Genomic DNA, 114,821 nt, shown 5'->3' with positions numbered 1-114,821 from the left:
TCCCGTCGACCGAGGTCACGGCGCGGATGGCCACCGCATAATCATAGGTCCGCCCGTCGCCCATCACGCCCACCGTCTTCATCGGCAGGATGGCGGCGAAGGCTTGCCAGATTTCGTCGTAAAGACCGTGCTTGCGGATCTGGTCGATATAGACGGCATCGGCCTCGCGCAGGATCGCCAGCTTTTCGCGGGTGATTTCACCGGGGCAGCGGATCGCCAGACCCGGACCGGGGAAGGGGTGCCGCCCGATGAAGCTTTGCGGCAGGCCGAGTTCCCGGCCAAGGGCGCGGACCTCATCCTTGAACAGCTCGCGCAGCGGCTCGACCAGTTTGAGGCCCATCTTTTCCGGAAGGCCGCCCACATTGTGATGCGACTTGATGGTGACGGAGGGCCCGCCCGAGAAGCTGACGCTTTCGATCACATCGGGGTAGAGCGTGCCCTGGGCCAGGAATTCCGCCCCTTCGATCTGGTTGGCGTATTTCTGGAACACGTCAATGAACAGCCGACCGATGGTCTTGCGCTTCACCTCGGGGTCCGAGACGCCTTCCAGCGCGCCCAGGAACAGATCGCTTTCATCCGCGTGGATCAGCTTGATCTTATAATTGTCGCGGAACATCTTGACGACCTCGGCCGCCTCGTTCTTGCGAAGAAGACCGTGATCCACGAAGACGCAGGTCAGCTGATCGCCGATCGCCTCATGGATCAGGATCGCCGCGACCGAGCTGTCCACGCCGCCCGACAGGCCACAGATGACCTGTTTGTCACCCACCTGTTCGCGGATCTTGGCAATCGCATCCTCGCGGTACGAGGCCATCGTCCAGTCGCCGGTGAAGCCTGCCAGCCGAACGAAGTTTTCGTACAGCTTGGTCCCCTTGGGGGTGTGATGCACCTCGGGGTGGAACTGCACGGCATAGAAGTTGCGCGACACATCGGCGGTGATGGCAAAAGGCGCGTTGGGCGAGGTGCCATAGACCTCAAAGCCCGGGGCGATCTTCGACACATGGTCGCCGTGGCTCATCCAGACCTGCTCGTCGCCCTCGGTGAACCAACCGTCGAGGATCGAGAGTTTCTGGGCCGTCGGCGTCACGAAGGCGCGGCCGAATTCGGCGGTGCCATGACCCCCTTCAACCTTGCCGCCAAGGCAATGCATCATCACCTGCTGGCCATAGCAGATGCCCAGGATCGGCACGCCCATCTCGAACACGCCCGCAGGCGGCATCGGCGCGCCCTCGGCATAGACCGAGGCGGGGCCGCCCGAAAAGATCACGGCCTTGGGGGCGAAAGCTTTGAGGAAAGCCTCGTCCACGCGGTTGAAGGGATGGATCTCGCAATAGACGCTCAGCTCGCGCAGGCGGCGCGCAATCAGCTGCGTCACCTGAGAGCCAAAGTCGATGATGAGAAGGCGATCGTGGATGTGGGATGCGGCTTGGGTCATGGTCGCGGATTAGCTTTGCAAGGGCGGAATCGCAAGGGGAAAGCGGTGTCACAACCGCCCGGGGGATGCCCCGACCCGGCCCCGCGCGACGCCCTGCCGCGGCCTTGCGGGCTGTCGAAAGGCGGCTATGTCGTTTTCAGGACGGAAGTGACGCAAAACGCTTGGGGTGGCCTCGGCGGCAGTTGCATATAGGATCAAAGTCAGGCGCCCAGGGGCGCGAACCGGAGGATTCTTCATGAGCGATGTGGCAGCAGGTGGTCGTCGGGCACGCGGCGGCGGTGCGGCGCGGCGGGCCGAGCGCACGGGTATCAGCTTTGAAACCGCGCGCTTCATCGAGCGCAACATCCCGAACTTCGAGATTCTGAACGAAGAAGCCCTTCAGATCATTGAATGGAATGCTGAAACCGTTCTGGAAGAGGTCGGCGTCAACTTCCTTGAAAACCCCGAGGCGCTGGACCGCTGGCGCGCCGCCGGCGCCGATGTGCGCGGCGAACGCGTCCATATTCCGCGCGGTCTGGCCCGCAAGCTCTGCGCCACCGCGCCCCGCACCTTCACCCAGCACGCCCGCAACCCCGCCCGCAACGTCGAGGTGGGTGGCAAGAATCTGGTGCTGGCGCCGGTCTATGGCCCGCCCTTCGTGCGCGATCTGGAAGGCGGCCGCCGCTATGCGACCATCGAGGATTTCCGCAACTTCGTGAAACTGGGCTATATGTCCAAGTGGCTGCACCATTCGGGCGGCACGGTCTGTGAACCGACCGACGTTGCGGTGAACAAGCGCCACCTCGACATGCTTCATGCGCACATGACCCTGTCGGACAAGCCCTACATGGGCTCGGTCACCGAGCCGGTCCGCGCGGCAGATTCGGTCGAGATGTCGAAGATCCTGTTCGGGTCGGATTTCGTCGATCAGAACACGGTGATGACCTCGCTCATCAACATCAACTCGCCGCTGACCTTCGACAGCGTGATGATGGGGGCGCTGGAAGTTTACGCCAAGGCCAATCAGGCTGCGATCATCTCGCCCTTCATCGTAGGTGGCGCGATGGCCCCGGTGACGGTGGCGGGCACCCTGACGCAGGTTCTGGCCGAGGTTCTGGCCGGCGTGGCTTACAGCCAGCTGATCCGCCCTGGCGCCCCGGTGATCTTCGGCGCCTTCGTGACCTCGATCGACATGAACTCGGGCGCGCCGACCTTCGGCACCCCGGAAGCCGCCCATATCACCTATGGCGCCGGTCAGCTGGCCCGCCGTCTGGGTCTGCCCTACCGTTCGGGCGGGTCGTTCTGCGGCTCGAAACTGCCCGACGCGCAGGCGGCCTATGAAACCGCGAACAGCCTGAACATGGCGCTGCTGGCGGGCGTGAACTTCATGCTTCACGCCTGTGGCTGGCTGGAAGGCGGTCTGGTGTCGTCCTACGAGAAATTCGTGATGGACGCCGATCAGCTCGGCACGCTGCACCACCTGGCGCAGGGCATCAAGATGGATGAGAACGGTCAGGGCATGGATGCGATCCGCGAAGTCGGCCCCGGCGGTCACTATCTGGGCTGCGCGCATACCCAGGCCAACTTCAAATCGGCCTTCTGGCGGTCGGATCTGCTCGACTACAAGCCCTTCGAGACTTGGGACGAGGAAGGCGCGCGCGACACGCAGCAGCTCGCCTCGGAGCGCGTCAAGAAGCAGTTGGCCGACTATCAGGCCCCGGCGCTGGACGAAGGCATCCGTGAGGCGCTGGACGAATACGTCGCCAAGAAAAAGGCGGCCGAGCCCGACGCCTTCATCTGATCGTTTCGGATTTCGGATCACAACACAAAAGGGGCCGCGCGATGCGTGGCCCCTTTTCCATTTCGGCAGGTGGTGTCAGCAGGCGCTCTGGTTCTGGCGCGGCAACAGTCGCAGCTCGGCCATCAGGGCGATCAAGACCTCGACATGGCGGTTGAGCGAATAGCTCGCATCCCCGGCGCGGCGCACCTCTTCCAGCTGTTCCTCGGCCTGGATCAGCCGCGGCAGCGTCTTTTCCGGCCCCGAAACCGTCTCTTGCCGCAGCAGGCGGCGCAGGTCGCGGTCGCGCTGGAAATCCTCAAGCCCCAGACGGGCGGCCCGCAGCAGCAGGGCAGGGCGGCGCAGATCGGCAAGCAGGGTGCGGAAATCGGTCATGTCAGGTCTCCCGTTCTTGATGTGGAAACAATGACACGGCGCAACCTGCCGTTGCATCTCTCTGCGTTTCGCCGCACGCCCGCGCAGGTTTTGTTTAGGAATTAGAAACAATTATCCATTTTGCCCCGGTGTTGACGTGATTTGTTAACCACTGGGTAACCAAAGCCTCCCACGGTTGCATCTGGCCCCATCGGGTCGGCCAACGGGAGGCCACAGGAAAACGAGAAGATGGAACCCAACCTGCGCGCTGATTTCACCCTTCCTGCCTGGCTGCCCGATGCCGTGCGTCTCTACCTCGATCATACCGAGGAGGGGCTGTCACTGCGCGAGCTGGCGCGGCGGCAGGGGGTCGCGGCCTCGACGGTGATGCGGCAGGTCCGCCGCTATGAGGCCCGCCGCGACGACCCGCTGGTCGATGAGGCGCTGGTCGCACTTGGCCGCGCGCAGGGGCAGGGCTCCGCTTCTTCCGCCCTTGGCAGAAAGGATGCCCCCGAGATGACCGCCCCCCTCCGTGCTACCCCCATCACGCTGGATGAAGCCGGGATCGAACGTGAAGGCCGCCGTGTGCTGCGCCGCATGGCCGAACCCGGCGCCGTGATGGCGATTGCGCCCGACATGCCGAAGGCCGCGGTGCTGCGGGCGGCGGCGGATGGGCGCATGGTGCAGACCGCCGTGCTGGAACGGGCGGTGGCGCAAGCCTTCGCGCTGCAGGACTGGATCGCCGTCCAGAAGACGCAAGGCCGCCTGACCACCTATGAGATCACCGCCGCGGGCCGTGCCGCGCTGAAACGCATGGTCGAGGAAGAGGACCGCCGCCGCATGACGCAGCACGCGGCCTTTGGCCTTGCGGAAATGGCGGTGCCCTTCGAAGGCGCCGCTTGGGCCGAGGCGGGCATTGGGGCGGGGGCCGATGCCCCGCGCCGCACGCGCTATGTGCAGACCGAAAGCCCGGTGGCCGTGCTGGCCCGCCGCCGCGACCGCGACGGCCGCGCCTTTCTGGAGGCCGATCTGGTGCAGGCCGCCGAGCGTCTGCGCGAGGATTACGAGCTGGCCCAGATCGGGCTGCGCGGCACCTTGAACTGGGATGGCATCCTGACCGGCGCTGATCGTGGCCCGGATATGGCCGAGCGCGGGGGAAACCCCGCCGCCACCGCCGCGCGCGAGCGGGTGGCCGCCGCGTTGCGCGATCTGGGGCCGGGCCTTGGCGATGTGGCGCTGCGGGTGTGCTGCTACCTTGAGGGGTTGGAGGTCGCGGAGCGTCGCATGGGCTGGGCCGCGCGGTCAGGCAAGATCGTGCTGCGGATCGCGCTGCAACGCCTGCGCCGCCATTATCAAGACCGTTATGGCCGCTCCGGCCCTCTGATCGGCTAAGCCGCGGTCAGAAGATCGCGGCCTGCGCCGCACTGAAGATCAGGCCGAGCGAGAGCGCCCCCAGCCAGATTGCCGCCAGCCGCCGGATCAGCGGCGCCGAACTGCGGGCGGGGCAATCCGCCCGCGCCGACATGCAGGCGCCAAGCGCGGCCCAGATGGCGGCCACCGCCACGATCAGCGCGGCAAACATCACCACGCGCCCGGCCAGATCAGGGCCGGGCAGCAGCGCCAGCCCGATAAGCAGCGCCTTGGGGTTCAGAAGCGTGGTCAGGAACACGCGCCGGGCCGTCACCTCGGCCGGGGCGCCCGCGGTGGGCAGGCGCCACATGCGGATGGCGAGCGACATGACCCAGGCGCCCGCCACCACCGCCAGCACTGGCCGCAGGACGGGCAGAGCCTCGGTCACCGCCGCGCCCAGCGTGGCCAGCGGCACCACCACCAGCAGATAGGCCGCAACCTCGAACGGAATCAGCCGCAGCGCCGCGCGCCAGCCACGTTCCGCCCCGGCCAGCGCCAAAAGCGTATTCGTCGGCCCCGGCGTCAGCAAAAGGCCGAGAAGGGCAAGGGCAAGCTGCACTGTGGTCATGGAATCTCCTGTCCGCATTGCAATGTGTCGCGGGCCGCGCCGGGCGACCTTGATCCGGATCAAAGCGCTTTGCCAAGGGCATCTTTGCGGGGGTACGCTGCGTCGCGGCAATCTGTCGCGCGGACCCCGCGCAGCAAAAAGGGGCCAGCATGATGCCGGCCCCTTTGGGTGTCTTCAGCGGTGCCGGATCAGGCCGCGGCGCCCTTGGCGGCATCCATCAGCCAGGCCATGACGGTTTCCGGCGACGACACGCCATAGGGGTCTTCGCCGTGGTTGTCGGCCAGACCGGGCTCTTCGAACCAGGCTTCGACCACGCCATTGTTGACGATGGCGGCATAGCGCCAGGACCGCAGGCCGAAGCCCAGATTGTCCTTGCGGACCAGCATGCCCACGCGGCGGGTGAATTCACCCGAGCCATCGGGGATCACCTGAACATTTTCAAGGCCTTGTGCCTTGGCCCACTGGTTCATGACGAAGCTGTCATTGACCGAAAGGCAGTAGATCGCATCGATCCCCATGGCCTGGAAATCGGCAAAGCCCTTTTCGAACCCCGGCAGTTGGTAGGTCGAACAGGTGGGGGTGAAGGCGCCCGGCAGGGCAAACAGCACGACGCGCTTGCCGCCGAAATAGTCTTCGGTGGTCATCTCCTGCCAGCGGTAGGGGTTCGGGCCGCCGACCGCTTCGTCGCGCACGCGGGTTTGGAAAGTGACCGAGGGAAGCTTGGAGCCGGGAAGCATGGGAGGAGGTCCTTCTTTAGACAAGTTCCAGATTGGCCCCTGCGGTAGCCCGCGCGCCGGGGCGGGTCAAGATGCTGCGCCGCGGCAGAGGCGGTCCGCCGCCGGTCTGCCCAAACTTCGGGCAACTGCGCCCAAGGCTGCGACATCGGCATCGGGCGCGCGGCAAGCCCCGCGGTTGCCACCGGGGGGCAAACGTCCTATGTCAAGGGAACCTTTGGCCGAAAGGGGAAAGACCCGATGCGCGACCTCAAGCTTCCTGACCAACGCCACCCCGAAAAGGCGCATCGTCCCGATCAGGAACAGCCGAAGAAACCCGCATGGATTCGCGTCAAGGCGCCGACCTCGCAGGGGTACAAGGACACGCGCGACATTCTGAAGTCGAACAAGCTGGTGACCGTCTGCGAAGAGGCGGGCTGCCCGAATGTCGGCGAATGCTGGAGCCAGGGCCACGCGACCATGATGATCATGGGCGATATCTGCACGCGCGGCTGTTCCTTCTGCAATGTCGCCACCGGCAAGCCGGATGTGCTGGATGCCTTTGAACCCGGCCGCGTCGCCCATGCGGTGCAGACGCTTGGCCTGAAACATGTGGTCATCACCTCGGTCGATCGCGACGATCTGGCCGATGGCGGGGCCGAGCATTTCGCCCAGACCATCCGCGCGATTCGCCACCGCTCACCCGAGACGACGATTGAAATCCTGACCCCCGATTTCCTGAAATGTGACGCTTCGGCGCTGGAAAACGTGGTGGCGGCCAAGCCTGACGTCTTCAACCACAACCTTGAAACCGTACCGGGGCTTTACCCCACCGTGCGGCCCGGCGCGCGTTACTTCCATTCGCTGCGGCTGCTGCAACGGGTGAAAGAGCTTGACCCGACCATCTTCACCAAATCGGGGATCATGGTGGGTCTGGGCGAAGACGCGCAGGGCGTGCGGCAGGTCATGGATGACATGCGGTCGGCCGATATCGATTTCCTGACTATCGGGCAGTATCTGCAGCCCACGCCGAAGCACCACCGGGTTGACCGCTTCGTCACGCCCGAGGAATTCGCCGCCTATGAAAAAGCCGCCTACGGCAAAGGCTTCCTCATGGTGTCGGCCACGCCGCTCACGCGGTCGTCCTATCACGCGGGCGATGATTTCGCGCGTCTGCGCGCAGCGCGTCTGGCCAAGTTGGGCCGGGCCTGAGCGTTTCCCCCCGCGTTACGGCGTGGGGGGCACCCGTTTCAGATAGGCGGCTACGGCGGCAGCCTCTGATTCCGGCAGGCGGGCGAAGTTTTCCACCACATGCGCCATATGGCCGCCCACGCTGTCGAACTCTGGCGTGAAGCCGGTGGTCAGATAGGCCACGATCTCCTCTTCCGACCAGGTCAGCTTGGCGGGGGTGATGTTCGGGATGGTGCCTTGGCCCGATGGGTTCGGCCCGCCTGCAAGCCAACGACCGGTGTCAAGCCCGCCCAGCAGGTTGCGCGGGGTGTGGCATTCGCCGCAATGGGCCAGCGCCTCGGCCAGATAGCGGCCCCGCGTCTCTTGCGGCGTCAGATCGCCCGCAATCACCCAATCCTTCGGCAGGAACAGCAGCTTCCACAGCCCCAGACTGCGACGAATGTTGAAGGGAAAGCCCAGATCATGCGGCAGGCTGGGGGCATCGCTGGCGGGCAGGGTGTCGATGAAGGCCTTCAGATCGGCCAGATCCTGCAGCTCCATCCGGGCATAGGCGGCATAGGGAAAGGCGGGGTAATAGTGGCTCCCGTCGGGCGAAACGCCGCGCTGCACCGCATTGGCGAATTGCGCCAGCGTCCAGCCACCGATCCCGGCCTCCGACGGCGAGATATTGGGCGCAACGAAAGTCCCGAAGGCCGAGGGGAAGCTCTGCCCGCCCGCCAGCACCAGCTGCGCCGCCCCGGTTGACCCCGGGGCCATATGGCAGGACGCACAGCCCGCTGCATGGAACACCGCCTCGCCCCGCGTGGCCTCGCCCACAAGGCCCGCGGTTGCCCCATCGGGCAAGGGCCGCGGGGCTGACAGCACCCAGGCGCCAATGGCACCGACGACAGCAAGGCCCAGAACCCCGGTGAAAATGCGCATCTCAAATCTCCCTGAACGGGCAAAGCCTAACCGCGCGACCGGCCGCGCGTGATCACGGCTTCGTGTAGGGCGGAAGGGCGGTGGCCAGCGCATGCCAAGGGGCGGCGCGGAAATGGCTGCGCGCCCGGGCTGAAGGGGAAGGCAACGCCCAAAGCACCACGCCCGGCGCCCGCACATCCGGGGGCAAGGGGCCTGACGCCAGATCGGGCCGCCCCAGTGCCAGCCGCGCGGCCGTCAGGCTGGTGAAGGCCAGCGTTGCAGGCTGGCAGGCCGCGATCCGCGCCCAAAGCCCCGCCGCATCCCAGGCCGAGGCCGGAATCTCCGCATCGGCCCCAAAGGCGGTTTTCGCAAGATCGGTCAAGCCGATGCCAAGGGACAAAAGCTGATCATCCTCATCGGGGCGGAAAAGCCGCGGGGTCAGCCCGGTTTCGGCCAGCATGGGCCAGAACCGGTTGCCCGGCCCGGCATAGTAGTGCCCCTTGCGGGCCGACACCGTTCCGGCTGCGGTGCCGCAAAACACCACGCGCAGCCCCGGTGCCAGCCGATCCGGCAGGATCATTCGGTGAAACGCACCTTGCCGATATAGGGCAGGTTCCTGTTACGCTGTGCAAAGTCCAGCCCGTAACCCACGACAAATTCATCGGGAATCTCGAATCCCGTCCAGCTTGCCTTGATATCGACCTCGCGGCGCGAGGGTTTGTCGAGCAGGGCACAAACCTCAAGCCGCTTGGGGTTCCGGCTCAGCAGCAGGCGCTTCACATGGCTGAGCGTGAAGCCCGAATCGACGATATCTTCCACCACCAGCACATCCTGCCCGGCAATTTCGCCGCGCAAGTCCTTGAGAATACGCACCTCTTTCGATGAATGGGTCGCATTTCCATAGCTCGATGCTTCAAGGAAATCGACCTCGACCGGCAGGTCGATCTCGCGCACCAGATCGGCGATGAACATGAAAGACCCGCGCAGCAGCCCCACCACGATCAACCGTTCCGACCCGTGGAAATGGGTGGTGATCTCAGCGGCAAGGGCCTCGACCCTCGCGGCGATGGCCTTGGCGGAAATCATCTGATCGATGACATATGGACGCTGCGACATGGGGCACCCCTTGATTTCTTGGCCCCATTTACACATTACCCACAGCGAAGTCACGCCGGGAACCTGCGATGCCGACCCATCATGAAAAGCGCGTGCTGCCCTATAGCGCGCAGCAGATGTACGATCTTGTGGCCGATGTCGCGGCCTATCCCAAATTCCTGCCTTGGACGGCGGCGGCGCGCATCCGGTCGCGCACGCCCATCGCCGACGGGGGCGAGGTGATGGAGGCGGATCTGGTCATCAGCTTCAAGGTCTTCCGCGAACGCTTTGGCAGCCGCGTCACACTCTGGCCCCAGCAAATGAAGATCGACACCGAATATCTGGACGGCCCCTTCCGCTATCTGAAAAGCGGCTGGCAGTTCCGCGATGTGCCGGGCGGGTGCGAGGTCGAATTCTTCGTCGATTTCGAATTTCGGAATGCCATCCTTCAGGGCATCATCGGCGTCGTGTTCAACGAGGCCATGCAGCGGGTGGTGCGCGCCTTTGAACGGCGCGCAGCCGAGCTTTACGGCAGCTGAGGATCAGCTGTTCAAATCATAGGCGCGTTCGCCATGCACTGTCAGATCGAGGCCATTGGTCTCGGTCTCCAGATCCACGCGCAGCGGCGTGATCGCGGCGCAAAGCTTGATCAGCCCCCAGCTTGCCACCACGGTCCAGAGGCCTACAATCGCCAGCCCGCCCAGTTGCGCGGCCCAGTTGCCCAGCCCGAACACCGCCACCATGATCGTGCCGAAGATGCCGCCCACGCCATGCACGGCAAAGACATCCAGCGTATCGTCAATGCGGGTGCGGTTGCGGATCAGCACGACGATCTCTTGGCACAGGATGCCCGCGACCAGACCGATGATCAGCGCCTGCAGCGGCCCGACATATCCCGAGGCCGGGGTGATTGAGGCCAGCCCCGCGATGGTGCCGGTGACCAGACCCACCATCGAGGCGCGCCCATGCTTCACGCGTTCCCACGCCACCCAGGACAGCGACGCCGCAGCAGCCGAGATATGCGTGACGGTGATGGCCATGGCCGCCTGACCATTGGCCGCCAGCGCCGAGCCGCCGTTGAAGCCGAACCAGCCAACCCAGAGCATCGCCGCCCCGATCATCACCAGGCCGGGGTTGTGCGGCGGCGTGGTGCGGTGCTTGCGCGGGCCAAGGGCGCTGGCCACCAGCAGGGCCGCAAGACCCGCCGTTTCATGCACCACGATCCCGCCCGCAAAATCGCGCACGCCGGTTTCGCCAAAGATCCCGCCATCGGCCAGAAAACCGCCGCCCCAGATCCAGTTCACCACCGGCGCATAGACCACCAGCATCCAGAGCCCCGAGAACAGCAGCACAAAGCCAAAGCCCACCCGTTCCACATAGGCGCCGACGATCAGCGCGGGGGTGATGATCGCGAAGGTCATCTGATAGGCAAAGAACAGGATTTCGGGCAGGCTGCCGGTCAGGCTTTCAGGCGTGACCCCCATGAGGAACAGCTTGTCCGTGCCGCCCCAGACCCCGCCGCCGCCGCCAAAGGCAATGGAATAGCCCGCGCCAAGCCACAGAAGGCTCATCAGGCAGGCGATGGCAAAGCAATGCATGAAAACGCTCAGCACGTTCCGCCCGCGCACAAGACCGCCGTAAAAAAGGGCAAGTCCCGGCAGGGTCATGAACAGCACCAAGGCCGTCGCAGTCAGAATCCACGCAGTATCGGCGGCATTCATCGTCAGGTTCCCCATTCTTCCCGTTCCCGCGCGGTAAAGCGGGGTTTTTCTGACGATCAAAGCGGCGGATGCCTCCCGACCTGCCAAAGAAACGGGCAGAACGCGATATGCTGAAAATTTGCGCGAAATCTGGCGGTTTCTGCCGCAATCAGGGCGTTTTCTGCATTTCAGCTGTCGCCTGTGCCAGCAGATGCAGCGCATGATCCCGCGTCGCCGCGCGCACGGCCGCGCGCCCCAGCGGGCCGAATTCGACGGTTTCGGTAAAGGTGGGGTGCCCCTTGCGGGCAAGGCCGAAACAGACGCGGCCCTCGGGCTTGTGGTCCGACCCGCCGGGGCCTGCGATCCCGGTGACCGAGACGGCAATCGTCGCCCGCGACCGGGTCAGGGCGCCGTCTGCCATTTCACGCGCCACGGGTTCCGACACGGCGCCGAAGGCGTCGAGGCTGGTCGCTGTCACGCCCAGCATGTCCTGCTTGGCAGCGTTTGAATAGGTGACAAAGCCGCGGTCGAACACGTCGGAGGACCCGGCGATATCGGTCAGCGCAGCGGCAATCATGCCGCCGGTGCAGCTTTCCGCTGTTGCGACGATGGTTGAGGTTCGCCGTGCAAGGTTCAGAAAATCCTCAACTTTCATCGCGTCATCCTATCATGGGTTGCAAAATCGCATGGTAGATCCCGGCCAGGATCACGGACCCCAGACCGGCGAAAAGCCCGGCCCAGAGGTCATCGAGCATCACGCCCGCCGCATCGCCGCGCCGATCTGCCTGACCCACGAGCCAGGGTTTGCGGATGTCAAACAGGCGGAACAGCACAAACGGCACCACCCAACCGGGCCAAGCGCCAAACAGCAGGCTGTCCACATCGTGCCGCCAAAGCGGGATGATGGTGAAGGAGAGCGCGAGCCACTGGCCCGCCACCTCATCAATCACCACTTCTGAGGGATCACTGTCAGAATGCCCCGCAAGGTATTGGGGAATGGTCCAAAATCCGGCCAGCGTCGCCAATGCGGCACCGGCGGGCACCAGCAGCGCATAACCCGTTTCATAGGCCAGCACCGCCAGTGCAACGGCGGCCAAAGACCCCCAGGTGCCGGGTGCCGGGCGCAAAAGTCCCGCGCCGAAAAAGGTGCAGATCGCGGCAATCATGCCTGCACCAGCGTGGCGGTGGCAATGGCGGCGATGCCTTCCTCACGCCCGGTAAAGCCCAGACGTTCCGAGGTGGTGGCCTTGACGCTGACGCGGTGCAGATCAACCCCCATGATGGCGGCAAGGGCTGCGCGCATCGCCTCGGCATGGGGGCCGATCTTGGGGCGTTCGCACACCAGCGTCACGTCGCAGTTCATCAGCCGGAAACCCATTTTCGTAGCCAGTTCAATGGCATGGCGCAGGAAGATATGGCTTTCGGCGCCCTTCCACTGCGGGTCTGACGGGGGGAAATGGCGGCCGATGTCGCCCTGCGCCAGCGCGCCATAGATAGCATCGGTCAGGGCGTGCATCCCCACATCTGCATCGGAATGGCCCAGCAGCGCCTTGCTATGGGGCACTTTCACGCCGCAGAGCCAGCAGTGATCGCCCTCGGTAAAGGCGTGAACGTCATAGCCATTGCCAAGACGGATCTCCATGCGGCGTCCTTTCAGGATGGTCTCTGCCCGGGCGAAATCACCGGGGAAGGTCAGTTTCAGATTGTCCTCGCTGCCCTCGACAATGCGGACGGGCAGGCCCGCGGCGCGCGCGACTTCGACATCATCGGCGGCATCGCCGGGATGGGCGCGGTGGGCGGCAAGAATCGCGTCGAAGTGAAAAGCCTGCGGCGTCTGTGCGCGCCAGAGGCCGTCGCGGTTCTGCGTGCCCGCAACCTCACCGTCCGCACCCCGCCAGAGCGCATCGGTCACCGCCAGCGCCGGGGCTGCGGCGGGGCCGTCGTCCAGCGCGCGGTCGAGGCGCGCAATCAGATCGGGGGTGACGAGCGGGCGCGCGCCATCATGGATCAGAACGCGCGTGATGCCCTCGCCCTCTAGCGCCTCAAGGGCATTGCGCACCGATTGTGCGCGACTGTTGCCCCCTGCCACCAGCAGGGCATCGGTCCCCAGCGCCTCGGCCCGGGCGCTGTCATCGGGGTGGATCACCAGCACCCGGCGCATCCCTGCAAAGGCGGCAAGCGTATGGGCCAGCACCGGCTGCCCGGCAAGGCTTTGCCATTGCTTGGGGATCTCTCCTCCGGCCCTTGTGCCGCGCCCGGCGGCAACGATGATCGCGGCTGTGGTCATGCGGCTCTCCTTGTGCTTGTTCCTAGGCCAAGCCTGCGCGCATGACAATGCGGTGGCATTTCCCGGTAATTCCGCCCAATATTTAGGCAGCGTATGTTCTGCGCCCAAATTTGCAGCGTCTTGCCGTTGTCATACGCAACAGGCATGTCTAGCACCCTTCATGACAGACAAGGAATCCCGCCCGTGTCCCTGCAATTGGCTGAAATTTCCATCACGCCCCCGGTGCTTCTGGCGCCGCTGGCCGGGATCACGGATCTGCCGTTCCGCCGGCTGGTGGCCTCGTTCGGGGCGGGGCTGGTGGTGAGCGAGATGGTCGCAAGCCAGGAGGTCGTGCAGGCCCGTCCGTTGGCCCGCGCCCGCGCGGAGCTGGGGTTTCAGGAGGCTGCGACCTCGGTCCAGCTGGCGGGGCGCGAACCCTACTGGATGGCCGAGGCCGCGAAATACGTCGCCGGTCAGGGCGCGCGGGTGATCGACATCAACATGGGCTGTCCGGCCAAGAAGGTGACGAACGGCTATTCCGGGTCGGCGCTGATGAAGGATCTGGACCATGCGCTGCGCCTGATCGAGGCGGTGGTGGGCGCGGTCGAGGTGCCGGTCACGCTGAAAACCCGTCTGGGGTGGGATGATGCCCTGCTGAACGCGCCCATTCTGGCCCGCCGGGCAGAGGAGGCCGGGGTGACGATGGTCACCATCCACGGCCGGACACGCTGTCAGTTCTACAAAGGTGCAGCGGATTGGGCGGCCATCCGCGCGGTGAAAGAGGCCGTGACCATCCCGCTGATCGCCAACGGCGACATCACCGGCGCCGAGACCGCGGCCGAGGCGCTGCGCCTGTCGGGCGCCGACGGGGTGATGATCGGGCGGGGGGCGCAGGGGCGGCCCTGGCTGCTCGCCAAGGTGGCGGCCGCACTTTATGGCACGCCCGCGCCGCAGATCCCGCAGGGGGATGCGCTGGCCGACATGATTCTGGGGCATTACGAGGCGATGCTGGCTTTCTACGGCCTGGACCTGGGCATCAAGATCGCCCGCAAGCATCTGGGTTGGTATCTGGAAATGGCCGGGCTTGAAGCGGCCCGCGCCCCGATCATCACGGGCGAGGTGCCCGCACAGGTGGCGCGCGATCTGCGCGCGGCCTTTGCCCATCAGGAAAGGGAAGCCGCATGAAGGGGTTTCGTCAGCCCTATCCGGTGCCGGGGGTGATCTGGGCCTCGCTGCCGATCCCGGCGCTTCTGGTGGATCAGGGCGGGCTGATCGTTGAAACGAACCCCGCGGCCGAGCTTTTCCTCAATGCCTCGTCCCGCAGCCTCAAGGGGCAACCGGTCTTTGATCGTGTGCATATTGATGCCGAGATGGAAGAGGCCTGCGCCCGCGCCCGTGCCAACCAGTCGGCGCTGTTCATCAATGATGTTGATGTGACCAGCGGGGAAAAGCCGCCGGTGCAATGCACGGTGCAGGTGGCACCGCTGGCCGATGATCCCGAATATCTGATGCTGCTGATTTCCCCGCGTGAGATGGCCGACCGGCTGGGCCGGGCTGGCGCGGCCAAGACGGCGGCAAAATCCGCGATCGGCATGGCTGAGATGCTGGCGCATGAAATCAAGAACCCCCTGGCCGGGATCTCCGGTGCGGCGCAGCTGCTGTCGATGAACCTCACCCCTGAGGACCGGGAGCTGACCGACCTGATCGTCGAGGAAACCCGGCGCATCGTGAAGCTGCTGGAGCAGGTTGAACAGTTCGGCAATGTGCGCCCACCTGACCGCCGTGTCGTGAATATCCACGACGCATTGGACCGCGCGCGCAAATCGGCGCTGGTGGGCTTTGCCGCCAATATGCGGATCGTCGAGGAATATGACCCCTCGTTGCCGCCGACGCATGCGGACCCGGATCAGCTGATGCAGGTGTTCCTCAATCTCATCAAGAACGCGGCCGAGGCGGCAGGCGGGGCCAAAGGCACCATCACGCTGCGGACGCGCTATGACCTGTCGCTGCGGCTGCGGCGCAAGGACGGTACCGGCAAGGCGCTGCCCCTGCAGGTGGAAATCATCGATGACGGCCCGGGTCTTCCGCCCGGCATTGCCGACGACATTTTCGAACCCTTCGTTTCGGGCAAGGAAAACGGCACGGGGCTTGGCCTCGCGCTGGTGTCGAAAATCATCACCGAACATGACGGCTGGATCTCGGTTGACTCGGTGCCGGGGCGGACGGTGTTCCGCGTTTCGTTGCCGGTGGCCCCCCGCGAATTGCAGAAGAAGGAAGCAGGCTGATGGATGGCACGGTTCTGGTTGCCGATGACGACCGCACGATCCGCACGGTGCTGACGCAGGCATTGACCCGCGCGGGCTGCAAGGTGCATGCGACCTCCTCGCTCGTCACGCTCATGCGTTGGGTGGAAGAGGGGAAGGGTGATCTGGTCATCTCGGATGTGGTGATGCCTGATGGCAACGGGCTTGAGGCGCTGCCGCGCATCACCCGGCTGCGCCCCGGCCTGCCGGTCATCGTGATTTCGGCGCAGAACACCATCATGACCGCCATTCAGGCGGCCGAGGCCGAGGCTTTCGACTATCTCCCCAAACCTTTCGACCTTCCCGATCTGATGAAGCGGTCGGCCCGCGCGCTGGATGTGAAGCGCCGCGTGCCCAAACCCGCACCCGCCCCGCGCGAGGCGGGGGATGACCTGCCGCTGGTGGGGCGGACGGCGGCGATGCAGGCGCTCTATCGTCTGGTGGCGCGGGTGATGAATACTGAACTGCCGGTGCTGATTACCGGCGAAAGCGGCACCGGAAAATCGCTGATCGCACGGGCGATCCATGATTTCTCGGATCGGCGCACGATGCCCTTCGTCGTGGCTCAGGCGGCCGATCTGCAAAGCATGGACGGGCCGGCGGCGCTTTTGTCGCGGGCGCGCGGCGGCAGCCTTGTCTTTGATGAGGTCGCCGATCTTGAGGATGAGGCGCAGGGCCGCATCGTGCGGATGCTTGATATGCTGGGCGACAATGCCCCCCGTGTCATGGCGACAAGCCAGAGCGATCTGGCCAACCGGATGGAGGCCGGGCGCTTCCGGCAGGATCTGTTCTACCGTCTGGGCGGGGTGACGCTGCATGTGCCAAGCCTGCGGGAACGGGTGGATGACATTCCGCTGCTGGCAGAGCATTTCCTGGCGCGCGGGGAACGCGATTTCGGCACCGTCCGTCGTCTGTCGAATGACGCGCGCGAACTGGTGCGCGCCTACAGCTGGCCGGGAAATGTGCGCCAGCTGGAAAACACGCTGAAGCGGTTGATGGTCACCTCGACCGAGCCGGAGATCAGCCGCGCCGAAGTGGAGGCCGCCCTTGGCAGCCAGCCGCTGCCCGAACCGATGAAGGGGTTGGGCGAGGGGGACAAGCTTTCCGCCTCGGTCGCGCGGCATCTGAAGCGCTACTTCGATCTGCATGGCGGTCAGCTCCCCCCGGCCGGGGTCTATAACCGCATCCTGCGCGAGGTTGAGGCGCCGCTGATTGAAATCGCCCTGGATGCGACCGGCGGCAATCAGGCAAAATGTGCCGATCTGCTAGGGATCAACCGCAATACTTTGCGCAAGAAGATCACCGAGCTGGATATCCGCGTGACACGCCGCCGCAAACTGATGTAAAAGCGCAACATATCGCGTGACATTGCGGCCATGGCCTGATTCACGCCAACGGATATGTGGCGGGGGCTCAGATCGCCCTCAATCTTTGGGGGCAACCGACCTTGCGGCCGGCTTCATCAGGCAGTGCTTGGATCTTGCGTCTGGCGCGGTTGCAGCGCCAGCGCCGGATGCAGACATGGACGACGCTGGGTCTTGTCGTGCTGGGCCCGGTCTTGGTGGTGGCAACGCTGCTGGCGCTGCAACCGCTTGATGCCGGTGCCGCAGGGGTGCCGCTGCGGCTCGTGTTGCTGGCGGATTTCGTCTATGTGCTGCTGATCGCGTCACTCGTGCTCAGCCGGGTGCTGCGGATGGTGGCGGACCGCCGCCGTCGTTCTGCCGGATCGCGTCTGCACTTGCGACTGACCGGGGTTTTCGCGCTGGTTGCGCTGATGCCCACCGTGTTGGTCGCGGTCTTTGCGGTGTTGACGGTAAATGTCGGGCTTGAGGGATGGTTTTCGGACCGGGTCCAACGCGTGGTGGGCGCCTCGCTCGATGCTGCCGAGGCCTATGAGAAAGAACACCGCGAAGGCCTGATCGAGGATGCCGAAGGCCTTGCCGCCTATTTCAACGTGACCAAGCAGTCCACCTTCTTTCTGGAAGACGGCGAACTGCGGCCCTTGCTCACGCAGGTGCAGGAACGGGTTCAGCGCGGCTTGCGCGAGGCCTATCTGATCGACGGCGCCGGCGATCTGAAGACGCGCGGCGAGAAATCCTATCTGTTTGATTTCGAGAAACCCTCCGCCGATCAGCTGGCCCGCGCCGCGGCGGGCGAGGTCGTGGTGATCCAGGATTGGGGCAATAACGAATTCCGCGCGCTGGTGCGGCTTGAGGCCTTTGCCGACCGTTATCTCTACATCACGCGGGCGGTGGATGGCTCGCTTCTGGGGCTGCTGGATGAAACCAAGGATTCCGTGCGGCTTTATCAGCAGGTCGAAAAGGCGCGGGGGCGCATCCTCTTTGAATTCGGGCTGCTCTATCTGGGCTTTGCGCTGATCCTGATCATGGCGGCAATCTGGCTGGGTCTGTGGTTCGCCGAACGTCTGAGCCGCCCTGTGGGCCGTCTCGCCAGCGCGGCCGAGCGGGTGGGCGAAGGCGATCTGGACGTGCATGTCCCCGAGGAAGAGGGCGATGACGAAATCGCCACTCTGGGGCGGATGTTCAACAAGATGACCCGGCAGCTCAAGGGGCAGCGCGATGCGCTGGTTGACAGCCACCGTCAGTCGGAACGGCGGCGGCGTCTGTTCGATAGCGTGCTGTCTTCGGTTACGGCGGGGGTCATCGGCCTTGATGCCGAGGGGAATGTCGATTTCGTCAACCGCGCGGCGCAGCGCCTGCTGGATTATGACGAAGGTCAGAGCGATGTGGCGCTGGCCGCGGCAGTGCCGGAGTTCGCGGCCCTCTTTGATCGTGTGTGCGAAGGCGGCGGTGCCGCCGTGCAGGATGAGGTGCGCCTGACCCGCAAGGGCCGGATGGAAAGCCTGCTGGTCCGCATGTCGGCCCGGCGCAGCGACAGCGGCCGGCTTGAGGGCTATGTGGTCGCCTTCGATGATGTGACCGATCTGGTCAGCGCGCAGCGCATGGCCGCCTGGGGCGATGTGGCCCGCCGCATCGCGCATGAGATCAAGAACCCGCTGACGCCCATCCAGCTTTCTGCGGAACGCATCAAGCGCAAGTTCCGCCCGCTAGTCGGGGATCTGGCGGGCGATCTGGAACAATACGCTGATGTGATCGTGCGCCAGACCAATGACCTGCGCCGGATCGTGGATGAATTTTCGAAATTCGCGCGGATGCCCGAACCCGACCGCCGCGAAACCGACCTGTCCAAGATCCTGCGCGATGCCGTGACCTTGCAGGCCGCGGGCTTGCCCGAGGTCCGCATCACTGCCGATCTGCCTGACAGCCCGCTGCCGATGGAGCTGGACGCCACCATGATCGGCCAGGCGCTGACCAATCTGATCAAGAACGCGGGCGAGGCGATCGAGGGTCTGGTCGAGAAGGGCGCCCCCGAGCGCTATCAGCCGGAAATCCGGGTTCAAGTGCAGATCGCACCCGAGGATGTGACCATCCGCATCGCTGACAATGGCTGCGGTTTGCCGATGGACCGCTCGCGCCTGTTCGAACCCTATGTCACGACGCGCGAAAAGGGCACGGGCCTTGGCCTGCCCATCGTGAAGAAGATCATTGAGGAACATGGCGGGTCGCTGATCCTGACAGACGCGCCGGTTTTTGAAGGAAACGCCCATGCGGGTGCGCAGGCCGAGATCCGGCTGCCACGGGGGGCCGCGCGCCCGCCACGCAGGGGCAGATTGGCAACCGTAGGGGGCCAGGGGGACGCATGACCATTCTCATAGTCGATGATGAACGCGACATCCGCGAGCTGATTGGCGATATCCTCAAGGACGAGGGCTTTTCCGTCCGGCTGGCGGCCAATGCCGATGAATGCATGGCCGCGATCAATGCCGAGGCGCCGTCGTTGATGATCCTCGACATCTGGCTCAAGGATAGCCGGATGGACGGGATCGACATCCTGAAAACCGTGAAACGCGACAATCCCGATGTGCCGGTCGTCATCATCTCGGGACATGGGAATATCGAAATCGCAGTCGCGGCGATCAAGCAGGGCGCCTATGACTTCATCGAAAAGCCTTTCAACATCGACCAGCTGATGGTGGTGGTCAGCCGTGCGATGGAAACCGCCCGGCTGCGCCGTGAAAACAGCGAATTGCGCCGCCGCGATGGCACGACCTCGGACATGCTGGGCAATTCGGCGGCCTTCCGCACGCTGAAGGCGCAGTTGGACAAGGTGACCAAGTCGAACGGGCGTGTCATGCTCACCGGTCCGGCCGGATCGGGCAAGGAAATGGCCGCGCGCCACATCCACGCCCATTCCAACCGCGCCTCGGCACCCTTCGTCACCGTGACCTCGGCCACCATTGAGCCCGAGCGGATGGAAGAGGTGCTGTTCGGCCGCGAAACCCCCGAACGCGGGGTGGAACCGGGGCTGCTGGAGCAGGCGCATGGTGGCATCGTCTATTTTGACGAGGTGGCCGATATGCCGCTGGGCACGCAGTCCAAGATCCTGCGGGTGCTGGTGGAACAGCAGTTCACCCGGGCAGGCGGGTCCGACAAGGTGCGCGTCGATCTGCGGGTGATTTCCTCGACCACGCGTGACCTGCGCGCCGAAATCGCTGCCGGGCGCTTCCGGCAAGAGCTGTATGATCGCCTGAATGTCGTGCCGATCGCCGTGCCGAGCCTCGAGGAACGGCGCGAGGATATTCCCGAACTGACCCGCTATTTCATCGACAGCTTCCACCGCACCCAGGGGCTGCCGCAGCGGACACTTTCGTCGGATGCCGAGGCGATGCTGCAAACGATGCGCTGGCCGGGCAATGTGCGCCAGTTGCGGAACGTCATCGAACGGGTGCTGATCCTGGGCGAGGGCAATGGTCCTATCGAGGCGCGCGAGCTGCCGGGGCAGGAAAGCGGCGGCGGCGATGACGGGCGGCTGGTGATCGGCGGTGCGCTGGCAACCCTGCCGCTCCGCGAGGCGCGCGAGCTTTTCGAGAAGGAATATCTGCTGACGCAGATCAACCGCTTCGGCGGCAATATCAGCCGAACGGCAGCCTTCGTCGGCATGGAACGCAGCGCGCTGCACCGCAAGCTGAAATCGCTGGGCGTCGTCACCGGCGCCAAGGGCCGCGGGGATGACGACGAGGGCGAGGGCGAATAATCCCCCGCTCCGCCCGCGGCTTGACCCCCCGCCCGCCCCGTGCCATCCCTGACACCGGGTTAGCGGGGGCCTTCCGATGAAAGTGATCATCTGTGGCGCGGGACAGGTCGGCTGGCAGATCGCCCGCCATCTCTCGTCCGAGCGCAACGACGTGACGGTCGTCGACAGCAATGCCGAACTGGTGCGCCGCGCGTCGGAAACGCTGGATGTGCAGGGGGTTACGGGCTTTGCCTCATATCCCGATGTGCTGGAAAAGGCCGGTGCGCGCGATGCCGACATGATCATCGCGGCCACCCACTCCGACGAGGTGAACATGGTCACCTGCCAGGTGGCCCATTCGGTGTTCGGTGTCCCGCGCAAGATCGCGCGGCTGCGGGCGCAGAACTATTCCATGCCGCTTTATTCCGATCTTTATCGGCGCGACCATCTGCCGATTGACGTGGTGATCAGCCCCGAACGCGAGGTGGCCGAGGCTGCGATGCAGCGCCTTGCGGCGCCCGCGACCTTTGATACCGAAAGTTTCATGGGGGGCCGCGCGCAGCTTCTGGGCATTGATCTGGCCGAGGACTGCCCCGTGCTGAACACCCCGCTCCGGCAGTTGAACGAGCTTTTCGCAACCCTGCGGGCGATTGTGGTGGGGGTGCGGCGCGAGGGGCGGCTTTTCGCGCCCGAGGCCGGCGATCAGCTGTTCGCGGGCGATCAGATCTATGTCTTCTCGCATGTCGAAGACCTGGGGCGGACCCTGGAAATCTTTGGCAAATCCAACCGCAAGCAAGAGCGTGTGGTGATCGTGGGGGGGGGCAATGTCGGGTTGGCGGTGGCCCGGGCCCTTGAGGCGCAGGTGGACCGTGTTCGGGTGCGCGTCATCGAACATGACCGCGCGCGCGCGGAATACGCCGCCGACAACCTGTCGCGCACCATCGTGCTGAATGGCGACGGCATGGATATCGACCTGCTGATGGAGGCCAGCGTCGACCGTGCCGATGCCGTGCTGGCGGTGACGGATGACGACAAGACCAATATGCTGGTTGCGGTGCGGGCAAAATCGGTCGGCTGTCCTATGGCGATTGCGCTGGTGAACGATCCGACGCTCGTGCCGCTGCTGTCGGCGCTGGATGTGGATGCCTATATCAACCCGCGGGCGACCACGGTGTCCTCGATCCTGCGCCATGTGCGCCACGGGCGGGTGCGGGCGATCTATTCCATCGGTGATGCCGAGGCCGAGGTGATTGAGGCGCAGGTGCTGGGCACCTCGCCGCTGGCAGGGCATCAGGTGCGCGACATCGCTTTCCCCGAAGGCGTGCTGGTCGGCGCGGTGATGAAGGGCGAGAAGGTTCTGAAGCCGACCGGCGATCTGCGGATTGACGAGGGCGATGTCATCGCCATGTTCGTGATGGCCAAGGATGTCCGCGAGGTCGAGCGGTTGCTGCAAGTTTCCATCGATTTCTTCTGATGCGGCTCTGGGATCTTCCATTGCTGGTGATCCTGCTGGGGTTGACGGCGCTGGCCATGCTCGCGCCGGCGGTCCATGGCTATGCGGTGGGCAATGCGGCGGCCGGTCGGCCGTTCTTTTATGCCGCCTGCGGCCTCGGGATGCTGACCGTGATGATCGGCCTTGCCACGGTCGACCGGGCTGCGCGCGATGCGCGGCACAGCCATCTCGCGGCGATGATCGGGGCCTATCTGATCCTGCCGCCCATCATGGCTGTGCCCTTTGCCGAGGCGGTGGCCGATACCTCGTTCGTGAATGCCTGGTTCGAGATGCTGTCCTGTTTCACCACGACCGGAGCCACGCTTTACGAAGGGGCCGAGCGGATCCCGGAAACGCTGCATCTGTGGCGGGTTCTGGTCGGCTGGCTGGGCGGGTTCTTCATTCTGCTCATGGCGGTGGCGGTGCTGATGCCGATGAACCTTGGCGGGATGGAGGTTCTGACCGGGCGCAGCGGACGGGCGCGTGGCCCGCAGGATATGCGGATTGCGGATGCGACCGAACGCATTCAGCGTTTTGCGGTTCTGCTTTTTCCGCCTTATGCGGGGTTTACGCTGCTGTTGTGGTTCGCGCTGGTTCTGATGGGCGAGCCGGGCTTTCGCGCCTTCGCCGTGGCCCTTTCGACGCTGTCGACCAGCGGCATCCTGCCGGGCGGCGGCACAGCCGTCGGCGGCTTTGGCGTCGAATTGATCATCGCGGCCTTCCTCTTGCTAGGGATCACGCGGCGCGCCTATCCGGGGGCCTTGTTCGATGATCCGGATCTGCCGCCCTGGCGTGACCCCGAGGTGCAGATGGCCGGGGCCATCATTCTGTCCGTGACGCTGGTGCTGGCGCTGCGCCATTGGGTCGGCGCGATCGAGAACAGCGAAGGTGGCGACCTGCCGGCCTTTGTCTCGGTCTTATGGGGGGCGGCCTATACCACGCTGTCCTTTCTGACCACGACGGGCTTCACGTCGGAACACTGGGGATCGGCCCGGATCTGGTCGGGGCTTGAAACCCATGGGATGATCCTGATGGGGCTGGCCATCGTGGGGGGCGGGGTCGCCACCACGGCCGGCGGGGTCAAGCTGCTGCGCGTCTATGCGTTGTTCCGGCAGGGCCAGACCGAGCTTGCGCGGCTTGTCCATCCGCATGGGGTGGTGGGCGGCGGCGCTTCGGAGCGGCATCTGCGGGGGGAAGGCGCCCTTGTGGCCTGGGTCTTCTTCATGCTGTTTGCCATGTCCATCGGTGTGGTTGCCGGGGCGCTCACGCTTGCGGGGCTGGCATTCGACCCGGCGTTGATCCTGTCGATATCGGCCCTGACCACGACGGGGCAGCTTGCGACCGTCGCGGCAGAGGCGCCGGTGCGCTATAGCGAACTGGGAACTGCCGCCAAGGCAATCCTTGGTGGCGCCATGATTCTGGGCCGGGTCGAGGCGCTGGCCGTGCTGGCGCTTCTGGCGCCGGACCAATGGCGCCGCTGATTGCGCTGCGTCTGCGGTAACGGGCTGTTTTTGGGCTGGAATCTCCGCGCTTTGCCAGACATACTGATTCTGCTGCCATCCGGGAAAAACGGGGGAGGGCGGCGGACAGTACCGCGCGACAATAAAAGGCAAGAAAAATGGCTGCCGATAAACAGAATTTGCAGGACGCATTCCTCAATCATGTGCGGAAGGCTAAGGTTCCGGTGACGATCTTTTTGATCAACGGGGTCAAGCTGCAGGGCGTTATTACCTGGTTCGACAATTTCTGTGTGCTCCTGCGCCGTGACGGTCAATCGCAACTGGTGTATAAACATGCGATCTCGACGATCATGCCGGGTGCGCCCATCAACCTTTATGAAGGTGAAGACTGATTTCCGACCTTCCTGACGACGATGATGATTTCGACCCGCTGTCCCTGGACGGCGGGATTGACGCCTATGAAACGGCGGCACATCCGACACATACTTGGATCATCCACCCCGATCTCAAGGCCGAAAAGACCCGTCGCCTGCCTGAACACGGGCTGGCCGAGGCGGTCTCGCTGGCTGCGGCCCTGCCGGGGATGGAGATCCTCGGGGCCGAGGTCGTGCGCCTGTCGCGGGTCCATCCCGGCACGCTGTTCGGGTCGGGCAAGGTTGAAGAGCTGAAGGCCCGCTTCAAGGAAGCGCATGTCGAGCTGGTTCTGATCGACGGTCCCGTCAGCCCGATCCAGCAGCGCAATCTGGAAAAGGCCTGGGGCGTCAAGCTGCTGGACCGCACCAGCCTGATCCTTGAGATTTTCGCCGACCGCGCGCGCACGCGCGAGGGGGTGTTGCAGGTGGAACTGGCGGCGCTGTCCTATCAGCGCACGCGCCTTGTGCGCGCCTGGACCCACCTTGAACGCCAGCGCGGGGGCTTCGGCTTTGTCGGCGGCCCCGGCGAGACGCAGAAAGAAGCCGATCGCCGTGCGATTGACGATCAGGTCATCCGCATCCGCCGCCAGCTGGAAAAGGTGGTCAGGACGCGCGAATTGCACCGCAGTGCGCGGCGCAAGGTGCCGTTCCCGATCGTGGCGCTGGTGGGCTATACCAACGCGGGCAAATCCACGCTGTTCAACCGGGCGACCGGGGCCGATGTGCTGGCCAAGGACATGCTCTTTGCCACTCTGGACCCGACGATGCGGGGCGTCACGCTGCCTTCCGGGCGCAAGGTGATCCTGTCGGATACGGTGGGCTTCATCTCGGACCTGCCGACCCAGCTGGTCGCGGCCTTCCGCGCCACGCTGGAAGAGGTGCTTGAGGCCGATCTGATCCTGCATGTCCGCGACATCGCCCATCCCGAAAGCGCCGAACAGGCCGCGGATGTGGCCGATATTCTGGGCAGCCTGGGCGTGAAGGGGGAAACCCCGATGTTCGAGGTGTGGAACAAGCTCGATCTCGTCGATGCCACCACGCATGAGGGGCTGATTGCGCAGGCGCGGGCACGGGACAATGTCTTTGCCGTCTCGGCCCTGACGGGCGAGGGTCTGGACCGGCTGCTTGATGCGATCAGCCAGACCTTTGACGAGGAAAAGACGGAACGCCTGCTGGCCCTGGGTTTTGCCGAAGGCCGCCGCCGCGCCTGGCTGCATGCCGAAGGCGTCGTGCAGGAGGAAACCCAGACTGATGACGGCTGGGAGATCCGCGTCCTGTGGACTGCCCGGCAGGAAAAACGCTGGCGCGAGCTGTAAACCCGCCCGCACCGCCCCCGCCCGCACCGCCAAGGAAAAAGGCGCAACCCCGGCCGGGTGGCGCCTTTTCTATTGCGGGGGCCTTTGGGGCCCGCTCATTCGGCAGCGGGTGGGCCTTCGGGGGTCAACACCGTTTCCCCCACTGCCGCGGCGCGGGCAAGCGCGGGGTCGAGGCTCATGGGAATATACTCTCCGCGCCGCCAGCGTTCGCCCAGATTGTCGTAATGGCGGCTCAGAGGATGGCCCGACTGCCCGGTCGAGGTGATGAAGACCGAACTGTCGGGATCGGCAAAGTCATAGACCCCGCGGTAGCCTGCACCATGCACGTTCAGATAGGGGTTGCTGCCCTTGCCCGCCGTGCGGCCACGCATCAGCGTATGGTCGTCGCCGCTGGTGCTTTGGCGAATATTCACGAAATAGCGCAGCACCGGGATGTCGCCCAGAACCGGGTGATCCTGCGCCGCCTGGTGCAGATCGCCCCAGCGCCAGCTTTCCACATTGGGGCCATAGCTTTCCGACAGGCGCAGCAACGCCTCGTCCAGCGCGATGCGGGCGATATCGGTGCAGCTTTCCTTAACGGCCGATTGCACCACGTCGCACCAGGCCGAGGCACCTTCGACATCGCGGTAGACCCGTTCCAGGAACAGTGGTTCCACATGGATGAATTCATCCGCCATCGGCCCGATGTCGTCGCGGATCAGCTTGTCCTGCAGGGTCCGCATCCAGGCCTGATAGATCAGCGGTTCGGGCAGATGTTCGTTCATCTCGCCGTTCCATTTTGCCAGCAGATCCAGCGCCTTTTGCCGCATCCGTTCGGGCGTGCCTTCCGGCGCGGGCTCGCCCGTGAACCACAGATCGGCCCCGACCAGCGGCAGCACGTTGCGCGCGGCGGGGCTGACGGTATCAAGCTGCGCCTCGATAAAGCTTTCGCGGGTATGCACCTCACGGGTTTTCATCAGCGTCAGCCAACGTTGGATACGCTGCGTATCGCCCCAGTCAAAGCTGACATGCATCGGGAAGGGGCGGTCAACGGTCTTGTTGTTGGTATTGCCGAGGATGCCACTGACCGGATCGACGAAACTGGGGTTGTCCTCATAGGGCAGGATGCCCTGCCAGCGGTTTTCGGCTAGCCAGCCGGGGGCGGGGATGCGGCCCTGGCTTTGGTGCTTGGGATCGCGCAGCGGCAGGGCGCCGATGACCTGCATCGCCACGCCCTGACGATCGGCCAGCATCAGGTTCTGGGCAGGGGCGACGAACTGCCGCCCGGCCTCGATCGCCTCGGCGCGGGTCTGCGCGCGCATGAGCTGAAGCGCCGCGCTCATGGATTTGTCCTTGCCCGTCAGCGCCGTCCATCCCAGCGAGACGACATGCCCCGCAGGCGTGATGGAAGCGAGGTCGTAATGCGACCCCGGCATCACCGGGCCGTTGTCGGTCCAGCGCAGGGTGATGGTGACGGGTTCGGCATCCTTGACCTGGATGATCGTGCGGCGGGTGACGAAGTCCTTCCAGCCGTCAGGCGTGCGGTATTGCGTGGTGTTCTCGGGGTTTACCTCTTCGATGAAGAGATCCTGATCATCGACATAGGCCGAGGTGAGGCCCCAGCCCAGCTGATCGGACCGCCCCACCAGCACGGCGGGCATGCCGGGGATGGTGGCGCCGATCACGCCGCCCGATTGCAGCTCCAGCCGCGCGAGATACCAGAGCGACGGGGCGGTAAAGCCCAGATGCGGATCATTGGCAAGAAGCGATCCTCCCGCGGCCGAGCGCGAGGGCGCCGCGGCCCAGGCATTCGACGCCCCGGCAAAATCGCGCCGCGGGAAGGGCGAAAGCACATCGCCGGCAATCTGCAGCGGCATCTCGGAGGGCGCGACACCGGGCACGAGGCTGGCATAATCCGGCAGCGCCGCCACGCCCTGACCCGGATCATCGGGCAGGATATCGCGCAGGCGCGGGCCCGGCAGCAGCAGCGACATGCGGGCGCGGATCACCTCATTCTCGATCTGGCCCGACAGCTGCAGCGCCATCAGCTTGAGGATGGCAAGGCTGTCGGTCGGTTGCCAAGCGGCGATTTCTTTCGAGAAGAAGAAGAATTCGGGCGCGCCGCGCCCCCGCGCATCCTTGTTCACCTGCGCGATCCAGGCATTGACGCCTGCGGAATAGGCTTCAAGCGCGGCACGGGTGGGCGCGTCCTGTTCCGCCAGCGCCTCGCGGGCGAGGGTTTCCAGATCGTAGCGGCGCATGAGTTCGTCAATCCGCAGAGTGCGGGTCCCGAACAGCTCGGACAGGCGGCCCTCGGCGGTGCGGCGCAACATCGTCATCTGCCAGAGCCTGTCCTGCGCGTGGACAAATCCCAGCGCGTAAAAGACATCGGCATCGGTCTTGCCGAAGATATGCGGCACGTTGTCGTTGTTGCGGACGATATCCACCGGGGCCGAAATCCCTGCGACGGTGAAATCCTCATCATAGTCGATCAGGGATCGCGACAGGAACCAATAGGCGATCACGACCGCCAGCACCGCCATCACGATAAGGCCGGTCACGATGCGGATCAGCCAGCGGAAAAGCTCGAGCATGGGAAGGGTCCTTCTGTCGGGTTCCTTGACCTTGAAACCGAGTTGGGTTCCTAGTCCATCCTGCGGCAAGGAGCAATCGCAGGAGGGATCACCATGGCGAAAGTCGCATTTCTGGGTCTGGGGGTCATGGGCTATCCCATGGCCGGGCATCTGCAGGCCAAGGGTCATGAGGTGACGGTCTATAACCGCACCTTCGCCAAGGCCGAGGCCTGGGCCGCAGAGCATGGTGGGCGGGCGATGCCGACGCCGCGCGAGGCCGCCATGGGCGCCGATTTCGTGATGGCCTGCGTGGGCAATGATGATGATCTGCGGTCGGTCTGTCTGGGGCCGGAGGGCGCCTTTGCGGGCATGGCGGCGGGCACGGTGTTTGTGGACCACACCACCGTTTCGGCGCAGGTCACGCGCGAGTTGGCGGCGGTGGCCGCGGCCGAGGGCAAGGGCTTTGTCGATGCGCCGGTGTCGGGCGGGCAGGCCGGGGCGCAGAATGGCGTGCTGTCGGTGATGTGCGGCGGCGCGCAGGTGGATTACGACCGGGCCGAGCCGGTGATCGCCGCCTACGCGCGCATCTGCCGTCGCCTGGGGGATAGTGGCGCCGGGCAGCTGGCCAAGATGATGAACCAGATCTGCATCGCCGGGCTGGTGCAGGGTCTGGCCGAAGCGCTGGCCTTTGGTCAGAAGGCGGGTCTGGACGGCGCGGCCGTGGTCGAGGTGATCAGCCAGGGCGCCGCCGGCAGCTGGCAGATGGCCAATCGGCACAAGACCATGCTGGCCGATGAGTTCGACTTCGGCTTTGCCGTGGACTGGATGCGGAAGGATCTGGGGATCTGTCTGGCCACCGCCGACGAGATCGGGGCAAGCCTGCCGATCACCGCACTGATCGACCAGTTCTACAAGGAAGTGCAGCTGATGGGCGGCGGGCGCAACGACACCTCGTCGCTGATCCGGCGGCTGACACGCTGAGGCGGGCGTCGGCGCGGGGGGCTGTCTGCCCCCCGCGGGCCTGCGGCCCTTCCCCCCGAGGATATTTTTGCCAAGGTGAACAGGAAGGCCGGGTTTTGGCCCCCGGCGGTTTTGCCCGTGTTTGGCGATGCTTTACGGGATGATGCGGGTGTATTTGGTGCCCGATAGCGTGGCGCCGGCGATCAGGCCTGCCTGTCCGAAAACAAGGGCGATGACGGGGTCCATTTCGGTCGTGTCTTTCCCGATGCTCGCCCCCTGTTCCGGCGTGGCGTATTTCAGGTCGGCCCCCGCGGCCCAGCCCTGTGAGCGGCGGAAATCGGCAAGGGCCGATTCCGTCATGAAAAACAGCGCATGGGCATATTGCTGCGCGCCGATCTGGAAGCCGACCGAGGCCTTGGCGGCACTGTAGTAATCGACCGTCACGTCATTGATGCGCAGCGCGCCGCGCCCGAAGGCCCCGCCGATGCCGAAGCCCGCCTCGGTGACGAGCGGCATATACAGCACGCCAAAGGCCTTGCCCGCGAGATCGCGCGTGCCGGGGTATTGGCCGAACAGGTAGTTCCGGGTTTCATCGACCCGCGCGTCGATCATGGCGGCGCCATTGCTGCCGATGCCATTGCCGCAGGCGGAAAGTGCAAGCGCCGCACCGGCACTGCCGATCAGGGTCCGTCTGGAAATCATCTCTGCCTCACTGCCCAAGGGTCAATTGCCCGTCTTCGGGTCTGTTTCCCAGATATAGCGGTTTTATGGGCGGCTGTCACGATTTGCGCGGGGCCTTCGGCGGCGGCTTGCCGGGGCGGTCAGCCGCGCAGAAGCCGTGCCACCTCGGGCGCGAAATAGGTGAGGATGCCATCGCAGCCCGCGCGCTTGAAGCACAGAAGGCTTTCCATCATCGCGGCCTCGCCCTTGATCCAGCCGCGGTCGGCGGCGCCCCGGATCATCGCGTATTCGCCTGACACCTGGTAGGCATAGGTCGGCACGCCGAATGCGTCCTTCACGCGGCGGCAGATGTCGAGATAGGGCATCCCCGGTTTCACCATCACCATGTCGGCGCCTTCGCGCAGGTCGCGTTCGATCAGGCGCAGGGCCTCATCGCTGTTGCCGGGGTTCATCTGATAGGTCTTCTTGTCGCCCTTGAGCGCGCCGGACGCCCCCACGGCATCGCGGAAGGGCCCGTAGAAGGCCGAGGCATATTTGGCGGAATAGCTGAGGATCGTCACATCCTTGTGGCCCGCCCCCTCCAACGCGGTGCGGATCGCGCCGATGCGGCCATCCATCATGTCGGACGGCCCGAGGATATCGGCCCCGCAATCGGCCTGCACCAGCGCCATGCGGACCAGCGCCTCGATGGTTTCATCGTTCAGGATGATGCCATCGCGCACCAGCCCGTCATGCCCATTGGCGTTGTAGGGATCGAGCGCGATATCGGTCATAATCGCGATGTCGGGCACGGCGGCCTTGATCGCGCGGATGCAGCGGTTGGTCAGGTTGTCGGGGTTCCAGGCCTCTTCGCAGGTCTCGGTCTTGACCGAAGGGTCGGTGTAGGGAAAGAGACAGATCGCCGGAATGCCGAGGCCCGCCGCCTGTTCGGCCGCCTTCACCGCCATGTCGATCGAAAGGCGGAACACCCCCGGCATCGAGCTGATCGGTTCCTGCACGCCTTCGCCATCGCGGATGAAAATCGGCCAGATCAGATCATCGACCGTCAGCACCGTTTCCTGCGTCAGGCGCCGGAGGCTGTCGCTGCGCCGGATGCGGCGGAAGCGGGCGGCGGGGTAGGCGGCTTGGATCGGGCGCATGACGGCTCCTTCTGGCGGGCAAAGGCTGGCACAGCCGCAACGCCCCGAAGGACCTGTGCGGATTTTTTTCTGCCTGCCATGGAAAAAGCCGCATCGCAAGGTTAGGAATGCCGCAGACTGCCTGACGCCGCCGGCGATACCCCCTCCGGTGGCCCGTTGTTTCGGAGCCTGCGCGTGGAGCTTTACCAGACGATCGTCGAGCTGATCGACATGCGGTCCTTCTCGAATCTCTGGTTCTGGATCATGCTTTGCGTGCAGTGGTGGATGGTCAGCCACCGCATATTGGGTGTGCCCTTCGACATGGTGCTGCGGGCGCGGCGCAAGGGCGGGCAGGCGCAAGAGGATCTGGAGACGCTGGCCCGTGTCAATGTGAACCGGCTGCTTTACATCACCCATATGTCGGGCCTTTGGATCGTGGGCTTCGTGGCCTTTGTCCTGACAGTGCTGGGGGTGGCAGGTTTCGGCTATCGCATCGAATTCGCGCAGGCAGTCTTCTGCCTGATGTTCCCGCTGACGGCGGTCTGGGGGCTGTCGCTTTGGGCCGCGCATCGTATTGCGGATGGCGAACACCGGGGCGAGGCATTGCAGGCGCGGCTGATCAAGCTACGTCTGGCGGTGCAGGCGATCGGGATGGTGTCGATTCTGATCACCTCCATTTATGGCATGTATCAGAACATGACGATCAGCGTGCTGAACTGAGGCGGCACGCAAGACAGGACAGGTCAGGGCCAGATGGCGGAACAGGCAAGGATCATCCTCGGCGGGGCGCCCGAAGGATATGACGCGCGGCTTTTGGCGAAAGAGCTGTCCCGCGGACGGCCGGTCGTGCATGTCGCGCGCGATGACAAGCGGATGGAAGCGATGCGCGCCGCGCTGGCCTTTTTCGCGCCGGGGGCGGTGGTGCTGGATTTTCCGGCCTGGGATTGCCTGCCCTATGACCGCGTTTCGCCCAACCCCGAGATCTCGGCCCGCCGGATGGCGACGCTGGCGGCGCTGTCGCATGGTGTGCCGGGGCCTTTCGTGCTGTTGACGACGCTGAGTGCGGTGACCCAGCGCCTGCCTGCGCGCGATCAGGTGCGCGGGGCGTCCTTCAGCGCACAGGTGGGGGCGCGGGTCGATGAATTCGCGTTGAAAACCTTCCTTGTCCGCATGGGGTTTTCCCAGGTGGCGACGGTGACCGAACCGGGCGATTTTGCCGTGCGCGGCGGCATTGTCGATATCTTCCCGCCGGGCGACAGCGGGCCGGTGCGGCTGGATTTCTTTGGTGACGTGCTGGATGGGTTGCGCCGCTTTGACGCCGAAACCCAGCGCACCACCGAGAAGCTGACGACAATCGACCTTGCGCCCATGTCCGAGATCATGCTGGACGAGGCTTCGATCACCCGCTTTCGCCAGACCTATCGCATCGAATTTGGCGCAACGACCGATGACCCGCTGTATGAGGCGGTCAGTGCGGGGCGCAAGCATCAGGGGATGGAACACTGGCTGCCCTGGTTCCATGACCGGATGGAGACCTTGTTCGACTATCTGCCGGGCGCGTCGGTGATGCTGGACGATCAGGTCACGCCCGCGCGGATTGCCCGTTGGGAAGGCATCGTCGATCAGTATGAGGCGCGGCGCGACCAGATGGCCGTCAAGGGCCGCATGGATACCGTCTACAAACCCTGCCCGCCGCAGGCGCTCTATCTGGATGAAAACGCCTTTGATGCCGCCATCGGCGGGCATCGGGTGATCCAGCTTTCGCCGCTGGCGCAATCGCCGGGGCCGGGGGTTCTGGATGCGGGCGGGCGGATCGGGCGCAATTTCGCCCCCGAACGCCAGCAGGAATCGATCAGCCTGTTCGGCGCGCTTTCGTCCCATGTGAAGGCGCTGCGCGAAGAACGGCAGGTGATCATCGCCTCATGGTCGGAGGGCGCGCGCGAACGTTTGCGCGGGCTGCTTGAAGATCAGGGCCTGTCAGCCGCGCACGAGGTGCAGGACATCCGCGATATCCCCGAGGGCAAGGGCGGTCTTTTCGTGGCTGTCTGGGCGCTGGACGAAGGCTTTACCGCGCCCGGCCTTGCGGTGATCTCTGAACAGGATGTGCTGGGCGACCGGCTGGTGGGCAAAAGCCGCCGCAAGCGCAAGGCCGAGAACTTCCTGCAGGATCTGGGCACCCTGACGCCCGGCGATCTGGTGGTGCATGTCGAACATGGCGTGGGCCGCTTCATGGGGCTGGAAACGCTGCGCGTGCCGCTGCCGCCCGCGAACAAGGCCGGCCCGCCGCATGAATATGTCCACCTCGTCTATGCCGAGGAGGCGAAGCTTTACCTGCCGGTCGAAAACATCGAACTTCTCAGCCGCTATGGCCATGAGGAAGGGCTGCTCGACCGGCTGGGCGGGGGCGCCTGGCAGGCCAAGAAGGCCAAGCTCAAGGAACGCATCCGCGAGATTGCCGACCGTCTGATGCGGATCGCCGCCGAACGGCATCTGCGCCACGCGCCCATCCTAGATGCCCCCCATTCCGCATGGGAGGCCTTCTCTGCCCGTTTCCCCTATCAGGAAACCGACGATCAGCTGTCGGCGATTTCCGATGTGGTCAGCGATCTTGAGGCCGGAAGCCCGATGGACCGTCTGGTCGTGGGCGATGTGGGTTTCGGCAAGACCGAGGTCGCCATGCGTGCGGCCTTCATCGCCGCCATGGCCGGGATGCAGGTGGCGGTGATCTGCCCGACCACGCTTCTGGCCCGCCAGCATTACCGCAGTTTCGCCGAACGCTTCCGCGGCTTCCCGATGGAGGTGCGGCCGCTGTCGCGCTTTGTTTCCGCCAAGGATGCCGCCGCCACCCGCAAAGGGTTGGAGGAGGGCACCGTCGATATCTGCGTCGGCACCCATGCGCTTTTGGCCAAGGGGATCAAGTTCAAGAACCTTGGGTTGCTGATCATCGATGAGGAACAGCATTTCGGCGTGGCCCACAAGGAACGACTCAAGGAGATGCGGGCCGAGGTGCATGTGCTGACCCTGACGGCAACGCCCATTCCGCGGACGCTGCAACTGTCGCTGACGGGGGTGCGGGATCTGTCGATCATCGCGACGCCGCCGGTCGACCGTCTGGCGATCCGCACCTATGTGAGCGAATTCGACACCGTCACCCTGCGCGAGGCGCTGTTGCGCGAACGCTATCGCGGCGGGCAGAGCTTCTTTGTCGTCCCGCGCCTGTCAGACCTGCCCGAGATCGAGGAATTCTTGAAAACCCATGTCCCCGAGGTGTCCTATGTCGTGGCGCATGGTCAGCTTGCGGCGGGCGATCTGGATGAACGCATGAACGAATTCTACGACGGCAAATATGACGTGCTGCTGGCCACGACCATCGTGGAAAGCGGCCTTGATATTCCGACCGCCAATACGATGATCGTGCATCGCGCCGATATGTTCGGCCTGAGCCAGCTTTATCAGATCCGCGGGCGGGTGGGCCGGTCCAAGACCCGCGCCTATTGCTATCTCACGACGAAGCCCCGCGCGGTGCTGACGCCGCAGGCGCAAAAGCGGCTGAAGCTGCTGGCCAGCCTCGACAGCCTTGGTGCCGGGTTCAACCTGGCCAGCCATGACCTTGATCTGCGCGGCGCCGGGAACCTTCTGGGCGAGGAACAGTCAGGCCATATCAAGGAAGTGGGATACGAGCTTTACCAGCAGATGCTGGAAGAGACGATTGCCAAGATCAAATCCGGTGAAATCAACGGTCTGGCCCCGGTGGATGATGCCTGGGCGCCGCAGATCAACCTGGGCGTGCCGGTCCTGATCCCCGAGGATTATGTGCCGGATCTCGACATCCGTCTGGGGCTTTACCGCCGTCTCAGCCATCTGACCACCAAGGTCGAGTTGGAGGGCTTTGCCGCCGAGCTGATCGACCGCTTCGGCCCGCTGCCCAAAGAGGTGAATACCCTGCTTCTGGTCGTGCGGATCAAGGCCATGTGCAAGAAGGCCGGGATTTCGCGGCTGGATGCGGGGCCGAAGGGCGTGACGGTGCAGTTCCACAATGACAAATTCGCCAATCCCACCGGCCTCGTGGAATTCCTGCAGGCGCAGGCGGGGGCCGCGCGGGTGGCGGGCAACAAGATCGTCATCGGGGTGGACTGGCCGTCCGAAAGCGACCGCATCAAGGGCGCCTTTGCCGTGGCCCGCGATTTGGCGGAAAAGATCCTGCGCCCCGAAGGCAGCGCCGAAAAGGCCAAGGCGGTGCCGGGCAGCGTGACGCCCGCCGAAGCCGCGGCCAAGGCCAAGGCCGCCGCCCCGCCGCCCCAGCCCGCCGGGCTGCGCCCCGGTGCCCGGCCGGGTGCCAAGCCCGGCGCGCGGGGGGGCAAGGTGATCCCGCCTTTCCGCCGGTCGTGACGGCATGAAAAAGGGGGCCGCGCGGCCCCCTTTCCCGTTTCTGACCCGCAGGGATCAGATGATGCTGATGTCGTTGGCAAGCTGCGCCAGACGGATGTTCGTCAGCACGATCGAGTCATCGGCATCCAGCGTGATGACGACCGAGGTCCCGACCTGTTCCGCCGAAGCCAGCACCGCCGCCGCATCGGCAAAGCCAAAGCTCGAGTCGATCCGCAGCGTATCGAGGTTGTCAACAAAGCCCGTCACGGTGTCGGCGCCGCTGCCGGCGTTGAAGTCGAAGAAGTCCGCCCCGCCGCCGCCAGCCAGCGCATCGTCGCCCGTGCCGCCGTTGATGGTGTCGACGCCATCGCCGCCGCGCACGGTATCGGCGCCCGAACCGCCCGTCAGCGCATCCGCGCCGATCCCGCCTTCGATGACATCATCTTCGCTGCCGCCGAAGATGGTGTCATTGCCGTAACCGCCATAAAGGCTGTCATTGCCCTGATCGCCGGTGATCGAGTCGCCGCCCGCTTCGCCCCTGATCACGTCGGCATCCATGCCGCCGGTGATGGTGTCGTTGTCGTAACCGCCCAGCAGGCTGTCAGCCCCGGCCCCACCCGAGAGAAAGTCGTTGCCCGAAGCGCCGTTCACGGTGTCATTGCCGTTGCCGCCAACAAGGCTGTCTGCGCCCGAATTGCCGGTGATTCGGTCGGCATCATCGCCGCCAAAGATCGTGTCGTTGCCGAGGCCGCCATCAATGGTGTCCAACCCGGCGTCGCCATAAATCACGTCTGCGCCGTCGTCACCGTTCAGCACGTCATTGCCGTCGCCCCCGCCAAGCTGGTCATTGCCGGTACCGGCAAAGATGCTGTCGTTGCCGGCCCCGGCTTCGACGGTGTCATGGCCCGCCCCTGCATACACGATGTCCTTGATTGCAAGGCCGGTGATGGCGTCGTTGCCAATCCCGGTTTTCAGGGCATTCACGCTCCAGTCATTGCCCACACCGCCGATGACAACGTCATCCTGGCTGGTGGTGACGCCGGTCAGGGTCGAGGGATACATGGAATAGCCGGGGCGGGTGATGCCGGCGGCCATTTCCGAGCCGAGCGAGGTCACATCCGTCAGCCCGGCGATGAAGGTGTTATAGGCCGAGGCGCTGGCGAAGGCGGGCAGCGGGTCCCCATCCAGCACGAAATAGCTGAACTGGTTGGCGCCCGTGGCGACGCGCAGGATCAGGGCCGCATTGTCGGGCGCCCAGCTGTATTGGGCGATCGAGCCCTGGCTGTTCAGGTCCACCCGCGTCCCCCCGACCGAGATGCCCGCCAGACGCGCGGTGCCAGTGGTCGTCAGGCTGATCGGAGAAAAGCCGGTCCCCGAGGGGGTGGTGGCCGTGGCGCGGAACGTGAAGGTGCCGTCGCCGACGACGATATTCATATTGCTGCTGGTAATTGCGCTGGCGGTGCCGCTCGAGAACGTCACCTGGATGCCGGAAAGTGCGTAAGTCGTCATGCCGTTAATCCTCACAGACTTTGTTAGAATGGGGTCTGGACCTGTTCCATTGAACGCGAGGTAACGTGGCTTTGGGGCGAAATCTGGACGAAGGTTTGCTTTCTGTGTGATTTGGTATGGTTTTAAGAAAAAAGTATGGGTCAGCGCCGTGGCAGCGCTGACATGACCAATGCCGCAAGGGCGACAAGACCCGCGACCCCAAGGACCAGTGGCAGGGGGGTGCCGTCGAAGGCCAGACCCAGCGGCGCGGCGAGGCCCACGGCCAGCACCGTCGCCAGCGCCCCGGTGACCGAAGCTGCCATGCCCGCAATATGGCCCAGCGGCTCCAGCGCCAGGGCGTTCAGGTTCCCCAGCGTCAGGCCTGCCAGCATGAAGACACTGGTCGTCCAGACAACATAAAGGGCGAAGGTCAGATTGCCCTCTGTCGCGCCGGTCCACAGGATCAACCCGAAAGCCACAGACAGCACCAGCTGCCCCCGCAGCGTCCAGCTGATCAGCAGTCGCATCCCCAGCCGCACCACCAGCGCCGCGTTCAGAAGGCTCGCGCTGCCCGACATCATGGCGATCAGCGCAAACCACAGCGGGAAGCTCTCACCCCGGCCGAAATAGGTGCCGAAGATCTGCTGGGTTGAGGAGATGGTCCCGAACAGCACCGCAAAGCACAGCGTCTGCACCGCGATCGACATGACCACGACCCGGTTCGTCAGAACATCGCGCAGGGCCGAGGCCAGTGCCGCCGCCTCCAGCGGTCGCCGCGCGGCGCGGGGCAGGGTCTCCGGCTGGCGGACCGAAAGCCAAAGGCACGAGATCAGCGAGAAGAGGATGAAGGCCAGAAAGATGCTGCGCCAGCCGAAGCCCGCGATGATGAAGCTGCCCGCCAAGGGCGCCACGGCGGGCACCAGCGTGAAGATCATCATGGCAAAGCTCATCACCCGCGCCATCTCGCGCCCCTTGTAGAGGTCGCGCACCAGCGCGAGCGAGACGACCCGCGGCCCGGCCGCGCCAAGGCCTTGCAGCACCCGCGCCATCAGCAACCCCTCAAGGCTGGGGGCAAGGCTTGCCACGAAGGCCGCGGCACAATAGAGCAGCGCCCCCGCGATGATCACGGTCTTGCGCCCGAATGTGTCGGACAGCGGCCCGGCAAAGAGCGTGCCCACCCCCATGCCCAAGACGAAGCTTGTGACCACCAGCTGCGCGGTGTTGGGGGCATCGGGGCTCAGTTCCGCCGCGATCTGCGGCAGGGCGGGTAACATGGCATCGATGGAAAAGGCGATGGTGGCAAACAGCATCGCGATCAGTGCGATGAATTCGCCCATCGACAGGCGGGGCGGCGGCGCGGCAGTGCCGACGCGGGCGGCGGTGGTCACTGATTTTCCCCTTGGTCCTGCTGATGGCGGGCAAGTTCTTCGATCACCTCACCCCAAAGCTTGGGCGGCTGCGCGCCCGAAAGCACATAGGTATCGGCCACGATGAAGGTCGGCACCGCCGAGATGCCCTTTTCGCGGGCGTGCCGTTCGCGGGTGCGGATCACGTCAAGGTCTGCCTCGGACCCCAGAAGCCGCGCGATGACATCGGGGTCAAGCCCAGCCTCGCCAGCGATCTGCGTCAGCACCTGCTGGTCGCCAATGTCGCGCCCCTCGCGCCAATAGGCGCGGAACAGGGCCGAGACGACGGGCGTCTGCCGCCCCTCAAGCCCGGCCCAATGGATCAGGCGATGGGCGTCCAGCGTGTTGGGCGTGGTGCGGATGGCCTCAAAGTTGAAGGCGACCCCGGCCTCGCGGCCCAGCTCTTCCAGCCGCAGATGGGCCGCCACGGTGCGTTCCTGCGTGCCGAAGATCCGCAGCAGGTAATCGGCGCGGTCCACACCTTCGCGCGGCATTTGCGGCGCAAGCTGGAAGGGGTGCCATTCGATCAGGAAGGGGTGTTCGGGATGCGCTTCCAGCGCGCGATCCAGATTGGCCTTGCCCAGGTAGCACCAGGGGCAGATCGGATCGGAAAAGATATCAAGACGGATCATTTCGGGTTCCAAAGACTTGCAAGAAGACGACGGTTCAATTTGCCGTTGGCATTCCGGGGCAGGGACGGGACATGCTGCCAGAGCCGGGGCTGACGATAGCGGGCAAGACGACTGGCTGCGAAGGCAGAATGCACGTCCGGGTCCACGGGTTCCGGCCCGGTGTAAAAACAGGCAATGACACGGGTGCCTGGCTTGATTTCGACCTCGGCCACGGCCCAATCCTCAGCGCCCGGCAGGCCCGCAAGCGCGGCCTCGACCTCAAGCGGCGAGACGCGGAAGCCGCCGGGGTTCATCTGGTCATCCCGCCGCCCCAGATAGCGCAGGGCGCCATCCTCGGCCATGTCCACGGTATCGCCAGTCAGGAACCAGTCGCCGTGGAAGCGGGCCGCGGTGGCGGTCGGATCATCCAGATAGCCCAGCATCAGGCCGGGGTCGCGGCGGTCAATGGCCAGCTGCCCGGCCGTGCCGCGCGGCACCGGGGCGCCGATGTCATCCAGCACCGCAATGCACCGCCCGGGCTGCGGATAGCCGGTGGTCCCCTCGGGCGCTGGGCGCGCGGGGCTGCCGGAAACAAAGGTAGAACATTCCGACATCCCCAGCGCCTCATGCAGATCGGTGCCGGTGGCCGCGCGCCAGGCTGCGCGCAGATCCGGGGTCAGGCTTTCCCCGGCGCTGAGCCCATGGCGCAGCTTCGGCAGTGCGGGCAGGGGCGCCCGCAGCATCTGCCGGAACACCCCCGGCGCTGCGGCAAGGATCGTCGCATCGAAGCGCTTGAGGAGCAGCGGCAGTTGCGCGGGCGTGACCCCCGCGCCGGGGATGAGCGCGGTCGCCCCCAGCGTCCAAGGGTCCAGAAGCCCGGTGCCGAGCGTATAGGTCCAGTTGAAAGCCCCGGCATGGAGGATACGGTCGCTCTCGCCCAACCCCTCCCACCCGTCATGCATCAGCGCGCGGGACAGGATCGCCCGATGGGCATGGACCACCGCCTGCGGCTGCCCCGAGGTGCCGGAGGTGAAGATGACATAGGCCGGGCGTTCGGGGGCACCCATATGCCACTCACAAGGGGGCAGATCGCCCATGCGGGCCAGATCGACGGCGGGCAGCACGGGCGCGGGGCTTTCGGGCAGGGCCACGCCATCCCCTGCGATGATCAGCGCAGGCGCGATGCGCGCGGCCATCGCGGTGATTTCCGGCCCCGTCAGCTGGGCAGAGGTCGGCACCGGCACCAGACCCGCCGCAATCGCGCCCAGAAAGGCCACCGGGAATTCCGGCACATTGCCCAGACGCAGCAGCACCCGGTCGCCCGGCGCCAGGCCCAGCGCCAGAAGGCCGGTGCCTGCACCCCGGACGGCAGCAAGCAGGCGCGCATAGCTCCAGCGCTCGGCCCCGGTGGGGCGCACGATCTGCATGGCCATCTTGTCGGGCAGGGCCGCGCCACGCGCCAGCACATGCGCCGCCAGATTGAATGGTCCGGGCGCGGGGGGATGGGGTTCTGCGGAGGTGACGGAAAACATGCGAGGTTGCTAGACCTGCAAGCCTTTCGTTGCAAGATGGCCAAGCCTGCCGTAATGCACAATCACGATGCAGAAACACGAAACGCCTTCGCTGATCCGGATCGCCCGTGAAAACGGGGCAGATGCCGCTGTGGAACCGATCAACCTTGGCATCCGGGTGCGCGAACTTCGCAAGGCGCGCGGCTGGACGCTGGAACAGGCAGCCAATCAGGCGGGCTTGGCGCGATCGACCCTGTCCAAGATCGAAAACGGCCAGATGTCGCCCACCTATGAGGCGCTGAAGAAGCTGGCCGAGGGTTTGGCGATTTCCGTGCCGCAACTCTTTACCCCGCCGTCCAAGACGCAGGTGAACGGACGCCTGGCCCTGACCAAATCGGGCGAGGGGCAGGCCCATGCCACCGCCACCTATGAACATGAGCTTCTCGCCGCTTCGCTGCGGACCAAGCAGATGCTGCCCTACCGCGCCACCATCCGCGCCCGCCAGATTGAGGAATTCGACGGCTGGGTGCGCCACGACGGGGAAGAGTTCCTCTATGTGCTGACAGGGGTGATCCGGCTGTTCACCGAATTCTACGAACCCGTCGATCTGCGCCGGGGCGACAGCGCCTATTATGATGCCTCCATGGGGCATAACGTCATCAGCCTGAGCGAAGAGGATGCGACCATTCTCTGGGTGACCTCGCTCGCCTGAGGAAAAATCCCGTTAGCGCAAACGGTTAGGGGTGGCGATGCGTCGCAGCTGCGTATGATTGTCGCAGGGGCCTTGCCGCAATAGGCTATCCCCATACGGGGGGAGAGACGTATGCGTATTGCGATTCTGTCGGACATTCACGCCAACCGCGAGGCCTTTGCCGCGGTTCTGAAAGATGTGGAGCAACGACGGGTCGAACAGATCGTGATGCTGGGGGATATCGTGGGTTATGGCCCCGATCCCGAATGGTGCTGCGAGAAGGCGCGCGCTTTGGTCGAGGCCGGGGCCGTGGCGATCAAGGGCAACCATGATGCGGCAGTAGCGGTGCCCGATACCGCGATGAACATCACCGCCCGCCGCGCGATGGAATGGACGCGCCCCCGCCTTTCGCCAGAACAGCAGGCCTTCCTATCCGCCCTGCCGATGCAGCACCGCATCAACGATCTTCACTTCGTCCATGCCAGTGTCAATGACATGCAGGACTGGATCTATGTCAGCAATGAACAGCGGGCCATGCCCTCGTTCCGGGTGTCGGATGCGCGGGTGATTTTTTGTGGCCATGTCCATGTTCCACATTTGTTCAGCTGCGACATGGTGGGGCGCGTGCAGGAACAGCGCATCCCGGCCGGGGCCTCGACCCTGCCGCTGATCCGGTCGCGGCGCTGGCTCGCGGTGCTGGGGGCGGTGGGGCAGCCGCGCGACGGGCGGGCGCTTGCGGCCTGGTGCCTCTACGACAGCATCACCAATGAGCTGACCTTTCACCGTGTCCCCTATGACACCGGGGCGACGGTCGCCAAGCTGCGAGGGCACGGCCTGCCTGAAAGCCTTGCCATGCGTCTGCTGATGGGGGCCTGATCCATGCGTGTGCGCCCCCAGACCGGACTGGACATTGACGGCTTCACCCTGGGTGAAAAGCTGCATGAGGGCGGCTTTGCGACGATATGGGAGGTGACGCATCCGCTCTATCGTACGCCCCTTGTGATGAAGGTGCCGAAGATCCTGGATGGCTATGACGGCCCGACCATCGTGGGCTTCGAGGTCGAGCAGATGATCCTGCCCCGCCTGACCGGGCCGCATGTGCCCAAGGTCTATGGCGTCGGTGACTTCTCCGTCATGCCCTATGTGGTGACGGAACGTATCCCAGGGGAATCGCTCTTGGTGCGGTTCCGTGATGCACCCTTGCCAGTGTCGGATGCGATCGAGCTTGCCGCGCGCATGGCCGATGCGCTGCATGATCTGCACCGCCAGCATGTGATCCATCTGGACCTCAAGCCCGAAAACTTCCTCCAGCGTCCCTCGGGCGAGATGGTGCTGGTTGATTATGGCCTGTCGCGCCATGACCAGCTGCCCGACCTGCTGGCTGAGGAATTCACCATTCCGATGGGAACCTTCCCCTATATCGCGCCGGAACAGTTTCTGGGTGCGCGGAACGATCCGCGGTCTGACATCTTCGCGCTGGGCGCGATGATCTATCAGGCGGCCACGGGCAAGCTGCCATTCGGCAAGCCGGAAAAGCTGCGCGGGGTCAGGCCGCGGCTTTGGCGCGATCCGGTGCCGCCGCGGGCGCTGGTGCCCGACATGCCTGATTGGCTGCAAGAGATCATCCTGCGTGCGCTCGAGGTGGACCCGGCCAAACGCTATCAGACGGCGGCGCAGATCCAGTTTGACCTGACCCATCCGGCGCAGGTCAAGCTGACGGCGCGGGGGCTGAAACAGCGGCAAGATGGTGCGGGCGTGGTCTGGCGGCGCTGGTGGAAGATGCGGGGCGTCAAGGGCTTTGCCGCCCCCGTCAGCGTGCAGGAACAGATCGGCAAGGCCCCCATTCTGCTGGTTGCGGTGGACCTTTCGCCCGAGATGGAGGCGCTGGCGGATCTGCTGCGCCAGAATGTGCAGCGGATGCTGGTGACGCAGCCCGACATGCGGGTCGCCTGCGTCAATGTCATCAAGACAAGCCGCATCGCGATTGACGCCACCGTGGATGATGAGGGGCAGAATTTGCATGTCGCCCGGCTTGTGGGCCTGCGCCACTGGGCCGAAGGCATCGATCTGGGCGAGGAACGTCTGACCTTCACCGTGCTGGAAGGCACCGATCCCGCCGCCGCGATCATCGATTATGCGGGCCACAACAATGTGGATCACATCCTCATGGGCGCGCGGGGCCATTCCTCGACGCGGCGCTATCTCGGGTCGGTGTCAAGCCAGGTGGTGGCCGAGGCGCATTGCAGCGTCACCGTCATCCGCAGGCGCGGTGCCGATGAGGCGGCCGAGCCCGAGGCCGCCGCCGCTGAATAAGCCGGACCGGGCAGGCCGGGCCTTAGCCCAGCCAGCCCGAAACCCGCATGGCGCCGCCCGAAATGTCGCGCCCGATCCCGTCTACGGTATTGCACCCGGCCAGCGCCCCAAGCGCCAGGATCAGCATCAGTTTCTTCATTTTCTCTGCCTCGGTTCTTCTTGTTGGACCGGCCCGCAGCGGCGTGACGCTGCGGGCCGGAACGGTCATTTTTCCATCCACCACACGTCGGGCTGCCAGCCGGGCCAGTCGCCATAGGCGGGCAGGCGGTCGGGGTAGTGGAGGCCCTTGCGATAGGCGATGCGTGCCACCTTCGAATACCATACCGGAATGACATATCTACCCGTCGTCAGCACACGATCAAGCGCCTGTGTCGCATCGGCAAATTCCTGCGGGTCTTTGGCCGACAGCATGGTCTGGATCATCGCCTCGGCCGCGGGAGAGTTGATGCCCGGCCAGTTGCGGGTTCCCGGTTCGGTCACGCCCTTGGCACCCCAGTAGAGCATCTGCTCATTGCCCGGAGAAAGGGTCAGAGAGCGGATGTAATGCGTCATGTCGAACTTGTAGTCGGTCGTCCGCTCTTTGTACTGGGCATTGTCCACGGTCGTCAGACGGGCCTCGATGCCCAGCCGCTTCAGCGCCTCGATATAGATATTGGCGGCCGAAATCATTTCGTCCTGACCATTGGTCAGCAGGATTTCAAAGGCGAAGGGCTTGCCCTCGGCATTTTTCAGCGTGCCGTCCTGCACCGACCAGCCTGCCTCTTCCAGCAGCTTCGCCGCCGCCCGCATGTTCTTGCGGTTGGCTTCGGACCCGTCGGCCACGGGGGGCTGATAGCCGTCCAGCGCACCGGGCAGCAGATCGGCAGCAAAGGGGGTGAGCAGGTCTTTCACGCGGCCCTCGGCCGGGGTGCCGGGCGCGGCGCCCAGGAACGAGTTCCCGAAGTAGGAGGTGATGCGCGGCTGCACGCCCCCCGTCAGCGTCTGGTTTACCAGTTCAAAGTTGAAGGCCAGGGTCAGCGCCTCGCGCACGCGCCAATCGGCGAACAGCGGGTTGCGGGTGTTGAAGGCAAACCCTTCGATCCCCGAAGGGCGGCTGTGCGGGATTTCGGCTTTCAGCACCTCGCCCGATTGCACCGCCGGGAAGTCGAAATTCGCCGCCCATTTCGCTGGGTTGGTTTCGCGGTAGGTAGAGAGCGCCCCGCCCTTGAAGGCCTCGAACAGTGCGGTATCGACGCCGTAATATTCGATGCGGATTTCTTCAAGGTTATGCATGCCCTTGTAGAAGGGCAGATCCTTGCCCCACCAATCAGGGTTCTTGCGGAAGCTGATGAACCGGCCCGGTTCGATATCGGCCACGACATAAGGCCCCGACCCGATCGGCGGTTCGAGCGAGGATTCGTCAAAGGCCTTGCCCTCCCACTGCGCCTTTTTCAGGATCGGCCGCAGCCCGAGGATCAGCGGCAATTCGCGGTCCACGGTGTTGAAGGTAAAGCGCACCGACCGCGGGCCGGTCACTTCGGCCTTGGCGATCTTGGCCCAGGCCCCGGCATAGCGCGGCTGGCCCTTGGTCCCCAGCGTCTCGAAAGACCAGATCACATCTTCGGGCGTGACCGGGCTGCCATCGGAAAAGCGTGCATTTTCGCGCAGCGTGAATTCCGCGTAAGACCGCGCCTCATCAGTCTGGATGCTTTCGGCCAGCACACCATAGAGCGTGAAGGGTTCGTCCAGCGACCGGCCCATCAGCGTTTCCACCGTAAAAGCGGTGACTTGGCTGGGGGCGTTCCCTTTCAGGATGAAGGGATTGAGGCTGTCGAACCCGCCCATTTCCCCCAAGACGATTCGCCCGCCCTTGGGCGCATCCGGATTGGCATAGGGCAGCGCCGTAAAATCGGCCGGCAGCGCCGGCGCGCCATACATCGCGATGGATGGCTGGGGTGAGTCGCCCATCACCGGACCCGCCGCGAGCATCAGCCCCGCAAGCAGCCCGATTCTCTGCCGATGATTGAAAAAATTGAGTCCCATTGCGGCAACAATCCCTCGAAGCCCTGTTTTTCTTGGCTCAACCATAGGTCCGCTTCCGTGGTTTTTCAAACTTTTAACTTGGACTGAAGGCTCTGGCGGGGTATAAGAGACTTACTGCTCGATAGGTTTCTTGCCTGTATGAAACCTGCCTCAAAGACTTAACGCCGGCCTTGCGCCGGCGTTTTTTTTGTGATTCGGGCCGCATTTTTCCGTTGAGTGCGACTTTCCGCCATCACCTGCCGCTTGGGCCTTTCCTCGGCCTGCGAAGCGCCTATTCTCGCACCCTCAGCATGTAGCGGGAGAAGCAGGATGACCCTTCAGGGCAAGCGCGCGATTGTGACCGGGTCCAATTCCGGGATCGGGCTTGGGGTGGCGGTGGAACTGGCCAAGGCCGGGGCCGAGATCGTGCTGAACAGCTTTACCGACCGGGATGAGGATCACGCGCTGGCCGCGCGCCTTGCCGCCGAGACCGGTGTTCCCGTGCGCTATATCGCCGCCGACATGTCGAAAGGTGCCGATTGCCGCGCGCTGGTCGAAAAGGCCGGGGGCTGCGACATTCTGGTGAACAATGCGGGCATCCAGCATGTCGCCCCGGTCGAGGAGTTTCCGGTCGAGAAATGGGATGCCATCCTGGCCATCAACCTCAGCTCGGCCTTCCACACCACCGCGGCAGCGCTGCCGGGGATGAAGGCCAAGGGCTGGGGGCGGATCATCAACATCGCCTCGGCCCATGGCCTTACGGCCTCGCCGTTCAAATCGGCCTATGTGGCCGCCAAGCATGGCGTGGTGGGCCTGACCAAGACCGTGGCGCTGGAGGTTGCGGGGCAGGGGATCACCTGCAACGCGATCTGCCCCGGCTATGTGCTGACCCCGCTGGTCGAGGCGCAGATCCCCGATCAGATGAAGGTCCATGACATGGACCGCGAAACCGTGATCCGTGAGGTGATGTTGCAGCGCCAACCCTCGCGCCAGTTTGCCACCACCGAACAGCTGGGCGGTACGGTCGTGTTCCTGGCCAGCGCCGCCGCAGATCAGATCACGGGCACCACCCTCAGCGTCGATGGGGGGTGGACGGCGCTGTAAAGGGCGCGCGGCGGTGCTGCGCCTGAACCTCGCGCTGCAAGGGGGCGGTGCGCATGGCGCCTTCACCTGGGGCGTGCTGGACCGCCTGCTGGAAGAGCCTGACCTCGAAATCGCCGCCATCACCGGCACTTCGGCGGGCGCGCTGAATGCGGCGGCTTTGAAGGCCGGGTGGCTTGCGGGCGGGGCCGCGGGCGCGCGGGCCAGCCTCGATCAGCTTTGGGCCGAAATCGGGGATCTGGGCGATTTGCGCGTGACCCGATGGATCAGCCAGACCTTCCCCTTTGCCACCGCCCTGACCGAGGCCATGGCCGAGACTTTGCCGGTGTCGGCCGCGGGTCTGGCCGCGCAGGTCTATTCGCCCTACGCTTGGGGGCCGTTCTGGCAGAACCCGCTGGCCGAGGTTGCGGCGCGCTTTGACTTTGCCGCCATCTGCGCCGCGCAGGGGCCAGAGCTTTTCGTTTCGGCCACCAATGTCCGCACCGGCAAGATCCGCGTCTTTGCGGGGGCGGAGATTTCGCCTGCGGCCCTGCTGGCCTCGGCCTGTCTGCCGACGGTCTTTCAGGCGATCGAGATGGAAGACCCCGCCACCGGCCAGACCGAGATCTTCTGGGATGGCGGCTTCACCGGCAACCCGGCGCTGTTCCCGCTCTATCTGCCGCATCTGCCCGATGACATCCTTCTGGTGTCGATCAACCCGCTGCGGCGCGAGGCGCTGCCCATGACCCCGGTCGAGATCCAGAACCGCATCAATGAAATCAGCTTCAACGCCGCCCTTCTCGGCGAATTGCGGGCGGTGAATTTCGTGAAGCGGCTGATCGCGCAGGGGCGGATGCCTGCGGGCGCCATGAAGGACCTGCGGCTGCATGTGATCGCCGATGACGCGCTGATGAACGGGCTGGGCGCGGCCTCAAAGCTTGCGCCGTCGCCCGCGCTGCTGGCGCGGCTGAAGGCGGCTGGACGCGCGGCCTGTGCGCAATTCCTGACCGATCACCGCGACGCCATCGGCCGCAACAGTTCAGTCGATCTTCGCGGCCTCTTCGGCTAGGGTGCGCATCTCCTTGCCCGAAGGCGCCACCAGCCCGGCCGAAACGATGAGCTTCACCGCATCATCCGCCTTCATATCGAGAAGGATCACATCCTCTTCCGGCACGTAAAGCAGGATGCCCGAGGTCAGCGGCGTCAGCGCAAGGAAAACCGCGATCATCTTCTTGTCTGACGGCAGGCGGGCCGCGATTTCGCCTTTGGCGGTGGTCGCGACAAAGCCCACGGCCCAGCTGCCGGGGCGCGGAAATTCGACCAGACAGGTCCGGTCAAAGCTTTTTTCGGATTTGGCAAAGAAGGTTTCGGTGATCTGCTTGAACCCGCCATAGACCGACCGCACCACCGGCATGCGGTCGACCAGCGCCTCGGTCTGGGCAATGACCGAACGTCCGATCAGGCCCTTGGCGATCCAGCCGATGATGACGGTGAAGATCAGAAAGACGATGACGCCAAGGCCCCGCGTGGGGAAATTGGCATCCGGGCCGATGTAGAATTCCACCAGCTGCTCCGGCCGCCATCCCCAGGGGATCAGCGGCAGGATCCAGCTGTCGATCCAGCCGACGACCGTATAGACAAGATAGATCGTCAGTCCGATGGGCAGAACGACGACCAGCCCGGTCAGAAAGCTTGCGCGCAGCCCGGCCAGAAGGCCGCCGCGTTTCTTGGGGTGGTCCTGATCCTGCACTGCCGTCTCCTTGCCTTGGCCTTATGTAAGGGCTGCGGGGCGGCCCTTACAATTGCTGCAGCGTGAAAAAACCGTTCAGCCGCGCAGACGGGCGATTTCGACGGCAATTGCTGCGCCCAGACGTGCATTGTTCAGCACCAGCGCGATATTGGCGGTCAGCGAGCGGCCTTCGGTCATGGCGAACATGCGGTCGAGCAGGAAGGGCGTGACCTCCTTGGCGGCGATGCCCTGCGCCTCGGCCTCGGCCAGTGCGGCTTCGATCACCGGCTGGATTTCGGCGCGCGCGATCTCGGCCTCGGCCGGGATCGGATTGGCGACCAGCTGCCCACCCTTGAGCCCCAGCACCCCGCGCATCAGATGGGCGCTGGCGATCTGTGCCGGATCATCCATCCGCAGCGGAGATTTGAGCCCCGAGGAGCGCGACCAGAAGGCCGGCAGTTCGTCCTGCCCCACTGTGATGACCGGCACGCCCTGGGTTTCCAGCACTTCGAGCGTTTTCGGCAGATCGAGGATGGCCTTGGCCCCTGCCGCGACAACGGTGACGGGTGAAAGGCCAAGTTCGATCAGATCGGCCGACACGTCGAAGGTGGTTTCCGCCCCGCGATGCACACCGCCGATGCCCCCCGTGGCAAAGACATGGATGCCCGCCATGGCGGCGCAGATCATCGTGGCCGCCACCGTTGTGGCCCCCACGCGCCCCAGCGCCACGCAGACTGGCAGGTCGGCGCGCGACAGCTTCATCGCATCCGGCGTCTGGCCCAGCGTGTCGAGCTGCGCGTCTGACAGCCCGATCAGGATCTGCCCGCCCATGACGGCGATGGTCGCAGGCACGGCGCCATGGGCGCGGACCTCGGCCTCGACCGCGCGGGCGGCCTCGACGTTCTGGGGGAAGGGCATCCCGTGGGTGATGATCGTCGATTCCAGCGCCACCACCGGGTGACCGGCATCAAGCGCGGCGCGGACTTCGGGGGCATAGGTGATCGGCAGGATGCTCATGATCCGATTTCTCCTGAAACATAGGTTGCGGCGGCGCGCAATGCGGCGGCCAAGGCGGCCTCGCGCGGATCGCCCCGGCGTTCCGCCACGATATGGGCGGCCATGAAAGTATCGCCCGCGCCGGTGATGCGCGTCACCAAAACCTCGGGCGGACGGTCGGAAATCACACCCTTGCCGCGCGTGCCTTCGGCGCAGGGGTTGCCGCCATGCGTCACCAGAACGCGATGCGCGCCACGCTCCAGCAGGGCGGCGGCCGCTTCGGGTGCGGTGGGGTGATGGGCGGCGCAGAGGATATTAGCCTCTTCAAGGTTCACGTAAAGCGTGGCCCCCGGATGGTCCAGCAGCGGGCGCAGCCGTTCGGCCTTGCCGGGGCTTGCGGGGGCCACACGCAGGTCAGCCCGCGCAAACAGCGGCGACTCGGCGATTTGCGCCAGCAGCGGTTCCGTCAGATTGCCATCCAGGGCGATCAGCCCCGACCAGGGGGCCTCCTCGCTTCCCAGTCGCCCATCGGCCAGCGGGCGCAGGATCTTGTCGCCCGACGCTTCGAGCGAATGGGCATCGGCGATTGCCGCGATCAGGCCATTTGCGCCTTCGACCGCCATATAGCGGTCGGTCGGCAGGTCATCGCTGCGATAGATATGGTCGGTGACCATGCCCATCCGCGCACAGGCGGCGACCAGTTCGTCGCCTTCGGGGTCGCGGCCGATGGTGGTCAGCAGGCCGGGCGTCAGGCCAAAGCGGCGCAGTGTCATGGCGATGTTCATCGCCACGCCCCCCGGCAGGCGCGTGATGCGCCCCGGCACGTCCGAGCCAAGCCGCATCACCGTGGGCGAGCGGCCGATGATGTCCCACAGAACGGAACCAATGCAGAGGATATCCGGTGTCATGACGCCTTTTCGCCCAAGCCCGTGTCGCCCGCAAGCGCCGAGATGCCGCCCAAGTCCCGCAATCAGCCGGAAATGAGGCCCGTGCCCCGGATGCCGTCAATCACGAATTGCACCGATAGCGCGGCCAGCAACATGCCCAGAAGCCGGGTGATCACGATGGTCCCGGTGCGACCGAGCATCCGTTCCAGCGGCGGGGCGGCCAGAAGGAAGGTAAAGGTCGTCAGCATCACCACCAGCATCACCCCGATCACCAGTGCCGTGCCGGGAAGCCCGCCACCTGCCTGTCCGACCAGCAGGATCATGGTGGCAATCGCCCCCGATCCGGCAATCAGCGGCGTGGCCAGCGGAAAGACCGAAGGGTCGTGGTCGGGTTCGGCATGCTGCCCCTCGCGCCGCTGGGTGCGGCGTTCGAACAGCATATCGAGCGCGGTCAGGAACAGCAGGATCCCGCCCGCGATGCGGAAGGCGGGCATGGTGATCCCGATGAAGCCCAGAAGCGCCTCGCCCGCGATGGCGAAGGCCGCAAGGATCGCGACGGCGATGATGCAGGCCCGCAGCGCCAGCGACCGCCGCCGCGCGACCGACATGCCCCGCGTGAGCGCGATGAACAGCGGCACCAGACCCGGCGGGTCGATCACCACGAAAAGCGTGGCAAAGGCGGTGATCAGAAATCCGGTGTCCATCCTGCGCCCCGTTCCGCGGTTCCAGGCGCCATGGTGGCCGGGAAGGGCGCCTGACGCAAGGCCTTGTGCGCGCAAAGGAAAAGGGCACCCGCGCGGGGTGCCCTTCATCGGTTCGGGTCTGCCCGATCACTCGGCCGCGATGGCGGCGTTGTCGTAGGTCAGGAAGCGGCCTTCATCGGCGATGAAGCCCTTGTCGTTGAAACCGGCCTCATGCGACCCGAAGGGCATCTGCGCGCGCAGCTTCCAGCTTGCCGGGACGTTGAAGGCCTTGGCGGCGGGTTCGTCCGCGATGGGGCTGTAGTGCTGCAGCGAAGCACCAAGGCCCGCATCCGCCAGCGCATTCCAGACCGAAATCTGCGCCATGCCCGCCGAATGTTCCGAGAAGGTCGGGAAGGCATCGGCGTAGAGGGGGAAGTTTTCCTGCAGACCCTTCACGGTGTCCTGATCTTCATAGAACAGCACGGTGCCCACGCCCGCGGCAAAGGCCTTCATCTTGGCTTCGGTCGGGGCAAAGGCATCGGCCGGAACGATGGCGCGCAGGGCGTCTTCGGTCAGCTGCCAGAATTTCTCCGAAGCCTCACCGAACAGGATGACGGCGCGCGAGGATTGCGAGTTGAACGACGAAGGCGTCAGGCGGATCGCTTCCTTGATCAGCGCCTCAAGCTCGGCATTCGAGAGCGAGACATTGCGCCCCAGGGCGTATTGGGTGCGGCGCTTTTGCAGGGTGGCGATGGTCGGGTTGGTCATGGCAGGGTTTCCTTCAAATTCCTGCCGATGATGTGCGCCTGCAGAAAGCAAGGTTCAATCCCGGAAAGCTGTGCAATTCCGCAGGTTTGGCGTTCGCTCTGGCACAGGTCGTCTGCCTTCGTGCGTCGGTTGCGGCGGTTGCAACCCCGGCGGGCGGACCAAGGCGCCTCAGCGCGCCTCGGCCGCGTCCAGCTTTTCCTGCGCCTCAAGCCACATGGCCTCGGCCTTGGATTCGGCCTGTTCCAGCTCGGCGAACTTGGCGGTCCAGATGGCGAGATCGGCCTTCTTCGCCTCGTCATAGAGCGCAGGGTCGGCCAGCTTGTCCTGCAGCTTGGCGCGCATCTCGGCCAGCTTTGCCAGCCGATCCTCGCATTTGCGCACCTCGGACCGCAGGGCCAGCACCTCGTCGCGTCCCGCCTTGCGCGGCTTTTCCGGAGGCTTGGTCGCCTCTTTCACCGGCTCATCCCCGGCCAGCAGCTCGGCCCGGTAGGTCTCCAGATCCTTTTCATAAGGCGTGACAGCGCCACCCTTGACCAGCCAGAGCCGGTCCGCCACCAGCCCCAGCAGGTGCATGTCGTGGCTGACAAGGATCACCGCGCCGGAATATTCGGTCAGCGCCTCGACCAGCGCCTCGCGGCTTTCGATATCGAGGTGGTTGGTCGGCTCGTCAAGGATGAGGAGATGGGGCGCATCGATCGTGGCCAGCAGCAGAGAAAGCCGTGCCTTCTGCCCCCCCGACAGCCGCCCGACCACCGTCTCGGCCTGTTCCGCCATCAGGCCAAAGCCCGCCAGCCGCGCCCGCAGCCGCGCCTGATGTTCTTCGGGGCGCAACCGCTGCACATGTTGCAGGGGTGTTTCATCGACATGCAGCTCTTCGACCTGATGCTGCGCGAAAAAGCCGATCCGCAGCTTGCTGTGCCGGGCAAGCGTGCCCCCCATGGTGGCAAGCTTGCCCGCCAACAGCTTCGACAGGGTGGATTTCCCCTCGCCATTGCGACCCAGCAGGGCGATGCGGTCATCCTGATCAATCCGCAGGTTCAGCCGCCGCAGGATCGCCTTGTCGCCATAGCCGACCGTGGCATTGTCGAGGTTGACGATGGGCGGCGACAGCTCCTCGGGTTCGGGGAAGGTGAAGACCATCTTGCGCGCCTCTTCCGGGGCGGTGATGGGCTGCAGCTTTTCCAGCATCTTCACGCGGCTTTGTGCCTGCGCGGCCTTGGTGGCTTTCGCCTTGAACCGGTCTACGAAACTTTGCAGATGCGCGCGCCGCGCCTCGACCCGCTTGGCCTCGGCCTGAAGCACAGCGTTGCGCTCGGCCATCTGACGGGCGAACTGATCATAACCGCCCTGCCAATAGGTCAGCTTCCGGTTGTCGAGATGCAGGATCCCCTGCACCGCGCGGTTCAGAAGCCCGCGATCATGACTGATGATCAGCACGGTATGGGGGTATTTCTGAAGGTAGCTCTCAAGCCAGAGCGCCCCCTCGAGGTCGAGGTAGTTGGTCGGTTCGTCCAGAAGCAGATAGTCAGGCTGTGCGAACAAAACCCCCGCGAGCGCCACGCGCATCCGCCACCCGCCCGAGAAATCGGAACAGGGGCGCAGCTGCGCCTCGGCATCAAACCCAAGCCCCTTGAGGATCGCGCTCGCGCGGCCCTCGGCGCTCCAGGCGTCGATGTCGGCAAGGCGGGTCTGGATCTCGGCAATGCGATGCGGATCCGTCGCCGTCTCGGCCTCTGCCAGCAGCGCGGTGCGCTCGGTATCGGCCTGCAAGACCGTATCGATCAACGAGGTGGACGAGGACGGCACCTCCTGCGCCACGCCACCGATCCGGGCGCGGGCGGGAATGGTGATCTCGCCGCCCTCAAGCGACAGCTCGCCCCGGATCAGCCGGAAAAGCGTGGTCTTGCCCGCGCCGTTGCGCCCGACAAGACCCACCTTATGACCGGTGGGAATGGTCGCCGAAGCCCCTTCGAACAGGGGGCGGCCTTCGATTGAATAGGTGAGGTCAGAGATACGCAGCATGATGGTGCTGCCTTGCCCGCCTTTGCGCGAGGCGTCAACCGCGAAGCGGGGGCCAGCCCCCGCACCCCCGGGATATTTAGACCAAGATGAAAGGGGATCGGGGCGCTGATTTCATCTTGGCAAAAATATCCCGGGGGAGGCGCGCGGCACGCGCGGCGGGGGCAGAGCCCCCTTCTTCTGTCACGCCCTTTTCAACATGCGCCGCGCATGGTAGAGCGCGCCCACAATCCCGGCGCGGGGGGCCATCCCCGCGCCTTATCTACATGGAGAGCCAAATGGCCATCGAACGCACCCTTTCGATCATCAAGCCCGACGCCACCAAGCGCAACCTGACCGGCAAGATCGTCGCCAAATTCGAAGAGGCCGGCCTGCGCGTCGTCGCTTCGAAGCGCATCCACCTGTCGCCCGCTCAGGCTGGCCAGTTCTATGCCGAGCATGCCGAGCGTCCGTTCTACGGCGAGCTGTGCAGCTTCATGGCCTCCGAGCCGGTCGTGGTGCAGGTTCTGGAAGGCGAAGGCGCCATTGCCAAGAACCGTGAAGTGATGGGCGCGACCGATCCGGCCGCCGCTGCTGAAGGCACCATCCGCAAGGAATTCGCCCTGTCGAAAGGCGAGAACTCGGTCCACGGTTCGGACAGCCCGGAATCGGCTGCCCGCGAGATCGCGTTCTTCTTCTCGGGTCTGGAGCTGGTGGGCTGATCCCATCCGCATGCTGCGGTCCGTCAGGGCCGGGAACACAGGCAGGGGCCGTCCGTTCGGGCGGCCCTTTCCTTTTTCGGGGTCTAGCGCCGGGGCGCCGGGATGACGCCGAGGGCGGAAAGCGCCGTTTCGAGGTCGCGCGGCAGGCCCGAGGGGGCGGCGGTGGCCAGCGCCTCGGCCTTCAGCTGGTCGAACCGCTGGCGCAGGGCCTTTTTCTCTTCGCCCTTGCAATCATTCCAGGGGCGGCCCTGCAGGCCCATGACCAGCACGTAATATCCGATGAAATGCGGCGGGCTGCCGGATTTCATCAGCGCAAGATAGCCCGCATCGGCGCCCATCGCGCGCAACTCTTCTGCGCTGCGGATGCCAGCACGCGCGAAGGCGGCCTCGGTCGCCGGGCCAAGATTGGGAATGGTCGAGATCGCGGTGGGCATGGGCGGCTTCCAAATGACAAAGGCCAGCCTATCGGCTGGCCCGGTCGCGGCAAGGGGGAAGTGCTGTGGTGATGCCCGACGGACGCCCCCCTTACGGCAGGATCAGATCGAGGCCCAATCGCGGAAGATCGGCTGGCTGCCCTGCTGTTGCTGGGGCGCGGGTGTTTGCGCGCCGCCCTGCTGTTGCTGGGGCTGTTGGGCGCTTTGCTGTTGGGCCATGTCATTGCTCCGGGTCTATGGCACTTCGGTCAGGCGGTGGCACGCTTTTCTGCGAGTCGGTCGGGAACCGGTCGCGGGGGATAGGCGTTCGTGCCGCTTTCGTCTGGAAATATGTCGGCCCGGCGCAGGGGGCAAGGGCTTTCGCTGGGGCGAACCCGGAATTGTGATTAAAGTTTTGGCAGTTTGTGAACTTTGCCACAGGGGAGAGGGGACGGCAGCCTGCGGCCCCGCGCCATCCGGGTCGGATGCGCGGGACGGCGGGGCATCCGGTCAGGATGCGGGCTGGGCCGGAAAGCCGATCTCGGCCAGCGTGGCAAGCAGCGTTTCCAGCGGGGCAGAGCCCTCGATTTCAGCGGTGCGGGCGGCGGGGTCGAAACGGATGGCGGTCACGCCCGGCAGGGGGCCAAGGGCTGCTTCGATCGAGGCGCGGCAATGGCCGCAGCTCATGTCGGGGATGGAAAGTTTGGTCATGGGAGCCTCCTTCGATCTTGTCAGGATGCAGCTTCCTGCGGGGGGAAGGTCAAGCGCAAAGCGATGTGGCGGAAAGCCGCCGGAAAATGTACTGGCCGGCCCTTGACCTTCCCGTGACTGGAAACCTTATCTGGGACGGTGAAAGGAGATCCGCCATGGATATGCCGAAAACCGAAACCGCCCGTTTTCACCTAGAGGGGATGACCTGTGCCTCTTGTGTGGCGCGCGCCGAGCGGGTGCTGACGGCCCAGCCGGGGGTTGCTGCCGCGCGGGTCAATCTGGCCGACGAAAGCGCCGAGGTGCGCTTTGCCGCCCCCGCCACGCGCGAAGGTCTGGCCGGGGCGCTGGCCAAGGCCGGCTATCCCGCACGCCAGATCACACTGCAACTTTCGGTCGAGGGGATGACCTGTGCCTCTTGCACCGGGCGGGTGGAGCGGGTGCTGGCGGCCCAACCCGGTGTGATCGAGGCGCGCGCCAATCTGGCAGCGCGGCGAGCCACGGTCACGATGTGGGAAGGGGCGGCCACGGCCGAGGCGCTGGCCGGGCTGGTGACCAAGGCGGGGTTCGCCGCCGCACCGCTGGACGATGCCGATCCGGGCGCGCGGGCGAAGGAATTGCAGCGGCTGATCCGGGATGCCTGGATTGCCGGGGCGCTGACGCTGCCGGTCTTTGTGACCGAAATGGGCGGGCATCTGGTTCCGGCCTTTCACCACTGGCTGATGGGACTTGCGCCGCAATCGGTGCTTTGGGGGGTGCAGTTCGTGCTGGCGACGCTGGTCCTTCTGTTCCCGGGGCGGCGGTTCTTTCTGAAAGGGGTGCCGGCACTGCTGCGCGGGGCGCCCGACATGAACAGCCTTGTGGCCGTCGGCACGGCCGCGGCCTGGGCCTATTCGACGGTGGCGACCTTTGCCCCCGGCCTTTTGCCCGACACCGCGCGGGCGGTGTATTTTGAGGCTTCAGCCGTGATCGTGGTGCTGATCCTGATTGGCCGCGCGTTGGAAGCGCGGGCGCGGGGGCGGGCGGGCGCGGCGATTGCCGGGCTGATCGGCCTGCAGCCCAAGGTCGCGCAGGCAGAGGGGCCGGAGGGCTTCATCGAAACCCCGGTGGCCAGCATCCGGCCCGGCACGCGGCTTTTGGTCCGTCCGGGGGAACGTATTCCGCTGGATGGCACGGTGGAAGAGGGACAATCGGCGGTGGATGAGGCCATGCTGACCGGCGAGGCGATCCCGCAGGCCAAGGCGCCGGGCGACCGGGTCACGGGCGGCACGGTGAACGGCACCGGCGCGCTGGTGCTGCGTGTCACGCAGGTCGGCAGCGATACGGTGCTGTCGCGCATCATCGCCATGGTGGAAGAGGCGCAATCGGCCAAGCTGCCGGTGCAGGCGCTGGTCGATCGCATCACGCTCTGGTTCGTGCCGGTGGTCATGGCGGTGGCGCTGGTGACGGTGGCGGTGTGGCTGCTGCTGGGGCCGGGGCTGGCCGAGGCGCTGGTGGCGGGGGTTTCCGTCCTCATCATCGCCTGTCCCTGTGCGATGGGGTTGGCGACGCCTGTGTCGATCATGGTCGGCACCGGGCGCGCGGCCGAGCTGGGCGTTCTGTTCCGGCGGGGCGAGGCGTTGCAGACCCTGTCCGAGGTCACGCGGGTGGCCTTTGACAAGACCGGCACCCTGACCGAGGGCAAGCCCGTGCTGACCGATCTGAAACCGGCCTCGCCGCATCTGCTGCGTCTGGCGGCGGCGGTCGAGGCGCGGTCGGAACATCCGCTGGCGCGGGCCGTGGTGCAGGCGGCCGAGGCGCAGGGGCTTGATATCCCCCCGGCCGAGGATTTCAGCGCCACCCCCGGCCACGGTGCCGAGGCGATGGTAGAGGGCCACCGCATCACGCTGGGCGCTGCGCGCATGTTCCCCGACGGTCTTGGTCCTTGGCTGACCGAGGGTGAGGGCTTCGCCGTGCAGGGCCGCACGCCGATCTATCTGGCGGTGGACGGGCGCCCCTTGGGGGTTCTGGCCGTCGCCGACCGGGTAAAGCCGGGCGCGGCGCCTGCGGTGCGGGCGCTGGCGGGGATGGGCGTGGACAGCAGCATGATCACGGGCGACGCCAAGCGCGTGGCGCTGGCCATCGGCGCAGAGCTGGGCATCCGTGATGTCCATGCCGAGGTGCTGCCCGCGGGCAAGGTGTCCGAGGTTGCGGCCCTGAAACCGGGGGTGGCCTTTGTGGGCGACGGCATCAACGACGCCCCGGCGCTGGCGGCGGCGGATGTGGGCATTGCGATCGGCACCGGGACCGATGTCGCCATCGAGGCCGCCGAAGTGGTGCTGATGTCGGGCGAACCGATGGGCGTGGCCACGGCCATCCGGCTCAGCCGGGCGGTGATGCGGAACATCCGGCAGAACCTGCTCTGGGCCTTTGGCTACAACGTGGCGCTGATCCCGGTGGCGGCAGGGGTGTTGGTGCCCTTTGGCGGGCCGCAGCTTTCGCCCATGCTTGCGGCGGGAGCCATGGCGCTGTCTTCGGTCTTTGTGCTGACCAATGCGCTGCGTCTGAAGCGCATCAAGCCAGTGGAGGATGCGGGATGAACATCAAGGACGTGGCCGAAAAATCCGGTCTGCCTGCCAAGACCATCCGCTATTACGAAGAGATCGGGCTGATCCGCCCGCTGCGGCAGGCCAATGGCTATCGCGTCTTTCGGGACAGCGATCTGCACAAGCTGGCCTTTTTGGGGCGGGCGCGCAGTCTTGGCTTTTCGATCGAGGATTGCCGCGCGCTGATGGCACTTTACGAAGACAAATCCCGCGCCAGCGCCGATGTGAAGGGCGTGGCCCTGGCGCAGCTGGACCGGATCGAGGCCAAGATCGCGGAATTGCAGGCGATGAAGCGCACGCTGTCGGATCTGGTCACGGCTTGCGCGGGCGACGGGCGACCCGAATGTCCGATCCTTGTCGGGTTGGCGGAAGGGGCCTGCTGCTGACCTCTGGCCTTCCCCCGCGCGGCGTGGCAGGGTCACACCAAAGACGTGCGGGGGACGCAGACATGCAACCGGTTTTCGACGGCCACAACGACATTCTGCTGCGCCTGCAGCTGCAGCCGCGCAAGCGCGACCAGATCTGGCTGACGGGCGAGGGGCGCGGGCATCTGGATCTGCCGCGCATGCGTCAGGGCGGTTTTGCAGGCGGCATGTTCGCGATCTATATCCCGTCGCCCCCCGCGCCCGGCGCGCCCGATTATGACGCGCTGATGGACAACCCGCCCTATGAGGTGGAACTGCCCGCGATGATCCCGCTGGGGGTGGCCCAGCCGGTCGCCTTGGGCATGGCCGGGCATCTGATGTGGATGGAGCGCGCCTCGGACGGCGCCTTCCGCATCTGCCGCAGCGTAGCCGAGATCGAGGCCGCCCGCGCCGCAGGCGTGATCGCCGGTGTCATGCATATGGAGGGGGCCGAGGCCATCGACCCCGATCTAGACGCGCTTCATGCATTTCATGCGATGGGGCTGCGTTCCCTCGGGCCGGTATGGTCGCGGCCGACGATCTTTGGTCATGGCGTGCCCTTCCGCTTTCCCGGCACCCCCGATACCGGGCCGGGGCTGACCGATGCGGGCAAGCGCCTGATCCGCGCCTGCAACGATCTGAAGATCGTCGTGGATCTGAGCCATATGAACGAGGCCGGGTTCAACGACATTGCCGCCCTGTCGGATGCGCCGCTGATTGCCACCCATTCCAATGCCCATGCCGTCACGCCTTCGACCCGCAACCTGACGGACCGCCAGCTTGCGATGATCCGCGAAAGCGGCGGCATGGTCGGGCTGAACTTCGCCACGGTCTTCCTGCGCGAAGACGGCAAGCGGTCAGCCGATATGGGGTGGGAGCCGGTGCTGCGCCATCTGGATCATCTGATCACCCATCTGGGCGAGGATCACGTGGGCTTTGGCTCGGACTTCGACGGGGCGGAAATCCCGCAGGGCATCGGGGATGTCGCGGGGCTGCAAAACCTGATCGCGGCGCTGCAGGCCCATGGCTATGATGCGGCGCTGATCGAAAAGCTGGCCTGGTCGAACTGGATGGGCGCCCTGCGCCGCACCTGGGGCGCATGACCGGGTGAGGGGCGCCTCCGTGCGCCCCGAAAATCGGCGGTCAGGCGACCTTGAGCAGGCCCTCAAGCTCGCAATTGCCGACGACCATATCGGCCACGGAATGACCGTCGAGCGAGCGGTAGAAGGCCTCGACCGCCTCGGCCAGCGCGCATTTCAGGCGGCAGCAGGCGACCAGGGGGCAGGAATTTTCGCCGCCCGCGAAACATTCGGTGAAAGGCAGGCCGCTTTCGAAGGTACGGAACACATCGCCGACCCGGATCTCCTCGGCGGCGCGGCCCAGCATCAACCCGCCAGAACGGCCCCGCACCGTGCGCAGGAACCCCTTCTGTGCGAGCAGGTGGATCACCTGCGCCAGATGGTTTTCCGATGCATTGCAGGCGGCCGCAACCTCGGCCTTGCGGACGACACGCCCGGCATTCACGGCACAGAACATCAGCGTGCGCATGGCAAGATTGGTACGTGTGGTGAGTCTCATGGGGCCACTCGATGTTGAACGCGGCGCCTTTGTCGCAGCCCGACCCGGCCTTCACCATGATCTAGATCATGTTTTGCAGGTTCAGCTTTTGGCGCCGCCAGCGCACGGGACCGGCGCTTGCAACCATGGCGGCGCATGTCGCTTTCGGGCTGCGCCGAATCGTTGCATGCAAATCAAAGCGCTTTGAGTCTACATGTCTTTGTTTTTGATTGTAAAATTTATGGTGCGTTTTAAGCATGATTGCGCTAACACGGTAAGGGTTAAGGCAGGCCCGGTCCTGATTGCTGCAAAAACGACAAAAACTTCCGGCAAGGTCGGTGCGGGCTTGTGTTGATGCGGCGACAGCGCCTTACTGGGTCGGTGCCATCAAGATTGGAAAGTGACGTGACAGACCTGACCGCGCCGCAGCTCAAGGCAGACATCCTTCGCCACCTGACCTATACTCTGGGCAAGGATGCGCCCCATGCCAGCCGCTATGATTGGCGCATGGCGCTGTCTTTCGCGATTCGCGACCGGATCGTCGAGCCGTGGTTCGCCTCGACCCGCAAGACCTGGGAAACGGGTCACAAGCGCGTCTACTATCTGTCGATGGAATTCCTGATCGGGCGCCTGCTTGAGGATGCGACGATCAACCTGGGATTGCGCGATTTGGCCGAGGCCGCGATGGGCGATCTGGGGCAGGATTTCCGTGCGATTGTGGAGGATGAACCCGATGCCGCGCTGGGGAATGGCGGGCTGGGGCGGCTTGCGGCCTGTTTCATGGAAAGCATGGCGACGGTGGGCTGCCCCGCTTATGGCTATGGCATCCGCTATGAACACGGGCTGTTCCGTCAGCGGTTCGAACAGGGCCGTCAGGTCGAGGCGCCGGAAGACTGGCTCACCCAGCGCCACCCTTGGGAATTCGAACGCCCCGAGGCCGCCTATACCATCGGTTTCAAGGGCCATCTGGAAACCCGCGCCGGGCGCGAGGTCTGGGTACCCGGCGAAACCGTGCTGGCCGAGGCCTATGATACCCCGGTCATCGGCTGGCAGGGGAAATGGGCCAATACGCTGCGGCTCTGGTCGGCGAAATCGACCACGCTCTTTGACCTCGACCGTTTCAACCGCGGTGACTATGCCGCCGCGGCCGAACCTGAAGCGCTGGCCCGCACGCTCAGCCGCGTGCTTTACCCTGATGACACCACCTATCAGGGCAAAGAGCTGCGGTTGAAACAGGAATTCTTCCTGACCTCGGCCGCGCTGCAAGACATCCTGCGCCGCTTCACCGCGGGGGGCCATGCGCTGCGCGACCTGCCCAAACATGTCGCCATCCAGATGAACGACACGCACCCCGCCATTGCCGGGCCAGAGCTGATCCGCCTGCTGGTCGATGACCACGGGATGGAGTTTTCGGACGCGATGGAGACGGCGCGCGCCTGTCTGGGCTATACCAACCACACGCTTCTGCCCGAGGCGCTGGAACGCTGGGCGACCTATACCTTCGGCAATATCTTGCCGCGCCATATGCAGATCGTCGAACGGATCGACGGTTGGCACCGCGAAACCTATCCCTCGCGCCCGCATTGGGTGGGGATCGTCAAGCACCATGAAGTGCGGATGGGCGAGCTGGCCGTGATCATGTCGCACAAGGTGAACGGGGTTTCCGCGCTGCATTCCGATCTGGTGAAAAAGAACCTGTTTTCGGAACTTGAGGCGCTGCATCCGCGCATCGTGAATCAGACGAACGGCGTGACGCCGCGCCGCTGGCTGAAGATGTGCAACCGTCCGCTTGCCGGGCTGATCACCGAAACGCTGGGTGACGGCTGGGAATCCGACCTTGACCGCCTGCGCGGGCTTGAGCCGCATGTCGGCGACAAGGGGTTCCTCAAGGCCTTCGGGGCGGCCAAGCGGCAGAACAAGGTCGCTCTGGCGGGCTGGATCAAGGATCACTGTGGCGTCAGCGTTTCCGCCGATGCGCTGTTCGACGTGCAGGTCAAGCGGGTGCATGAATACAAGCGCCAGCTGCTGAACATCCTCGACACCATCGCCCGCTACCATGATATCCGCCAGAACCCCGGTGCAACATGGGTGCCGCGCGTCAAGATCTTTGGGGGCAAGGCCGCGCCCGGCTATGCGGTGGCGAAAGAGATCATCCATCTGATCAACGATGTCGCGCAGGTGGTGAACAATGACCCCGTCGTCGGCGACCGGCTGAAAGTGGTCTATCCGGAAAACTACAATGTCAGCCTTGCCGAACGTCTGATCCCGGCGGCCGATCTGTCGGAACAGATCTCGACCGCAGGGAAAGAGGCCTCGGGCACCGGCAACATGAAATTCATGATGAACGGCGCCCCCACCATCGGCACGCTGGACGGCGCCAATGTGGAAATCCTGCAAGAAGTCGGGGCCGAGAACTTCTTCCTCTTCGGTCTGACCGCCGAAGAGGTGGGGCCGCGCCGCGCCAACCCCGATCATGCCCGCGATGCGATCCTGGCCAGCCAGTCGCTGCAGGATGTGCTGCAGATGATCGCCGAGGGCCGCTTCAGCCCCGAGGACCCGGGACGCTATCACCAACTGGTCCACCGCGTCTGGCACCATGACTATTTCCTGGTCGCGTCGGATTTCGAGGCTTATCGCACCGCGCAGGCCGAGGTGGATCGCGCCTATGCCGATCAGGCTCGCTGGCTGAAGATGGCCGCGCTCAATACCGCGAGGTCGGGCTTCTTCTCGTCCGACCGGACCATCCGTGGCTACATGAAAGACATCTGGAACGTCACCTCGGCGCTGTAAAGGTGCCAGAGAGGCGGGGTTCCGAGGTCGCAAAGGGGGGGACTATGGCGAAATCGGACGAGGCGAAAAATGGGGCAGTGGCGCTGGTGGACCGCGCCGCCGCTGAAGCCTTGCTGCAGGGCCGCCATGGCGATCCCTTCGGCTTTCTGGGCCTGCATGATGGCCCGGCCGGGCCGGTCTTGCGGGTGTTCCAGCCGGGGGCCGAGCGGGTCTGGGCACTGTTGCCCGATCCGATTGAACTGACGGCGCAGGGGGACGGGATTTTTGCGGGTCTTCTGCCCGCGGCCGGGCCTTATCGGCTGCGCGCCACCGGCCATGGCGCGGAATGGGAATGGGATGATCCCTACCGCTTTGGCCCTGTTTTGGGCGAGATGGACGAATATCTGCTGGGCGAAGGCACGCACAAACGGCTCTGGCAGGTGCTGGGCGCGCATCTCCAGACGCGCGAGGGCGTGTCGGGCACGCATTTCGCCGTTTGGGCACCCAATGCCGAACGCGTCTCGGTGGTGGGTGATTTCAACATCTGGGACGGTCGCCGCCACCCGATGCGCCGCCGCGGCGCCACGGGGGTCTGGGAAATCTTCATTCCCGGCCTGGGCGAAGGCACGGTCTATAAATACGAAATCCGCGGGCCGGGCGGCGCGATCCAGCCGCTGAAGGCCGATCCGGTGGGCTTTGGCAGCGAACATGCGCCCAAGAATGCCTCGGTCGTCCGCTCGATCGAGGGGGCAAACTGGCAGGACGCCGACTGGATGGCCAGCCGCGCCGATCGGCACCGGATTGATGCGCCGATCTCGGTCTATGAAGTGCATCTGGGGTCCTGGCGGCGTGCGCCGGGCGACCGGATGCTGAGCTATGAGGAACTGGCCGACCAGCTTGTCACCTATGCCGCCGATATGGGCTTTACCCATCTCGAACTGCTGCCGGTGTCAGAATTTCCCTTTGACGGGTCGTGGGGCTATCAGCCAGTGGGCCTGTTCGCGCCGACCGTGCGCCACGGCACGCCAGCCGAATTTCGCGCCCTGGTCGATGCCGCGCACCGCCGGGGGCTGGGCCTGATCCTTGACTGGGTGCCGGGGCATTTCCCCACCGATCCGCATGGGCTTGGCCGGTTCGATGGCACGGCGCTTTATGAACATGCCGACCCGCGCGAGGGGTTCCATCAGGATTGGAACACGTTGATCTACAACTATGGCCGGACCGAGGTGCAGAATTTCCTTGTGTCCAACGCCTTGTATTGGCTTGAGGAATTCCACGTTGACGGGCTGCGCGTCGATGCCGTGGCATCGATGCTCTATCGTGATTATTCGCGCAAGGATGGCGAATGGGTGCCCAACCGCGATGGCGGGCGCGAGAATTACGAAGCCATCGCCATGATGCGGCGCATGAATGAAACCGTCTATGGCGAATGCCCCGGCATCCTGACCGTGGCCGAGGAAAGCACCGCTTTTCCCGGCGTGTCGCGGCCGGTGAACTGGGGTGGCCTCGGCTTTGGGTTCAAGTGGAACATGGGGTGGATGAACGACACGCTGTCCTACATGGAGCGCGATCCGATCTACCGCAAATACCACCATCACCAGATGACCTTCGGCCTGCATTACGCCTGGTCGGAAAACTACATCCTGCCGATCAGCCATGACGAGGTCGTGCATGGCAAGGGCAGCATGCTGACCAAGATGCCGGGGCAGGGCGAGGAGAAATTCGCCCATCTGCGCGCCTATTACGGATTCATGTGGGGGCATCCGGGCAAGAAGCTGCTGTTCATGGGCTGCGAATTCGCGCAGGGCCGGGAATGGAACTATCAGCAAAGCCTGGATTGGCACCTGCTTGACCATCCGCAACATGCCGGGATGCAGCGCCTGATCCGCGATCTGAACACGCTCTATCGTGGCACGCCCGCGCTGCATGTGAACGACACCCGCCCCGAGGGGTTCCAGTGGCTCGACAGCAATGATGCCGAAGGTTCGACCTATGCCTGGCTGCGGCGCGGCGGGGCCGCGGACCCCGAGGTGGCGATTGCCGTCAACATGACCCCGGTCGAGCGTCAGCTGCGGATCGGCCTGCCCCGCGCGGGCCAGTGGGATGAGGTACTCAATACCGACGCGGCCATTTATGGCGGCGGCAATCGCGGCAATCTGGGCGGGGTGGTGGCCATGCCGCAGCCGGCCCAGGGACAGGACTTTTCGGCCGTCATCACCGTGCCGCCCCTGGCGGCGGTGTTCCTGCGGCACAAGGCATAGACATAAGGCGCGACACGGCGCCGATGGGAGGACCGACATGAAAGCAAGACCCAATCAGAGGCTGTCATCACAGGCCATGGCCTTTGTGCTGGCGGGGGGGCGTGGATCGCGGCTGAAAGAGCTGACCGACCGCCGCGCGAAACCTGCCGTCTATTTCGGCGGCAAGACCCGCATCATTGATTTCGCGCTGTCCAATGCGCTCAATTCCGGCGTGCGGAAGATGGCGATTGCGACGCAATACAAGGCCCACAGCCTGATCCGCCACATGCAGCGCGGCTGGAACTTCTTTCGGGCCGAGCGGAACGAATATCTCGATATTCTGCCCGCCTCGCAGCGCGTGGATGAAAGCAAGTGGTATCTCGGCACCGCCGATGCGGTGACGCAGAACATCGACATCGTCGACAGCTATGGCATCAAATATGTGATCATCCTGGCGGGGGATCACATCTACAAGATGGATTACGAGGTCATGCTGATCCAGCATGTCGCCACCGGGGCAGATGTGACCATCGGCTGCCTGACCGTGCCCAAGGAAGAGGCCACGGCCTTTGGCGTGATGCATGTCGATGGCGCCGGGCGCATCACCGATTTTCTGGAAAAGCCGAAGAACCCGCCGACCATTCCGGGTGATCCGGCCCATTCGCTCGCCTCGATGGGGATCTATGTCTTCAACTGGGATTTCCTGCGCGATCTGCTGATCCGCGACAGCGAGGACCCGAATTCCAGCCATGATTTCGGCAATGACATCATCCCGCAGATCGTGAAGAACGGAAAGGCGATGGCGCATCGCTTTGCCGAAAGCTGCGTGACAAGCGGGCTGGAGGATGAGCCCTATTGGCGCGATGTGGGGACGATCGACGCCTTCTGGCAGGCCAATATCGACCTCACGGATTTCGTGCCGAAGCTTGATATCTATGACAACAGCTGGCCGATCTGGACCTATTCGGAAATCGTGCCGCCCGCCAAGTTCATCCATGATGAGGATGGGCGGCGCGGGTCGGCAGTGTCGTCGCTGATTTCGGGCGATTGCATCGTGTCGGGGTCGGAGGTGAGGAATTCGCTCCTTTTTACCGGCTGCCGGACGCATAGTTTTTCGAGCCTCGAGCATGTGGTGGCGCTGCCCCGCGTGATCGTGAACCGCAAGGTCGAGCTGCGGAACTGCGTGATCGACAGCGGTGTCATCGTGCCCGAAGGGCTTGTCGTGGGGCAGGACCCGGAGGAAGATGCCAAGTGGTTCCGCCGCACCGACAATGGCATCGTGCTGATCACGCAGGACATGATCGACGCCTGGTCGCGGGCGAAACTGTAAGCGAAGGCCGGGGGCTTTGCCCCCGGACCCCCAGGATATTTGGGCCAAGATGAAATGGAAAAGGGGCGGGACATGGGCATGAAGCGGGTGCTTTCGGTGGCATCGGAATGTGTGCCGCTGCTGAAGACCGGGGGGCTGGCGGATGTCGTGGGCGCGCTTCCGGGGGCCTTGGCCGGGCAGGGCTGGGAGATGCGGGTGCTGATGCCCGCCTATCGCGCGCTTCGCCCGCGGCTGGCGGAGTGGCCGGTGGTCTTTGTCGAGGAGGATCTGTTCGGCGGGCCGGGGCGGGTTTGCGCAGGTGAGGTGGAGGGGGTGTCGATGCTCTTGCTCGATGCGCCGCATCTGTTTGATCGCGAGGGCGGGCCCTACAATACCGCGGGCGGCGATTGGCCGGACAATCCGCAGCGCTTTGCGGCGCTGTCCTGGGTGGCGGCCAAGATCGCCCGGCATGGCTTGGGCGATGGCTGGCGGCCGCAGATCCTGCATGCCCATGATTGGCAGGCCGGTTTTGCCCCGGCCTATCTGGCCTTTGGCGGGCCGCGCGACGTGGGGACGGTGATCACCATCCACAATATCGCCTTTCAGGGTTGGGCCGAGGCCACGATGGTGGAGGCGCTGCGCCTGCCCGCGCATGAGTTTCACCCCGCCGCGCTGGAGTATTACGGCGGTTTGTCGAGCCTGAAGGCTGCGATGGTTACGGCTGACCGGATCACCACTGTTTCGCCCAGCTACGCGGCCGAGCTGATGCGGCCGGAATTCGGCATGGGGTTGCAGGGGCTGATCGCGGCGCGGGCTGCCGACGTGGTGGGGATTCTGAACGGGGTGGATGAGGGGGTCTGGGCACCCGAGGCCGAGCCCTTGCCCTTTGGGCCGCGCAAGATGAAGGGCAAGGCCGCCAATCGCGCCGCGCTTTGTGCCGAATTCGGCCTTGAGGTGCCGGGGCCGCTGGCCGTGGTGGTCAGCCGTCTGACGGATCAGAAGGGGATGGATCTGCTGCCGCAGGTGCTGCCCGATTTCATCGCTGCCGGGGGCGGGCTGGTGCTGCTTGGGTCCGGGGACAAGGCGCTGGAGGCCGAGATGCTGCGGCTGGTGGAGCGTTACCCTGGCCGGGTCGCCGTCCGCATCGGCTATGACGAGGCATTGAGCCACCGGATTTTCGCCGGGGGGGATGCGGTTCTGGTGCCCTCGCGCTTTGAACCTTGCGGGCTGACGCAGATGTATGGGTTGCGCTATGGCACCATTCCGGTGGTGGCGGCGGTCGGGGGGCTGGCCGATACGGTCATCACCGCCAATCCGGCGGCGCTGGCGGCGGGGGTTGCCACCGGCGTGACCTTCCATCCGACCGATGCCATCGCCTTTGCCGAGGCGCTGCGCCGTCTGGTGCAGCTGCATTCCGACCGCACCGTCTGGACCCAGCTGCAAAAGCGCGCCATGGCGCAGCCGGTGGGATGGGGGGCTTCGGCCGCGGCCTATGCGCGGCTTTACGACAGCCTGCTTCCGGCATGAACGCGCAGGGCGCCTTGCCCGGCCGACTGGCGGGCCATGCGGTTTCCGCGGGGCGGCCCTGGCCGATGGGGGCGAGCTTTGACGGCGAGGGGGTGAATTTCGCCGTCTTTTCCGCCCATGCCGAGCGGGTGGAGCTGTGCCTCTTTTCCGCCGATGGCCGCAAGGAGCTGTGTCGCATCCCGCTGCGCGAACGGGATGGCGATGTCTGGCATGTGCATGTGGGCGGCCTCACGCCCGGGTCGCTTTATGGCTACCGCGTGCATGGGCCCTATGCGCCGGAAGGCGGGCATCGCTTCAACCCCAACAAGCTGCTGATCGACCCCTATGCCCGGCAGCTTTCGGGGCGGCTGCGCTGGTCGGATGCGATGATGGGCTATCGCGTGGGATCGTCGCGGGCGGACCTGTCCTTTGATGCGCGCGACAGCGCCTTTGCCGTGCCGAAATCGGTGGTGGTGGACCCGTCCTTCAACTGGGGCGGTGACCGTCCGCCCCGCGTCCCCCTGCATGAGACGGTGATCTATGAGGCCCATGTGAAGGGCCTGACCGCGCTGCACCCGGGGGTGGACAAGGGGCTGCGGGGCAGTTTCCTGGGCCTTGCCTCGGATGCGGTGCTGGAGCATCTGGTGAAGCTTGGCATCACCACGATCGAGCTTTTGCCCGTGCATGCCTTTCTGGATGACCGCTTTCTGGTGGCCAAGGGGCTGCGCAATTACTGGGGCTATCAGACGCTGGGCTTCTTCGCGCCCGAGCCGCGCTATATGACCAAGGGCGAGGTCTGGGAATTTCAGACCATGGTGCGCCGCTTCCATGCCGCCGGGATCGAGGTGATCCTCGATGTCGTCTACAACCATTCGGGCGAGGGGGATGAGCTGGGCCCGACCCTGTCGTTCCGCGGGTTTGACAACCGCAGCTATTACCGCCTGCGCGATGGCGGGCGCTATTATGTGAATGACACCGGCACCGGCAATACGCTGAACCTGACCCATCCGATGGTGCTGCGGATGGTGATGGATTCGCTGCGCTATTGGGTTGAGGTCATGCATGTCGATGGTTTCCGCTTTGATCTGGCAAGCGTGCTGGGCCGCGAGGCGCATGGATTTGACCCCAACGGCGGCTTTTTCGATGCCGTGCGCCAAGACCCGGTGCTGGCCCGCGTCAAGCTGATTGCGGAACCCTGGGACATCGGCCCCGGCGGCTATCAGCTGGGTGGCTATCCCCATCCGTTCCTGGAATGGAATGACAAGTTCCGCGACGGGCTGCGCCGCTATTGGCGGGGCGATACGGGCATGGCACCCGATCTGGCCAAGCGCCTTCTGGGCAGCGCCGAGCGGTTTGACCATTCCGCCCGTGCCGCGACCTCTTCGGTCAATTTCATCACCGCGCATGACGGCTTTACGTTGGAGGATCTGGTCAGCTTCACCATGAAGCGCAACTTCGCCAATGGCGAGGAAAACCGCGACGGCCATGATGACAACCATTCCGACAATCTGGGGGTGGAGGGGCCAACCGGCGATCCGGCCGTGCGGGCGGCGCGCGATCTTCGCAAGCGCAACCTGCTGGCCACGCTGATGCTGGCGCAGGGGACGCCCATGCTGCTGGCGGGGGATGAGATCGGCAATAGCCAGCAGGGCAACAACAACGCCTATGCGCAGGACAATGACATCGGCTGGATCAATTGGACCGATGCCGATATGGGCCTTGCGGCCTTCGTTGCCCGGCTGACCGCGCTGCGGCGCGACCATCGGGTGCTGCGGCAGCGGCGGTTCCTGCACGGGCGCGCGCGCGGTGTGGACGGGTTGCCCGATGTGATCTGGCGGCGTGCCGACGGCAGCCCACCGCGCCCCGAGGATTGGCATGATCCGGGCTTCCGCTGCCTTTGCGTGGAACTGCGCCGCGCGGCGGAAGGCGATCTGGATGACCATGAGGTGATTTTTGCCGTCTTCAACGTGGGTTCGGCGCAAAAGCTCATGTTGCCCGATACCGCACCGGGCTGGACCCTGCTTCTGGATACCACGCGCCCCGAGGCGCCGCCCGAACCGGCTGCGCAGGGCCTTGAGGTGCCTGCCCATTCCGTGCTTGTCTTCGCTCCGATCTTTCCCTGAGGGCCCGATATGACCGCTCTGACCATTCAAACGCAGCCGATTGCCGGGCAAAAGCCGGGCACCTCCGGTCTGCGGAAAAAGACCCCCGTTTTCATGGGGCCGCATTATCTGCAGAATTTCGTGCAGGCGATTTTTGATGCCATCGGCGGGGCCGCGGGCAAGACCTTTGTTCTGGGCGGCGACGGGCGTTATTTCAATGACCGGGCGGCGCAGATCATCCTGAAGATGGCGGCGGCCAACGGGGCGGCGAAGGTGATCGTGGGGCAGAATGCGGTTCTCTCCACCCCGGCGGCCAGCCACTTGATTCGGCTGAACAAAACCGACGGCGGCATCATCATGTCGGCCAGCCACAACCCCGGCGGCCCGGAAGAGGATTTCGGCGTCAAGTTCAACATGGCCAACGGTGGCCCCGCGCCCGAATCCGTGACTGAGGCGATGTATCAGCGCACCACCGAAATCACAGAATACCGTATCTCGGATGCGCCGGATATCGATCTGGGCCGTGTGGGGCCGACAACGGTCGACGGCATGGCGGTCGAGGTGGTTGATAGTGTCACCGACTATGCCGCGCTGATGGAGACGCTGTTCGATTTCCCCGCGATCCGGGCGATGTTCGCGGGCGGCTTCCGCATGCGGTTTGATGCGATGTGTGCCGTAACCGGCCCCTATGCCACGGAAATTCTGGAAAACCGTCTGGGGGCGGCCCCCGGCACGGTGACGCATGGCACGCCCCTGCCAGATTTCGGCGGCATGCACCCCGACCCGAACCCCACCTGGGCGCATGAGCTGATGGAGGAGATGTTCGGCGCCGATGCCCCCGATTTCGGCGCAGCCTCGGATGGGGACGGCGACCGCAACATGGTAGTGGGGCGCGGGATCTATGTCTCGCCTTCTGACAGCCTGGCCGTTCTGGCCGCCAATGCCCATCTGGCGCCGGGTTATGCCGGGGGGCTGAAGGGGGTGGCGCGGTCGATGCCGACCTCGGCCGCCGCCGACCGCGTGGCCGCCGCCCTGGGCATTGGCCAGTATGAAACCCCGACGGGCTGGAAATTCTTTGGCAATCTGCTCGATGCCGGCCGCGCCACGATTTGCGGCGAGGAAAGCTTTGGCACCGGGTCGGACCATGTGCGCGAAAAGGACGGCCTTTGGGCTGTGCTGTTGTGGCTGAACATTCTGGCGGTGCGGAAACAGACCGTGGCGCAGATCATGGCGGACCATTTCGCCAAATTCGGCCGCAACTACTATAGCCGCCATGATTTTGAAGCGATTGCGACCGACAAGGCCGATGCGATGATGGCCGCGCTGCGGGCGTCCCTTGCGGGTCTTCCGGGTCAGACGGTCGAGGGGATGGAGATCGCGGGCGCCGATGACTTTGCCTATACGGATCCGGTTGATGGCTCGGTCAGCCAGAAGCAGGGCGTGCGGGTGATGTTCACCGATGGGTCGCGCATTGTCATGCGGCTGTCGGGCACGGGGACCGAGGGCGCCACGCTGCGCGTCTATCTGGAACGCTTCACGCCCGGGCCGGATGGCCTTGACCATGACCCGCAAGAGGCGCTGGCCCCGGTGATCCGTGCGGCCCATCACCTTGCCCGCATTGGCGAATTCACCGGGCGGACGGACCCCAACGTCATCACCTGATCGCCGCCCGCAGCCTTGGCAAGGCCCCGCGTGCCCGACCGGCGCGCGGGGCCTTCGACTTTCGGCTTGCTTGCTCTGGGGTGGACCTGCGTTACACTGGGTCCATTGCGAAAGGGATGCCCCATGTCCGACCGTGTTCTGGCTACCGCCTTGATCATTGATGACCACCCGCTGTTCTGTGATGCGCTGTCCATCACCTTGCGGGCCGTGGCGGGGGTGGAACGGGTGGAAACCGTCGACCGGCTGGAGGCGGCGCTGGCGCGGCTCGACCTGACGCCCTTGCCCGATGTCATCGTGCTGGACCTGAACCTGCCGGATGTCACGGGCCTTGACGGGCTGATCCGGCTGCGCGCGGCGGCGGGGGCGGCGCCGGTGGTGGTGGTCTCAAGCCTCAGCGACGACCGGGTCATCGCGGCGGTGTTTCAGGCGGGGGCGGCGGGCTTCATCCCGAAACATTCCGGGCGCGAGGTGTTCCGCGACGCCTTCGAGGCGATCCGTGCAGGCGCAACCTATAGCCCCGAGGGCTTTGTCCGCCCGGGCAGCGAGGGTGGCCCCGTCACCTCGCGCGAACAGGCGCTGTCGCGGCTGGCGCTGCTGACGCGCCAGCAGGCCAAGATCCTGCAGCTGATTTGTGAGGGGCGGCTGAACAAGCAGATTGCCTATGATCTTTCGATCGCAGAAACTACCGTGAAGGCGCATGTCACGGCGATCATGCGGAAGCTCGGCGTGCAAAGCCGCACGCAGGCGGTGCTGATCGCGAATGAGGCAAGCTTCAGCTCGATCATGCCAGAAAACGGCTGATCGGGCCGCCACATAGGGCCAACGGGGCGAAGGGAGGCGCACCGGATGACCGAGGGACGGGTAATCGTCAGCGCGCATGTTCCGGCGCGGTCTGCCAGTGCGGGCGCCGATCTGGCGCGGGCGCTGGGGCCGGGGCCTTTTGCCTGCGTGATGCTCTTTGTCTCGCCCGAGGCAGATCTGGCCGCGGTGCTCGAGGGCGCGTGCTTTGATGCGCCGGTGATCGGCTGCACCACGGCGGGGGAGATTTCGCCCGAAGGCTATACCGAGGGGGGCATCGTCGCCATGGGGCTGCCGCGCGAACATTTCGATGCTGAACTGATCTTCATCCCGCAGCTGACCGCGCTGAACCGGCAAGAGCTGATCGGTCGGCTGATCCGGGCGCGCACCGCACTCGGGGGGCGGAACCCGGATTGGGACCATGAATTTGCCTTCCTGATGGTCGACGGCCTGTCCACCCGGGAAGATGAGCTGACGGCGACGCTGGCTGCGGGCCTGGGTCCCGTGCCGCTGTTCGGCGGGTCGGCGGGCGATGGGACGCGGTTCCGCGAAACCTTTGTGCTGCATGGCGGGCAGGCGCTGCGCGATGCGGCGGTGCTGGCCATGGTGCGCTCGCGCTGCCGGGCGCGGGTCTTCAACCTTGACCATCTGGTGCCGACCAATACCCGCATGGTGGTGACCGAGGCCGACCCCGCCAATCGCATCGTGCGCAAGATCAATGCCGAACCCGCCGCGCGGGAATATGCGCGGCTTTTGGGCAAGGACCCGGGGCAGCTGGATACCTTTACCTTTGCCGCCCATCCCGTGGTGGTGCGGATCGGCGGGCGGCATCATGTGCGCGCGATCCAGCAGGTCGCCCCAAACGGGGATCTGGTGTTCTTTTCCGCCATTGACGAAGGGCTGGTGCTGACGCTGGCCGAACCGCAGGACATGGTCGCCCATCTGGAGCGCGAACTGGCGGGCCTGTCGGAAGGCAGTGCGCCCGAGGCGATCCTGGCCTGCGATTGCATTCTGCGCCGGATGGAGGCGCTGGAAAAGCAGATGTCCGGTGCGCTGTCGGCCATCCTGCGCGACCACCGGGTCATCGGCTTTTCCACCTATGGCGAACAGCTGAATTCCATGCATGTGAACCAGACCATGACCGGGGTCGCCATCTATCCGCCCGGGGTGTGACCCCCGCATGACCCGCCCCCGCGCCCAAAGCCTGCTGAACCCGGCCGACCCGCCTGAACGCCAGCGCGACAAGCTTCTGGCAATTGCCGAGGCGCTGATGCGGCGGGTCGAACAGGTGACCGATGACAGCGGCGCGGCCTATGCGCAATTCCAGCGTGCCGCCATGCTGGAAGATCAGGTCAGCGCCCGCACACGCGATCTGGAACGCACGCTCGATCTGCTGCACCAGTCGAACGCCCGTCTGGCCGAGGCCAACCGCGAAACCGAGGCCGCTCGGCGCAACCTTGCCGATGCGATCGAGACGGTGCAGGAGGGCTTTGCCCTCTTCGGCCCCGACGAGGTGCTGGTCATGTGCAACTCGCGCTTCGGGATGCATATGCTGGACCTGCGCGACCATCTGAAGCCGGGCCTGTCCTTCGATGCCTATGTCGAACGGGTCAGCACCTCGCGTTATCTGGCGCTGCCGGAGGGGGAAACCCCTGCGGATTGGGCGGTGCGGCGGCGCAAGCGCCATCAGGACCGGCATGTCATCTTCAACGTGCGGCTTGTCTGGGACCGCTGGCTGCAGGTGTCCGAACATCGCACGCAGAACGGCGGCACGGTCATCATCCAGACCGATGTGACCGACATTATCCGGCTGGAGCGGGAAGAACGCGGGCGGATGCTGGACGACCAGGCCCGGATCATCCGCGCGACGCTGGACCACATCAGCCAGGGGGTCTGCATCTTTGATGGGCGGCAGCGGCTGGTGGGGTGGAACAACCGGCTGGGCGATTTGCTGGCGATCCCGCTCACGCGGTTCCGCATGGGGCTGGGGTTTACCACGCTGCTGGAACGGCTCGACACCGAAACCACCTTTGGCGAGGGCATGGATGCCGCCACCCTGGCCGCCTGGGCCGAGGCGCCCCCCGGCCGCCCCAAACTGCATTTCGAGGTGCGGCGCGGGCCGCTGCTGATCCTGCAGGCCGATGCCGAGGAAATGCCCGATGGTGGCTTTGTGCTGTCCTTCACCGACATCACCCCGGAACGCGCGGCGCTGGAACAGCTCTCGGCGGTGAATGAAACGCTGGAGGCGCGGGTGATGGAGCGCACGCTCGAGCTGGCCGATGCGCTGGCCGATGCCGAACGCGCCAATGCCAGCCGCGCGCGGTTCGTGGCGGCGGCCAGCCACGATCTGCTGCAACCTTTGTCGGCGGCCAAGCTGTTCATCGGGTCCATCGGCGCGGCCGCCTTGGCCCCGGCGGCGGCCGAGGCGATCACCAAGGCGCAGAATGCGCTGGGGCAGGTCGAGGGCATCCTGTCGGCGCTGCTCGATATCTCCAAGCTGGAAACCGGGCGGATGGCGGTCAATCCGGTGCCGGTGCGGCTGAACCGTATCCTTGATCCGCTGCGCGAGGAATTTGCCGCCATTGCCGCGGCCAAGGGGCTGCGGCTGACGGTGATGCCCTGTTCGGCGGTGGTGATTTCCGACCCGGCCTATCTGCGGCGCATCCTGCAGAACCTGATCGGCAATGCGGTGCGCTATACCCGGCAGGGGCGCGTGCTGGTGGGCGCGCGCCGGCAGGGCGGCATGATCCGGCTTGAGGTGCGCGACACCGGCCCCGGCATCGCCGAGGCCGATCAGGACGCGATCTTCCGTGAATTTCACCGGCTGGATGCCCCGGCCTCGGCGTCCGAGGGGATGGGGCTGGGCCTCGCCATTGTCGAGCGCGCCTGTGCAGCCCTCGGGCATCCGCTGGGCCTGCAATCCGAGGTCGGGCTTGGCAGCTGTTTCATGCTGCAACTGACCCGCACCGACAGCGCGACTGATCTATATCCGCCCATGGCGCCCCCCGTGGCCGATCCGGTGTCCGAACCCGGCAGCCGTATCGTGTTTCTGGTGGAAAACGAACCCGACCTGCGGCACGCCATGTGCCTCTTGCTGGAACGCTGGGGGATTTCGGTGCTGGATGCGGGCAGCGCCGAAGAGGCCCTGTCCCTCATTGAGGAGATAGGCATCCTCCCGGATGTATTCCTCGTCGATCAGCAGCTGGGCGAAGGCATGACGGGGCTTGATTTCATAAGGCTAATCCGGGCACGCTATGGGAAATTGCCTGCCTGTCTGATCACCGCCGAACGAAGCCGCGACCTTGCGGCCGACTGCGACGCCGCCGGGATTCCCCGGTTTCTCAAGCCGATTGATGCCCGCGCGCTGGAAAGCTGGCTGGCATCCCTGCCTGCAACTACGACTTTGGTTTGATAGCGATATCACGGGGCTTCGCGCTAGCCTCGGGGAATGGAGGGAGAGACGCATGCAACTGAGTGATCAGCGCGAGATCCGGGCCGCACCCGCCACTGTCTGGGCCGCCATTCTGGACCCGGCCATGCTTCAGGCGGCAATTCCGGGATGTGAGACTGTGACCGGATCGCCCGCCGAGGGGTTTGAAGCGGTGGTGGTGCAGAAGGTGGGGCCGGTCAAGGCGCGCTTCACCGGGGTTGTCACCATCTCGGATGTGGTCGAAGGGCAAAGCCTCACGATTTCCGGCGAAGGCAAGGGGGGCCCCGCAGGCTTTGCCAAGGGCGGTGCGCGTGTCACGCTCAGCCCGTGTGACGCCGGAACCCTTCTGTCCTATGAGGTTGAGGCCAGCGTGGGCGGCAAGCTTGCGCAGCTGGGCAGCCGCATCATCGACGGCTTTGCCAAGAAGATGGCCGACGAATTCTTTGAACGTTTCCAGCAGGCGGTCGAAGGGCCGGCGGAAGAGGAGCCGCCCACCCCCGAAACCTCGGCTGACGCCCCCGGGAGCGGGGAGCCGGAAAAGAAGGGCTGGTTCAGAAAGCTCATCAGCTGAGGTCCGCGCCCACCAAGCATAAAGCCAGGGAGGAGAGAATGGCGAAAGTCACGATGACGGTGAACGGCAAGTCCGTGACCCGTGAGGTAGAGGGGCGGACCCTGCTGTCCGCCTTTCTGCGCGAAGGACTGAACCTCACCGGAACGCATGTCGGTTGCGACACCTCGCAATGCGGGGCCTGCACGGTGCATCTGGACGGCAAACAGGTGAAAAGCTGCACGGTCTTTGCGGTGGATGCCGCAGGCGGCGATGTGCGCACGATCGAGGGCATGGCAAACAAGGATGGCACGCTGTCGCGCCTGCAACAGGCCTTTCAGGACCATCACGGGTTGCAGTGCGGGTTCTGCACCCCCGGCATGGTGATGGCGGCGGCGGCCCTTCTGGAACAGAACCCTAAACCGACCGAGTCCGAGGTGCGTCATCACCTTGAGGGCAATATCTGCCGCTGCACGGGCTATCACAACATCGTCAAGGCGGTGCTGGCGGCATCCGGGCAGGATGTCGGTCAGATCGCAGCGGAATAAGCATTTAAAACAGGGTCTTGCGAGGCGACCCAGACGCTTCGCATCAAGGGAGGAATAAATGCCGAAAGACGGTGGCATCGGCGCCAGCACCAAGCGGCGCGAGGATGTGCGGTTCCTGACCGGAAAGGGCCGCTATACGGACGATATCAACATTCGCGGACAGGCCTATGCCTGGTTTGTCCGGTCGGAAGTGGCACATGGCACGCTGAACAAGGTCGATGTCAGCGCCGCCGAGGCGATGCCCGGTGTGCTGAAGGTCTTTACCGCCGCCGATTTCGCCGGCGTGGGCGGCATTCCTTGCGGCTGGCAGGTGACCGACCGCTTTGGCAAGCCGATGCAGGAACCGAAACACCCGGTTCTGGCCGATGGCAAGGTGCGCCATGTGGGCGATCCGATCGCCGTGGTGGTGGCCGAAACGCTGGACCAGGCGCGCGACGCCGCCGAGGCGGTCGAGATCGACATCACCGAACTGACGCCGGTTCTGGACATGAAGGCCGCATTGCAGCCCGACAGTCCGAAAGTTCATGAAGAGCTGACCTCAAACCTTTGCTATGATTGGGGTTTTGTCGAAGAGAACAAGGCCGCTGTCGATGAGGCCTTTGCCAAGGCCGCCCATGTCACCACGCTGGAGCTGATCAACAACCGTCTCGTCGCCAACCCGATGGAGCCGCGGGTGGCGGTGGGCGATTACGAAAGCCATTCGGGCAATTCGACGCTTTACACCACCTCGCAGAACCCGCATGTGATCCGCCTGCTGATGGGGGCCTTCGTGCTGGGCATCCCGGAAAGCAAGCTGCGCGTGGTGGCGCCCGATGTGGGCGGTGGTTTCGGATCGAAGATCTACCACTATGCCGAAGAGGCCTTCGTGACCTTCGCGGCGAAAACGCTGGGCGTGCCGGTCAAATGGACCTCGACCCGGTCCGAGGCCTTCATCTCGGACGCGCAGGGCCGCGACCATGTGACCAAGATCCAGCTTGCACTGGATGGTGACAACAACTTCACCGCGCTTCGCACTGAAACCTATGCGAATATGGGGGCTTACCTCTCGACCTTCGCGCCCTCGATCCCGACGTGGCTGCATGGCACGCTGATGGCGGGCAACTACCGCACGCCGCTGATCTATGTGAACGTGAAGGCCGTGTTCACCAACACCGTGCCGGTCGATGCCTATCGTGGCGCGGGTCGCCCCGAGGCGACCTTCCAGCTGGAACGTCTGGTGGACAAGGCCGCGCGCGAGCTGGGCGTTGATCCGGTGGCGTTGCGGCGCCAGAACTTCATCACCCCCGATCAGTTCCCCTATCAGACGCCGGTCGCCGTGGTCTATGACACCGGCAACTACCACGCCACGATGGACAAGCTGCTGGAGATTTCCGACCACGCGGGCTTTGAGGCGCGGGCGGCGGAATCCAAGGCGCGGGGAAAGCTGCGCGGCTTTGGCATCGCCCATTATATCGAGGCCTGCGGTATCGCGCCCTCGAACCTTGTGGGGCAGCTGGGCGCGCGGGCGGGGCTTTATGAAAGCGCCACGGTGCGGGTGAATGCCACGGGGTCGATTTCGGTCTTTACCGGCAGCCACAGCCATGGTCAGGGGCATGAGACCAGCTTTGCCCAGGTCGTGGCCGAGATGATCGGCGTGGATGCCAGTCAGATCGAGATCGTGCATGGCGATACCTCGAACACGCCGATGGGCATGGGCACCTATGGCTCGCGCTCGCTGGCCGTGGGGGGATCGGCCATCGTGAAGGCCACGAACAAGATCATCAACAAGGCCAAGAAGATCGCGGCCCATCTGCTTGAGGCCAGCGAGGCCGATATCGAGCTGAAGGACGGCAAGTTCAGCGTCGCCGGCACCGACAAATCGGTCGATTGGACGGGGGTGACGTTGGCGGCCTATGTGCCGCATAACTACCCGCTGGAAAGCATGGAGCCGGGGCTGGAAGAGACGGCTTTCTATGATCCGTCGAACTTTACCTATCCCTCGGGCGCCTATGGCTGCGAGGTTGAGGTTGATCCCGAAACCGGCAAGGTGCAGATCCTCGCCTTCAGCGCGGCGGATGACTTCGGCAATATCGTCAACCCGATGATCGTCGAAGGCCAGGTGCAGGGCGGTCTGGCGCAGGGCATTGGTCAGGCGTTGCTGGAAAACTGCGTCTATGATGAAAACGGCCAGCTTCTGTCGGGGTCCTTCATGGATTACGCCATGCCGCGGGCCGATGATCTGCCGATGTTCAAGGTCGATCATTCCTGCTGCACGCCTTGCACGCACAACCCGCTGGGGGTGAAGGGCTGTGGTGAGGCCGGGGCCATCGGATCGCCGCCTGCGGTGGTGAATGCGGTGATCGATGCCCTGCATCGCGCCGGGCGCACCGACATCACCCATATCGACATGCCCCTGACGCCGTCGCGCGTCTGGGCGGCGATGAACGCGTAAGGAGGCTGCGATGCGTGATTTCCAATTCGTCAAACCCTCCAGCATCGCGGATGCGGTGAAGGCATTATCAAGCGAGGGGGCCGTGGCCCTGTCGGGCGGGCAGACCCTGATCCCCACCATGAAGCAGCGTCTGAACACCCCGGATGTGCTGGTCAGCCTGACCGGCATCGCCGAGATGACGGGCGTTTGCCGCGGGGACAGCGGGCTGCATATCGGGGCGGCAACGCCCCATGCCACCGTCGCGGCCGAGGCGGGGGCGCATTATCCCGCGCTTGCCTGTCTTGCGGCAGGGATCGGGGATCCGGCGGTGCGCAGCCGTGGCACCATTGGCGGCAGCCTTGCCAACAATGACCCTTCGGCCTGTTACCCTTCGGCTGTGCTTGGGTCGGGGGCGGTGATTGTCACCAATGCCCGGCAGATCGCGGCGGATGACTATTTCCTTGGCATGTTCTCAACCGCGCTCGAGGAGGGTGAGATCATCACCGAGGTGCGCTTTCCGATCCCGGAAAAGGCGGCCTATGTGAAGTTCGACCAACCGGCCTCGCGCTTTGCGCTGACGGGGGTGTTCGTTGCCAAGTTCGCCTCGGGCGTGCGGGTGGCGATCACCGGGGCCTCGAACGACGGGGTCTTCCGCTGGGCCGAGGCCGAGGCCGCGCTTTCGGCCAGCTTCACGCCCGATGCGATCGAGGGGCTGAGCCTGTCGGGCGATGACATGATCTCGGACTTGCATGGCACGGGGGCCTATCGCGCCCATCTGTGCAAGGTGCTGACCAAGCGGGCAGTTCTGGCGGCCTGCTGATCTTCATCCAAGGTATGAATAAGGCCCGCCAAGTGGCGGGCCTTATTCATTTTTACGGGGTGGGGTGGTTAGCCGCGCCCGCCATTTTCCAGATAGACCGCGCAGCCCGTCAGGGCCGCGTAATCGTCGGCCACCACGGTGATGGCGAATTCCCCCTGCAGCAGCGGGATGCGCCGCGGCTTGCGGAACTGCGCCTCAAGCCCGAAGGTCGCGAAATGCGGCGCCATGGCGAGCGACATGCCCCCGATCAGGTAAATTCCGCCATAGGGCAGATGGATCAGCGCCTGATCGGCCAGCATCTCGGCCACGATCCGGGTATAAAGCCGCGCAGCATGGGCGGCGGTGGCATCCCCCGCAGCAAGGGCGGCCAGCACCTCGGCCGAGGCCGCCTCGCTTTGGCCGCCCGCTTCGGCGGCGGCAAAGCTGTGCAGATTGGCAAGCCCGCGGCCCGACAGAACCTCTTCCACCCCGGCATGGGCGGTTTCGCCGCGGGAATCCAGCAGATGCTCGATAAAGCGCACCAGGCGGAAATCCTCATCCGATTGGGCGGGCAGGTTCACATGCCCACATTCCGAGGGCGGCACGATCCGCCCCCAGGGCGTTTCATGCACCGGGGCCGCATTGACCCCCGTCCCCAGCCCGACAACCAACATCGTCCCGCCGGCCTCAACCGGGCCTGCCACCACGGGGCGCAGATTTTCGGGCGCGATATGGCCAAGCGCCTGACCCTGCGCCTGCAGATCGTTCAGGATGGCGACGTGATCGGCGCCCGTGGCCTGCGACACGCGGCCAGCGTCAATCACCCAGGGGCGGTCATCGCTATCGCGCAGATTGGTCATGACGATGGCCCCATGCCGCAGCGGACCCGCCGCTGCCACACAGGCTCCGGCCACGTCGGAAATGCCTTCCTCGGCCATATAGCGGGCCAGCACTTCATCGATGCCATTGTATTCGGCATTGCGGAAGCGACGGATGCTCTGTTCGCGGATCACCTTGCCATCGGCCAGGGCCACGCGCGTGTTCGTGCCGCCAATATCGGCAACCAGCGCGGGAAGGGTGTCACTCATGCTATCCTCCGGGGTATCATGGGCGGTGCCGGGCCAGAGCAACCGATTGGGGTCAGTTGTGCGCGAGCGCACGTCGAAGCGCGTGATAGGACGCTTTCGGGGTTCTTGCCAAGGTGCGGAAATCGACATGCACCAGGCCAAAGCGCTTGTCATAGCCTTCGGCCCATTCGTAATTGTCCAGAAGCGACCAGTAGAAGAAGCCGCGCAGATTGGCGCCCCCGGCCATGGCGCGCTGTGCAGCCTCAAGATGGCGGGCAACAAAGGCAATGCGGCCTTCGTCATCGACGCCTGCAAGATCGGCATTCGCCATGCCATTTTCGGTGACATAAAGCGGCAGGTCGCCCACATGATCGCGCGCAAGGCGGGTCAGGAAATGTTCCAGCCCCTCAGGATAGATTTCCCATCCCATCTGCGTCTTGGGCAGGGGGCCGGGCACGTCGCGCGTGGCGGGCCATGCGGTGCCGGGCGCATCGGCATGCAGGTGGCGGGTGTAGTAATTTACCCCCAGCCAGTCGAGCGGCTGGCCGATCACGGCCATATCCGCCTCCCAGCGGGCAGGCAGGTGGGGCAAAAGCCCTTCAAGTGCCTCGGCCGGGTAGGTCTGGCGGGTGATCGCCTCGATGAACCAACGGTTGAAGATCGCATCCTGCACGGCGGCGGCGCGCAGATCGCCGGGCGCATCGCTGGCGGGGGTGGCATGGTCAAAGTTCAGCACGATGCCGAGATTGCGCTGACCCGCGGCGCGTAGCTGCTCCATCGCAAGGCCATGGGCGAGCAGGATATGGTGCATCGCCCGCGCGGCGGCGCGGATATCGCGCAGCCCTGGCGCATGGGCGCCGAGAAAATGCGAGAGCCAAGCCACGCACCAGGGTTCGTTGATGGTGGCGGTTGTCGCCACCCGGTCCCCGATCCGGGCCTGCACACAGGCGGCATAATCGGCAAAGCGGTGGCAGGTGTCGCGGTTGGCCCAGCCCCCCTGATCGGCCAGCGCCGCAGGCAGATCCCAGTGATACAGCGTCAGGAACGGCCGCAGCCCGCGTTCGACCATGCCATCGACGAGCCGGTCGTAAAAATCCAGCCCCTCGGGGTTCGGTCTGCGCCCGTCGGGCATGACCCGCGCCCAGCTGGTGGAAAAGCGGTAGGCGTCAAACCCGCCCGCGCGGATCAGATCCAGATCCTCGGGCCAGCGGTGGTAATGGTCACAAGCGGTGGCGCCATCCTCGGCCCGCACGACATTGCCGGGGGTCGCGGCGAAGGTATCCCAATGCGACGGCCCGCAGCCGCCAAAGCGTGATCCTTCGATCTGATAGGCGGCAGTCGCCACCCCGAACAGGAACCCTTCCGGGAAAGAGGCGCGCGGCGGCAGCATGCGGGTCAGCCTTTGCAGGGGCCAGTGGATTGGCCGATGATCAATTCCGCCTCAAGCAGCTGTTCCTGCGGGGCCAGAACCTTGCCGGTGATGATCGAGATCAGCATATCGGCCGCGCGGCGCCCTGCCTCGCGCACTGAAGACCGCGTGGCGGTAAAGACCGGCACATCCTCGCCATTGCGCATATAGCTCAGGTCGTCATCATGCACGATGACCGAGACATCGCGCCCCATGGCAAGGCCCATATCCTCCAGCGCGCGCCGGATGCCGAAGCCTATGATGATGGAGGACGCAAGAAGCGCCGTCGGTGGATTGGGCAGTGCCATCATGGCGCGCGTGGCGCGATAGCCCGCGGCCTCGGTCATCTCTTCGCTGACCATGATTTCGGGGTCGGCCGGGATGCCGCGGCTGGCCAGAGCATCTTCATATCCGGTGCGACGGCGGATGGCGAAATCCATCTTTTCAAGACCGTTCAGCAGCCCGATGCGGCGATGCCCCAGATCCAGCAGGAATTCGGTCGCCCGCAGGAAGGCGCGGCGGTTGTTCACATCGACCCAAGAATAGGGCGGCGCGGTGCCGGTGGCGCGACCATGGACCACGAAAGGAATGCCCAGTTCCACCAGCAGCGGGATGCGCGGGTCTTCCGTATTGGGGGCATGGAGGATCACGCCATCGACGGTGCCGCGCGATTTCAGTTCGCGGTAGACGCGTTCCTCATTGTCGTCCGGCACGATCGACAGCAGCATGTCATAGCCGTTACGGGAATAGACCTCACCCGCGCCGGCGATGAAATCGGCGAAGACGGGGTTCACGATCTCATGCCGGGTGGCGACGGGGATCACATGGCCCACCGCCATGGCCCGGCCCGTGGCCAGCCGGATCGCGCGGGTGTTGGGTTTGTAATTGTAGCGTTTGGCCGCTGCCGCGACGCGTTCCCGCGTGGCCTCGTTCACCTCGGGATAACCGTTTAGCGCGCGGCTGACGGTCGTGGGCGAGAGATCGAGTTTGCGCGCAAGCTCCTTGAGGTTCATCGTTCCGGCCAAAGCGTTTCAAATTCTGGCTGATCTTAGCGGCAGCCTGTCGCAAGGTCAAAGCCCAATGCCGTCAAAAAACGCCGCAATTCGTTGTTTCTGGAATTGCAAAACAAGGATTTGTCGGGGTGGGCGTCCAGAGATTTGTTGACTTGAGGGGGGCTGCGCGCATAGTGGGGTCATTCAAAGCGGTTTGAACGCGATTCCCGCTTTGGTCAGGCCGGACCGGGAGCCCGGCCTGTTGGAGCGAATAAACGGGAGGAAGACATGACGCGGAAACTCTTCGCCGGGGCAGCAGTCCTGGCGCTGTCAGCGGGCGGTGCCTTTGCGCAGGACCTGAAATTCCCTGTCGGCGAAGGCGCCTTCAACTGGGACAGCTACAAGGCCTATGACGAGGCGACCAATCTGGACGGCCAAAGCCTGACCATCTTCGGCCCCTGGCGCGGCGAGGATCAGGCGCTGGTGGAATCGGTGCTGGCCTATTTCAGCGCCGCTTCGGGCGTGAAGGTGAATTATTCGTCCTCGGAAGGCTACGAGCAGCAGATCATGGTCGATACCCAGGCGGGCAGCCCACCCGATATCGCCATTCTGCCGCAGCCGGGCCTGATCGCGGAACTGGCGGCCAAGGGCTTTATCGCGCCGCTGGGCGACGAGACGAAGAAATGGCTGGAAGACAACTATGCCGCGGGCGCCGACTGGGCCAAGCTCGGCACCTACAAGGGCAAGGACGGGGAAGAAGCCCTTTATGCTTTCCCCTACAAGGCCGACGTGAAGTCGCTGGTCTGGTATTCGCCCGACAATTTTGCCGATGCGGGCTATGAAATCCCGAAAACCATGGCCGAGCTGAAGGCGCTGACCGACAAGATCGTGGCGGATGGCGGCACCCCCTGGTGCATCGGTCTGGGGTCGGGCGGTGCGACGGGCTGGCCCGCGACCGACTGGGTCGAAGACCTGATGCTGCGGACCCAATCACCCGAAACCTACGACAAATGGGTCAACCACGAGATTCCGTTCACCGATCCGGCCGTTGTGGGCGCAATTGAGGAATTCGGCTGGTTCGCCAAGAATGACAAATATGTCGCCGGTGGCGCCGCCGCCGTGGCCTCGACCGATTTCCGCGACAGCCCCAAGGGTCTCTTCGCCTCGCCGCCGCAGTGCTACATGCACCGTCAGGCCTCGTTCATCCCGTCCTTCTTCCCGGAAGGCACCGTGGTGGGTGAGGATGCCGACTTCTTCTACTTCCCGGCGGATGACACCAAGGACCTCGGCACCCCGGTGCTGGGCGCAGGCACCCTGGCCTTCATCACCAAGGACAGCGATGCCGCACGGGCCTTCATCGACTTCCTGAAAACCCCGATCGCCCACGAAGTCTGGATGGCGCAAAGCGGCTTCGTCACCCCGTTCAAGGGCGCGAATGCCGAACTCTATGGTTCGGGCGCGCTGAAGAAACAGGGCGAGATGCTGACCTCGGCCACCACCTTCCGGTTTGACGGTTCTGACCTGATGCCGGGCGCCGTGGGCGCGGGCAGCTTCTGGACCGGCATGGTCGATTACGTTGGCGGCAAGTCGGCGGCGGATGCGGCAGCCCAGATCGACGCGGCCTGGCCGAAGTGATCCGGCGCGCGGGTCCGGTGTTCCGGGCCCGCGCTTCGACCGCGTGTTCGATCAGAGGGAGGGGGGAACATGCATCCCGCATTTCAAGCCGTGCTGACCATCGTGGTCGGTGTCGGCGGTTGTATCGGTTATTTCTATTTTGCCAATCTCGTGCTGGACAAGGTTCTGTTCCCCGCACGCGGACCGCAGGCCGGGCGCAACATCAACCGCGCCAATATGATCCGGCCCTGGCTGTTTCTGCTGCCCGCCCTGATCGCACTTGGCCTTTATCTGGCCTATCCGGTCTTTGCGACGCTCTGGCTGTCGCTGCATGACAAGACGGGTGAGACCTTCGTCGGTGGTGCCAATTACGCCCAGATGATGACGGAAGCGAAATTCTGGGAATCGATGCGCTCCAACGCCCTGTGGCTGGTGGTGGTGCCTGCGGCCTCGACGGCTTTTGGCCTGCTGGCGGCCCAGCTGACGGACCGTATCTGGTGGGGCAGCATTGCCAAGTCTTTGATTTTCATGCCGATGGCGATTTCCTTTGTCGGCGCCTCGGTGATCTGGAAGCTGATCTATGACGTGCGCCCCGCAGGGACCGACCAGATCGGCATCCTGAATGCGGTCTATCTGGCGCTCGGGGGAGATGCGCCGCAGCAATGGCTGCAGATCCCGTTCTGGAACAACTTTTTCCTGATGGCGGTGCTGGTCTGGATCCAGTCGGGCTTTGCCATGGTGATCCTGTCTGCCGCGCTGCGTGGCGTGCCTGAGGACACGATCGAGGCAGCCATCCTGGACGGTGCCAATCCGTTCCAGATCTTCTTCAAGATCAAGGTGCCGCAGATCATGGGCACGATCATCGTGGTCTGGACGACCATCACCATCGTGGTGCTGAAGGTCTTCGACATCGTCCGCGCCATGACCAATGGCCAATGGGAAAGCCAGGTTCTGGCCAATTACATGTATGACAAGCTGTTCACGGCCTCGGATTGGGGTGTGGGTTCGGCTGCGGCCATGGTGATCATGGCGCTGGTGACACCCATTCTGGTCTGGAACGTCTACAACGCCCGCAAGGAGATGCGCTGAGATGGCCCGACCCGCAATCTGCGACCGTAAAGGAGCAATTCATGGATAACATCGCCGGTTCCAAGCCCGCGCTGGTCTGGGCGGTTCATCTATCGGCCGCACTTCTGGTGGCGCTCTGGGTCTTTCCGACGCTGGGGCTGTTCATTTCGTCTTTCCGCACCGCCGACCAGATTGCCTCGTCAGGGTGGTGGCGGTCGCTCTCGACGCAAGAGGCGCAGATGCCCGCGATCCGTCTCAAGGGCGAGGAGGTGCAGCGCGACGGCGTCTATGTGATCGACGGCACGCTCTTTGATGGGGCGGGCGCCACGATCAGCCGCTGGGGGTTTAATTCCAAGGACCCCGAGGCCTATGCGGCAGGCGAAACCGCGGCCCTGCCCACGGGTGAGGCGCTGACCGTGACCGAGACGGGGGCCTTCACGCTCTCTTCGACACAGACGATGGCCGATCTGCGGATGCCGCGCGTCTTTGCCACTGCCAGCACGCCGCCGCAGTTCACGCTGAACAATTATGACACGGTGCTGTTCAAACCCGCGCCGGGGCAAAGCGTCGGCAAGGCCTTTCTGAACACGCTGACGGTGTCGATCCCGGCCACGATCATCCCGATCCTGATTGCCGCCTTCGCTGCCTATGCGCTGGCCTGGATGGAGTTTCCGGGCCGGGCGCTGCTGGTGGCGGCGGTGGTGGGTCTGCTGGTGGTGCCGCTGCAACTTGCGCTGATCCCGCTTCTGCAGTTCCACAACATGATCGGCATCGGCAAAGGCTATCTGGGGGTCTGGCTCGCCCATACCGGGTTCGGCCTGCCGCTCGCGATCTACCTTTTGCGAAATTACATGGCCGGTCTGCCGCGCGACATCATCGAAAACGCCAAGGTCGACGGCGCGACAGATTTCCAGATCTTCACCAAGATCATCCTGCCGCTGTCCTTTCCGGCGCTGGCCTCTTTCGCGATCTTCCAGTTCCTCTGGACCTGGAACGACTTGCTGGTCGCCATGGTCTTCCTTGGCACGACCGAGGATCAGATGGTGCTGACCGGCACGCTTTTGAACCTCATGGGTTCGCGCGGGGGGGATTGGGAAATCCTGTCCGCCTCGGCCTTCATCTCGATCGCGGTGCCGCTGGCCGTGTTCTTCGCAATGCAAAAATACCTCGTGCGCGGTCTGCTGGCCGGCTCGGTGAAGTGAGACGACAATGACCCTTCCGAAAGACCCGAATTGGTGGCGTGGCGCGACGATCTATCAGATCTATCCGCGCAGCTATCAGGACAGCAACGGCGACGGCATCGGCGATCTGCCGGGCATCACCGCGCGGCTGGATCACATCGCGGCCCTGGGGGCTGATGCAATCTGGATCAGCCCGTTCTTCACCTCGCCCATGAAGGACTTCGGCTATGATGTCAGCGATTATTGCGACATCGACCCGATGTTCGGCACGTTGGCCGATTTTGACGCGCTGGTGGCGCGGGCCCATGATCTGGGCCTGCGGGTGATGATTGACCTTGTGCTGTCGCATACCTCGGACGCGCATCCCTGGTTCCGCGAAAGCCGGATGGACCGAACCAACCCTAAGGCCGACTGGTATGTCTGGGCCGAGCCGAAACCCGATGGCACCGCGCCGAACAACTGGTTGTCTGTCTTTGGCGGTTCAGCCTGGCACTGGGACGGGCGGCGGCGGCAGTATTACCTCCACAACTTCCTGACCTCGCAGCCCGACCTGAACCTGCACAACCCGGATGTGCAAGAGGCGCTGCTGCAGGTGGCGCAGTTCTGGCTGGAACGCGGGGTGGATGGATTCCGCTTGGATACCATAAATTTCTACTTTGCCGACAAATACTTGCGCGACAATCCTTCGCTGCCGCCCGAACTGCGGAACGACAGTATCGCGCCCTCGGTGAATCCCTATAACCACCAGCTGCACCTGTTTTCCAAGAACCAGCCGGAAAACCTTGAATTCCTGAGGAAATTCCGCGCCGTGCTGAACCCCTACGGCGCGGCGGCCGTGGGCGAGGTGGGCGATGCCCAACGCGGGCTGGAGATCATGGCCGAATATACCTCGGGCGGGGACAAGGTGCAGATGTGCTACCCGTTCGAGATGCTGCAACCCAGCCGCCTGACCGCGACGGGGGTTGAGGAAACCTTTGCCCGCATGGCGGCGGCCGCACCCGATGCCTGGCCCTGCTGGAGCTATTCGAACCACGACACGGTCCGTCATATCACACGCTGGAACCTGTCGGACGCAGCGGCCAAAACCTATACGGCGCTGCTGGTCTGCTTGCGCGGGTCGCTCTGCCTCTATCAGGGCGAAGAGCTGGGCCTGCCCGAGGCAGAGCTGGCCTTTGAAGACCTGCAAGATCCCTATGGCATTGAGTTCTGGCCCGAATTCAAGGGGCGCGATGGCGCGCGCACGCCGATGGTCTGGCAGACCGACAATGCGCTGGCGGGGTTCAGCACTGCTCCGCGCAGCTGGCTGCCGGTGACGGCGCCGCATCTGCCGCGGTCCGTGGCCGCGCAGACGGGCGACCCGTCCTCGATGCTGGAACATTACCGCCGCGCCCTGGCCTTCCGCCGCGCCCATCCCGTGCTGCGCGACGGCAGCATGGCGGGTATCGTGGCCGAGGGCGGCGTCATCCGCTTTACCCGTGGTGCAGGGGCAGGCGCGATCTTCTGCGCCTTCAACCTGTCCGAGGTGCCGCAAGAGATCGGGCTGCCCGTGGGCGCATGGGAACTGATCGGGGCAGAGCTGGGCAGCCAGCCTGCAGACAAGAACAGGGTGAACCTGGGGGCATGGCAGATCTGCCTTGCCCGCCAGGTGTGAAGGGGGGAAGTCATGGCCAAGCTGAATCTGTCCGGGGTTGAAAAGGCCTATGGCGAGGTGAAGGTCCTCAAGGACATCAATCTCGACATCAAATCCGGCGAGCTGATCGTTTTTGTCGGCCCCTCGGGCTGCGGGAAATCGACCTTGCTCCGCATGATCGCGGGGTTGGAGAAGATTACGGGGGGGGATTTCACCATTGATGGCGTCCGCATGAACGAGGTTCCGCCCTCGGAACGCGGGATCGCGATGGTGTTTCAGTCCTATGCGCTTTACCCGCATATGACGGTGCGGGAAAACATGTCCTTTGCGCTGAAGCTGGCGAAGAAGCCGCAGGCCGAAATCAACGCCGCGGTGGAAAAGGCCGCGCGCATCCTGCAGCTGACGCCCTATCTGGAACGTTTGCCCAAGGCGCTGTCGGGGGGGCAGCGGCAGCGGGTGGCGATCGGCCGGGCCATCGTGCGCGACCCGAAGGTCTATCTCTTCGATGAGCCGCTCTCGAACCTCGACGCCGCGCTGCGCGTGGCCACGCGGATCGAGATTGCCCAGCTGAAAGAGGCGATGCCCGACAGCACCATGATCTATGTGACCCACGATCAGGTCGAAGCGATGACACTGGCAAGCCGCATCGTCGTGCTGGCCGGGGGCGGCATCAGCCAGGTCGGCACGCCGCTGGAGCTGTATGAACGTCCCGAAAACGAATTCGTCGCGCAATTCATCGGCAGCCCGTCGATGAACCTCATGCCCGGTGAGATCGTGGAGACGGGCGCCCAGACCCGTATCCGGCTTGAAAACGGAGGCGAGGCTGTGGCCGCGATTCCGACCCAGGCCAGCGACAAGGGGCTGAAGGTCAATCTGGGCGTGCGCCCCGAGGATCTGGTCCCGACGGAAGGCACCGCGCTTTACACCGGGCAGGTCGAGATCACCGAGGCCCTGGGCGAGGTGACGCTGCTCTATTTCCGCAAGGAAGGTGACCGTCAGGTCGTGGCCAAGCTGCCCGGCATCCACCGCGATCTGCGGCACGGGACAGTGCGGCTGACCGCCGATCCGTCGAAGATCCATCTCTTCAGCAACGGCCGCTCGCTGCTCTATCGCTAAGGGTAAGGGGCGGCGGAAGGGCCGCCCCATACTTTGTTCAGCGTTGCGCGCGGGCGTGGAAGATGAAGCCGAGGAAGTTCAACAACACCTGCGCGGCCAGGATGCCGGTGGATTGCGTCGGGTCGTAATCCGGCGCGACCTCGACCAGATCGATGCCCACGACATCATGGTTGCGCGCGACCCCCTGCAGAATTTCCAGCACCTCGTAATAGAGGAACCCGCCATGCGAGGGCGTGCCGGTCCCTGGTGCGATCGAGGGGCAAAAGCCGTCAATATCGATGGTGACGTAGATCCGCGCGCCCTTGGGGATGCGCGCCAGCACCCCTTCGGTGCCCAGTTTCCGCACCTGCCGCACCGAGAGGATATCATCCCCCATTGCCCGCGCGGCAACATAACCTTCCTGCGTGGTCGAGCTGACGTTGCGGATCCCAAGGGCGGTGATCCCGGTCACATAGTCTTTCTCAGCCGCGCGGCGCATCGGGTTTCCATGGCCGTGGCGCACCCCGTGGCGCACATCGACGAAATCCAGATGCGCGTCGATTTGCAGGATGTGGATCGGCCCCTGATCGTCAAAGGCGCGGATGCAGGGGATATTCACCGAATGGTCCCCCCCGATCACCACCGGCAGGGCGCCTGCCTTCAGGATCGCGCGCACCCCGGCCTCGATATTGGCGTGGCTGGTTTCGGTGTCGGTATGCACGATATCGGCATCCCCGATATCGACGATGCGGACATCGCCGCCCAGATAGGTGCAATCATCCTCATGGTCATAGGCGCCCGCATGGCCGAAGCTGAAGAGGGTTGAAGCCTCGCGCACCGCGCGCGGGCCAAAGCGGGCACCCGCCCGGAACTGGGTGCCGAAGTCGAAGGGCGCCCCCATGACCGCGACCTCGGCGTCGATCTTGCTCCAGTCCGGTTGGTAAGGGCGTTTGCCGAAGGTCGAAATGCCGACGAAGGGCAGGTTGAGCCGTCCGGTGTCATAGCTGTTGGCAGACATGTTTTCTCTCTGTTGGGCCTATGCCCGGTACTCTTGGCCGAGGGGGCGGCCGGGGCTTGTTCCTTTGCGACAGCGCATGTCGTGGACGATCTGTCGCGCGCGGGGGGCTTTTTTGAGGCTGCAGGATGGGTTACGCCTTCTCCCATAGGTTTCATGAGGTACCCATGTCCGACCCGCGTCCCGACCCTGCCGGCTATCGCCCGCGGTCCTTCCCGCCGCCGGAGTTTCCGCCGCGCAAGCCCCGGCTCTTCGCGCGGATGCCGCCTGCCGTCTTTCCGGCGCTGATGGGGCTTTTGGGGCTGGGGCTGGCGCTGCGGCGGGGGTTGCAGGCCTTTGGCCTGCCGCCCGAACCGGCCGAGCTGTTGTTGGGGGTGGCGGTCGCGCTCTGGGCCTTTGCGGCGGTGGGCTATGCGGTCAAGATCGGCCGAAGGCCCGGCGTCGTGGCCGAGGACCTGCGGACCCTGCCGGGCCGGGCCGGGCTGGCGGCGGGCAGCCTTGGGGCGCTCTTGGTGGCGGCGGTGATGGTGCCTTATGACGCCGGGGTCGCGCAGGGGGTGCTTTGGGCGGGGCTGGGGCTGCATGGGGTGCTGGCCCTGCTGGTGATCCGCCATTTCCTGCAGGCGCCGAAAGAGGGGCGCGAGGTGACGCCGGTCTGGCATTTGCATTTCGCGGGCTTCATCATCGGGGGGCTTTCGGCCGTACCGCTGGGTCTGACCCAGCTTGCGACCGGTCTGGTCTGGCTGACGGGTCCGATAGCGGTGGCGATCTGGCTCTGGTCGCTCTGGCAGATCGTGACGCGGGTGCCGCCTGCGCCGCTGCGTCCGCTTCTGGCCATCCATCTTGCGCCGGCAAGCCTTCTGGCGACGGTGTCGGCGGGGTTGGGGCTGTGGCAGGTCGCCATCGGCTTTGGCGTTGTGGCGGCGCTGATCGCGCTGGCATTGCTGTTCGGGGCGCGTCACATGGTCATCAGCGGGTTTTCGGCGCTGTGGGGGGCCTTTACCTTTCCGCTGGCGGCGCTGGCGGGGGCGCTGTTCGCGTTGCAATTGGATGTGACGGGGGCGATGATCTTGGCCTTCGGGATGGGCTTCATCCCCTATGTCGTGGTGCGGGTACTGGTGGCCTGGATGAAGGGCGGCCTTGCCGCGCGCACCAACGCGGCCGAGGCCTGATCACCGCGGGATGGTCGCCACGAACCCGCGCGCGATCATCACCCCAGCGCATCGGCAACGGCGCCGCTGGGTGCCGCGTGGTTCGCATGCGCGGCTTCTTCGCCGCCCCAGGCCACCCGTGCTTCATGGTCGGCCGGATCGGGCAGGCCATCCCGTCAGAGGGGCGAAAGACGTCGATGCGGGCGCCCGCCTCATGGCGGGCCACGCCCATCTGGCCGTGGTGGGTATAGGTGGCGTTTTTGATAACTGCGGCGATCCGGCCCGGCGCGGGCAGGGCGGTTCAAGCCGCTCCGCGATCAGGTGACGGCGCAAACGGACCCTGCACCCCGCGGCGAAAGCGGTAGAAACAAGGCGATTTCGGCTTGCGCTTGGGCGCGGGGCATGAAACAGGGAACCGCCAAACGATCCCTTCCATCGACCCGTTCAGGAGGCTCCCATGGAGATTCGCGAGGCGCTCACCTTTGACGACGTGCTTCTGGTTCCGGCGGCGAGCAACGTGCTCCCCTCTGATGCCGACACTTCGACCTATGTGACCAAGCAGATCCGCATGAACATCCCGCTGATGTCTTCGGCCATGGACACCGTGACCGAGGCCCGCATGGCCATCGCCATGGCCCAGGCCGGGGGGATCGGGGTGATCCACCGCAATCTCGACATCGAGGCCCAGGCCCGCGAAGTGCGCCGCGTGAAGCGCTTCGAAAGCGGCATCGTCTATGCGCCGATCACGCTGACGCCGGATCAGACACTGGCTGATGCGAAAGCCCTGCAGGACCGCTATAACGTCACCGGTTTTCCGGTCGTGGATGCCGACGGGCGGGTCGTGGGGATCGTGACCAACCGCGACATGCGCTTTGCCAGCGATGACAAGACGCCGGTCCGCGTGATGATGACCTCGGACAATCTGGCGATCCTGCAGGAACCGGCCGACCGGGCGCAGGCGATCAGCCTGATGAAGGCCCGCCGGATCGAAAAGCTGCTGGTGACCGATGGCAAGGGCAAGCTGACGGGTCTTCTGACACTGAAAGATACCGAGAAATCGGTGCTGAACCCCCATGCCTGCAAGGATGACATGGGGCGCCTGCGCGTGGCCGCGGCCTCGACCGTGGGGGATGCGGGGTTTGAGCGCAGCCAGGCGCTGATCGAGGCCGGGGTGGACATGGTCGTGATCGACACCGCCCATGGCCATAGCGAGGGCGTGGCCCGCGCGGTGGAACGCATCAAGGCGCTGTCCGGGTCGGTGCAGGTGGTGGCGGGCAACGTGGCCACCGGGGCCGCGACGCGGGCGCTGATCGATGCCGGGGCCGATGCGGTCAAGGTGGGGATCGGTCCGGGGTCGATCTGCACCACGCGGATCGTCGCCGGTGTGGGCGTGCCGCAGCTGACCGCGATCATGGACAGCGCCACCGCGGCCGGGGATATTCCGGTCATCGCCGATGGGGGGATCAAGTTCTCGGGCGATTTCGCCAAGGCCATCGCGGGTGGTGCGTCCTGCGCCATGGTGGGCTCGGCCATTGCCGGCACCGATGAAAGCCCCGGCGAGGTCATCCTGTGGAATGGCCGCAGCTACAAATCCTATCGTGGCATGGGCAGCCTTGGCGCCATGGCGCGCGGCTCGGCCGACCGTTACTTCCAGAAGGACGCGGCCTCGGACAAGCTGGTGCCGGAAGGGATCGAGGGGCAGGTGCCCTACAAGGGGTCCGTCGCCACGGTGCTGCACCAAATGGTTGGCGGCCTGCGTGCCGCGATGGGCTATACCGGCAACCGCACGGTGGCCGAGATGCGGCAGAACTGCAATTTCGTGCGGATCACCGGCGCGGGTCTGAAGGAAAGCCACGTTCATGACGTGCAGATTACGCGCGAAAGCCCGAATTACCGTATCGGCTGATCGGATCGGTTGGGGGGCGGGGGCCTTGGCCTTTGTCCCATTGAAAAACGCCGGGGCCTTGCGGTCCCGGCGTTTTTCTTTGCAGTCTCGGCGCGATCAGGCGTCGGGGCGGCGCAGGTCTTCGGGCAAAAGCGCAGGCGGCGCCGCACCCCCGACCGGGTCCAGCAGCAGCTGATCGGCAAAAGCGATGCGATCCTCGCTTTCGCGCACCAGCGACCAGAGCGCGCGCATATCAGCCTCGAAGGGTTCCGGCCCGATCTCGCCCGCGTCGCGCAGCTTTTCCAGCTCGTGCATGACCTCGACCGTGTAATCCTCAAGACCCATGGCCTGAATCTCGCCATCGGTATCATGGCGCAGCGCATGGGCGACGGCAAAAAGCACGACCTGGCAGAGCGCCTCGCCCGCCGTGGCGCCCCTGGCCATCCGATGGGCGATCAGCGCCTCGCCTGCGATGGTCAACTCGAACCCAAGCACCTGCAGCGTCTCGCGCAGGCCATCCATCACATCGGGGTCAATGGCGGCGGGGGGCGCGGCCATGGCCATTGGTGCGCCGCCCAGATCCTCGGCAAAGCCGACCGGGGTCCGCACGGGCTTGGGTGGTGCCGGGCGCGGAGCCGAAGCGGGCAGGGGCGCGGCATCGACGATCAGGCCGGGGGCCAGCTCAATCGGTTTGGGCGCGGGGTCCGGTTCGGGAAGGGACTCTGGCTCGGTGACGGGCGGCTCGGGCAGGGGTTCGGGGATCGGCAGGGGTTCGGGCGCCGGGATCGGCGCCAGTTCGACCACGGGTTCGGATACCGGCGGCTCAGCGTCGATCACCGGTGCAGCGGTCTCGATCACCGGGGTTTCGGCGGCGACTTCAGCCACGGTCTCAGGTGCGGCGTCCGGCGCGGGTGTCTCGGCCACCGGCACCACCGGGCGCAGCAGCGTGACCGTCTTGGCCCCGAAAATGCGCCACAGCACAAAGGGCTTGCGGTCATATTCCTCGACCAGCCCAAGTGCCTTCAGCCGCGCCAGCGGGCGCGACACTTCCAACCCCTTGCCGCGCGCTTCCACCGAAAGCCGGTTGCGATCCACCGGGCCGCCTGCGGCGAACATCCGTTCAATGACAGCCAAAAGCTCCTGCTCGGTGCGGTCGAGCGGTTTGTCCTGCATGATGCCCTCATCTTCAAGCGGAGGGTCGCTTCGCAGATCGGGGGGGCCGCGTCAATGCAACTTGGGTCGAGGGGGCGGCCTCTTTCCGCTTGCCTGCCCCAAGGTGGCCTGCGACAGAGATCCATCAGAGCCGAGCATCCCATGCCCAAACCGACCTTCCAGCAGATTGCCCTGCGCGCCGGCGTCGGTACGGCCACGGTGGAACGCGTGCTGAACGGGCGCGGCGGCGTGCGCCCCGAAACCGCGAAACGCGTGATTGCCGCTGCCCGTGCGCTGGACTGGCCGGGTCGCCTGCCCGAAGCCCATCGCGGGCTTTTGCGGATCGAGGTCATCCTCGTGCGCCCTGAGGCCACATTTTTCAGCCGCCTGTCGCAGGCCTTTGAACGGATCGCGGCCACGCTGGACCCGTCGGTCTCCGTCCATCGCACCTTCATGGAGGAACATGCCCCCGAATCGATTGTCGCCCGCATCCTGCGCCCGCCTGCGCCGCGGTCCGGGTTGATCATCGTGGCGCCCGATCATCCGTCGATTCGGGCTGCGCTGGTTCAGGTGCAGGGGGGTGGCCTTCCGGTGGTGCAGATCGTGACCCGCGCCGACCCGCGCGCCGATTATGTGGGGATCGACAATTACGCGGCCGGGCGCATGGCAGGGCTTTTGATGGCGCGCATGGCCGAGGGGCGGGGGCCGGTCGTCGCCCTCTGCCATAGCCAGATCTACCAGGTTCATCGTGATCGCATCCGTGGGTTTTCCGACTATCTGCAGGCGCATGGCCCCGCGCATCTGCCCTTCGTGCAGGTGCTGTTCGCGCGGGATGAGGCGCAGCTTGCGGGCGATCTGGTGCTACAGGCGCTGCGGCGCTGGCCCGATCTGGCGGGGATCTACAATTCCGGCGGGGCCAACGGCGCGGTGGCGGCGGTGCTGCGCGCCCAAGCTGCACGTCCTTTCTACATCGGGCATGAGCTGACCGAGCGCAGTGCCTGCGCCCTGCGCCAAGGTATCATGTCGGTGGTGCTGGATCAGGTGCCCGAGGCGCAGGCGCGGCGGGCGATGGATCTGATGCTGGCCCGTCTGGGGCTTTTGCCCGGGCCGGTGGCGAACCCGCCCATCCGCTTTGTCACGATCACACCGGAAAACATCTGACGGACTTGATGTGATCTGATCAAGGAAAGCCGCGCATCCTGACCGAAGCGGCTTTATCCCTGCGTCAACGACGGAGGGACCAACATGGCGCGACGCATCACGGTTTACGATCTGCACAGCCGCAAGGGGCAGCAGAAATGGCTTCAACTTCATGTCGACAGCGCGGCCGAGGCCGCAGCGGCGGTCGAGGCGGGGATTGTCATCCTCTCTTGCGAGCCTGACCATAACTTTGAGGCGATCCGCGCGGCGGTGCCCCATGCCTTCCTCTCGGCGGGGATGCCGCATGGCGCGGTATCCACCCCGGATGAGGCTGTGCGGCTGGGGTTTGAGCTGCTGCGCCGTGGGGCAGACAGTGTCTATTGTTCCCATTCGCCCCGGTTCATCGAGGCCATGGCCGCCGAGGCGATTCCGGTGACGGGCCATGTCGGGCTGGTGCCGAACCGCGCCACCTGGACGAATTACCGCGCCATCGGCAAGACCGCCGATGAGGCGCTGCGCGTCCTGCGCGCGGTGAAGGATCTGGAAAACGCGGGCGCGGCCTGTGTCGAGGTTGAGGTCGTGCCGGTGCCGCTGGCGGATCTCATCACCCGGCGCACGCCGCTGATCACGATGGGGATGGGCTGCGGGTCGGCCTGCGATACGCAATATCTGTTCAGCTCGGACGTGCTGGGGACCCATGCGGGGCATTACCCGCGCCACGCCAAGAAATACGCCGATTTCCTGGCACTTGAGGCCGGGTTGCAGGCGCAGCGTGTGGCGGCCTTCCGCGCCTTCGCGGCGGATGTCGAGGGCGGCACCTACCCCGAACCGCACCATCAGGTCGGGATGGACCCGGCAGAGCTGGACCGGCTAGAAACCTTGGCACAATCGATCTGAGGGCATCATGGACGATCTGAAATTCGGCAAGCGCAACAAGCGCGGCGATTGGGCGCCTGATGCCCATCTGGAAATTGCCCCCTTCTGGGCGTTGCCGCCGAACCCGCTCAAGGTTCTGGCCTGGCTGCCGGGGTATTTCCTGCCGTGGAACCTGCTTTTCGCGGCCTCGGCCGTGGTCTGGTGGCACTGGATCATCCCCGACCGGATGGTGATGCAGACGCTGGCTTGGGGCTGGGTGCTATGGCTTTTCGCGGTCAATGCGGCGGCGGTTTTCGTGTTCTACGGCCTGTTCGAGCTGCGGCTTTACGTGCAGCGCGGTCAGGGGACGCGGTTCAAATACAACGCCAAATGGCCGTCCGAGCAGCCGTCAGATGCCTTCTGGTTCCGCAGCCAGAATCTCGACAATTTTCTGCGCTGCTTTGGCGTGGGCCTGCCCAGCTGGACGGCAGTGCAGGTGGGCTTTCTTTATGCCTATGCCAATGGCTATGTGCCTTGGCTCTCATTCGCGGAAAACCCGGTTTATCTCGCGCTGGTGGCGCTGCTGGTGCCGGTGATCCATGAGGCGCATTTCTTCGTCATCCACCGGCTGATCCATATCGAGCCGCTCTATAAATGGGTCCATTCGGTGCACCACAATTCGGTGAACCCGTCGCCCTGGTCGTCGCTGTCGATGCATCCGGTAGAGGCGTTGGCCTATTTCGCCGTGGCGCTCTGGCATCTGGTGCTGCCGTCGAACCCGCTGCTCGCGCTCTATCAGTTGCATTACGCGGGCTTCGGCGCGGTCGTCGGCCATATCGGTTTCGACAAGATGGAGCTTGGCCCCGAGACGGCGATCGACAGCCATGCCTATGCCCACTACCTGCATCACAAGCATTTTGATGTGAATTTCGGTGACGGGCTTGTGCCTTTGGACAAGCTTTTCGGGTCTTGGCACGACGGTTCCCCGGAAGGAGAGCGCCGCATGCAGGCGCGTTACGAAAAGAAGAAGGCCCGCGCCAATGCGGCCGCCATCCGGAAAGGAGCCTGATCATGCCCTGGATCCCCGCCTGCAGCCTTGACAGCATCGAAAGCGAGGGTGTTGCCCGCTTCGACCACGCCGGCCGCACCTATGCCGTCTACCGCTCGGCCAGCGATGAGGTGTTCTGCACCGATGGTCTGTGCACGCATGAAGCCATCCATCTGTCGGATGGCATGGTGATGGATTATGAAATCGAATGCCCGAAACATTCCGGCGTTTTCGACATCCGCACCGGTGAGGCCAAGCGTCTGCCCGCCTGCGTGAACCTGCGCACCTATCCCGCGCGGCTGGACGGTGGCATGGTCGTGATCGACATCGGCTGATCCTTGCCGAAATTCCGGAAGGCCCGGCCTAAGCGCCGGGCCTTTTGCATTTTCCCGGCCCAAGCTTGCGCAAGATCAATGACGCCGCGCCGCAGCAGTGTTACGCTGCGCTGCATCATGATGATGGAGGTGAGGACATGACTGCGACGGACAAGATGGCCGCATGGATGAATCTGCCCAGCCTGGACGCGACGCTGCTGATGCGGCCGCAGGCGCGCATGGCCGAGGCGCTGCTGCGCCAGAACATCGAAATCCTCGGTTTCGTGAAAGACCGGATGGAACGCGACCGCGCCCTTTTGGCCGAACTCTCGACACTGCGCGATCCTGCTGCGGCCCTCAATCTCTGGTCGGAATTCTGGCAGCACGCGCTGAGCGATTATACTGCCGAAACCACCAAACTTGCGAAATCGGTGGGCGAAATTGCCGAACAGGCGATGCGTAACGCGGGTGAGGAAACTGCAGCTCTCGCCAAGGTGGCCACCGGCAAGGTGGGGTGATCCCATGAAAACCGGCCGACGGGGCGTGGCAGAGGCACCGCTGTCGGCCGCCCCCCAGCACGACCCTGAGAAACAGGCGGCGGAAGAGGCTTTCCGCACAATTGACCGGTTGTTCCATGCCCGCATGGGCCGCGCGGCGCTGGGGCTTTCGCCGCTCGCGCTGGGGCTCGCTTGGGCGGATTGGGCCGCCCATCTGGCGATCAGCCCCGGGAAACAGGCCGAACTCGCCTGGAAATTCGCGCGGAAATGGCAGCGCCTGACTGCGGCCACGTCTGGCGGCGATGGGGCGGGCGCCATTGCGCCCTTGAAACAGGACCGCCGTTTCCTTGACCCTGCTTGGCAGGCACAGCCCTTTGCAGCTTGGTCGCAGGGCTTTCTTCTGGCGCAGCAATGGTGGCACAATGCCACCACCGATGTGCCCGGCGTGGAGCGGCGGCATGAGCGGTTGGTGGAATTCTATGCGCGCCAATGGCTCGACATGGTGGCGCCCTCGAACTTCCCGCTGACGAACCCGCAGGTGCTGGCGCGCACACAGGCCGAATCCGGGCAGAACCTGATCCGCGGCGCGGGGTTCTGGCTGGAGGATATGGCCAGTTCCCTGACCGGGCAGCACCCCGCGCCCCAGCGCAAGCTGGGCCGCGATCTGGCCGCAACGCCGGGGCAGGTGGTCTATCGCAACCGTCTGATCGAGCTGATCCAGTACAGCCCCACCACCGCGCAGGTGCATCCCCTGCCGCTGCTGATCGTGCCGGCCTGGATCATGAAATATTACATCCTTGATCTTTCGGAGCAGGAGTCGCTCATCCGCTGGCTGGTCGGGCAGGGGTTCACCGTCTTCTGCATCTCGTGGAAGAACCCCGGCCCCGAAGACCGCGATCTTGGGTTTGAGGACTATCGCAAACTGGGCGTCATGGCCGCGCTCGATGCGGTGTCGGCGATCACCGGGGCGGCGCAGGTGCATGGTCTGGGCTATTGTCTGGGGGGGACGCTGCTGACGGTGGCCGCCGCCGCCATGGCGCGAGAGGGGGACCGGCGGCTCGCCTCGCTCAGCCTTCTGGCCGCGCAGGTCGACTTTACCGAGGCCGGGGAGCTCACGCTTTTCACCAGCGAGGCGCAGCTTGCCCTGCTCGACGACATGATGTGGCTCGACGGCTATCTCGACAAGACGGCGATGGCGGGGACCTTCTCGTTGCTGAAATCGCAGGATCTGATCTGGTCGCGCATGGTGCGGGAATATCTGCTGGGCGAACGCGACGGCGAAACCGACCTGGGGGATTGGAGCCGCGATGCCACGCGGATGCCCTGGCGCATGCATTCCGAATATCTGCGCCGGATGTTTCTGGACAATGACCTGGCCGAAGGGCGGATGGAGGCAGGCGGCGCACCGGTCTTTTTGCAAGACATCGACCTGCCGGTCTTCGCCGTAGCAACCGAGGCCGATCACATCGCGCCCTGGCATTCGGTCTTCAAGCTGACCTGGGCCTTGCCGGGTGAAGTGAGCTTTGCGCTGGTGTCCGGCGGGCATAACACCGGGATCGTCGCCGCGCCGGGCAATCCGCGCGCCTCGTTCCGGCTGATGCAGCATCGCCCCGGCGACCATCACCCCGCAGCCGAGGATTGGGCCGCCGCGACGCCGCGCCAAACCGGAAGCTGGTGGGCCCCCTGGGCTGACTGGCTGGTCCGACAGGACGGCGGCGCCCCCATCGCACCGCCCCCCATGGGCCGCGCCGATCTGGGCTATGCCCCGCTCGACCCCGCGCCGGGGCGCTATGTGCGGCAGGAATAGGAAAAGGCCAAGATTATGTGAAACCTGTCTTGCGCTTGGTCGCCCGTCGCGCTAAACGCCTGTTACCTCGAAGGAACGGCGGGTTGGCGGAGAGGTTACGCAGCGGATTGCAAATCCGTGAAGACCGGTTCGATTCCGGTACCCGCCTCCAGACTTCTCCAGATCCTTGTTTCGATGCACTTTTCCCCGGGCTTGCTTGACCGGGGTCTTTGGCGTCAGGTATGGGTCCGGCTTCGGTTGATAGGGGCAATCATGGCGCAGCGGCGGGTATTGGTGACAGGCGCAGGGGCGCCGGGCGGTATCGGCATCGCCGTGGCCCGTGCGCTTGCTGCGGCCGGGGATGCGGTGGCGATCTGCGCCACCTCCGCCCGCATCCATGACCGCGCCGCCGAATTGCGGGCCGAGGGGCTGGATGTCACCGCCCATATCGCCGATCTGACCGACCCGGCACAGGTGCTGCAGTTGCGCGATGCCGTCGGCCCGGTGTCGGTGCTGGTGAACAATGCCGGCATGGGCAGCCTTTCGCAGCCCGCCGAACAGACTGCCTTTACCGATCTGACCGAAGACGGCTGGCTGCGCGCAGTGGATGTCAGCCTGCACACCGCCTTTCGCGTGACCCATGCCTTCCTGCCCGCCATGCTGGCTGCGGGGTTTGGGCGGGTGGTGATGATGGCCTCTGTCACCGGGCCGCGTGTGTCGAACCCCGGTGAGGCAGCCTATTCCGCCGCCAAGGCCGGGATGGTCGGGCTGACCCATGCGCTTGCGCTCGAGGTCGCGCGGCAGGGCGTTACGGTCAATGCCGTGGCGCCGGGCTGGATTGCGACCGAGGCCTCAACCCCCGAAGAACTGCGCGCCGCCGCCGCGACGCCGCCGGGCCGCGCCGGAACCCCGGCCGAGGTCGCGGCCTGCGTCCGCTTTCTGGCTTCGGCCGAGGCCGCTTATGTCAATGGAACCACCCTTGTCGTCGATGGCGGCAATACTTTGCAGGAGCGTAAGGCATGACACCCGCCGCCCGCCTTTCCGCCGCCATGGCCATTCTGGACCGCATTCTGGGCGGCACGCCCGCCGAACAGGCGCTGGTCAACTGGGCGCGGGCCAGCCGCTTTGCCGGTTCGGGTGACCGCAATGCCATCCGTGATCTGGTGTTTGATGCGCTGCGGTGCCGTCGCAGCCATGCGGTGCTGGGCGGGGGCGAAACCGGGCGCGGGCTGATCCTTGGCGGTTTGCGAACCGCGGGCGTGGACCCCGCGCCGCTCTTTACCGGTGAAGGCCACGCGCCGGCACCCATTGGACCAGAAGACGCTGGGGCTGCGCCGACGGGGGCTGCCGCGCTCGATTTGCCCGACTGGATTTTTCCTCAGTTGCAACAAGACCTTGGCGATGATTTGGCGCCGATTGCCGCGGCGATGCGCCACCGCGCGCCCGTGTTCCTGCGGGTGAATCGTGCGCGCAGCACGCGCGAGGCTGTGCAGGCCGAACTGGCAGCGGAAGGTGTGGAGACCCGCCCCCATCCGCTGGCCGAAACCGCGCTTGAGGTGATGACGAACCCCCGCAAGGTGCAGACGCTGGCCGCCTTTACCGAGGGTCGGGTCGAGCTGCAGGACGCCGCCTCTCAGGCCGTGGTCGAGGCGCTGCCGCTGACCGAGGGTATGAGGGTGCTGGATTATTGCGCCGGGGGTGGGGGCAAGACGCTCGCCATGGCGGGGCGCGCGAAATTGCGGCTGTTTGCCCATGATGCCGATCCGCGGCGGATGCGCGATCTGCCAGCCCGCGCGACACGCGCCGGGGTGCGTGTGACCCTGTCCCAAAGCGCCGATCTGGACCGGCAGGCACCGTTTGATCTGGTCTTGACCGATGTGCCCTGTTCCGGGTCGGGCAGTTGGCGCCGCGCGCCCGAGGGGAAATGGCTGATCACCCCCGAAAAGCTTGAAAATCTCCTGAAGATTCAATCTGATATTCTGGACCGCGCCGCAGGTCTGGTGCGGGCGGGGGGATGGCTTGGCTATGCGACCTGTTCGCTGCTGACGGCTGAAAACCGCGGTCAGATTGACGCCTTTCTGGCCCGGCAGCCGGGCTGGAGCCTGCACCAGGATCGGCGTCTGACGCCGCTGGACGGTGGCGATGGCTTTTATGTCGCGGTGCTGCAGAGAAACACCTAAAGGTTGAATGATCTGCGCGGATTTTTCAGGATGCCATTAACGGGCAATTAACCTTTTCAAGGCGCAATGGCCCCGGATGGTATCAGGAGGCCGAGGCATGGCGGGCACCCCCGCAGATTCGCGCGCGAACCCCCGGGGGGGCGGCTGGACCTCGGCCGTGGTGACGGCGGCCCAGGGGGTTTCCGGTCAGATCGGTCTGCTTCTGGGGGCGGTGATGATCGCGGTGGCGGCCATGCTGCTGACGGATGACGCTGCGCTGCGCCATGCCGCAGCACTGACCGGGCTGACGCTGTGCCTGCTCATTCTGGTCGTGCGCGGCATTGTCATGGCCGACCACTGGGCGCAATTGCGCCAGACACGGGTCATGGCTGCGCTCATGGGGCAGGACAACAGCCCCTGTTTCACCACCGACCGGTCGGGCCGGATCGGCTACCAGAACCCTGCGGCAGAGGCGCGGTTTGGTCGGCGTGACGGCCTGACCCTGATGGCGACGCTGCAGGATCATTTCGCCAGCCCCGCATCCACCCTTTACCGGCTGCAGAACCGGGCGCTGTTGCAAGGCGCCGCACGCGAAGATGTGGTGACACGTCAGGGGCACATGCGGCTCTGCGTGCATCGGATCGGGACGCGTCGGTTTCTGTGGCGGCTTGATGAGTTTCAGGATCGGACGGGGGCAGGGCGCGGTGCTGAAAATCTCAGCCTGCCCATGCTGGTGGCCAACAAGGCCGGTGTCATCCTGTTCAGCAATGAGGCGCTGCGCCGTCTGGTGGGGGGCAGGCCGCGCCACCTGGACCGAATCTTTGCAACCCTTCCGCTCCGATCGGGCGAAGAGGTGCAGGTTTCGGCCCTTGATGGTCCGGTGCGCGCCATTCTGGCCGAGGTCGAGGGTCCAGGCGAGCGGAGGGAGATCTATCTGCTGCCATTGCCCCCCAGCATGGCAAGCGACAGCGCCTTGACAGATTTCGAACATGTGCCGGTCGCCTTGATCAAGTTCGCGGGCGACGGTCGCCTGCGCATTGCCAACCGGGCCGCGCGCGAAGCGCTCGACCTTTCATCTGAAGCCACGCCAGACATCCGCGACCTGTTCGAAGGCCTCGGACGGTCTGTCAGCGACTGGCTGGGCGATGTCCTGGCCGAACGCATCCCGGCAGGAGCCGAAGTGCTGCGTCTGCGCCAGGCCGAGGCGGATGTTTTCTACCAGGTCCATTTGCGTCGCATTGTCGAGGCCGGACGCCCCAGTATCCTTGCCGTGCTGAATGATGCCACGGCCCTCAAGACGCTTGAGGCGCAGTTTGTCCAAAGCCAGAAAATGCAGGCCATCGGCCAGCTCGCAGGGGGCGTTGCACATGATTTCAACAACCTGCTGACCGCGATTTCGGGCCATTGTGACCTGCTTCTTCTGCGCCATGACCGCAATGATCCGGAATATGCCGATCTGGTGCAGATCCATCAGAACGCCAACCGTGCAGCAAGTCTGGTGGGGCAATTGCTGGCCTTTTCGCGCAAGCAGACGCTCAAACCCGAAAGGTTGGACCTTGAGGACGTGCTGGCCGACCTGACCCATCTTCTCAATCGACTGGTCGGCGAACGCATTACCTTGCGCCTCGCCCATGCGCCTGATCTGGGGGCGATCCGCGCCGATCGGCGGCAGCTGGAACAGGTGGTGATGAACCTCGTGGTCAATGCCCGTGACGCCATGCCCGAGGGCGGCACGATCCGGATCGAGACCGAGGCGCTGACCTTGAAAGAGGATTTGCGGCGGGACCGGGCGCTGGTTCCGGCCGGGGATTATGCCGTGATCCGGGTGCTGGATACCGGCTGCGGCATCCCGCCCGAGCGGCTTCAAAAGGTGTTTGAACCTTTCTTCACCACAAAACGCGTGGGCGAGGGCACGGGTCTCGGCCTTTCAACGGCTTATGGCATCGTCAAACAGTCCGGCGGCTTCATCTTCGTGGACAGTGAAATCGGGCTTGGCACGGTCTTTCACCTCTATTTTCCGATCCATTCCCTACCGGCCGAGGCCCCCGCACCTGTGGCAAGCCGAAGACCGCCCCCGCGCAAGGGCGATGGAGGCGTTGTGCTTCTGGTCGAGGATGAGGCGCCGGTTCGCGCCTTTGCCTCACGCGCGCTGCGGATGCGCGGCTATACCGTGCTTGAGGCGGACAGCGCCGAGGCGGCGCTTGCGACGCTTGAAGACGAGGCATTGGAGGTTGACGTGTTTGTCACGGACGTGGTGATGCCCGGTATGGACGGGCCAAGCTGGGTGCGACAGGCGCTGGAGCGGCGCCCGAACGTGCGGGTTATCTTTGTCTCCGGCTATGCCGAAGACTGTCTGAGCGACATGCAGGTCCGGGTGCCGAACGCAGTTTTCCTGCCCAAGCCGTTTTCGTTGACAGATCTTACCGAAACCGTGCAGGGGCAATTGCACTGAGGCAGTATCAGCCCCCCGCCTGACAGAGCCGGTCGTAGAGCTCAAAATCCTTTGCCGCGAACTTGCGCAGCTTGCGCTCGGTTTCGGGCGCAAGATCAAGCGAGGCCGCGGGCGAGACATTCAGCCGTGGCAGGATGATCTCGCAATTCAAACGGTCTTCGAGGAAATTGATCAGATCTTCGATTTTTTCATAACGGAACAGGTGGTCGAGTCCCTTCTCGATGCCCTTTTCCGTTTTTGGCGCCAGAAACTGCGCCTGCGCGCCCACGTTCACGGCCGGTGGCGGATCGTCCGAACAGTAAAGGCGGACGAATTCGTCAAAGCTCATCCCCACCGTGCTTTTGCGGTCGTCGCCCATATCCTCGCGCTGGCGGTAGCGATACCAGCTGCCCAGCCAGCCGACGGGTTCGCGCATGGTGGCGATTACGGTGAAGGGGCCCCCGGCGACGCTTTCCAGCCAGGGCGCGATGAAGCGGTGATACTTGCGCACCGAAGCATGCTTGAGCTGCGGCGGACGCTGGATTGCAACATGGGCCATCGATTCGAGCGCCGATTCGATGGCGGTGGTCCCGGTCTTCGGAGTGGCCAGCATGGTCAGTCGCTGATGCCAGAAAACGAGCATTTCCGCCTCTTTCCCATTTTTCGGGGTCTGCTGCCCCGCGCGTAAACTATCTATTAACCCAAAGATGAAAAAGCTGAATTTGTGCAGAAATGAGTTGATTTGTTCCCCTTTTGATCTCATATAATTGGAACAAGTGAAGAACATCACGCGGCGGATGCGAAGATTGCTCCTCGGCGGCGGCTATGGGATAAGGACCCCGGTATGGCGACGGCAACTCTCTTCGACCTGAACGGAAAGCGCGACATGGACAAGCAGAAGGCGCTGGAAAGCGCACTGGCACAGATCGAACGTCAGTTCGGCAAGGGCTCGATCATGAAACTCGGGGCGAATACCTCCGCGATGGAGATCGAGGCCACCTCGACCGGTTCGCTGGGGCTGGATATCGCGCTGGGGATTGGGGGGCTGCCCAAGGGCCGCATCGTCGAGATCTACGGGCCGGAAAGCTCGGGCAAGACCACGCTCACGCTGCATGTGGTGGCGGAAGAGCAGAAAAAGGGCGGCGTCTGCGCCTTTGTCGACGCCGAACACGCGCTCGATCCGCAATATGCGCGCAAGTTGGGCGTGAATCTCGATGAGCTGCTGATCAGCCAGCCCGATACGGGCGAACAGGCGCTGGAGATCGTTGATACGCTGGTGCGTTCGGGGGCGGTCAGCCTTGTTGTGGTCGACTCGGTCGCGGCGCTGACGCCCAAGGCCGAGATCGAGGGCGATATGGGCGATGCCACCGTCGGCGCCCAGGCCCGTCTGATGAGCCAGGCGATGCGGAAGCTCACCGCTTCGATCGGCCGGTCGAACTGCATGGTCATCTTCATCAACCAGATCCGCATGAAGATCGGCGTGATGTTCGGCAGCCCCGAAACCACCACCGGCGGCCATGCGCTGAAATTCTACGCCTCGGTGCGTCTGGACATCCGTCGCACCGGCTCGATCAAGGACCGGGATGAGGTCGTGGGCAATACGACCCGCGTCAAGGTCGTGAAGAACAAGGTCGCGCCGCCCTTCAAGCAGGTCGAATTCGACATCATGTATGGCGAGGGCATCTCGAAAACCGGCGAGCTGATCGATATCGGCGTCAAGGCCGGTGTGGTCGAGAAATCGGGCAGTTGGTATTCCTATGGTGATGAGCGCATCGGTCAGGGGCGCGAGAACGCAAAGAACTTCCTCAAAGCAAATCCGGCCACCGCGCTGGAGATCGAGGACAAGATCCGCGCCGCCAATGGGCTCGACTTCCATATGAGCGAGTCAGGGTCGGACGACGAAGTTCTCGACATGTGATCAAATTGATCCTAAGCCTTGGAAATCTAAGGGCGCCCATGGGCGCCCTTTTTCATGGAAATCCGCCGCGAAGGTGGACAGCGCCGGGTTGGGCCGTTAAACGGGACGGGATTGCAGAACGCCCGCGCGGCGCACTTCGGAGCCCGTCCCCATGCCGTCGTTGAACGACATCCGATCGACCTTCCTCGACTACTTCAAGCGCAACGGCCATACGGTCGTCGATTCCAGTCCGCTGGTGCCGCGCAATGACCCGACGCTGATGTTCACCAATTCGGGCATGGTGCAGTTCAAGAACTGCTTCACCGGGGTGGAAAAGCGCGACTACGTCCGCGCGACCACGGCGCAGAAATGTGTCCGCGCCGGGGGCAAGCACAATGACCTCGACAATGTGGGCTATACCGCGCGCCACCACACTTTCTTTGAAATGCTGGGGAACTTCTCTTTCGGCGATTACTTCAAGGAAGGCGCGATCAATTTCGCCTGGGAACTGCTGACCAAGGACTTCGGCCTGCCGAAGGACAAGCTGCTGGTCACCGTCTATCACACCGATGACGAGGCGGCCGAGATCTGGAAAAAGGTGACCGGCTTTGCCGATCACAGGATCATCCGCATCCCGACCAAGGACAATTTCTGGCAGATGGGCCCGACCGGCCCCTGCGGCCCCTGCACCGAGATCTTCTATGATCACGGCGACCATATCTGGGGCGGCCCGCCCGGCAGCGCCGATGAAGATGGCGACCGCTTCATCGAGATCTGGAACAACGTCTTCATGCAGAACGAGCAGTTCGAAGACGGCTCGATGCGTGAACTGGACATGCAGTCGATCGACACCGGCATGGGGCTGGAGCGGATCGGCGCCCTGCTGCAGGGCAAGCATGACAACTACGACACCGATCTGATGCGGAGCCTGATCGAGGCCTCGGCACATCTCACCTCGAACGACCCCGACGGGCCGGGCAAGGTGCATCACCGCGTCGTGGCCGATCACCTGCGCTCGACTTCGTTCCTGATTGCCGATGGGGTCATGCCCTCGAATGACGGGCGCGGCTATGTGCTGCGGCGGATCATGCGCCGCGCCATGCGCCACCTGAACATGCTGGGCGTGCAGGACGTGGCCATGTACAAGCTGGTGCCTGCGCTGGTGCGCCAGATGGGCACGGCCTACCCCGAGCTGCAGCAGGCCCAGGGCCTGATCGAAGAGACGCTGCGCCTGGAAGAGACCAAGTTCCGCACCACGCTGGACCGCGGCCTCAAGCTGTTGGACGAAGAGCTTTCGGGCCTTGAAGAAGGCGCCGACCTGCCGGGCGCCGCGGCCTTCAAGCTCTATGATACCTATGGCTTCCCGCTTGACCTGACGCAGGATGCGCTGCGCGAAAAGGGCCGGGCCGTGGATGTCGCGGGCTTTGACGCCGCGATGGAAGAGCAGCGCGCCAAGGCGCGGGCCTCCTGGGCCGGGACGGGTGAGGCGAAAGACGCCAAGATCTGGTTCGAGCTGGCCGATGCCCATGGCGCGACCGAATTCCTCGGCTATGACGGCGAAGTGGCCGAGGGCCAGATCCTCGCAATCGTCAAGGACGGCGCCGCCATCGGGTCTTCCGATGAGGCGAAAGGCGCGATCGTCAATGTCGTCGTGAACCAGACGCCGTTCTACGCCGAAAGCGGTGGTCAGGTCGGCGATCAGGGCTGGATCCGCACCGATACCGGCCTTGCCCGCATCACCGATACTCGCAAGGCCGCGGGCGTCTTCTATCATGTGGCCGAAGTCACCGAAGGCGCGATCATCAAGGGCCAGCCCGCCAAGCTGGAGCTGGACCACGGTCGTCGGCAATCGATCCGCGCGAACCACTCGGCCACGCACCTTCTGAACGAGGCGCTGCGCCGCATTCTGGGCGATCACGTCGCACAGCGCGGCTCGCTCAATGCGGCGGATCGTCTGCGCTTCGACTTTGCCCATTCCAAGGCGCTTTCGGCCGAAGAGCTGAAATCGGTCGAAGATGAGGTCAACGCCTTCATCCGCCAGAATGGCGCAGTGGAAACGCGGATCATGTCGCCCGATGATGCCCGTGCGCTTGGCGCCCAGGCCCTGTTTGGTGAGAAATATGGCGAGGAAGTCCGCGTCGTCTCGATGGGCCGCCTGTCGGGATCGGGCAAAGGCACCGATGGACACACCTATTCGATCGAGCTTTGCGGTGGCACCCATGTGCGCCAGCTGGGCGAGATCGGTGCCTTCGTGCTACTGTCGGACAGCGCCTCGTCCTCGGGCGTGCGCCGGATTGAAGCCCTGACCGGCGAGGCCGCGTTGGCACATGCCGCTGAACAGTCGCGGCTCTTGGCCGATGTCGCTGCGGTGCTGAAGGTGCCGCCGGCCGAGCTGGCCGACCGTGCCAAGGCGCTGCTTGACGAACGCAAGAAGCTGGAGAACGAAGTGGTGCAGCTGCGCCGCGAGCTGGCGATGGGCGGCAAATCGGGTGGTCCCGAAGCCAAGGAGATCAATGGTATCAAGTTCATCGCGCAGGTCCTGACGGGCGTCTCGGGCAAGGATCTGCCGGGCCTTATCGATGAAATGAAGGCGCGGATCGGCTCGGGCGCGGTGCTGCTCATTGCGGATACCGGGGCAAAGCCTGCGGTGGCGGCCGGGGTCACGGGCGATCTGACCGACCGTCTGTCCGCGGTGACGCTGGTCAAGGCCGCGGCCGAGGCGCTTGGCGGCAAGGGCGGCGGCGGCCGTCCCGACATGGCACAGGCAGGCGGCACGGATATCGCCGGTGCCGATGCGGCGATTGCGGCGGCCGAAGCCGCACTGGGGGCCTGAGATGGCCACCGCGCTCTGGATCGCGAATGTCCATGTGACCGACGCCGAAGCCTATGGCAAATATGCCGCGGGCGCGACGGCGGCCATCGCCGCGCATGGCGGGGTCTTCCTCGCCCGCGGCGGCCGCTATGTGCAGCTTGAAGGCAATGACCGTTCGCGCAATGTGGTGGCCCGCTTCCCCTCGGTCGAGACGGCGGTGGCCTGCTACAACAGCGCCGAATATCAGGCGGCTTTGTCCCACGCCAAAGGGGCCAGCATCCGCGACCTTGTGGTCGTCGAAGAGGTCGAGTGAAACCATCCCAAAGGCCGCGCTTCCCGCGCGGCCTTTGTCTTTACAGGGGCAGGGCCGTGGTGTCCTTGATCTCTTCCATCACGAAACTGGCCGAGACGTCATGCAGATCGATGCGCGAGATCAGATCGCGGTAAAGCCGGTCATAGGCGCCCACATCGGCAACGCGCGCGCGGATCATGTAATCCAGCTCGCCCGTCATGCGGTAGACGCCCAGGATTTCGGGCATGTCGCGGGTGACCTGGCTGAACCGTTCCAGCCAATCGGGGCTGTGCCGCCCGGCCTTGATCAGCATGAAGACCGTGAGGCCAAGGCCAAGCTTTTCCGGATCCAGCAGGCCGACACGCGCGCGGATGATCCCTGCTTCCTCCAAAGCGCGCACCCGCCGCCAGACCGCATTGCGCGACAGTCCCACATCCGCCCCGAGATCTTCCAGCGAGCGCGCACAATCGCGCTGCAGGATTTTCAGAAGGCGGCGATCCAGATGGTCAAGTTTCTCCATATCTTGCAGTCTTGTGGGAAAATCGCGTGCGGGCAAGCCGCTTTCCCGCTTAATCCGGTCTTCATTTCTCCGTTACATGATTTAGACTGCAGTGCAGAAACGCTGAAGGAAGGCGGGCAGGCATGACGGACGCAGGCAAACCGGCACGGGCCGGAAGGGGGCATTGATGTGCCGCTGGGCCGCCTATATCGGCGCACCGATCTTTCTGGAGGATATCGTCAGCCGCCCCGGCCATTCGCTGATCCGGCAGAGCCATTGCGCCACCGAATGCCGCACCAGCATCAATGCCGACGGCTTCGGCATTGCCTGGTATGGCGACAAGGCCGAACCCGGCCTCTACCGCGATGTCATGCCGGCCTGGAGCGATCCGAACCTCCGCAGCCTTGTGGCCACCGTGCGCTCGGGCCTGTTCCTCGCCCATGTCCGCGCCTCGACCGGGACAGCGACCAGCCGCAACAACTGCCACCCCTTCACCAAGGGCAATTGGAGCTTCATGCATAACGGTCAGGTCGGCGGCTATGACCAGTTCCGCCGCAATGCCGATATGCTGATCCCCGATGACCTTTACCCCCATCGCAAGGGCGCGACCGACAGCGAGGCGCTGTTTCTGGTGGCGCTGGCCGAGGGGCTGGATGCCGATCCGCGCGGCGCGATGGAGCGCGCGGCGGCCGCCTTCATCCGGTTGGCCCGGGAAAAGGGTGAGGCCCCGCATCTGCGTCTGACCGTGGCCATGTCGGATGGCGCGCGGCTTTATGCGATGCGCTATGCGACGGATGATCACGCACCCACGCTGTATCATCGCTGGTCGGACACGCGCATGGGCCGGGCTGTGGTTTCAGAGCCGCTGGAGACGGGCGAAGGCGACTGGCTGGAAATCCCGCCCTCAAGCTTTTGCACCTTCGAAGGCGACAGCGTCACCGTTGATCCCTTTCTGCCTTGCCGTCTCGCTGCGGCCGCCTAGGAAAAGGTGGGGGCTGTCTGCCCCCACGGCCTTCGGCCTTCCCCCGAGGATATTTTTGCCAAGATGAAATGGAAAACGCCGCGGCGGGATCATCCCACGCGGCGCATCCGTTTTCATCTTGGTCCAAATATCCCGGGGGGTGCGGGGGGCTGGCCCCCCGCGGGCGCGGGATCAGCCTTCGGCGCGCGACTGGCGCTTGCGCTCATGCGGGTCCAGCTCGCGTTTGCGCAGGCGGACGATCTTCGGCGTGACCTCGACCAGTTCGTCGTCATCGATATAGGCGATGGCTTCTTCCAGGCTCATACGGACCGGGGGCGTCAGGCGGACGGCTTCGTCCGTACCGCTGGCGCGGACGTTGGTCAGCTTCTTGCCCTTCAGCGGGTTCACTTCCAGGTCGTTGTCGCGCGAATGTTCGCCGATCAGCATGCCGACATAGACCGCTTCCTGCGCGCCGATGAAGAGCTTGCCGCGCTCTTCCAGGTTCCAGAGCGCATAGGCCACCGAGGTACCATTTTCCATCGAGATCAGCACGCCCTGACGACGGCCTTGGATCGGGCCCTTGTGCGGGACCCAGCCGTGGAAAATGCGGTTCAGCACGCCCGTGCCGCGGGTGTCGGTCAGGAATTGCCCGTGGTAGCCGATCAGGCCGCGCGACGGCACATGGGCCACGATGCGGGTCTTGCCGACGCCGGCGGGCTTCATCTCGGCCAGCTCGCCCTTGCGTTCGCCGGTCAGCTTGTCGATCACGGCGCCGGAATATTCATCATCCACATCGACGATGACTTCTTCGACCGGTTCCATGCGGACGCCGTTTTCTTCGCGGAAGATCACGCGCGGGCGCGAGATCGACAGTTCGAAGCCTTCGCGGCGCATGTTTTCGATCAGCACGCCCATCTGAAGTTCGCCGCGGCCCGAGACGATGAAGGCTTCGCCGCCGGGGGTGTCTTCGACCTTGATCGCGACGTTGACCTCGGATTCCTTCATCAGCCGTTCGCGGATGACGCGCGACTGCACCTTGTTGCCGTCACGGCCGGCGAGCGGGCTGTCGTTGATGCCGAAGGTGACCGAGATGGTCGGCGGGTCGATGGGCTGGGCGGGCAGCGGCACGTCGATCGAAAGATCGCAGAGCGTGTCGGCCACGGTCGCCTTGGTCATCCCGGCGAGCGTCACGATATCGCCTGCGGTGGCTTCCTCGATCGGGGTCTGGCTCAGACCACGGAAGGCGAGGATCTTGGTCACGCGGAACTGCTCGATCCGGTCGCCGGTGCGCGACAGCGCCTTGAGCGAGGCGCCCACCTTGATGGTGCCCGATTCCACGCGGCCCGTCAGGATGCGCCCGATGAACGGGTCGGCCGACAGCGTAGTCGCCAGCATCTGGAAGGGTTCCTCCGCGCGGGCAAGCTGCTTCGGCGCCGGCACATGGCGCACGATCAAGTCGAACAGCGCCGTCAGGTCCTTGCGCGGGCCATCAAGGCTTTCATCCGCCCAGCCCGAACGCCCCGAAGCGTAGAGATGCGGGAAATCCAGCTGTTCGTCATTGGCGCCGAGGTTGGCGAAAAGGTCAAAGACCTCATCCAGCGCGCGATCGGGTTCGGCGTCGGGTTTGTCGACCTTGTTCAGCACCACGATCGGACGCAGGCCAAGCGCCAGCGCTTTCGACGTCACGAATTTCGTTTGCGGCATCGGGCCTTCGGCGGCGTCCACCAGCAGCACCACGCCATCCACCATGTTCAGGATGCGCTCGACCTCACCGCCGAAATCGGCGTGGCCGGGGGTATCGACGATGTTGATGCGGGTATTGCCGTGTTCGACGCTGGTGCATTTCGCAAGGATCGTGATCCCGCGTTCGCGCTCGATGTCGTTGCTGTCCATCGCGCGTTCGCTGACGGCCTGATTTTCGCGGAAGGCGCCGGACTGTTTCAGCAGCTCGTCCACAAGGGTGGTCTTGCCGTGGTCAACGTGCGCGATGATCGCGATGTTGCGAAGCTCCATCGGAGGGGTCTCTTTCACTACCTAGATATGGCCCGCGCCTTACAGGAGCGGAGGGGGAAAGGCCAGTGAAACCTTCATTACAGGCGCGCAGAGGCGACATACCAGTCGCGCCGGTGGTTCATGGCCACGATGAAATTGAGGATGGCGGCCCCCAGAAGCGACCACATCACGCGGTCGGGGGGCAGGATGGTCAGGGCGACGGCAAAGACCGCGAGGTCAAAGCCCAGCTGCACCCAGCCCGCGCGGATGCCCATGCGGTCTTGCAGGATGACCGCGATGATCGACACGCCGCCGAGGCTGGAGGCATGGCGGAAAAGGCCCAGAAGCCCCACGCCCGCGACCACGCCGAACAGCACTGCCGCCACGCCGGGGTGAATGCCTTCGACCGGGACGAAGGGCGCCATCGCCTCGGCCAGAGCGGAAACCGCGGTGACGGCGGCGAAGCTTTTGAGGGTGAAGGCCAGCCCCTTGCGGGCATAGGCAAAGGCGTAAAACGGCAGATTGATGCAGAAGAACACAAGGCCAAAGCCCCAGCCCGTCGCATAGGCCAGCAGCAGGGCGACGCCCGCTGTGCCGCCCGTGACCAGCCCCGCCGCGCGCAGCAGATGGATGCCGAGCGCTGCCTCGATGGCGGCGACGGTCAGGCCCTGGGCGTCCTCGAACAGGGAGTAGGTCGGGGGTGATTTAAGGTCAGCATCCATGACCTTCTTTTGCCGCGACTCGGGGGCTGCATGCAAGCGGTATTCGCAGCTCAGGTGGCGATATAGCGGTCGCGGCGGTGGTTCATCGCGATCACCAGATTGACAACCAGCGCGCCGAGGAAGGACCAGGCGACCGTCGTCACATCGCGCAGTGTCAGCGCCAGCGCAAAAACCGCGACATCGAACAGAAGCTGTGTCCAGCCCGCCTTGAACCCGGTCTGATCCTGCAGCCAGAGCGCGACGATGCCCACGCCCCCAAGGCTTGCCCCATGGCGGAACAGCGCCAGCAGCGCCGACCCGGAACAGAAGCCGAAGATGACC

97 protein-coding genes and 1 tRNA gene (2 of these 98 only partly in view) are annotated in these 114,821 nt (G+C 64.8%); 59 read left to right on the top strand and 39 right to left on the bottom strand.

Going from position 1 to position 114,821, the window contains the following annotated elements; all coding sequences use genetic code 11:
* Nucleotides 1-1,435: the 5' portion of a glutamine-hydrolyzing GMP synthase gene (guaA, locus tag IE101_RS02980; RefSeq protein WP_189632294.1), read on the bottom strand. 137 nt of this gene lie to the left of the window's left edge; only the first 1,435 of its 1,572 coding nucleotides appear in the window; its start codon is at nucleotides 1,433-1,435; its stop codon lies beyond the left edge, outside the window.
* Nucleotides 1,436-1,670: 235 nt separating this feature from the next.
* On the opposite strand from guaA, the gene IE101_RS02975 reads away from it, so the two are divergent.
* Nucleotides 1,671-3,215, top strand: coding sequence for a trimethylamine methyltransferase family protein (locus tag IE101_RS02975; protein ID WP_189632293.1), 1,545 nt, complete (start codon nucleotides 1,671-1,673; stop codon nucleotides 3,213-3,215).
* A gap of 75 nt (nucleotides 3,216-3,290) precedes the next feature.
* Here the strand turns inward: IE101_RS02975 and IE101_RS02970 are convergent, their stop codons facing one another.
* Nucleotides 3,291-3,587 (bottom strand): DUF6477 family protein, encoded by a 297-nt coding sequence (locus tag IE101_RS02970; protein ID WP_189632292.1) that lies wholly within the window; start codon nucleotides 3,585-3,587, stop codon nucleotides 3,291-3,293.
* Nucleotides 3,588-3,815: 228 nt separating this feature from the next.
* Between IE101_RS02970 and IE101_RS02965 the strand changes: the two genes are divergently transcribed.
* Complete coding sequence (locus tag IE101_RS02965) at nucleotides 3,816-4,958, top strand: DUF6456 domain-containing protein (RefSeq protein WP_189632291.1); 1,143 nt, start codon at nucleotides 3,816-3,818, stop codon at nucleotides 4,956-4,958.
* Between the two features lie 7 nt (nucleotides 4,959-4,965).
* Here IE101_RS02965 and IE101_RS02960 read toward each other — a convergent pair whose 3' ends face one another.
* A complete protein-coding gene (locus IE101_RS02960; RefSeq protein WP_189632290.1) occupies nucleotides 4,966-5,544 on the bottom strand; it encodes a LysE family transporter in 579 nt (192 codons plus the stop codon).
* Nucleotides 5,545-5,732: 188 nt separating this feature from the next.
* A complete protein-coding gene (locus tag IE101_RS02955; protein WP_189632289.1) occupies nucleotides 5,733-6,281 on the bottom strand; it encodes a peroxiredoxin in 549 nt (182 codons plus the stop codon).
* Nucleotides 6,282-6,518: 237 nt separating this feature from the next.
* Between IE101_RS02955 and lipA the strand changes: the two genes are divergently transcribed.
* Nucleotides 6,519-7,469, top strand: coding sequence for a lipoyl synthase (gene lipA, locus IE101_RS02950; protein WP_189632288.1), 951 nt, complete (start codon nucleotides 6,519-6,521; stop codon nucleotides 7,467-7,469).
* A 15-nt stretch (nucleotides 7,470-7,484) separates the two neighbouring features.
* Here the strand turns inward: lipA and IE101_RS02945 are convergent, their stop codons facing one another.
* Genes IE101_RS02945 through hpt form a run of 3 tightly spaced genes read right to left on the bottom strand, consistent with a single transcriptional unit; the run spans nucleotide 7,485 to nucleotide 9,464 of the window.
* Nucleotides 7,485-8,369, bottom strand: coding sequence for a cytochrome c (locus tag IE101_RS02945; protein ID WP_189632287.1), 885 nt, complete (start codon nucleotides 8,367-8,369; stop codon nucleotides 7,485-7,487).
* Between the two features lie 52 nt (nucleotides 8,370-8,421).
* Nucleotides 8,422-8,928, bottom strand: a complete 507-nt coding sequence (locus IE101_RS02940) for a mismatch-specific DNA-glycosylase (RefSeq protein WP_189632286.1) — start codon at nucleotides 8,926-8,928, stop codon at nucleotides 8,422-8,424.
* The gene (hpt, locus tag IE101_RS02935; protein ID WP_189632285.1) at nucleotides 8,925-9,464 is read right to left on the bottom strand and encodes a hypoxanthine phosphoribosyltransferase; all 540 of its coding nucleotides are present in this window, start codon (nucleotides 9,462-9,464) and stop codon (nucleotides 8,925-8,927) included. Before hpt ends, IE101_RS02940 begins: the two co-directional genes overlap by 4 nt.
* A 68-nt stretch (nucleotides 9,465-9,532) precedes the next feature.
* Between hpt and IE101_RS02930 the strand changes: the two genes are divergently transcribed.
* Nucleotides 9,533-9,982, top strand: coding sequence for a type II toxin-antitoxin system RatA family toxin (locus tag IE101_RS02930; protein ID WP_189632284.1), 450 nt, complete (start codon nucleotides 9,533-9,535; stop codon nucleotides 9,980-9,982).
* Nucleotides 9,983-9,985: 3 nt separating this feature from the next.
* Here the strand turns inward: IE101_RS02930 and IE101_RS02925 are convergent, their stop codons facing one another.
* The 4 genes from IE101_RS02925 to IE101_RS02910 form a co-directional block, all read right to left on the bottom strand.
* On the bottom strand, nucleotides 9,986-11,164 hold the full coding sequence (locus IE101_RS02925) for an ammonium transporter (protein ID WP_189632724.1): 1,179 nt from the start codon (nucleotides 11,162-11,164) through the stop codon (nucleotides 9,986-9,988).
* Between the two features lie 148 nt (nucleotides 11,165-11,312).
* The gene (locus IE101_RS02920; protein ID WP_189632283.1) at nucleotides 11,313-11,798 is read right to left on the bottom strand and encodes a CinA family protein; all 486 of its coding nucleotides are present in this window, start codon (nucleotides 11,796-11,798) and stop codon (nucleotides 11,313-11,315) included.
* Between the two features lie 4 nt (nucleotides 11,799-11,802).
* Entirely contained in the window at nucleotides 11,803-12,309 is a 507-nt protein-coding gene (locus tag IE101_RS02915; RefSeq protein ID WP_189632282.1) for a phosphatidylglycerophosphatase A family protein, read from the bottom strand.
* On the bottom strand, nucleotides 12,306-13,430 hold the full coding sequence (locus IE101_RS02910; RefSeq protein ID WP_189632281.1) for a bifunctional 2-C-methyl-D-erythritol 4-phosphate cytidylyltransferase/2-C-methyl-D-erythritol 2,4-cyclodiphosphate synthase: 1,125 nt from the start codon (nucleotides 13,428-13,430) through the stop codon (nucleotides 12,306-12,308). The genes IE101_RS02915 and IE101_RS02910 overlap by 4 nt, the downstream gene beginning before the upstream one ends.
* A gap of 183 nt (nucleotides 13,431-13,613) precedes the next feature.
* Between IE101_RS02910 and dusB the strand changes: the two genes are divergently transcribed.
* From dusB to hflX, 9 genes are all read left to right on the top strand, one after another.
* Entirely contained in the window at nucleotides 13,614-14,594 is a 981-nt protein-coding gene (dusB, locus tag IE101_RS02905) for a tRNA dihydrouridine synthase DusB (protein WP_229803999.1), read from the top strand.
* Nucleotides 14,591-15,694 (top strand): two-component system sensor histidine kinase NtrB, encoded by a 1,104-nt coding sequence (locus tag IE101_RS02900; RefSeq protein WP_189632279.1) that lies wholly within the window; start codon nucleotides 14,591-14,593, stop codon nucleotides 15,692-15,694. The genes dusB and IE101_RS02900 overlap by 4 nt, the downstream gene beginning before the upstream one ends.
* Complete coding sequence (locus tag IE101_RS02895) at nucleotides 15,694-17,058, top strand: response regulator (protein WP_189632278.1); 1,365 nt, start codon at nucleotides 15,694-15,696, stop codon at nucleotides 17,056-17,058. The genes IE101_RS02900 and IE101_RS02895 overlap by 1 nt, the downstream gene beginning before the upstream one ends.
* 167 nt (nucleotides 17,059-17,225) lie before the next feature.
* A complete protein-coding gene (locus tag IE101_RS02890; protein WP_189632277.1) occupies nucleotides 17,226-19,436 on the top strand; it encodes a sensor histidine kinase NtrY-like in 2,211 nt (736 codons plus the stop codon).
* Nucleotides 19,433-20,827, top strand: coding sequence for a nitrogen assimilation response regulator NtrX (gene ntrX / locus IE101_RS02885; RefSeq protein WP_189632276.1), 1,395 nt, complete (start codon nucleotides 19,433-19,435; stop codon nucleotides 20,825-20,827). The genes IE101_RS02890 and ntrX overlap by 4 nt, the downstream gene beginning before the upstream one ends.
* Nucleotides 20,828-20,903: 76 nt before the next feature.
* Nucleotides 20,904-22,280, top strand: coding sequence for a Trk system potassium transporter TrkA (trkA, locus tag IE101_RS02880; protein WP_189632275.1), 1,377 nt, complete (start codon nucleotides 20,904-20,906; stop codon nucleotides 22,278-22,280).
* Between the two features lie 26 nt (nucleotides 22,281-22,306).
* On the top strand, nucleotides 22,307-23,779 hold the full coding sequence (locus tag IE101_RS02875; RefSeq protein ID WP_229804021.1) for a potassium transporter TrkG: 1,473 nt from the start codon (nucleotides 22,307-22,309) through the stop codon (nucleotides 23,777-23,779).
* A gap of 137 nt (nucleotides 23,780-23,916) precedes the next feature.
* A complete protein-coding gene (hfq, locus tag IE101_RS02870) occupies nucleotides 23,917-24,150 on the top strand; it encodes an RNA chaperone Hfq (RefSeq protein WP_054303569.1) in 234 nt (77 codons plus the stop codon).
* Nucleotides 24,151-24,248: 98 nt separating this feature from the next.
* Entirely contained in the window at nucleotides 24,249-25,487 is a 1,239-nt protein-coding gene (hflX, locus tag IE101_RS02865; protein ID WP_189632723.1) for a GTPase HflX, read from the top strand.
* Between the two features lie 95 nt (nucleotides 25,488-25,582).
* On the opposite strand, the gene IE101_RS02860 is transcribed toward hflX, so the two are convergent.
* Entirely contained in the window at nucleotides 25,583-28,060 is a 2,478-nt protein-coding gene (locus tag IE101_RS02860; protein WP_189632273.1) for a penicillin acylase family protein, read from the bottom strand.
* Between the two features lie 93 nt (nucleotides 28,061-28,153).
* Between IE101_RS02860 and IE101_RS02855 the strand changes: the two genes are divergently transcribed.
* Nucleotides 28,154-29,020, top strand: coding sequence for an NAD(P)-dependent oxidoreductase (locus IE101_RS02855; protein ID WP_189632272.1), 867 nt, complete (start codon nucleotides 28,154-28,156; stop codon nucleotides 29,018-29,020).
* 132 nt (nucleotides 29,021-29,152) lie between these two features.
* Here the strand turns inward: IE101_RS02855 and IE101_RS02850 are convergent, their stop codons facing one another.
* Nucleotides 29,153-29,701: a lipid-binding SYLF domain-containing protein gene (locus IE101_RS02850; RefSeq protein WP_189632271.1), complete on the bottom strand. Its 549-nt coding sequence runs from the start codon at nucleotides 29,699-29,701 to the stop codon at nucleotides 29,153-29,155.
* A gap of 119 nt (nucleotides 29,702-29,820) precedes the next feature.
* Nucleotides 29,821-30,819, bottom strand: coding sequence for a porphobilinogen synthase (hemB, locus tag IE101_RS02845; RefSeq protein ID WP_189632270.1), 999 nt, complete (start codon nucleotides 30,817-30,819; stop codon nucleotides 29,821-29,823).
* A 174-nt stretch (nucleotides 30,820-30,993) separates the two neighbouring features.
* Between hemB and IE101_RS02840 the strand changes: the two genes are divergently transcribed.
* Nucleotides 30,994-31,518 (top strand): component of SufBCD complex, encoded by a 525-nt coding sequence (locus IE101_RS02840; protein ID WP_189632269.1) that lies wholly within the window; start codon nucleotides 30,994-30,996, stop codon nucleotides 31,516-31,518.
* A 33-nt stretch (nucleotides 31,519-31,551) separates the two neighbouring features.
* Nucleotides 31,552-35,187: a transcription-repair coupling factor gene (gene mfd / locus IE101_RS02835; protein WP_189632268.1), complete on the top strand. Its 3,636-nt coding sequence runs from the start codon at nucleotides 31,552-31,554 to the stop codon at nucleotides 35,185-35,187.
* 54 nt (nucleotides 35,188-35,241) lie between these two features.
* Here the strand turns inward: mfd and IE101_RS02830 are convergent, their stop codons facing one another.
* From IE101_RS02830 to IE101_RS02815, 4 genes are all read right to left on the bottom strand, one after another.
* Nucleotides 35,242-36,675 (bottom strand): calcium-binding protein, encoded by a 1,434-nt coding sequence (locus IE101_RS02830; protein WP_189632267.1) that lies wholly within the window; start codon nucleotides 36,673-36,675, stop codon nucleotides 35,242-35,244.
* A 140-nt stretch (nucleotides 36,676-36,815) separates the two neighbouring features.
* Entirely contained in the window at nucleotides 36,816-37,991 is a 1,176-nt protein-coding gene (locus IE101_RS02825; RefSeq protein ID WP_189632722.1) for a multidrug effflux MFS transporter, read from the bottom strand.
* Between the two features lie 47 nt (nucleotides 37,992-38,038).
* Nucleotides 38,039-38,692 carry a DsbA family oxidoreductase gene (locus tag IE101_RS02820; RefSeq protein ID WP_189632266.1) on the bottom strand — a complete coding sequence of 218 codons (654 nt, stop codon included), beginning with the start codon at nucleotides 38,690-38,692 and terminating at the stop codon, nucleotides 38,039-38,041.
* Nucleotides 38,689-40,203, bottom strand: a complete 1,515-nt coding sequence (locus IE101_RS02815; protein ID WP_189632265.1) for a class I adenylate-forming enzyme family protein — start codon at nucleotides 40,201-40,203, stop codon at nucleotides 38,689-38,691. Before IE101_RS02815 ends, IE101_RS02820 begins: the two co-directional genes overlap by 4 nt.
* Nucleotides 40,204-40,270: 67 nt before the next feature.
* Here IE101_RS02815 and IE101_RS02810 point away from each other — a divergent pair, with 67 nt between their 5' ends.
* The 3 genes from IE101_RS02810 to IE101_RS02800 all read left to right on the top strand — a co-directional run bounded on the left by IE101_RS02810 (nucleotide 40,271) and on the right by IE101_RS02800 (nucleotide 43,186).
* A complete protein-coding gene (locus IE101_RS02810; RefSeq protein WP_189632264.1) occupies nucleotides 40,271-40,894 on the top strand; it encodes a helix-turn-helix domain-containing protein in 624 nt (207 codons plus the stop codon).
* Between the two features lie 111 nt (nucleotides 40,895-41,005).
* Nucleotides 41,006-41,749 (top strand): metallophosphoesterase family protein, encoded by a 744-nt coding sequence (locus IE101_RS02805; protein WP_189632263.1) that lies wholly within the window; start codon nucleotides 41,006-41,008, stop codon nucleotides 41,747-41,749.
* 3 nt (nucleotides 41,750-41,752) lie between these two features.
* Complete coding sequence (locus IE101_RS02800) at nucleotides 41,753-43,186, top strand: bifunctional serine/threonine-protein kinase/universal stress protein (protein WP_189632262.1); 1,434 nt, start codon at nucleotides 41,753-41,755, stop codon at nucleotides 43,184-43,186.
* 22 nt (nucleotides 43,187-43,208) lie between these two features.
* On the opposite strand, the gene IE101_RS02795 is transcribed toward IE101_RS02800, so the two are convergent.
* Together IE101_RS02795 and IE101_RS02790 are read right to left on the bottom strand one after the other, a co-directional pair.
* The gene (locus IE101_RS02795; RefSeq protein WP_189632261.1) at nucleotides 43,209-43,325 is read right to left on the bottom strand and encodes an entericidin EcnA/B family protein; all 117 of its coding nucleotides are present in this window, start codon (nucleotides 43,323-43,325) and stop codon (nucleotides 43,209-43,211) included.
* 65 nt (nucleotides 43,326-43,390) lie between these two features.
* A complete protein-coding gene (locus IE101_RS02790; RefSeq protein ID WP_189632260.1) occupies nucleotides 43,391-45,253 on the bottom strand; it encodes an extracellular solute-binding protein in 1,863 nt (620 codons plus the stop codon).
* 264 nt (nucleotides 45,254-45,517) lie between these two features.
* On the opposite strand from IE101_RS02790, the gene IE101_RS02785 reads away from it, so the two are divergent.
* Together IE101_RS02785 and IE101_RS02780 are read left to right on the top strand one after the other, a co-directional pair.
* Nucleotides 45,518-46,291: a 3-hydroxybutyrate dehydrogenase gene (locus IE101_RS02785; protein WP_189632259.1), complete on the top strand. Its 774-nt coding sequence runs from the start codon at nucleotides 45,518-45,520 to the stop codon at nucleotides 46,289-46,291.
* A 13-nt stretch (nucleotides 46,292-46,304) separates the two neighbouring features.
* Nucleotides 46,305-47,336 (top strand): patatin-like phospholipase family protein, encoded by a 1,032-nt coding sequence (locus tag IE101_RS02780; protein ID WP_229803998.1) that lies wholly within the window; start codon nucleotides 46,305-46,307, stop codon nucleotides 47,334-47,336.
* Here the strand turns inward: IE101_RS02780 and IE101_RS02775 are convergent.
* The 6 genes from IE101_RS02775 to IE101_RS02750 form a co-directional block, all read right to left on the bottom strand.
* Nucleotides 47,307-48,017, bottom strand: coding sequence for a DUF502 domain-containing protein (locus IE101_RS02775; RefSeq protein ID WP_189632257.1), 711 nt, complete (start codon nucleotides 48,015-48,017; stop codon nucleotides 47,307-47,309). The genes IE101_RS02780 and IE101_RS02775 overlap by 30 nt on opposite strands.
* A 75-nt stretch (nucleotides 48,018-48,092) precedes the next feature.
* Entirely contained in the window at nucleotides 48,093-49,013 is a 921-nt protein-coding gene (locus IE101_RS02770; protein WP_189632256.1) for a pseudouridine-5'-phosphate glycosidase, read from the bottom strand.
* Nucleotides 49,010-49,900, bottom strand: coding sequence for a PfkB family carbohydrate kinase (locus IE101_RS02765; protein WP_189632255.1), 891 nt, complete (start codon nucleotides 49,898-49,900; stop codon nucleotides 49,010-49,012). Before IE101_RS02765 ends, IE101_RS02770 begins: the two co-directional genes overlap by 4 nt.
* 62 nt (nucleotides 49,901-49,962) lie before the next feature.
* On the bottom strand, nucleotides 49,963-50,583 hold the full coding sequence (locus IE101_RS02760) for a MarC family protein (RefSeq protein ID WP_189632254.1): 621 nt from the start codon (nucleotides 50,581-50,583) through the stop codon (nucleotides 49,963-49,965).
* 126 nt (nucleotides 50,584-50,709) lie between these two features.
* Nucleotides 50,710-51,330 carry a nitroreductase family protein gene (locus IE101_RS02755; protein WP_189632253.1) on the bottom strand — a complete coding sequence of 207 codons (621 nt, stop codon included), beginning with the start codon at nucleotides 51,328-51,330 and terminating at the stop codon, nucleotides 50,710-50,712.
* Nucleotides 51,331-51,498: 168 nt separating this feature from the next.
* Nucleotides 51,499-53,352: an ABC-F family ATP-binding cassette domain-containing protein gene (locus tag IE101_RS02750; protein ID WP_189632252.1), complete on the bottom strand. Its 1,854-nt coding sequence runs from the start codon at nucleotides 53,350-53,352 to the stop codon at nucleotides 51,499-51,501.
* A 275-nt stretch (nucleotides 53,353-53,627) separates the two neighbouring features.
* On the opposite strand from IE101_RS02750, the gene ndk reads away from it, so the two are divergent.
* Nucleotides 53,628-54,050: a nucleoside-diphosphate kinase gene (ndk, locus tag IE101_RS02745; protein ID WP_189632251.1), complete on the top strand. Its 423-nt coding sequence runs from the start codon at nucleotides 53,628-53,630 to the stop codon at nucleotides 54,048-54,050.
* Between the two features lie 83 nt (nucleotides 54,051-54,133).
* Here ndk and IE101_RS02740 read toward each other — a convergent pair whose 3' ends face one another.
* Both IE101_RS02740 and IE101_RS02735 read right to left on the bottom strand, forming a co-directional pair.
* Nucleotides 54,134-54,484 (bottom strand): TfoX/Sxy family protein, encoded by a 351-nt coding sequence (locus IE101_RS02740; protein WP_189632250.1) that lies wholly within the window; start codon nucleotides 54,482-54,484, stop codon nucleotides 54,134-54,136.
* Nucleotides 54,485-54,973: 489 nt separating this feature from the next.
* On the bottom strand, nucleotides 54,974-55,174 hold the full coding sequence (locus IE101_RS02735; RefSeq protein ID WP_189632249.1) for a heavy-metal-associated domain-containing protein: 201 nt from the start codon (nucleotides 55,172-55,174) through the stop codon (nucleotides 54,974-54,976).
* Between the two features lie 155 nt (nucleotides 55,175-55,329).
* Here IE101_RS02735 and IE101_RS02730 point away from each other — a divergent pair, with 155 nt between their 5' ends.
* From IE101_RS02730 to IE101_RS02720, 3 genes are all read left to right on the top strand, one after another.
* The gene (locus IE101_RS02730; protein WP_229803997.1) at nucleotides 55,330-57,750 is read left to right on the top strand and encodes a heavy metal translocating P-type ATPase; all 2,421 of its coding nucleotides are present in this window, start codon (nucleotides 55,330-55,332) and stop codon (nucleotides 57,748-57,750) included.
* The gene (gene cueR, locus IE101_RS02725; RefSeq protein ID WP_189632248.1) at nucleotides 57,747-58,142 is read left to right on the top strand and encodes a Cu(I)-responsive transcriptional regulator; all 396 of its coding nucleotides are present in this window, start codon (nucleotides 57,747-57,749) and stop codon (nucleotides 58,140-58,142) included. The genes IE101_RS02730 and cueR overlap by 4 nt, the downstream gene beginning before the upstream one ends.
* Nucleotides 58,143-58,204: 62 nt before the next feature.
* Entirely contained in the window at nucleotides 58,205-59,263 is a 1,059-nt protein-coding gene (locus tag IE101_RS02720; protein WP_189632247.1) for a dipeptidase, read from the top strand.
* Nucleotides 59,264-59,303: 40 nt separating this feature from the next.
* Here the strand turns inward: IE101_RS02720 and IE101_RS02715 are convergent, their stop codons facing one another.
* The gene (locus tag IE101_RS02715; RefSeq protein WP_189632246.1) at nucleotides 59,304-59,738 is read right to left on the bottom strand and encodes an RrF2 family transcriptional regulator; all 435 of its coding nucleotides are present in this window, start codon (nucleotides 59,736-59,738) and stop codon (nucleotides 59,304-59,306) included.
* Nucleotides 59,739-60,071: 333 nt separating this feature from the next.
* Here IE101_RS02715 and IE101_RS02710 point away from each other — a divergent pair, with 333 nt between their 5' ends.
* The 13 genes from IE101_RS02710 to IE101_RS02650 all read left to right on the top strand — a co-directional run bounded on the left by IE101_RS02710 (nucleotide 60,072) and on the right by IE101_RS02650 (nucleotide 79,858).
* The gene (locus IE101_RS02710) at nucleotides 60,072-62,507 is read left to right on the top strand and encodes a glycogen/starch/alpha-glucan phosphorylase (protein ID WP_189632245.1); all 2,436 of its coding nucleotides are present in this window, start codon (nucleotides 60,072-60,074) and stop codon (nucleotides 62,505-62,507) included.
* 44 nt (nucleotides 62,508-62,551) lie between these two features.
* A complete protein-coding gene (gene glgB / locus IE101_RS02705) occupies nucleotides 62,552-64,747 on the top strand; it encodes a 1,4-alpha-glucan branching protein GlgB (RefSeq protein WP_189632244.1) in 2,196 nt (731 codons plus the stop codon).
* Between the two features lie 37 nt (nucleotides 64,748-64,784).
* Nucleotides 64,785-66,056, top strand: a complete 1,272-nt coding sequence (gene glgC / locus IE101_RS02700) for a glucose-1-phosphate adenylyltransferase (RefSeq protein ID WP_189632243.1) — start codon at nucleotides 64,785-64,787, stop codon at nucleotides 66,054-66,056.
* Between the two features lie 78 nt (nucleotides 66,057-66,134).
* The gene (glgA, locus tag IE101_RS02695) at nucleotides 66,135-67,562 is read left to right on the top strand and encodes a glycogen synthase GlgA (protein WP_189632242.1); all 1,428 of its coding nucleotides are present in this window, start codon (nucleotides 66,135-66,137) and stop codon (nucleotides 67,560-67,562) included.
* Nucleotides 67,559-69,664 carry a glycogen debranching protein GlgX gene (glgX, locus tag IE101_RS02690; RefSeq protein ID WP_189632241.1) on the top strand — a complete coding sequence of 702 codons (2,106 nt, stop codon included), beginning with the start codon at nucleotides 67,559-67,561 and terminating at the stop codon, nucleotides 69,662-69,664. Before glgA ends, glgX begins: the two co-directional genes overlap by 4 nt.
* A 9-nt stretch (nucleotides 69,665-69,673) precedes the next feature.
* Complete coding sequence (locus tag IE101_RS02685) at nucleotides 69,674-71,305, top strand: alpha-D-glucose phosphate-specific phosphoglucomutase (RefSeq protein ID WP_189632240.1); 1,632 nt, start codon at nucleotides 69,674-69,676, stop codon at nucleotides 71,303-71,305.
* Between the two features lie 123 nt (nucleotides 71,306-71,428).
* Complete coding sequence (locus IE101_RS02680) at nucleotides 71,429-72,106, top strand: response regulator (protein ID WP_189632239.1); 678 nt, start codon at nucleotides 71,429-71,431, stop codon at nucleotides 72,104-72,106.
* A 45-nt stretch (nucleotides 72,107-72,151) separates the two neighbouring features.
* Entirely contained in the window at nucleotides 72,152-73,276 is a 1,125-nt protein-coding gene (locus tag IE101_RS02675; protein WP_189632238.1) for an FIST N-terminal domain-containing protein, read from the top strand.
* A 7-nt stretch (nucleotides 73,277-73,283) separates the two neighbouring features.
* A complete protein-coding gene (locus IE101_RS02670; RefSeq protein WP_189632237.1) occupies nucleotides 73,284-75,515 on the top strand; it encodes a hybrid sensor histidine kinase/response regulator in 2,232 nt (743 codons plus the stop codon).
* A gap of 52 nt (nucleotides 75,516-75,567) precedes the next feature.
* Complete coding sequence (locus tag IE101_RS02665) at nucleotides 75,568-76,104, top strand: SRPBCC family protein (protein ID WP_189632236.1); 537 nt, start codon at nucleotides 75,568-75,570, stop codon at nucleotides 76,102-76,104.
* A 38-nt stretch (nucleotides 76,105-76,142) separates the two neighbouring features.
* Nucleotides 76,143-76,628, top strand: a complete 486-nt coding sequence (locus tag IE101_RS02660; RefSeq protein WP_189632235.1) for a (2Fe-2S)-binding protein — start codon at nucleotides 76,143-76,145, stop codon at nucleotides 76,626-76,628.
* 58 nt (nucleotides 76,629-76,686) lie between these two features.
* On the top strand, nucleotides 76,687-79,059 hold the full coding sequence (locus IE101_RS02655) for a xanthine dehydrogenase family protein molybdopterin-binding subunit (RefSeq protein ID WP_189632234.1): 2,373 nt from the start codon (nucleotides 76,687-76,689) through the stop codon (nucleotides 79,057-79,059).
* A 10-nt stretch (nucleotides 79,060-79,069) separates the two neighbouring features.
* Nucleotides 79,070-79,858, top strand: a complete 789-nt coding sequence (locus IE101_RS02650) for an FAD binding domain-containing protein (RefSeq protein ID WP_189632233.1) — start codon at nucleotides 79,070-79,072, stop codon at nucleotides 79,856-79,858.
* 68 nt (nucleotides 79,859-79,926) lie between these two features.
* Here IE101_RS02650 and IE101_RS02645 read toward each other — a convergent pair whose 3' ends face one another.
* From IE101_RS02645 to IE101_RS02635, 3 genes are read right to left on the bottom strand one after another with little or no spacing between them, the layout of a single operon-like run.
* A complete protein-coding gene (locus IE101_RS02645) occupies nucleotides 79,927-80,925 on the bottom strand; it encodes a glucokinase (RefSeq protein WP_189632232.1) in 999 nt (332 codons plus the stop codon).
* A gap of 52 nt (nucleotides 80,926-80,977) precedes the next feature.
* Nucleotides 80,978-82,294: a GH1 family beta-glucosidase gene (locus IE101_RS02640; protein WP_189632231.1), complete on the bottom strand. Its 1,317-nt coding sequence runs from the start codon at nucleotides 82,292-82,294 to the stop codon at nucleotides 80,978-80,980.
* Between the two features lie 5 nt (nucleotides 82,295-82,299).
* On the bottom strand, nucleotides 82,300-83,325 hold the full coding sequence (locus IE101_RS02635; protein ID WP_189632230.1) for a substrate-binding domain-containing protein: 1,026 nt from the start codon (nucleotides 83,323-83,325) through the stop codon (nucleotides 82,300-82,302).
* A 267-nt stretch (nucleotides 83,326-83,592) separates the two neighbouring features.
* On the opposite strand from IE101_RS02635, the gene IE101_RS02630 reads away from it, so the two are divergent.
* The 5 genes from IE101_RS02630 to IE101_RS02610 all read left to right on the top strand — a co-directional run bounded on the left by IE101_RS02630 (nucleotide 83,593) and on the right by IE101_RS02610 (nucleotide 89,913).
* Nucleotides 83,593-84,939 (top strand): ABC transporter substrate-binding protein, encoded by a 1,347-nt coding sequence (locus IE101_RS02630; RefSeq protein WP_189632229.1) that lies wholly within the window; start codon nucleotides 83,593-83,595, stop codon nucleotides 84,937-84,939.
* Nucleotides 84,940-85,008: 69 nt separating this feature from the next.
* Nucleotides 85,009-86,007, top strand: a complete 999-nt coding sequence (locus IE101_RS02625) for a carbohydrate ABC transporter permease (RefSeq protein WP_189632228.1) — start codon at nucleotides 85,009-85,011, stop codon at nucleotides 86,005-86,007.
* A 41-nt stretch (nucleotides 86,008-86,048) separates the two neighbouring features.
* Entirely contained in the window at nucleotides 86,049-87,188 is a 1,140-nt protein-coding gene (locus IE101_RS02620) for a carbohydrate ABC transporter permease (protein WP_189632227.1), read from the top strand.
* Nucleotides 87,189-87,195: 7 nt separating this feature from the next.
* A complete protein-coding gene (locus tag IE101_RS02615; RefSeq protein WP_189632226.1) occupies nucleotides 87,196-88,818 on the top strand; it encodes an alpha-amylase family glycosyl hydrolase in 1,623 nt (540 codons plus the stop codon).
* A 12-nt stretch (nucleotides 88,819-88,830) separates the two neighbouring features.
* Nucleotides 88,831-89,913: an ABC transporter ATP-binding protein gene (locus IE101_RS02610; RefSeq protein WP_189632225.1), complete on the top strand. Its 1,083-nt coding sequence runs from the start codon at nucleotides 88,831-88,833 to the stop codon at nucleotides 89,911-89,913.
* 37 nt (nucleotides 89,914-89,950) lie between these two features.
* Here the strand turns inward: IE101_RS02610 and speB are convergent, their stop codons facing one another.
* Complete coding sequence (speB, locus tag IE101_RS02605) at nucleotides 89,951-90,910, bottom strand: agmatinase (RefSeq protein ID WP_189632224.1); 960 nt, start codon at nucleotides 90,908-90,910, stop codon at nucleotides 89,951-89,953.
* A 164-nt stretch (nucleotides 90,911-91,074) separates the two neighbouring features.
* On the opposite strand from speB, the gene IE101_RS02600 reads away from it, so the two are divergent.
* Nucleotides 91,075-92,079, top strand: a complete 1,005-nt coding sequence (locus IE101_RS02600; RefSeq protein WP_189632223.1) for a TDT family transporter — start codon at nucleotides 91,075-91,077, stop codon at nucleotides 92,077-92,079.
* 436 nt (nucleotides 92,080-92,515) lie between these two features.
* Nucleotides 92,516-93,964, top strand: a complete 1,449-nt coding sequence (gene guaB, locus IE101_RS02595; RefSeq protein WP_189632222.1) for an IMP dehydrogenase — start codon at nucleotides 92,516-92,518, stop codon at nucleotides 93,962-93,964.
* Between the two features lie 96 nt (nucleotides 93,965-94,060).
* On the opposite strand, the gene IE101_RS02590 is transcribed toward guaB, so the two are convergent.
* Nucleotides 94,061-95,116, bottom strand: a complete 1,056-nt coding sequence (locus IE101_RS02590) for a hypothetical protein (RefSeq protein ID WP_189632221.1) — start codon at nucleotides 95,114-95,116, stop codon at nucleotides 94,061-94,063.
* A gap of 141 nt (nucleotides 95,117-95,257) precedes the next feature.
* On the opposite strand from IE101_RS02590, the gene IE101_RS02585 reads away from it, so the two are divergent.
* From IE101_RS02585 to IE101_RS02540, 10 genes are all read left to right on the top strand, one after another.
* A complete protein-coding gene (locus IE101_RS02585; protein WP_189632220.1) occupies nucleotides 95,258-96,256 on the top strand; it encodes a LacI family DNA-binding transcriptional regulator in 999 nt (332 codons plus the stop codon).
* Between the two features lie 84 nt (nucleotides 96,257-96,340).
* Nucleotides 96,341-97,132: a 3-methyl-2-oxobutanoate hydroxymethyltransferase gene (locus tag IE101_RS02580; RefSeq protein WP_189632219.1), complete on the top strand. Its 792-nt coding sequence runs from the start codon at nucleotides 96,341-96,343 to the stop codon at nucleotides 97,130-97,132.
* A gap of 7 nt (nucleotides 97,133-97,139) precedes the next feature.
* Nucleotides 97,140-98,159, top strand: a complete 1,020-nt coding sequence (locus IE101_RS02575; protein WP_189632218.1) for a sterol desaturase family protein — start codon at nucleotides 97,140-97,142, stop codon at nucleotides 98,157-98,159.
* A gap of 2 nt (nucleotides 98,160-98,161) precedes the next feature.
* The gene (locus IE101_RS02570; protein ID WP_189632217.1) at nucleotides 98,162-98,473 is read left to right on the top strand and encodes a MocE family 2Fe-2S type ferredoxin; all 312 of its coding nucleotides are present in this window, start codon (nucleotides 98,162-98,164) and stop codon (nucleotides 98,471-98,473) included.
* 137 nt (nucleotides 98,474-98,610) lie between these two features.
* Entirely contained in the window at nucleotides 98,611-98,970 is a 360-nt protein-coding gene (locus tag IE101_RS02565) for a phasin family protein (RefSeq protein WP_189632216.1), read from the top strand.
* A gap of 4 nt (nucleotides 98,971-98,974) precedes the next feature.
* The gene (locus IE101_RS02560) at nucleotides 98,975-100,756 is read left to right on the top strand and encodes a PHA/PHB synthase family protein (RefSeq protein ID WP_189632215.1); all 1,782 of its coding nucleotides are present in this window, start codon (nucleotides 98,975-98,977) and stop codon (nucleotides 100,754-100,756) included.
* 77 nt (nucleotides 100,757-100,833) lie between these two features.
* Nucleotides 100,834-100,907 (top strand) — tRNA-Cys (locus IE101_RS02555).
* A gap of 101 nt (nucleotides 100,908-101,008) precedes the next feature.
* The gene (locus tag IE101_RS02550) at nucleotides 101,009-101,758 is read left to right on the top strand and encodes an SDR family NAD(P)-dependent oxidoreductase (protein ID WP_189632214.1); all 750 of its coding nucleotides are present in this window, start codon (nucleotides 101,009-101,011) and stop codon (nucleotides 101,756-101,758) included.
* A complete protein-coding gene (locus IE101_RS02545; protein ID WP_189632213.1) occupies nucleotides 101,755-102,915 on the top strand; it encodes an RsmB/NOP family class I SAM-dependent RNA methyltransferase in 1,161 nt (386 codons plus the stop codon). Before IE101_RS02550 ends, IE101_RS02545 begins: the two co-directional genes overlap by 4 nt.
* 97 nt (nucleotides 102,916-103,012) lie before the next feature.
* Complete coding sequence (locus tag IE101_RS02540) at nucleotides 103,013-105,346, top strand: hybrid sensor histidine kinase/response regulator (protein WP_189632212.1); 2,334 nt, start codon at nucleotides 103,013-103,015, stop codon at nucleotides 105,344-105,346.
* A gap of 7 nt (nucleotides 105,347-105,353) precedes the next feature.
* Here the strand turns inward: IE101_RS02540 and IE101_RS02535 are convergent, their stop codons facing one another.
* A complete protein-coding gene (locus tag IE101_RS02535; RefSeq protein ID WP_189632211.1) occupies nucleotides 105,354-105,968 on the bottom strand; it encodes a hypothetical protein in 615 nt (204 codons plus the stop codon).
* Nucleotides 105,969-106,169: 201 nt separating this feature from the next.
* Here IE101_RS02535 and recA point away from each other — a divergent pair, with 201 nt between their 5' ends.
* The 3 genes from recA to IE101_RS02520 all read left to right on the top strand — a co-directional run bounded on the left by recA (nucleotide 106,170) and on the right by IE101_RS02520 (nucleotide 110,347).
* Nucleotides 106,170-107,243, top strand: coding sequence for a recombinase RecA (recA, locus tag IE101_RS02530; protein WP_189632210.1), 1,074 nt, complete (start codon nucleotides 106,170-106,172; stop codon nucleotides 107,241-107,243).
* A 151-nt stretch (nucleotides 107,244-107,394) separates the two neighbouring features.
* Nucleotides 107,395-110,055, top strand: coding sequence for an alanine--tRNA ligase (gene alaS / locus IE101_RS02525; RefSeq protein ID WP_189632209.1), 2,661 nt, complete (start codon nucleotides 107,395-107,397; stop codon nucleotides 110,053-110,055).
* A 1-nt stretch (nucleotide 110,056) separates the two neighbouring features.
* Nucleotides 110,057-110,347: a DUF1330 domain-containing protein gene (locus IE101_RS02520; protein ID WP_189632208.1), complete on the top strand. Its 291-nt coding sequence runs from the start codon at nucleotides 110,057-110,059 to the stop codon at nucleotides 110,345-110,347.
* A 40-nt stretch (nucleotides 110,348-110,387) separates the two neighbouring features.
* Here the strand turns inward: IE101_RS02520 and IE101_RS02515 are convergent, their stop codons facing one another.
* Complete coding sequence (locus IE101_RS02515) at nucleotides 110,388-110,846, bottom strand: Lrp/AsnC family transcriptional regulator (protein WP_189632207.1); 459 nt, start codon at nucleotides 110,844-110,846, stop codon at nucleotides 110,388-110,390.
* Between the two features lie 166 nt (nucleotides 110,847-111,012).
* Here IE101_RS02515 and IE101_RS02510 point away from each other — a divergent pair, with 166 nt between their 5' ends.
* On the top strand, nucleotides 111,013-111,807 hold the full coding sequence (locus tag IE101_RS02510) for a class II glutamine amidotransferase (RefSeq protein WP_189632206.1): 795 nt from the start codon (nucleotides 111,013-111,015) through the stop codon (nucleotides 111,805-111,807).
* Nucleotides 111,808-111,978: 171 nt separating this feature from the next.
* On the opposite strand, the gene typA is transcribed toward IE101_RS02510, so the two are convergent.
* The 3 genes from typA to IE101_RS02495 all read right to left on the bottom strand — a co-directional run.
* Nucleotides 111,979-113,799, bottom strand: a complete 1,821-nt coding sequence (gene typA / locus IE101_RS02505) for a translational GTPase TypA (protein ID WP_189632205.1) — start codon at nucleotides 113,797-113,799, stop codon at nucleotides 111,979-111,981.
* 77 nt (nucleotides 113,800-113,876) lie between these two features.
* The gene (locus IE101_RS02500; RefSeq protein WP_189632204.1) at nucleotides 113,877-114,500 is read right to left on the bottom strand and encodes a YitT family protein; all 624 of its coding nucleotides are present in this window, start codon (nucleotides 114,498-114,500) and stop codon (nucleotides 113,877-113,879) included.
* Nucleotides 114,501-114,550: 50 nt separating this feature from the next.
* Nucleotides 114,551-114,821: the 3' end of a YitT family protein gene (locus IE101_RS02495; RefSeq protein ID WP_189632203.1), read on the bottom strand. It continues 347 nt past the right edge of the window; 271 of the gene's 618 nt are visible here — the last part of the coding sequence; the start codon falls outside the window, past its right edge — the gene reads right to left on this strand; the stop codon is at nucleotides 114,551-114,553.

The sequence above is a fragment of the Gemmobacter lanyuensis genome (assembly GCF_014652355.1).
In the GTDB taxonomy this organism is placed as follows: domain Bacteria; phylum Pseudomonadota; class Alphaproteobacteria; order Rhodobacterales; family Rhodobacteraceae; genus Gemmobacter; species Gemmobacter lanyuensis.
This window is presented reverse-complemented; position numbering and strand designations above follow the sequence as displayed.

Excerpts from the sequence above, each read along its gene's own strand:
- IE101_RS02645 (WP_189632232.1), bottom strand. The coding sequence starts at position 80,925 with ATGAGTGACACCCTTCCCGCGCTGGTTGCCGATATTGGCGGCACGAAC.
- ntrX (WP_189632276.1), top strand. The coding sequence starts at position 19,433 with ATGACCATTCTCATAGTCGATGATGAACGCGACATCCGCGAGCTGATT.
- IE101_RS02820 (WP_189632266.1), bottom strand. The coding sequence starts at position 38,692 with ATGATCCGTCTTGATATCTTTTCCGATCCGATCTGCCCCTGGTGCTAC.
- glgC (WP_189632243.1), top strand. The coding sequence starts at position 64,785 with ATGAAAGCAAGACCCAATCAGAGGCTGTCATCACAGGCCATGGCCTTT.
- glgB (WP_189632244.1), top strand. The coding sequence starts at position 62,552 with ATGGCGAAATCGGACGAGGCGAAAAATGGGGCAGTGGCGCTGGTGGAC.
- IE101_RS02790 (WP_189632260.1), bottom strand. The coding sequence starts at position 45,253 with ATGGTTGAGCCAAGAAAAACAGGGCTTCGAGGGATTGTTGCCGCAATG.
- IE101_RS02640 (WP_189632231.1), bottom strand. The coding sequence starts at position 82,294 with ATGCTGCCGCCGCGCGCCTCTTTCCCGGAAGGGTTCCTGTTCGGGGTG.
- IE101_RS02825 (WP_189632722.1), bottom strand. The coding sequence starts at position 37,991 with ATGGGCGAATTCATCGCACTGATCGCGATGCTGTTTGCCACCATCGCC.
- IE101_RS02770 (WP_189632256.1), bottom strand. The coding sequence starts at position 49,013 with ATGAGCATCCTGCCGATCACCTATGCCCCCGAAGTCCGCGCCGCGCTT.
- IE101_RS02540 (WP_189632212.1), top strand. The coding sequence starts at position 103,013 with ATGGCGGGCACCCCCGCAGATTCGCGCGCGAACCCCCGGGGGGGCGGC.
- IE101_RS02620 (WP_189632227.1), top strand. The coding sequence starts at position 86,049 with ATGGATAACATCGCCGGTTCCAAGCCCGCGCTGGTCTGGGCGGTTCAT.
- IE101_RS02650 (WP_189632233.1), top strand. The coding sequence starts at position 79,070 with ATGCGTGATTTCCAATTCGTCAAACCCTCCAGCATCGCGGATGCGGTG.
- IE101_RS02660 (WP_189632235.1), top strand. The coding sequence starts at position 76,143 with ATGGCGAAAGTCACGATGACGGTGAACGGCAAGTCCGTGACCCGTGAG.
- IE101_RS02955 (WP_189632289.1), bottom strand. The coding sequence starts at position 6,281 with ATGCTTCCCGGCTCCAAGCTTCCCTCGGTCACTTTCCAAACCCGCGTG.
- IE101_RS02590 (WP_189632221.1), bottom strand. The coding sequence starts at position 95,116 with ATGCAGGACAAACCGCTCGACCGCACCGAGCAGGAGCTTTTGGCTGTC.
- IE101_RS02720 (WP_189632247.1), top strand. The coding sequence starts at position 58,205 with ATGCAACCGGTTTTCGACGGCCACAACGACATTCTGCTGCGCCTGCAG.
- IE101_RS02635 (WP_189632230.1), bottom strand. The coding sequence starts at position 83,325 with ATGAACCTCAAGGAGCTTGCGCGCAAACTCGATCTCTCGCCCACGACC.
- IE101_RS02570 (WP_189632217.1), top strand. The coding sequence starts at position 98,162 with ATGCCCTGGATCCCCGCCTGCAGCCTTGACAGCATCGAAAGCGAGGGT.
- cueR (WP_189632248.1), top strand. The coding sequence starts at position 57,747 with ATGAACATCAAGGACGTGGCCGAAAAATCCGGTCTGCCTGCCAAGACC.
- IE101_RS02890 (WP_189632277.1), top strand. The coding sequence starts at position 17,226 with ATGCAGACATGGACGACGCTGGGTCTTGTCGTGCTGGGCCCGGTCTTG.
- IE101_RS02805 (WP_189632263.1), top strand. The coding sequence starts at position 41,006 with ATGCGTATTGCGATTCTGTCGGACATTCACGCCAACCGCGAGGCCTTT.
- glgX (WP_189632241.1), top strand. The coding sequence starts at position 67,559 with ATGAACGCGCAGGGCGCCTTGCCCGGCCGACTGGCGGGCCATGCGGTT.
- IE101_RS02750 (WP_189632252.1), bottom strand. The coding sequence starts at position 53,352 with ATGCTGCGTATCTCTGACCTCACCTATTCAATCGAAGGCCGCCCCCTG.
- IE101_RS02655 (WP_189632234.1), top strand. The coding sequence starts at position 76,687 with ATGCCGAAAGACGGTGGCATCGGCGCCAGCACCAAGCGGCGCGAGGAT.
- IE101_RS02755 (WP_189632253.1), bottom strand. The coding sequence starts at position 51,330 with ATGACCAACCCGACCATCGCCACCCTGCAAAAGCGCCGCACCCAATAC.
- guaB (WP_189632222.1), top strand. The coding sequence starts at position 92,516 with ATGGAGATTCGCGAGGCGCTCACCTTTGACGACGTGCTTCTGGTTCCG.
- IE101_RS02625 (WP_189632228.1), top strand. The coding sequence starts at position 85,009 with ATGCATCCCGCATTTCAAGCCGTGCTGACCATCGTGGTCGGTGTCGGC.
- speB (WP_189632224.1), bottom strand. The coding sequence starts at position 90,910 with ATGTCTGCCAACAGCTATGACACCGGACGGCTCAACCTGCCCTTCGTC.
- IE101_RS02670 (WP_189632237.1), top strand. The coding sequence starts at position 73,284 with ATGACCCGCCCCCGCGCCCAAAGCCTGCTGAACCCGGCCGACCCGCCT.
- IE101_RS02785 (WP_189632259.1), top strand. The coding sequence starts at position 45,518 with ATGACCCTTCAGGGCAAGCGCGCGATTGTGACCGGGTCCAATTCCGGG.
- IE101_RS02715 (WP_189632246.1), bottom strand. The coding sequence starts at position 59,738 with ATGAGACTCACCACACGTACCAATCTTGCCATGCGCACGCTGATGTTC.
- IE101_RS02500 (WP_189632204.1), bottom strand. The coding sequence starts at position 114,500 with ATGGATGCTGACCTTAAATCACCCCCGACCTACTCCCTGTTCGAGGAC.
- IE101_RS02550 (WP_189632214.1), top strand. The coding sequence starts at position 101,009 with ATGGCGCAGCGGCGGGTATTGGTGACAGGCGCAGGGGCGCCGGGCGGT.
- IE101_RS02975 (WP_189632293.1), top strand. The coding sequence starts at position 1,671 with ATGAGCGATGTGGCAGCAGGTGGTCGTCGGGCACGCGGCGGCGGTGCG.
- IE101_RS02815 (WP_189632265.1), bottom strand. The coding sequence starts at position 40,203 with ATGTTTTCCGTCACCTCCGCAGAACCCCATCCCCCCGCGCCCGGACCA.
- IE101_RS02680 (WP_189632239.1), top strand. The coding sequence starts at position 71,429 with ATGTCCGACCGTGTTCTGGCTACCGCCTTGATCATTGATGACCACCCG.
- IE101_RS02610 (WP_189632225.1), top strand. The coding sequence starts at position 88,831 with ATGGCCAAGCTGAATCTGTCCGGGGTTGAAAAGGCCTATGGCGAGGTG.
- trkA (WP_189632275.1), top strand. The coding sequence starts at position 20,904 with ATGAAAGTGATCATCTGTGGCGCGGGACAGGTCGGCTGGCAGATCGCC.
- IE101_RS02520 (WP_189632208.1), top strand. The coding sequence starts at position 110,057 with ATGGCCACCGCGCTCTGGATCGCGAATGTCCATGTGACCGACGCCGAA.
- IE101_RS02960 (WP_189632290.1), bottom strand. The coding sequence starts at position 5,544 with ATGACCACAGTGCAGCTTGCCCTTGCCCTTCTCGGCCTTTTGCTGACG.
- IE101_RS02940 (WP_189632286.1), bottom strand. The coding sequence starts at position 8,928 with ATGATCCTGCCGGATCGGCTGGCACCGGGGCTGCGCGTGGTGTTTTGC.
- IE101_RS02545 (WP_189632213.1), top strand. The coding sequence starts at position 101,755 with ATGACACCCGCCGCCCGCCTTTCCGCCGCCATGGCCATTCTGGACCGC.
- hpt (WP_189632285.1), bottom strand. The coding sequence starts at position 9,464 with ATGTCGCAGCGTCCATATGTCATCGATCAGATGATTTCCGCCAAGGCC.
- IE101_RS02510 (WP_189632206.1), top strand. The coding sequence starts at position 111,013 with ATGTGCCGCTGGGCCGCCTATATCGGCGCACCGATCTTTCTGGAGGAT.
- IE101_RS02915 (WP_189632282.1), bottom strand. The coding sequence starts at position 12,309 with ATGATTGCCGCGATCTGCACCTTTTTCGGCGCGGGACTTTTGCGCCCG.
- IE101_RS02765 (WP_189632255.1), bottom strand. The coding sequence starts at position 49,900 with ATGACACCGGATATCCTCTGCATTGGTTCCGTTCTGTGGGACATCATC.
- recA (WP_189632210.1), top strand. The coding sequence starts at position 106,170 with ATGGCGACGGCAACTCTCTTCGACCTGAACGGAAAGCGCGACATGGAC.
- IE101_RS02665 (WP_189632236.1), top strand. The coding sequence starts at position 75,568 with ATGCAACTGAGTGATCAGCGCGAGATCCGGGCCGCACCCGCCACTGTC.
- hemB (WP_189632270.1), bottom strand. The coding sequence starts at position 30,819 with ATGCGCCCGATCCAAGCCGCCTACCCCGCCGCCCGCTTCCGCCGCATC.
- IE101_RS02735 (WP_189632249.1), bottom strand. The coding sequence starts at position 55,174 with ATGACCAAACTTTCCATCCCCGACATGAGCTGCGGCCATTGCCGCGCC.
- IE101_RS02850 (WP_189632271.1), bottom strand. The coding sequence starts at position 29,701 with ATGATTTCCAGACGGACCCTGATCGGCAGTGCCGGTGCGGCGCTTGCA.
- typA (WP_189632205.1), bottom strand. The coding sequence starts at position 113,799 with ATGGAGCTTCGCAACATCGCGATCATCGCGCACGTTGACCACGGCAAG.
- IE101_RS02740 (WP_189632250.1), bottom strand. The coding sequence starts at position 54,484 with ATGCCCACCGCGATCTCGACCATTCCCAATCTTGGCCCGGCGACCGAG.
- IE101_RS02585 (WP_189632220.1), top strand. The coding sequence starts at position 95,258 with ATGCCCAAACCGACCTTCCAGCAGATTGCCCTGCGCGCCGGCGTCGGT.
- IE101_RS02970 (WP_189632292.1), bottom strand. The coding sequence starts at position 3,587 with ATGACCGATTTCCGCACCCTGCTTGCCGATCTGCGCCGCCCTGCCCTG.
- IE101_RS02800 (WP_189632262.1), top strand. The coding sequence starts at position 41,753 with ATGCGTGTGCGCCCCCAGACCGGACTGGACATTGACGGCTTCACCCTG.
- IE101_RS02565 (WP_189632216.1), top strand. The coding sequence starts at position 98,611 with ATGACTGCGACGGACAAGATGGCCGCATGGATGAATCTGCCCAGCCTG.
- IE101_RS02910 (WP_189632281.1), bottom strand. The coding sequence starts at position 13,430 with ATGACCACAGCCGCGATCATCGTTGCCGCCGGGCGCGGCACAAGGGCC.
- IE101_RS02515 (WP_189632207.1), bottom strand. The coding sequence starts at position 110,846 with ATGGAGAAACTTGACCATCTGGATCGCCGCCTTCTGAAAATCCTGCAG.
- IE101_RS02930 (WP_189632284.1), top strand. The coding sequence starts at position 9,533 with ATGCCGACCCATCATGAAAAGCGCGTGCTGCCCTATAGCGCGCAGCAG.
- mfd (WP_189632268.1), top strand. The coding sequence starts at position 31,552 with ATGGCGGAACAGGCAAGGATCATCCTCGGCGGGGCGCCCGAAGGATAT.
- IE101_RS02600 (WP_189632223.1), top strand. The coding sequence starts at position 91,075 with ATGTCCGACCCGCGTCCCGACCCTGCCGGCTATCGCCCGCGGTCCTTC.
- IE101_RS02710 (WP_189632245.1), top strand. The coding sequence starts at position 60,072 with ATGCGGCGACAGCGCCTTACTGGGTCGGTGCCATCAAGATTGGAAAGT.
- lipA (WP_189632288.1), top strand. The coding sequence starts at position 6,519 with ATGCGCGACCTCAAGCTTCCTGACCAACGCCACCCCGAAAAGGCGCAT.
- IE101_RS02920 (WP_189632283.1), bottom strand. The coding sequence starts at position 11,798 with ATGAAAGTTGAGGATTTTCTGAACCTTGCACGGCGAACCTCAACCATC.
- IE101_RS02900 (WP_189632279.1), top strand. The coding sequence starts at position 14,591 with ATGAAGGGGTTTCGTCAGCCCTATCCGGTGCCGGGGGTGATCTGGGCC.
- IE101_RS02630 (WP_189632229.1), top strand. The coding sequence starts at position 83,593 with ATGACGCGGAAACTCTTCGCCGGGGCAGCAGTCCTGGCGCTGTCAGCG.
- IE101_RS02925 (WP_189632724.1), bottom strand. The coding sequence starts at position 11,164 with ATGAATGCCGCCGATACTGCGTGGATTCTGACTGCGACGGCCTTGGTG.
- IE101_RS02615 (WP_189632226.1), top strand. The coding sequence starts at position 87,196 with ATGACCCTTCCGAAAGACCCGAATTGGTGGCGTGGCGCGACGATCTAT.
- IE101_RS02860 (WP_189632273.1), bottom strand. The coding sequence starts at position 28,060 with ATGCTCGAGCTTTTCCGCTGGCTGATCCGCATCGTGACCGGCCTTATC.
- IE101_RS02945 (WP_189632287.1), bottom strand. The coding sequence starts at position 8,369 with ATGCGCATTTTCACCGGGGTTCTGGGCCTTGCTGTCGTCGGTGCCATT.
- IE101_RS02760 (WP_189632254.1), bottom strand. The coding sequence starts at position 50,583 with ATGGACACCGGATTTCTGATCACCGCCTTTGCCACGCTTTTCGTGGTG.
- IE101_RS02575 (WP_189632218.1), top strand. The coding sequence starts at position 97,140 with ATGGACGATCTGAAATTCGGCAAGCGCAACAAGCGCGGCGATTGGGCG.
- IE101_RS02580 (WP_189632219.1), top strand. The coding sequence starts at position 96,341 with ATGGCGCGACGCATCACGGTTTACGATCTGCACAGCCGCAAGGGGCAG.
- IE101_RS02675 (WP_189632238.1), top strand. The coding sequence starts at position 72,152 with ATGACCGAGGGACGGGTAATCGTCAGCGCGCATGTTCCGGCGCGGTCT.
- hfq (WP_054303569.1), top strand. The coding sequence starts at position 23,917 with ATGGCTGCCGATAAACAGAATTTGCAGGACGCATTCCTCAATCATGTG.
- IE101_RS02810 (WP_189632264.1), top strand. The coding sequence starts at position 40,271 with ATGCAGAAACACGAAACGCCTTCGCTGATCCGGATCGCCCGTGAAAAC.
- glgA (WP_189632242.1), top strand. The coding sequence starts at position 66,135 with ATGAAGCGGGTGCTTTCGGTGGCATCGGAATGTGTGCCGCTGCTGAAG.
- IE101_RS02535 (WP_189632211.1), bottom strand. The coding sequence starts at position 105,968 with ATGCTCGTTTTCTGGCATCAGCGACTGACCATGCTGGCCACTCCGAAG.
- IE101_RS02685 (WP_189632240.1), top strand. The coding sequence starts at position 69,674 with ATGACCGCTCTGACCATTCAAACGCAGCCGATTGCCGGGCAAAAGCCG.
- IE101_RS02965 (WP_189632291.1), top strand. The coding sequence starts at position 3,816 with ATGGAACCCAACCTGCGCGCTGATTTCACCCTTCCTGCCTGGCTGCCC.
- alaS (WP_189632209.1), top strand. The coding sequence starts at position 107,395 with ATGCCGTCGTTGAACGACATCCGATCGACCTTCCTCGACTACTTCAAG.
- ndk (WP_189632251.1), top strand. The coding sequence starts at position 53,628 with ATGGCCATCGAACGCACCCTTTCGATCATCAAGCCCGACGCCACCAAG.
- IE101_RS02795 (WP_189632261.1), bottom strand. The coding sequence starts at position 43,325 with ATGAAGAAACTGATGCTGATCCTGGCGCTTGGGGCGCTGGCCGGGTGC.
- IE101_RS02855 (WP_189632272.1), top strand. The coding sequence starts at position 28,154 with ATGGCGAAAGTCGCATTTCTGGGTCTGGGGGTCATGGGCTATCCCATG.
- IE101_RS02830 (WP_189632267.1), bottom strand. The coding sequence starts at position 36,675 with ATGACGACTTACGCACTTTCCGGCATCCAGGTGACGTTCTCGAGCGGC.
- IE101_RS02895 (WP_189632278.1), top strand. The coding sequence starts at position 15,694 with ATGGATGGCACGGTTCTGGTTGCCGATGACGACCGCACGATCCGCACG.
- IE101_RS02560 (WP_189632215.1), top strand. The coding sequence starts at position 98,975 with ATGAAAACCGGCCGACGGGGCGTGGCAGAGGCACCGCTGTCGGCCGCC.
- IE101_RS02730 (WP_229803997.1), top strand. The coding sequence starts at position 55,330 with ATGGATATGCCGAAAACCGAAACCGCCCGTTTTCACCTAGAGGGGATG.